The organism is Nocardia sp. NPDC049149 (genome assembly GCF_043197455.1).
Lineage (GTDB): Bacteria > Actinomycetota > Actinomycetes > Mycobacteriales > Mycobacteriaceae > Nocardia.
This window is the reverse complement of the sequence record NZ_JBICTD010000014.1, coordinates 56424-171766: the sequence shown is the minus strand read 5'-3', so window position 1 is coordinate 171766 and position 115343 is coordinate 56424. Positions and strand designations below refer to the sequence as shown.

Here is a 115343-nt window from a genome sequence, read left to right as displayed (position 1 = left end):
GGTGCCTGCCGAGCGCGCGCTGATCCGGACCACCGTCACGGCGGTGCACGAGATCGACCAACTCGATCGGGCGTTGGCGGTGTTCGAACGGGTCGGCCGGGAGCTGCGGGTCATCGGCGGGTGATCAGCCGCGCCCGTACAGGATTCGGGCAAGGGCGGCGAGCATCCGATTGTCGGCCGGACGGCGCGTGAACGTGGTCGTCCGCACCGGACTCCGAAACCGCTGCCTGGTAATCGCTTTCGCGGCGGTCCATTCGCGCAGACCGTCCGGCCCGTGGATCCGGCCGAAGCCGGAACGGCCGACACCGCCGTACGGGAGCGCGGGCACCCCGGCGTAGGCGACCACCGAGTTGATCGAGGTCATGCCGGAGCGCATGCGACGCGCCAATTCCACGGCACGGGAGCGGGCGAAGACCGCGCCGCCGAGGCCGAATCCAGTGGCGTTCGTCTTGGCGAGCGCCTCGTCCATGTCGGCGACGGCGGCGACGACGAGCACCGGCCCGAAGGTCTCTTCCCGGATGACCAGCGCGTCTTCGGGCACGTCCACCAGCACGGTCGGTTGGATATACCGGTCGCCGATGCCGTCGAGGCCACCGGTGAGCGTGCGGCCGCCGCGCTCGTGCGCGTCGGCGAGGTGGCGCCGGACGACCGCCACCTGCTCCGGCATCGTGATGGGGCCGATCTGTTGTCCCACACCGGCTTTCACGGTGCCAACCAGTTCGACCACCTTGCTGATGAAGGCGGCGTAGACCCGCTCGTGCACATACGCGCGCTCGACCGAGATGCAGACTTGTCCCGCATTGCTCATCGCACCCCACACCGCGGCGTCGGCGGCGGCCGCCACGTCGGCATCCTCGTCGACGAGCATCACGTCGGTGGCGCCCGCGTCGATCAGCATCGGCGTCAGCGTCTCGGCGCAGGCCGCCATCACCTTCCGCGCGGTGGGCAGCGAGCCGGTGAAGCTGATCTTGTCGACGCCGGAGCGACACAGCGCATCGCCGGTCGCGTCGGCGCCGGTGACGGTGTGCAACAGCCGGTCGTCGCCCGCGACCCGGCGGAAGCTGTCGGCGAGCCACTCGCCGATCTGCGGGGTGTACTCGCTGTGCTTCAACACCACGGTGTTGCCGCCTGCCAGGGCGTAGGCGGCGGTGCCGACCGGACCGAAGAGCGGGAAGTCCCACGGACCGAGGACGCCGACAACCCCGAGCGGCTGGTACTCCACCGTGGCCCGCTGATTCACCATGAACAATCCGGACGCGGTTCGCCGCGGCCCCAGCACTTTTCGCGCATGCTTGGCTGCCCAGTCGATATGTTGGGCGGCCACAATCACTTCGATTGTCGCGTCCTCCAGCGATTTACCGTTCTCCGCGTGCAGCAGGTCCGCCACTTCGCCGCGCTGCTTGATCAACGCCGTTCGCCAGGACTTCAGTATCCGCTTGCGCTCACCGAAGCCGATCTCCGCCCACGACGGCTGCGCCTCGCGCGAGCGCTGCACGACCTCGTTGACCTCGACCGCGGTGTGCACCGGGTAGGTGCCGATCACCGCGCCGGTGGCCGGATCGAACGACCGGAAGGTCCCCCCGACCCTGGCGGAGAAACGTTCGTCCACCACGCTCGATTGCTTTTCGATCACCCCGAAACTCTATCGGCAGGTGGCCTGCGGGTCGGGCACATTGCGAAAAATCGATATCACCGGATCCGAAATTCTCGTTATTCGAACCGGCGCGCTGCGATTAACAATACGAACTCGACAACGGCCCGAATTCCGTTCAAATAGTTTCGCCGATCATATCGGCACAGATCGCGCCCGGCAGGCTACCCGACCCTGCAATTGCCACAACCCCAACTCTCCAGAATAACTCGCCAAATCCCGCCTGTGTCAGGAACTCTCAAATTCGGCACACCACACAAACAGACTTGGCCGAATGCTACATTCATCAACATACCGGTCGTTATTTTTATCCGGAAACTCTCTTGTGACAATGTGTAACCAAGAGGAAATAACAATGTCGGTAAGCTCCCTCTCGAAGAAAGGAGAACCTTTCTTCGGTAACGAGATCTAAGGAGACAACAATGGGTTTGCTCGCCGGTTTGATCGACGTTGTCGGAAGTGTTCTGCACCTCCTCCTCGGAGGACTCTGAAATCGCATCACTCGGTGCGTTAGCTCAATAACCCTGCGCTGAGCTACCTGCCCCGTGTCGCGCGGACACGGGGCAGGACCACCGTCGGCCCCGGTTCGCCCGAGGCGGGCCTGCTAGGAGTTCGGACCCGCCGTCGACCCGCGGTGGCCGCCGAAAACCATGGCCAGCGCTTGGCGGTCGAGTTTGCCGCGCGGCGTGCGCGGAAGACTGTCCACCGTCAAGAGCCGGACCGGAATGCTCGGCGTCGGCAGCGTTGCGCGCAGATGACGCCAGATAGCATCCAGGTCAGGGGCATTCGCGTCCACCACGATCGCGGCAGCGGGCGCCTCACCCATACGCGCGTCGGGAATGCCGATACACGCGGCCTCGGCAATGCCGGGCAGCGCGGTGAGTGCGGCTTCGATGGCGGCCGGCTCGACGTTGAGCCCCGCGCGGATGAGCATCTCGCTGTCGCGACCGAACAACCGGAGCTGGTCACCGGTCACCGCACCCCGGTCCCCCACCGACATCCACCCGTCGGCCGGGCCGTCGACCACGCCGCGCTCGGTGAGGTAGCCGTCGAACAGCATGTCGCTGCGCACGAATACCAAGCCGTCTCGGATCTCGACTTCGACGCCGTCGAACAGTTTGCCCGCCGATTTCTCGTCCTCGGCGCCGAGACCACGATCGAACGAAACAAAGCTCAGTTCGGACGCGCCATAGAAATGGACGAGGCCGGCATTCGGCACAACCTCTTGCAGCGCTTGCCTTCCCGTACGCGGCCACCGCGCCGCCGAGGACAACACCTCACGAACCTGTTCGAAAGGACCTGTCCCGGAGCGGACCACATCCCAGGCCACGGTGGGCACCGAATACAGATGTGTCGCACCGTCATTCAATGCCTCAACGGCGGAACGCAAGTCCACGGTCGCACCGCGCGTCAGCGCGTGCAACGCGCCGTACAGGAAATGCGTGTGATCGAGGACGCCGGGCACCGACACCCGGTCGCCACCGCCGATATCGAAGGTGGCGTCGGAACGATCGAGGGTCGCCGACCACGACTGTTGATTGCGCACGAACAGCTTCGGTTCGCCGGTGGTGCCGGAGGTGACGCCGACCAACAGCTCGGTCTCCGGTCGTGCCGTGCCCGGCTTGCCCGCCGATACCAGTCCGGCCACGGTCCGAATATCCCCGTCGAACCCCAGCTTTCGCACCCGCCGATGATGCGGCGGTGCGGCGACCACGGCGCCGGGCTGCGTGAGGTCGAGCACCCGGCTCAGCTGGTTCGGCAGCAGATGCCGGTGCAGCAGCACCACACTCACCCCGGCGTGCATCGCCGCCACCACCACGACCAACGACTCGACATCCGAAGTCGGCAGCACGGCAACCCGATTCATGCCGTCGAGCCCGGCGGCGGTGCGGGTGACCCGCGACCAGAATTCGCGATAGTCGACGTGTTCCCGTGCGGAGATGACGGCGCTCGACTCGGCGTATTCGGCGGCGCGCCTGGCGATCCGCGCGGCAAGCAGCTCAGTCATCGTCCACTCCTCTCGCGGCGAGGGCGTCACCCATCGCGTCCGCGGTGCGGAGCGCCCGCACCAGCACCGGCGTGACCAGCGCCGTCATCGACCAGTCCAGGCCGCGGGCCCGCCGCGCCTCCGCGACCTCGTGCACGATCCCGGCCAGCAGCGGCACACACCGAATGGCCAGTGCCAGTAGCAATCCCACCCGTTCCGGATCGACGCCGATCCGGCGTAGCGGCCCGAGGGACCGTGTCACGGTGTCGAGCAGATCGGTCACCCGGGTGGTGAGCGTGACCAGCGCCGCGAGCGCCACCGAGACCAGCAGCACGCCACACACCACGAAGGCCCGTGCCGGCGAGGTGAGCCACACCTGGAACGCGGCGATGATCACCAGCATCCACACCACCGGCCGCAGTTGCGCCACCGCGACGCGCCACGGAATCCGGGCGACCGCGAACAGTCCCGCCACCGCGATGCCGACCACACCGACCTGCGCCGGGGTCTGCACGAACACCGTTGCCGCCACGATGGCCGCGATCAACAGCAGCAGCTTGGCGCCTGCGGGCATCCGGTGCAGCAGCGAGTTTCCCGGGCGGTACAGCCCGATCATTCGACCAGTGCCCGATAAGCGGGGACGGCGGCGTCGGGTGTGCCGTCGAATGCCACCGCGCCGTCATCGATGACGATCACGCGTTCGAAGCTGTCCAGCAGCGCCAGCTGATGTGTCACGACGATCACCTGCTGATCGACGGCGTCGAGCGCGTCGGCGACGATCCGCGCGTTGCGCAGGTCGAGCAAGGTGGTCGGCTCGTCCGCGATGATCACCTCGGGCTTGCGAATGAGGACGGCGCCGATGGCGAGCAACTGCTTCTGACCGCCCGACAACAGATGCGCGGGGTGGTCGGCGTGCGCGTGCAAGCCGAACCGCGCCAACATCTCCTCCACGCGTGCCGCGATCTCCTGCTTCCCGAGTCCGGTCCGCCGCAGCGAGAACGCGAGATCCTCTGCGACCGTTGGCATCACGATCTGGGTATCGGGATCGGTGAACACGAAACCGACCTTGCGCCTGACCTGCGCGCCCTTGCGAGCCGCGTCGACACCGTCGACGGTGACCGTGCCCGACGTCGGTTTCAGCAGACCGTTGATCATCCGCGCCAACGTCGACTTGCCCGATCCGTTCGAACCGATGATCCCGACCCGGCGCTCGGTGATGCGAAGCGAGATATCGCGCAACACTTTTCGATCCCCGAACGCATGACTCACCGAATCGAAGACGATCTCGGTCACGACACCCGCTCCACCAGCATCGCGATACCTTGACCGCCACCGATGGCGCACGCCGCCAGGCCGAGCCCGGGTCCGTCCGCGCGCAACATCTGACTTGCCAACCGCACCAGCAGAATCGCGCCGGACGCGCCCCACGGATGGCCCATCGCGATGGCGCCGCCCTGCGGGCAGATGATGGATTCGTCGAGCCCCAATTCGTCCGACACCGCGAGCACCACCGTGGCGAAGGCCTCGGTGATCTCGACGATGCCGAGATCGGCCACCTCGAACCCGGTGCGCTTCAGCAGTTTCCGGATCGCGGGCACCGGACCGAGCCCGGGGTACGCCGGATCGGATCCCGCGACCGCCGAGCCGAGTATCCGGAGCGCGGGCAGCCCGGCCGCCAGCGACTCGCTGGTGACCGCGAGAATCGCGGCGCCATCGGAGATTCCGCACGAGTTGCCCGCGGTCGCCGTGCCCTCGGCGCCGAAACTGGGGCGCAGGCGAGCAAGCCGCGCCTGCGTCATACCCGCGCGGATACGTTCATCGCGCTGCACCGCGCCGATCGGCACGATCTCCGCCGAGAAGTCGGCGGCCGCGGCGAGCGTATGGGACCGCGCCGCGTAGGCGTCCTGCCGCTCGCGGCTGATGCCGCGCACCCTGGCAAGGTCGTCGGCGGCCGCACCCATGTCAGGATCCGAAAAGCCCGGTGGCGCAAAGGGAGCGCGGGTATATCGCACGGGTTCGGCGCCCGCGGCCGGCGGCCAGAAGCGCCACGGCGCGGTGCTCGCCGATTCGACGCCGCCTGCCAGAATGAGCTCGTCCGCGCCGCTACGCACCCGCAGCGCCGCCTGCATGACCGCGTCGAGTCCGGAACCACACTGACGGTCGACGGTCACGCCGGGCACGTGCTCGCCGAACCCCGCCTGCAATGCCGCGATCCGCGCCGGATCGCCGCCGGGCCCGAGGCAGTTGCCGAGCACCACATCGTCCACCTCGGCGCCGACGCCTGCCGCTCGCAGCGACGACACCACCTCGCGCAACACCGGGGCGGCCAGGTCGGCCACGGTGCGGTCGGCCAACCCGTGCCCGGCGTTGCCGATCGGCGTTCGACGCGGCGCTACCAGAACGGGGACCGGACTCATGTCAGCAAGTCTTTCAGCTGCCCTCGGGCCACCTTGCCACTGGCGGTCTTCGGCAACGCGGACAGCGGCACCCAGCGGCGCGGCATCGCCTCGCGCCCCAGCACGGCGCGCGCCTGCGCGCGCACCGCGCCTATCCCGATGCCGTCGTCGAGTTGCACTGCCGCCGTGACGGTTTCACCGAACACCGCGTGCGGTGAACCGATCACCGCCACCGCGACGACACCGTCGAGGGTCGCGAGAATGCGCTCGACATCCTCGGCGACCACGGTGGTGCCGCCGACGTTGATCGCCGATTCCCCCCGACCACGGACCGTCAGCGTGCGGTCGGCGCCGAGCTCGGCGAGATCGCCGACGCCGAACCATTCGGGCGCACCGAGCACACGGTAGGGGCTCCGGACATGGAGCAGCCCGTCACGGATCTGCGCGTCGACACCATCGAGCAGGCGCAGCGGTTCGGGCACTCGTCGCGCCGCGACCAGGGAAACCTCGGCGGACCCGTAGTACTCGATGATCTCGACGCCGTGCGCCGCCGCAGCCGCGCCCTCGTCCAGCGCGATGCCTGCCACGATCGCGGTCCGCAGCATCGGCGCCAGGCCGATCACCTCACGCAGCACCGCAGGCACCGCGTGCACGACGGTGGCCCGCGCCGGATCGTCGGTGACGCACGCACCGACCCACAGCGCGTGCAGCGCGCCGAACAGATGCATCGTCGCGTGCAAGGGCCCGGTGATCAGCACCCGATCGGCGGGCGTGACGCCGGTGATCGCGGTGAAGTCCGGGAAGCTGTCGTACCAGGACGCCGCCGTGCGAGCCAACGGCCGCGGCCGTCCGGTCGAGCCCGAGGTCGTCACCAACAGAAACGCCGACGGTGGAATGCTCGGGCGCTCGGGCCTGACGGCGGGGTTCTCGACCCGCACCGGCACCCCCTGCCTGGCGGCGGCACACACGCAGATCAACGCCTCGGGCACCGACAGCGTGGAGGCGTCGTACTCGCCGGACCCATGCCGTTCGATCCACTGCTCGATGGCATGGTCGAGTTCGCCGTATGTGTAAGTGCGGCCGTCGAATTCGAGGGCAGGCCGATCACCGGCGCCGCCGAGTTCCCGACTAGGCACGAATCAGGCCCGGGTACGCGCGGTGCACTCCCTTCGCGACCACTGTCGCGACAACGACCTTCGCCAGATCTCCAGGAATGAACGCGAAATTCGTGCTGATCGCGTGCGACAGGTCCAGGTCGGTGCGAATCAACAGCCCGACAGTGCCGAACAGGTAGATGACGAGCAACCCACCGATCGCGTTGATCAGCAGGCCGAGCACGATCGGATACTTCGGCAGGATCCGGTAGGTCAGCAGGCCGATGACAAGGGCGGCGGGGATCCAGCCGACGAGGTATCCGGCGCTCGGTCCCGCCATGGCCGTCAATCCGGTGCGGCCACCGGAGAGCAAGGGCAGCCCGATCATGGTCAGCGCCAGGAAAACCACCACCGCCGCGGTCCCCTTGCGCGCGCCGAGCACGGCACCGGCCAGGATGACCCCGAGTGTCTGCACGGTGATCGGCACACCGCTGAATCCGACCGTGATGGCGCCGGGCAGGCCCATCGCCGCGATCAGCGCCGCGAAGACCGCGATCTGCGCCATGTCTCGCGCGGAGAGGGCGAAACGCGCCCCCCGAGAGTTTTCGACTCCAGCCACGACGAACTTCCTCCCGCTCACGCTCTTGAACGACGTTCAAGATAGCAGGCGGGGTGCACAGGGGATTCACCTGCGCATAGCGATCCCGAACGGGCTAGTCGTGGGGGTGTGCGTGGTCGTGGTCGTGGGGGTGCGCGTGATCATGAGGGTGTGCGTGATCATGGGCATGCGCATGCTCGCGGGCACGAATCCGCGCCTGCACCTCGGGACGCCGCAGCGGCGGCACAGACTTCGGTGGCACCTTGCGCTCGGGCAGTTCCGCGAGCAGCCTGGCCGTGATGGCCGCGATGTCGGCCACAGCGGCATCGACGGCGGGCTGGGTCGCGGCCGAGATGCTGGACAAGCCGCCGACCTTGCGGACGTATTGCAGCGCCGCGGCCTGGATCTCCTCCTCGGTCGCTGCGGGCTCCAGCCCTCGAAGGGCGGTGATGTTTCGACACATACCTCGAGGCTAATCCGCCCCTCCGACACTGTGCCGAGTTCGCGGACGCACCCCGCGCCGGGCTAACCGCTGCGCCGCCACCATTCGAGGAAGTGGGCGAGCGCGGGCGCATCCGACTCCCGCATCCACGCAATGCTGATGGCGATGCGCGGCGGGTCGGTGCCGAACGGTATGACGACGATATTTTCGTGGGCGATCCTGGTCGCCCGCTTCCGGTCGAGCACGCTGATTCCGGTGCCGCCGGAAACCACGTCGAGGACCTGTTCGGCGTCGGACTCCTCGCCGACCAGATTCGGCGCCCCGTCGCCCCAGATATGCCCGACGAGTTCGTCATAGAAATCGGGTCCGGTTTGCCTCGACCACAACACAATTGGCTCATCGACGATGTCCTCGATGGCGACAGTGTCGCGAACCGCCAGCGGATGCTCCTTCGACACCACCACCGCGGCCTCTTGGAGTCCGATCAGGTGCGTCTCGACGCGCGGGTGCGCGATATTTCCGCGCACGAACGCGACGTCGATCTCCCCCGATTCGAGCAGGTCGAGATTCCAGGCCGTCCACCCGGTAATCGTCGAAACGGTGATGTCCGGAAACTCCTTGCGGAAATCCCGAATTCGCTGCGAGATATCGCTGTCGGAACCCGATCGAGTGAAGGCGACCTTAAGTTCACCCGCCGTCCCCGATGCCCTGGCACGGACCGACCGCTCGAGGTCCGCGGCGGCCGTCAGAAGTTGCTGAGCGCCCGCTTGCAGCGCCAAACCGGCCGGTGTCAGGACGAAAGCGCGGCCACTTCGGGTCAGCAAATCGACCCCGAGCTCCTTTTCCAACGCTTTGACCTGCTGAGACAGGGCGGGCTGGGTGATATGCAACGATTCCGCCGCGCGCCCGAAGTGCCGGTGCTCAGCTACCGCTAGGAAGTAACGCACGCGACGCAGATCGTCCACGCCGGTCAGCCTAGCCAGATAAGCGTTCCTTATCAACGGGAAGTAAATACGTATTGGACCTGCGGGACTTCGTGGCCCGAGACTGTGTCTACCGAGCAGTCCTAGTCCGCTATCGCGAGAAGGTATCCGATGCCTACGACAGTCGCCACCGCCATCGCCGAAAGTCTGCAAGCCAGGGGAATTACCGAGTTCTTCGGCCAGAGTCTGCCGTCGCTGCTGGTTTTGGCCGCCGAGGATCTCGGCATACGGCAGATCGTTTACCGCACCGAGAATGCGGCGGGCACGATGGCCGACGGTTTTGCCAGGGTGTCGCGGCATTGCTCGGTCGTCGTCGCACAGAACGGGCCCGCCGCAACGCTTCTCGTGCCGCCGCTGACCGAGGCCGCGAAAGTGTCCATTCCCGTCGTCGCCTTGGTACAGGACGTGCCGAGTCCGTTTCGCAACAAAAATGCGTTTCAGGAAATTGATCACCAAAGCCTGTTTTCCGGATGCACCAAATGGTTCGACCGCCTCGATGATCCGGCTCGAGTCCACGACTATCTCGACGCGGCCTTCCGGGCCGCGACCAGCGGCAGGCCGGGTCCCGCCGTCCTGATGCTGCCCAAGGATGTGCTCGAGCAACTCGCTCCCCCGCCGCCCGCAGGCCACGTTCCCAGCAGCACCGCATTCCCGCTCGATCGGATCCGGCCGCCCGAGGCCGGCATTCGCGCCGCAGCGGAGGCGCTGGCCAAGGCCGAACGCCCGCTGGTCATCGCGGGTGGCGGCGCCATCTCCTCGGATGCGGGCGCCGCGCTGGCCAGGCTGAGCGACCTGGCGTCGCTGCCGGTCGCGACGACGCCGATGGGCAAGGGCGCGGTCCCGGAGACGAACGACCTGAGCGTCGGGGTCATCGGCAACTACATGGGCGAACACGGCGTCACGCACGGCATGCGCGACTGGATCGCCGACGTGGACACCATCCTGCTCGCCGGGTCGCGCACCAACGAGAACGGCACCGACGGCTGGACCCTGTACCCGCCGGAAGCCACCGTCATCCACCTCGACATCGATCCGACCGAGATCGGCCGCAACTATCCCGCGCTTCGCCTGGTCGGCGACGTCAGGACCGGCATCGACGACCTCGCGACCGCACTGCGCGGCCTCGACCTGAGCAAGCGCAGCGCCGACCGGCCCGCGATCATCGAGCAGATCGCCGGGTCCCGCGCCGCCTTCGAAACGAACACGGCCGCCGTCCGCACCTCGACGCGACAGCCGTTGCGTCCAGAGCGGGTGGCCGACGAGATCAGCACGCTGCTGCCCGACGACGCGATCGTCGTCGCGGACGCCAGCTACTCCTCGATCTGGGTGGCCAACTACATCCGGGCCACCACCGCAAGCCAGCGTTTCCTGCTGCCGCGCGGCATGGCCGGACTCGGGTGGGGACTCCCGCTCGCGCTCGGCGCCAAGGCGGCACGACCTGGCTCACCGGTCATCTGCGTTGTCGGCGACGGCGGATTCGCCCACTGCTGGGCCGAAATCGAGACCGCCGTTCGCGAACACCTCGCCGTCGTGGTGGTCGTGCTGAACAACTCCATCCTCGGCTTCCAGAAACACGCCGAAATCGTCCAGTTCGGCCGACCGACCTCGGCCGTCGAACTAGGGCACGTCGACCATGCGCAGATCGCTACCGCGTGCGGAGCACACGGCCGCACCGTCCACAGCGACGTGGAACTGCGTGACGCACTGGTGAAGGCGATCGTCGAACCGACGACGACCGTCTTGGACGTCATCACCGACCCCGACGCCTATCCACCGGTCACGGGCTGGGACACCAACCACGCCTTGATCGATCACCTTGCCCACCAACAGCTCAACTGATTCCACCGCATCCACTCGACATCGGAGATTCCCATGGCTTTCGACTACACGGCCTTTTTCGAGAGAAAGATCGACGACATTCAGGCGTCGGGTCAGTACCGCACGTTCGTGGAGATCGAGCGGCTCGCGGGCCGCTTTCCGCAAGCGGTACACCATCATCGGGACGGACTACGCGAGATCACCGTGTGGTGCAGCAACGATCACCTAGGCATGGGACAGTTTCCCAAGGTCGTCGAGGCGATGCACCGGTCGATCAACCGCTCGGGCGTCGCGGCCGGTGGCTCGCGCAATATCTCGGGCAACAACCACACCCACATCCTGCTGGAACGCGAAGTGGCGCAACTGCATCGCAAGGAAGCGGGCCTGACGTTCATCACCGGGTACGCGGTGAACGACGCCGTGCTCGGCGTGCTCGGCAAGCATCTGCCCGGCGCCATCTTCTTCTCCGACGAGCAGAACCACGCGTCGATGATCCTCGGCATGCGCGCCTCGGGTGCGGACCGAGTCATCTTCCGGCACAACGATGCCGCCCATCTCGACGAGCTGCTGGCGGCCACCGATCCCGACCGCCCCAAGATCGTGGCGTTCGAATCGATCTACTCGATGGACGGCGATATCGCGCCCATGCCCGAACTGTGTGCTGTCGCAAAAAAACACGGCGCCCTCGTCTACGTCGACGAGGCGCACTCGGTGGGCATGTACGGTCCGGAGGGATCCGGCATGGCGGCCCAGTTGGGTTGCGCCGACCAGGTGGATCTGCTGATGGGCACCTTCGCCAAGGGCTACGGCACCCTCGGCGGCTACCTGACCGGGCCGGCGCCGATCCTCGACGCGGTGCGGAGTTTCGCGCCCGCGTTCATCTTCACCCTCGCGATGCCGCCCGCGCTCGCGGCGGCCGCGCTGGCGAGCGTGCGGCATCTGCGGGAGTCCGACAACGAGCGAATCCTGTTGCACCACCGTGCCGGACTGCTGCAGGACCTGCTCACCGACGCCGAAATCCCGTTGGTGTCCACCGAAAGTCACATCGTTCCGGTCCTCGTAGGTGACCCGCACAAATGCAAACAACTCGCCGACATTCTGCTCGAGGAGTACCACCAGTACGCCCAGCCGATCAACTTCCCGTCCGTGCCGAGGGGCACCGAACGCCTCCGGATCAACCCCTCGCCGGTGCACAGCCCCGCAGCTGTCCACAAGTTCGCCGAGATCGTCGACACCGTCTGGTCTCGGCTGAACCTGCCCCGCCGTGCGGCGCTCCCGCTGACCACGCACGAGACGCTGGAGAAGGTCTCGGTATGAGCCTCGGCACGCGGCCTCTCGAACCACACCGGAGCCTGCATCCGGTGGTGGAGGCTGAGCCCACAACGCCGTGGGCTCAGCACATACTTCTCTACGCCGCGTTCTTCCTGATGGGCGCCGAGATGTACCTGGTCGCGCCGATGCTGCCCGGTATCGCCGACTCGCTGCACGCGTCGGTCGCGGCGTCGGCGACCATCGTCACCGCGTACGTGCTCGTCTATGCGATCGCGGGTCCGCCGTTCGGCATCATCGCCGATCGGTACCCGCGGCGGTGGTCGATCCTGTTGGGCTGCATCGTGTTCCTGCTCGGGAACCTGGCCTGTGCGGCAGCGGGCACGCTGGCACTGCTGGTCGCGGCGCGCGGGCTCACCGGGCTCGGCGCGGCGATCGCGGCGCCCGCGATCTGGGCGTATCTCGCCGAGCGCACGCCTGCGCACCAGCGCGGCCGGGTGATCTCGACCGGCGCCAGCGTGTACTCGCTCGGGCAGGTGCTCGGCGTGCCACTCGGCGCGGCCCTCGCCTCGCTCACCAGTTGGCGCTGGCCGTTCCTCGCCGTCGGCGTGCTGATGGTCGCGACATCGGCGGTGCTGTACAAACGGCTCGATCATCTGCCGGTGACCGGGACGGCGCGCGGCTTCTCGGCACTGCTCGCGCCGTGGTCGCAACCGCGAATCAGCCTCGGGCTCATCGCAACACTGTTGTTGCAGGCGGCCAGGCTCGGTGCGTACACGTTCATCGGGGTGCTCTTCGCCCAACGATTCGGCTTCAGCCTCACCACCCTCGGGCTCGTCGGTCTCCTCGTCGGCGCCGGATCGCTGATCGGATCGCTGAGCACCGGCGCCGTCCTGGATCGGCTGCACAAGCACAACGTGAGCGGCGTGTGGGTCTCGGTCGTCGCCGCGGCGGCGTTCGCCCCCTGTGCCGCACTCGCTTTGAGCACCGGGCACCTGATCCTCGCCCTGGCGGCGCTGTTTCTCTGGTGCGTCTTCGGCGGCTCGTTCTACTCCAGCCAGCAGGCCTACCTCTCCAGCGCCGACCCCACCCAGCGCGCCTCCGTCGTCGCATGGAACAACTCGATGATGAACGCGGGCATCGCCATCGGCACCACCCTGCTCGGCACGCTCGCCGTCGGTGGCGCCGCCTTCGCCGGGGTGACCTGCGCCCTCGGCATCGCCGCGGCGCTGGTATCGGCCGCCCTGCTCGTCCTCCTCAGAAAGGACCGTCAGCCAGCATGAATTCCGCATCGAGCACTGTGCTGCCCCACCGGACCGCGCTCCCCGTTGCCACCAGAGCCCTCGGCGCCTACATCTACGACGCCGACGGCAACGACTATCTCGACGGCTCCTCCGGCGTCCTCAACGTCAACGTCGGCCACGCACATCCGCGCGTGGTGCAGGCCATCGAAACTCAGCTCAGGCAGCTGTCTTTCGTGCACCGCACCCAGTTCCGCAACGAGCAGGCGGGCGAGCTCACCGAGCGGCTGCTCGCGATCGCGCCCGACGGCACCGTCGCCGTCGAGTACAGCAACTCCGGATCCGAAGCCAACGAGTGCGCGCTGCGGCTGGCCTTCGCGGCCCAGCACCGGCGCGGGAAGACCAAGCGCACCGTCATCCTGTCCGAGGAACCCAGCTATCACGGGATGACGGCCGCGGCGCTGTCGATCACCGGTAGTCCCGGTAAACGTGATCCCTCCGTCGAGCCGCTGCTCGGGCCGGCGGACGGGACCCGAGTTCTGGTGCGTCCCAAGCCAGGTCGGCGACGCGCCACCCATGAGGAATGGGCGCAGGCCCTGCTCAATGTCGGCCCGTCCCGGGTCGCGGCCATCGTCATCGAGCCGCTCGGCGGCGCGTCCTCGGGCGCCTCCCCGATCGACATCGCCACCATGCACTGGCTGCGGCGGGAAACGAAGAACAACGGCATCGTGCTGATCGCCGACGAAGTCATGTCCGGATTCGGGCGCACCGGCAAGTGGTGGGCCTGCGATCACTCGTCGATCGCACCCGACATCCTCACCTCGGGCAAGGGGGTGACCGGCGGCTACACCAGCCTCGCGGTCACGCTGGTCGGCGCGACGGTGACGTCGGCCATCGCCGAACCGCTCGGCCCGATCGCGTTGGGCCACACCATGTCCGCGAACCCGCTCGCCTGCGCCGCCGCCAACGCCGTACTGAGCGTGATCGAGGACGAAGGGCTGGTGCAGAACGCCGCCGCGGCGGGGAGGTTCCTCGCCGACGCGCTGACTGCCCTGTGCGAGCGGTATCCGGGGCTGCTCGCCGACCAGTCGGGCATCGGCTTGATGCGCGCACTGCACATCGACCCGGCGCAGCCTGCGGACACCAACAAGCGAATCATCGCCGCCGCCAAGGCGAACGGGCTCGTGCTCTGCCCGGCGGGCATCGGCGCGACCACCCACTCCGTGCTGGTGGCGCCGCCGCTGACCAGCACGCCGGACGAGGTCGACGAGCTCATCGTTCGACTCGACAAGGCGTTGCAAGCGGTAGCGGGAGCCGACAATGCGTGAGGTGGCCGAGCTGCTCGACACCGTGCCGACTGACCTGTGGATCGGCGGGAAGCAGACACCGCCCGCGAGCGGACTGGTGTTCCCCGTGGACAATCCGGCGACGGGCGAGGTCCTGATCGAAGTGGCCGACGCCTCGGCCATCGACGGTGCCCGCGCACTCGAGGTCGCGGCCGAGACCCAAACGGGCTGGGCCGCAACGCCGGCCCGCTGGCGCGCCGAAATCCTGCGCCGCGCTTGGGAACTGGTGCTGGCCCGGCGCGACGACTTCGCGCTGCTGATGACGCTGGAGATGGGCAAGCCGCTCCAGGAGAGCTACGGCGAGGTCATCTACGGCGCGGAATTCCTGCGCTGGTTCGCCGAAGAGACGGTGCGCGTCCATGGCCGCTACACGCACTCACCGTCGGGCGGCGGCCGGATCCTCGTCACCAAACAGCCGGTCGGCCCGACACTGGCGATCACCCCGTGGAACTTCCCGCTCGCCATGGGCACCCGCAAGATCGCGCCCGCCCTGGCGGCGGGCTGCACGATGGTGCTCAAACCCGCCGCCGAGACACCGCTCACCATGCTGCTGCTCGGCCAGGTGTTCGCCGACGCCGGACTACCACCCGGCGTGCTGTCGATCCTGCCGACCTCGCAGGCGGCGGCACTCACCGATCCGCTGTTCGCCGACGACCGGCTGCGCAAGGTGACCTTCACCGGGTCCACCGCCGTCGGCAAACAGCTACTGGCGCAGTCGGCTTCGCGCGTGCTGCGCACCTCGATGGAACTCGGCGGCAACGCACCGTTCCTCGTGTTCGCCGACGCCGACCTCGATGCCGCGGTGGACGGCGCCATGGCGGCCAAGATGCGCAACACCGGCGAGGCCTGTACGGCGGCCAACCGTTTCCACGTCGACAACGCGGTGCGCGAGGGGTTCACCGCGGCGTTGACCGACCGGATGCGGGCACTGAAGATCGGCGCCGGCCACCTGGACGGCGTCCAGGTGGGCCCGCTGATCAGCGAGAAACAACGCGCAACGGTCGCCGAACTGGTGCACGACGCCTTGGCCAAGGGCGCCGTTCTCACCACCGGCGGCGCCGGTGTGCCCGGCGACGGATACTTTTTCGAACCGACGGTCCTCACCGACGTTCCTGGCAACGCCCGCATCCTGCGCGAGGAAGTCTTCGGGCCGGTCGCCGCGATCACCGGCTTCGACGGCGAGGAGGCCGGTGTCGCGGCCGCCAACGACACCGAATTCGGCCTCGCCGCATACCTTTACACCACCGACCTGAACCGTGCGCTGCGCGTCGCCGACGCACTCGAGTCCGGCATGGTTGGGGTGAACCGCGGCGTGATCTCCGATGTCGCAGCACCATTCGGCGGCATCAAGGAATCCGGCCTCGGCCGTGAGGCAGGCACCGAAGGTATCGAGGAATACCTCGAAACCAAATACATCGCCCTGACCTGAGCTGCTCAGCGTCCTTCCCGGTCGCGCAGCCACTTGCCGATGTCGTCCAGTGGTTGCCTGCTGATCGGGCCGATCGGGTCGTGCAGCAGATCCGTTGCCGCGCCGAGGGAATGGCCGAGGCCGGGATAGGTGATCAGGGTGTGATCCCGACTCCCGGCCTCAGCCAAGGCGCGGTCGACTCGGTGGGCAGCGACCACCGATACGTTGCTGTCGTTGTCGCCGTGCACGGTGAGGACCGGGATGTGCCGGAGTGTGGGAGCTTGCGCCGCGACATCGGCGAGCGTCGTCGGTGCGCCGTACAGGCGGAAGGCACCGCCTGCCAGTTGGGTGTCGGTGAATTGCACTGCCGCCGTCGGTAGTTCGGTGTCGAGATCGATACGCCCGTTACCGTCCAGGTCGAACGCCGGGTTGAGCACCGGCTGCACGGAGTCGAGGCCGTCCGCGAGCACGCCGACGAGTTCGTGCGGCACCACACCACCGTCACCACGCCACGCGCGCCCCAAATCGGCGATACCCACCGATCCTTCGCTGGCGAACCCGCGCAGATACGGAATCACCACCCGCTCCCACTGCGCGATCAGCCCCTCCCGCCAGGGAATCCCCACCACACCCTGCAGAATGACCCCGCGCAGGTTCGGCATGTTGTCCGCGGCCGCCGCGGCAACGGTCGTCCCTTCACTCCAGCCGTAGAGATACACCCGCTGCGGATCGATCCGGGGATCACCGGCCACCGCCTGAACCGCAGTACGCACATCCGCCACCAACTGCGCCATCGTCAGCTCGGTCCCGAACCGCGGATCGATATCCCCGATCCCGCGCACGTAATGCTTGTTGTACCGCAAGGTCGCAAACCCCTGCTCGGCAAGCGACTGCGTAACATCGGTGAACAGATGCCCACGCGAGGTCCCGCCTGCACTGGCATCGTCACCGTTCAAATCCTCCGGCCCCGACCCACTCACCAGAACCACCAGCGGCGCAGGCCGATCCCCCTGCGGATAACTCAGCTCCCCCTGAGATGCGAAGTCGCCGAACGATATCGACACCCCAGCCGACCCCACCGCAGCCTTCGATTCGACACCCCCTGCACATGCCGTAGCCCCAACAAGAACACCCGCCACGAGTGCCACCATCCACAGTGTGCGCATAACCGCGACGCTAACCCCGACGATCTCAACCGTCCTCCCCCCACAGTACGAACCACCCGTCCCCCGCAATCGATGGCTGTCGCGGGCCGGAGGCAGGGCATACCATGTGGTCCGATGGTCGGTTTACCACCACACCCGGAAGAGGACCTGATGCAGAACCCGAAGCTTTGGATTACCGCGCTCGGACTCGTGCTCGCACCATTTGCTGTAGCCGCGCCCGCTGCCGCGGCGGGCCTACCGCTCACCCCCGCAACCGACTCGGCAACCGTGATCGATCAACCGCAGCCGTGTGTGAACTACCCGGGCAACATCCCCTGCAATCTGTCCACCTTCTCCAGCTCATTGGGCATAGGGAAGTAAACAGCCTCGCCGACAAGACGATTCAGCGGTAGTAGACCTCCAGTTCGGCTATCGAGGTGAAGTAGGCTGTGCCGCCTGGCTTTCCGATGATGCGGACGCCGTCGCCGGAGGTGGTGGCGAAGTTGAAGGTGTAGGTGGTGAAGGGGCCTGCGGCGGGGGTGCAGGGGTAGCGCGGTTCGATCTTTGTGTTTCGGACGTCGATCCATTGGAAGTTTTGGCGTACCTGGACGCGCAGGCCTGCGGCGAACCAGCCGCCGTCGTCGAAGATTTCGCCGGTGGTGTAGACGACCTGGTTCATCAGGTAGGGCTGGGACCAGGTGAAGCCCCAGAAGTCGATGTCCTTGTTCTCCTGGTCGAAGCTGTTCTCGCTCTTGGTGAAGTCGCCGTCGTTGTAGTACTCGCTGTGCCCGTAGTGCGCGGACTTCTCGATCGGCGTCACGGCCGCGCCGCTGTCGGCCAGGTTGTCGCGTGGGTCCGGTTGGTTCGCGGGCGATTTCGCGGCGTACGGCAGCAGCGTCAGCTTGCGCAGGTTGAACGAGTAGGCGGTGTCGCCGCCCGCGCTGCCCACCCACCAGTTCGATTGCACCCACATCGAGGTGCCGTCGGGGTCGATGAACTTCGAGGGGATGGTGGTGGCGTAGCCCCCGTTCTTCGGTCCTGGGCAGCCAGGCCCACGACCGAACCACGGATAGCCGCCGAAGTCCTTGGTCAAGAACAGCTTCCACGGTCCCCACGGGCTCGGCGCCTCGTAGAACTCATAGGTGTATTCGGTCCAGGACGTGTACAGGTATCGCTTCAGCGCGCTGACGTAGACGACGCCGCCCTGGGAGATCACCGACAGGTTGTGCGGGTATTCCCGGAAGTTCCGCAGCGTGGGGTACTGCCGTCGGGTGTCGCGCAGCACCGGCCGCCGTTCTTCCACGTGCTTGGTCCATCGCGGCGTGTCACCGTCGAGTCCGGCGAAGAACTCCCACCGGTTCCGTTGCTCGACAGCACCTTTCGGCGCGCGGGCAAGGAAGAGGTCGAACGGGTCGGCGACCGTGGCGGTGAAGGACCCGCGCCAATTGCCGTCCAAGCCGTACGCGTAGACGTAGCGCGCCGCGTCCGCACCCAATGCGGCGGCCGTGTCGCGGGAGTCGCGCCCGAAGTCGAGGAAGAAGATGGTGGTGAAGACGCCGTCGGTGAACATCGGCTGCTGGGTTTTGTGCCAGGTGCGCCCGTGGTCGTCGGACCACGAAACGCTGGCGTTCGGCGCATCGTTGAACGCGATATCGCCCGGTCCGAGGCGCAGGTCCTGGATGGCGAGGTAGAGGCGCCCGTCGGCGCAGACGATGCCGGTCGGCTTCCTGTTGTACTTGCTCGGGTCGCCCCAGATCGCGCCGACCTCGTCGGCGACCGCCAGCACTTCGCCCGTCAGACCCGACTTGGGGTCACCGGTGATCCGGTTGACGACGATGTCGTGCCTCGGGCCGTCGCTGAACCCGCTGCCGTCGCCGTTCACCGAATACAGGTTGTCGTCGTCGGCCCAACAGGTCACCCACAGGTCGCCGTCGCTTTCGCTGTCGACGGCGAGCGCGTTCCCGACGAACGCCGTGGCAAAGAACGTGCTCAGCTGCGCGTCTGCGACACCACCACTCGTCACGGCCTTTTCGACAGTTTCGGCGACTTCGGTGGCATCGGGCTCGGGCACCTGCGACGGCGACCGCGACACCGCCACCCCCGCACCCGCCAGGCCGGCCAGCACACCAGCAGCTCCGGAGAGACCCAACACGAAGTGCCGCCGAGCCATCGGGCTCATCGACACCCACCCAGGTCGCGAGCGGAAAACTCGGCCGGTCGTACGCTACGAAGGACCCGGCCCGCACCGGACACCGGCAGGCTGAAACTGCAGTTCACACTGACCATCTTTCGAACAGAACGGTTTTCCGCACCGACAGTAGTTGCCGGAAGCCGATCACGGCTGCCACAAGCTGCCACCAAAACCATTGGCTCAGCCACAGTCAGGTGGTGCCGGAGGAACTCGGTGTCGGCTGTCCGACGGTTCCCTGCGCGGCAGGGTCGGATCCTCGGTCCCCTGCCAGCACCTGCCTGAGCAGGGCAACTACTATCACCGCCGCGACCAGCAGGATGACGACGCAGATCGCGGCCACGACATTCATCCCGGCGGTGAATGATTCCCGTGCGGCAGCCGCCAGCAACGCCCCGAGATCCCCGGCGAACGGCGTCAGGCCAAGCACGGACTGGAGATATTGGGTCAGATAGAACATGCTCGATGTCCCGATCAGCGCGTACAGCACCAGCCCGACGAGCATGGTGCTGAACGCCCGGTTCTCGAACAACCGCAGGTCCATGAACGGCTTGTCGCGGCGGCGTTGGCGACGGACGAAGGCAATACCGCAGCCAATCCCGCAGAGGCCGACCAGTATCGGGGTCGCCTGCGCGCCGTGGCGGGCGATCTCTTTGAGCCCGTAGCTGACTGCGACCATGGCGCCCACCGAGAGCAGGGCGCTGACGATATCGATGGCGCCACCGTCGGGGTTCCGATATTCATCGATAGTCAGCGGGCACAGCGCAAGCAACAAGACCATCACGGGCACTGCGAGCAGAAACGCTGAACCCCACCAGAAATGCGCAAGCACTACCCCACCGACCACCGATCCGAGGATGGCGCCGAGCGGAAAGCTGGCGGCCCACACCCCGATAGCGAGCCCGCGCTGATTCGGTTCGCGGAACATATTTCTGATCAACGCCAATGTCGATGGCGCGAGCGTCGATCCGGCGACGCCGAGTAGGGCCCGGCCCGCGATCAGCGTGGTGGCGTCGGTGGCGAACGCGGACACCAGGCAGGCCGCCGCGAAGCAAGCCGCACCGATCATCAGTAGTTTCCGGCGACCGATCCGGTCGCCGAACGCGCCCATCGTGATGAGTAGTCCGCCGACCATGAAGCCGTAGCTGTCGAGAATCCACAACTGCTGCACCGCGTTCGGCCGCAGATCCGCCGTGATCAGCGGTAAGGGATTCCAGAAGTCGTCTTTCGCGCTCGCCTCCGTACTGCGGATCCTGCCGGACGTGATCGTGCTCCACTACCGCAGCCAGCTGCCCCCTGCGGAATAGTGGCCGCTGGACCGCGGTCCGGCGCCTGGTAGGAAGAATTTCGTGCGAGGTGTCGATTCGGCGGGTGGCCGTTCGATGCAGTGGGGTGAGGGTCGGACGATCCTGACGACGACGAGCAAAGGACGCGATATGCGCTACATGATGCTGATCCACGTCGACCCGGTCACCGCGCCGGAGCCGGACGAGGCGTTGATGGAACAGGTGGGCAAGGTGATCGAGGAGATGACCAAGGCGGGCGTGCTGCTGGACACCAACGGCCTGCATCCGGTCACCGAGGCCACCAGGGTCACCCAGTCGAACGGCAAGCAGACGGTCGTCGACGGCCCGTTCACCGAGTCCAAAGAGGTGGTCGGCGGCTACTGCATCCTGCAGACCAAATCGCAGGACGAGGCGGTCGAATGGACCAAGCGTTTCCTCGGCGCACACGGGCCGGAGTGGGATATCGAGATCGAGATCCGGCAGCTCGCGGTGCAGGCCTGAACGGACAACGGATGACCCCCGACCGGTCGCCGGAACACGCCCGCCGCGCCGTGGAGACGGTGTGGCGGATGGAATGGCCACGGCTGGTCGCGGGGCTCACCCGCGTGGTCGGCGATATCGACGCCGCCGAGGAACTGGCACAGGACGCGTTGGTCGCGGCGTTGGAGCAGTGGCCGCGCGACGGGGTGCCGCCGAACCCGGGTGGCTGGCTGATGCTGACCGCCAAGCATCGCGCCATCGATCGGATCCGGCGCAACCAGACGTTCGCGCGCAAGCTGACGCAGCTCGGGCACGCGTTGCGCACCGAACCCGAGCCCGAGCCTGCGGTCGAGGCCGTCGAAGACGACCTGCTGCGGATGATGTTCACCGCGTGTCATCCGGCGCTGCCCGAGCAGGCCAGGGTCGCGTTGACGCTGCGGATGCTCGGCGGGTTGACCACCGAGGAGATCGCACGCGCCTTCGTCGCGACGGAATCGGCAGTGGCGCAACGCATTGTCCGCGCCAAACGCACCATCTCCGCGAAGCAGCTGCCCTATCAGGTGCCCGGCGCGGACGAGCTCGCCGATCGCTTGGACTCGGTGCTCTCGGTGGTCTATCTGATCTTCAACGAGGGGTATGCGGCGACGTCGGGCGACGACTGGGTGCGCGTCGAATTATGCGAGGACGCACTGCGGTTGGCGCGCATGCTCGCCGAACTGCTGCCCGGCGAACCCGAGACGCACGGGCTGCTCGCGCTGCTGGAATTGCAGGCATCGCGTCTGCCTGCGCGCACCGGACGAGCGAAAGACATTGTGCTCCTTGCCGATCAGGACAGATCACGGTGGGATCGACTGCTCGTCCGGCGCGGATATGCTGCGCTCGCCCGAGCCAATTCGGTGGCGCGGGAGCGTGGGCTCCCGCCGGGCCGTTACGCGCTGCAAGCGGCGATCGCGGCTGTGCACGCCATGGCGCCCACCTCCGACGACACCGATTGGCGCCGCATCGCCGGACTGTATGCCGTACTGGCCCAGCGCTTTCCGTCACCGATCATCGAGTTGAACCGCGCGGTGGCGGTCGGCAGGGTGCACGGCCCCGCCGCAGGCCTCGAACTCGTCGATGCGCTCGTCGCCTCAGGCGCGTTGGACACCTACCACCTTCGCCACGCGGTCCGCGGCGATTTGCTCACGCAGCTGGGCCGGCACGCGGAGGCCCGCACCGAGTTCGCCCGCGCAGCCGACCTGACCGCCAACCAGGCCGAACAAGCACTACTCCTCGACCGCGCCGCCGCCCCCGACCGCTAGCCCATCCGCACCCTTTCTCGAAATCCGCACCAGTTCTGTGGATCCGCACCCGTTCTGGGCGGCCAGAACAGGTGCGGATTGCTAGAAGGGGTGCGGATTCTGAGTGACGGTCACTCCGGAGAGGTCTTCGGTGGCGTGGCGGCGAGATCGGTGAGGACAGTTTGGGCGATGGCGAAGGCGGCGTTCGCGGCGGGGACGCCCGCGTAGGCGCCGGTGTGCAAGAGAACCTCGCTGATTTCGTCGGGGGTGAGGCCGTTGGTGAGTGCGGCGCGTACGTGCATGGCCAGTTCTTCGTGCTTGCCGAGGGCGGTGAGGATGGCGAGGGTGACGCAGCTGCGGGTGCGGCGGTCCAAGCCGGGGCGGGTCCAGATGGCGCCCCAGACCGATTCGGTGATGTATTCCTGGAAGGGGCGGGTGAATTCGGTGGTGTTGGCGGCGGCGCGGTCGACGTGTGCGTCGCCGAGCACTTCGCGCCGGACCTGCGCTCCCTGAATGGCACGATCGTTCACGAGTTCTCCTTCAGGTGCGTGAGGATGAGGTCGTTGACGGTGTCCGGTCGTTCGGCAGAGGCCAGATGTGCGCCGGGATGAACGATGCGCAGGCGTGCCAACGGAATCGTCGCGGCGATGTGCTCGCCGTGCGCCGGTGGGGTGGCCGGGTCGTCCGCGCCGACGATCACCACGGTCGGGGCGCTGATGCGAGCCAACCGCGCGTCGATGTCCATCGTTTCGATGGCGGCGCAGCAGGAGGCGTAGCCCTCCGCAGGAGTTGCGGCGATCATCTGCTGGTAGTCGCGCGTCCGGTCCGGATGGGCGGCACGCCACTCCGGCGTAAACCACCGCTGCACCGCCGCTTCGGCGATCGCGCCAGTTCCTTCGGCACGCACCGTCGCGGCCCGGTCGGCCCATGCTGTCGCCGGACCGAGGTCGGCCGAGGTGCAGCACAGGGTCAGAGTGCTCAGCCTGCACGGCGCGAACTCGGCGACCCACATACCGACCATCCCACCGAGCGACACCCCGACGAAGTGTGCGCGACGGATAGTCAAACGGTCGAGCAACGCGATCACATCGCCGCCGAGGTCGGCCAGGGAGTACGGCCCGACAGGCACCGGCGAGCCGCCGTGGCCGCGATGGTCGTAGCGCACCACCCGGTACCCCGCCGCGACCAGCGCGGCTACCTGCGGTTCCCACATCCGCAAGTCACTGCCGAGCGATCCACTCAGCACGATCGGCGGGCCGTCGACCGGTCCGTCGACGACGTGATTCACCAGCACCGCACCCATCACGATCTCCAATCAACCCGAACGACAACGCTGTTGCGCGTACCGGCTGCCTGCACGCCACCAGGCTGCCCGTCGACGCAGTTCACCGGTACCCGGCCGAGCGTGACCGCCAATCTTGCACGGCCCGCTGGATGAAGGCGGCGGTGCTGCCCAAATAGCCTGTCGGATCGAGGAGTTCGTCGATGCGACTGCGGTCGAGGTACTTTCCGATCACCTCGTCGGCGGCCAGCAGTTCGGCTAGGTCGTCGGGGCCCGCGCGCAGGCAGCATGCCGCGACCAGGTCGGTCGCTTCCTGTCTGCCGACCGCGCCCTGCGCCGCAGCGACCAGACCGATGGCGACCTGTTCGGCGAGCAGGAGACCCCCGGACGCCTCGAGGTTCGCGCGCATGCGAGCCGGGTCGACGCGAAGGCGGTCGAGGGCGATGCAGAGCCATTCGACGGCTGATCCTGTGCTGCGCAGCAATTCGGTCAGCGGACGCCATTCCGCGTGCCAGGAGCCTGCCGCCCGCTGATGTTCATGGGCGGCGGCGCTCAACAGGGTGGCCACCAATCCTGGTGCCTGAGCGGCGGATCCGGCCGCGAGCACGGCGGCGACCGGGTTGCGTTTGTGCGGCATGGTCGAGGATCCACCACTGCCCGGCGGGCCCTGCTCGAATACCTCGCCGAGCTCGGTTTGGGCGAGCAGGGTGATGTCGCGGGCGATCTTCGCCACCGCACCGCTGGCCTGACCGAGCGCGCCCGCGATCTCGGCGATGCGGCTGCGCTCGGTGTGCCACGGCAGCACCGGTTCGGCGAGGCCGAGCCGAAAGGCGATGCCGCGCAGGACGGGAATACCGTTGTCCCCCAGTGCCGCCAGCGTGCCGACCGCGCCGCCGAACTGCACCGCGAGCCGCTCGCCGCGAAGCACGTCGATGCGATCGAGCGCCGCGACCACGCCGCCGAGCCAGCCTGCCACGGTGAGCCCGAACGTCACCGGGGGCGCCTGCTGGAGCAGGCTGCGTCCGGCCTGCACGGTGCCCGCGTGCTCCTCGGCGAGCTGGGCGAGTCGATCCGCGCAGGCGTGCAGGCCCGCGCGCAATGCGATCAGCGCTCTGGCGGTCACCAGCATCGCGGCGGTGTCGAGCACGTCCTGGCTGGTCGCGCCCAAGTGCACGTAGGCCGCGGCCTCCGGTGCGACGCTCGCGGTCAGCTCACGCACCAGCGGCCCTGCCGGATTGCCGATCCGCACCGCGGCGGCGCCGAGCGCAGCGATGTCGTAATACTCTGCCCGGCACCTTTTTTCGATGTCGACGGCGGCGGCCTCCGGAATGACCCCCGCCGCGGCCGAGGCCCATGCCAGCGCCGCTTCGAAGTCGAGCATCGCCTGCACCCAGGCCCCGTCGCACACCGACTCGGCGACCGGGCCCGCCGCGAGCACGCCGTCGAAGAGCCCGCCGGTGTCAGACATCGAAGAACACCGTCTCGTCCGCTCCTTGCAGGTGCACATCGAACACGTAGCCGTCGCCTACCCGCGCCGCGATCAGGGTGCCGCGCCGAGCGGGCGGGACTGTCGCCAGCACCGGATCGACCCGATGCCGGTCGGCGTGCTCCGGAAAGTAGACCCGGGTGACCACCCGGTGCAGCAGCCCGCGCGCGAACACCGACATGTCGAGGTGCGGTGCCTCGTCGTCGCCCGCCTCGTCCGACACCGGCTGCGGCAGCACCGTATACAGGGCGAACTGCCCACGCCTGGTGTCACTGCGGGCGAATCCTCGTCGGCTGCAGCTGTCCTCGGGATCGACCTGCCAGGTCTCGACCATCGCGTCGTCGATCGCCGTGCCAGCACCGTCGAACACCCGGCCGGTGATCCACACCGCGCCAGGCGTGCCCAACAGCACCGCGAACGGGCCGTCGTCCCAGGTGAGTCCGATGTGCAGGTACGGACCGACGGTCTGCGACGGTGTGCTCCGCAAGCTAGTCATCGTGGTCGGCCCCCTCGAACGGTGTCGCGTCCGGCCCGCGCAGCACGATGTCGAAGGCGAAGGCCAACGCCCGTTCCGGCTCGCTCCGCTCGTAATCGAAACGGCTGACCAGCAATTCGCGGGCATGCTCCGGCACCGAGTTGTAGACCGGATCCTGGAAGAACAGCGGATCGTCGGGGAAGTACATCTGCGTCACCAGCCGCTGCGCGAAAGCCGTTCCGAACAACGAGAAATGGATGTGCGCCGGACGCCAGGCATTGTGGTGGTTGCGCCATGGGTACGCACCCGGCTTCACGGTGGTGAATTCGTAGCGCCCCGCGTTGTCGGTCAGCGTGCGGCCGACGCCGTCGAAGTGGGGGTCCAGCGCCGAATCCCAGCGGTCGCTGTCGTGCCGATAGCGGCCGCCGGAGTTGGCCTGCCAGATCTCGATCAGCGAGTTCGGGATCGGCTTGCCGTCGCCGTCGAGCAGTCTGCCGTGCACGATGATGCGCTGGCCGATCGGCTGCTGCGCGTGCTGTGCGGTCAGATCGTTGTCAGTGGGGCCGACCCGGTCGGTGCCGAGCACCGGGCCGGTGCGCTCGGTCAGCCGCTGCGGCAACAGGATCAGCGGTTCGCGCGGATGACGCAGCGTCGTCGACGCGTACTCGGGGAAGTCCAGCGGCGGGTGAATGCCCTCGGGGTCGCGGCGGTAGCCGGTCGGCAGCGGTCGAGTCTTCATGATGTTGCCTCCACAACGACGGCGAGCCCTTGACCGACGCCGATGCACAGCGCCGCGAGCCCCCAGCGGCTGCCACGACGGCGCATCTCGCGGGCGAGCTGGTTGACCAGCCTGGCTCCGGACGCACCGAGCGGGTGGCCGAGCGCGAGCGCGCCGCCGTTGACATTCACTATCCCCGCGTCCAGCTCCGGCCACCCGGCCAGGCAGGCGAGCGACTGGGCGGCGAACGCCTCGTTGAGTTCGACCACGCCGAGGTCGTCCCACCCGATCCCGGCCCTGCGCAAGGCGATTCGCGCCGCTTGCACCGGTCCGATGCCGAATTCGTCGGGGTCGACGCCTGCCGCACCACGGCCCGCGATCCGCGCCAGCGGCGCCCTGCCGATCCGGTCGGCGAGTCCTTCGTCGCCGAGCAGCAGCGCGCAAGCGCCGTCGCTCAACGGCGAGGCGTTGCCCGCGGTGACGGTGCCCGTCTCGCGGAACGAGGGCCGCAGGCCTGCCAGCTTCGCCGCCGTGGTGTCCGGTCGCAGCGGTTCGTCGCGGACCAGGTCGGTGTCCGGCACCTGCACCACGTGGTCGTCGTAGAACCCCTTGTCCCAGGCCGTAGCCGCCAGGTGGTGGCTGCGCGCCGCGAACTCGTCCTGCGCCGCGCGGTCGATGCCGAAGCGCTCGGCGAGCAGCTCGGTGCTCTCGCCGAGCGACACCGTCCACGGTGCAGGCATGGCCGGGTTGACCATGCGCCACCCGAGCGTGGTCGAGTGCAGTGTGGCATCGGTGGCCGGAAATCCCTTGGGCGGCTTGGTCATCACCCACGGCGCCCGGCTCATCGATTCGACGCCACCCGCCACCACGACCTCGGCGTCACCCGTCTCGATCGTCCTGGCGGCCTGCATCACCGCGTCCAGGCTCGACCCGCACAGCCGGTTCACGGTGCTGCCCGGCACCGAGGTCGGCCAGCCCGCGAGCAGCGCCGCCATCCGGCCGACGTTGCGATTGTCCTCGCCTGCCTGGTTGGCCGCGCCGAACAGCACGTCGTCGACGGTCGCCGGATCCAGCTCCGCATGCTCAGCCAGCGCGTGCAGGACGTGCGCGGCCAGGTCGTCCGGGCGCACGCCTGCCAGCCCGCCGCCGTAGCGGCCGAAGGGCGTCCGCACGCCGTCGTAAAGGAACGCGCCGGTCATGCCCGCACCCCCGCCCTTCTGCAACGGGCCGCCATTTCCGCTGTGCGCCAACTCATGACGCCGCCTGTAGTGCGCGTAGCGCCGCGAGCTCGGCATCGCTCGGCGGCGCGGTGACGACCAGATCGGCGGCGACCTTCAGCTCCCACCCGGTCGCGGCGCGCACCTGCTCGACGGTCACCCCGGGGTGCACGGCGGTGAGCACCAGCTCGCCGCGGTCGTCGGGCTGCATGATGCCGAGATCGGTGATGATCCTGGTCGGCCCGGTCCCCCACATCCCGAGCCGCTCCCGCTCGCCGCCACCGCGCCCGTGCCCGAACGAGGTGATGAAATCGACCTGCTCGACAAAGGATTTGCGGGATTGGCGCATGACGACGAACACCTCACCGCAGGACGCGGCGATCTCCGGCGCGCCACCCGCACCGGGCAGCCGCACCTTCGGATGGTGGTAGTCCCCGATGACGGTGGTGTTGATATTGCCGAATCGATCCAGTTGCGCGGCACCGAGAAAGCCGACGTCGATGCGGCCCGGCTGCAGCCAATAGTTGAACACCTCGGGCACGCTGATCACCGCGTCTGCGGTCTCGGCGAGGATGCCGTCGCCGATCGAGGCGGGCAGCCTGCTCGGCTTGGACCCGAGCGTGCCCGACTCGTAGATGAGGACCAGATCGGGCGCGTGCGTCGTCCTGGCCAGATTCGCGGCGGTGGACGGCAGGCCGATGCCGACGAAACACCGTGTGCCGTTGGTCAATGCGCGCGCGGCCGCGATGGTCATCGTCTCGTCAGCGGTGTACTGCGTCGTGTCCACCGCACCGATCTGACTGCTTGTCATGCCAAACTCCCCGTGGTAGAGGCGAATACGTGCTCGTTGAGCCAATCGGTGAACCGAACCCGGTCGCGGCTGATCGCATCCCATGCCGCGTAATAGGCGTTGTCACGCTCGGAGTAACCCTGCGCGTAGGACGGATGTGCACCCCCTGGCACCAGGGCGACTGCGGTGATCGCCCACGCGGGCAACACGATCGCGCCGGGCACCGGCGTGAGCTCGTCGACGATCTCCTCGACGGTGACCAGGCTGCGGCCCGCCGCCAGCACGGCTTCCTTCTGTACCCCGAGCAGCCCCCACAGCTGCACATTCCCCGCTCGGTCCGCACGCTGGGCGTGGATCACCGTGACGTCGGGATTGAGCGCGGGCACCGCGGTCAACTGCTCACCGGTGAACGGGCAAGTGATCGGCTTGATCGTCTCGGTCACCGTCGGCAGATCGGTGCCGACATAACCGCGCAGCACCGCGAACGGCAATCCGGACGCACCTGCCACGTAGCGGTTGGCCATGCCTGCGTGGCTGTGCTCCTCGATCGCCAGCGCGCGCGGCCACCCGTGTTCGACCGCGTCCCGAAACCGGTGCAGCGAGCCGACTCCGGGATTGCCGCCCCAGGAGAAGATCAGCTTCGTCGCGCAGCCCGCACCGATCAACTGGTCGTACACGATGTCCGGCGTCATTCGGACCAGGGTCAGCTCACCGATGCCCTGCCGGATGATCTCGTGCCCGGCGGCCACCGGGATCAGGTGGGTGAAGCCCTCGAGCGCGACCGTGTCGCCGTCTTGGACAAGCTCGGCCACCGCGTCGGCCAGGGTGGATATCCGCGCCACCGTCACTCCTTACGTTTCGTCGGGACAATCACTGTTTCGGTTGCTGCCATCCGGTGTACGCCTCGGCGAAATATGTTGAGCCGTGCCGCGATCCGGTGATCAACGCCAGCTCGCCACGCTGGCGCTGGATATCGAAGGGCGTCGCGCCGGGCACCATGTGCAGCATGGTGGTCGCCCAGTACGAGAAATGCTGTGCCCGCCACACCCGTTCGAGCGCGCGTTCGGTGTACCGGTCGAGCACATCCGCATCCCTCGCAGCGTAGAAGTCGGCGATCACCTCCGCGAGGATCGCGACGTCGGCGAGCGCCAGGTTCAGGCCCTTGGCGCCGGTCGGCGGCACGGTGTGCGCGGCATCGCCGGCAAGCAACAACCGGTCGTGCCGCAGCGGTGCGGTGACAAAGGATCGGAAGGGCAGCACCATCTTCGCGGTGATCGGACCTTCCTCGACCTCGAAGCCGTTGCCGTTGACGCGGCGGCGCATCTCGGTCCAGATCCGGTCGTCGTCCCACTCCTCCGGTCGCTCGTCCGGCGCGCACTGGAAATACATCCGCTGCACCGTCGGCGTGCGCTGGCTGATCAGCGCGAAGCCGTAATCCGAACGGGTGTAGACCAATTCGTCGTGCGAGGGCGCGGCCTCGGCCAGAAAGCCGAACCAGGCGAACGGATACTCACGGAACCATTCACCACGGCCGCCGTCGGGAAAGGCGTGGCGGCAGATCGATCGGGAGCCGTCGGCGCCGATGAGCAGGTCCGCCTCGAGGCGGGTCGCGCTGCCGTCCGGCTCGGTATAGGTCACCGTCGGGCGGGAACCGGAGATGTCGACGGCGGTGTCGGACACCCCGTACCGCACGTCGCCACCATCGGCCCTGCGCCGTGCGGCCAGGTCGATGAAGACATCGGTCTGCGGGTACAGCCACACGGATTCGCCGACCAGTCCCTGGAAGTCGATCCGGTGGTTCTCTCCGTCGAACCGGAGCACGACGCCGTCGTGCCGGTGGCCGTCGGTGAGTACCCGCGTGGAGGCTCCCGAATCCATCAGCAGCCGAACGGATCCCGCTTCCAGGATGCCCGCGCGGATGGTGCCTGCGATCTCGTCGTAGGTGCGGTGATCGATGGTCACCGTCTCGATGCCACTGCGGCCGAGCAGATGTGACAGCAGCAGACCGGCCGGGCCTGCGCCGACAATCGCGACCTGAGTGCGCAGCGTGTTCACGCCGGATGTCCTCTCGTCGCCGCCGGGACGACCGGCTCGACCGGTGCGAGCCCGTCGATGGTTGTCCTCGGCACCGCGGCCATGGCGAGCAGACCGATGCCTGCGACCGCGGCGAACAGATAGAAGCCCCAGGGATTGGCGGACCCGACCACGATGAGCCAGCCGGTCACCGTCGGGCCGAAGATCGCACCGAGGCGGCCGACGCCCGCCGCGAACCCCATTGCGGTTGCCCGGATTTCGGCCGGATAGGCCTGGGTCACATAAGCGTAGATGAGCACCTGCGCGGAGAAGACGAAGATGCCGGTGATCAGCACCAGCGCGTTGAGCACCAGATTGCTCGTCATCTTGATGCTCAGCAACGCCAGGAACACCGCGGCCGCACCGAACCACAGCAGCACCGTCGGCTTGATGCCGCGCCGGTCGGCGAGCGTACCCGCCGTCAGCAGGCCGATCACCGCCCCGACGTTCAACATCAACAGCACCGTCAGCGAGGTGGACATGTTGTATCCGGCGTCGCGCATCAGCTTGGGCAGCCAGGTGTTCAGGCCGTACACGAGCAGCAGACCCATGAACGATCCGACCCAAACCCCCAGCGTCGCACGCAGATACAGCGGATGAAGCAAGACCTTGGGCGAGACCCTGGTCGGCGCCGACTTGGCGGCGAGGTACGCCTCGGATTCGGGCAGCTTCGCCCAGATCACCGGCAGTAGCACAAGTCCGGCGAGGCCGCCGCCGTAGAACAGCGGCTGCCAGTGCGGGATGACGCGCAGGGCGAGCAGCGCGGTGAGCACCGCGCCGGTGTGATAGCCGGTCATGGTGATCGTGCTGGCGAAGGCCCGGCGTTCCGGCGGCATGTGTTCGGCCATGAAGGTCAGCGCGGTCGGCAGGCCTGCGCCGAGGCCGATGCCCGCGATCAGCCGGAACGCACCGAACACCGTCACGGACCCCGCGACCGGGACGATGGCGGTGCACAACGAGAACAGGGCGATCGAGCCGAGCAGCATCCGGCGCCGACCATAGCGGTCGGCGATCGGCCCGGACGCCGTCGCGCCGATGGCGACGCCGACCAACGAGATGGTCGCGGCGAAAGTCGCACTGGCGGCGGTGAAGCCGAGATGGTGCTGGTCGATGAGGGTGGGGATGACGGCCCCGAGCACGACGAGGTCGTAGCCCTCCAGCAAGACGATGAGCCAGCAAAGTACGGCTGACCACGACATCAACTTCTTCATGGTGGTGTTCATTTCCTGGTGTGCAGTTGTGATGGCCCTCACGCTACGATCGGGAGCATCAGAAATCCAATAGATGTTTTTTGAGATCTATATAGAGGAGCTCTATGGGTGCCGAGTTCGATCTCAACCTGATCAGGACCTTCGTCCTGCTCTACGAGACGCGCAGCGTGACGGCGGCCGCGGACGTCCTCGGCGTCACCCAGCCCACGGTCAGCTACGGCCTGGGCAAGCTGCGTCGCAAGCTCGGCGACGAACTGTTCGTGCGCGGCCCCGGCGGCCTGCTCCCGAGCTCGGAGGCCGAGCGGCTCTATCCGCCGCTGCGCACCGCCATCGAGCAGCTCGACGTAACCATCGGCGCGGCAAAGGATTTCGATGCGTCCGGGCCGATCAGCTTCGCGCTCGGGCTGTCCGATCTCGGCGAGGTCAACGTCTTGCCGCTGGTGATCGCCGAGCTCGAGGCGCGCGCACCGGCGGCCACCCTGCAGGTGCACGCGTTCGATGTCGACACCGCGGTCGATCAGCTGACTCGCGGCCAGGTGGATGCGATCGTGGCCAGCCCGCTGCTGGATTCGACGCGGGTCAACCGGGTTCCGCTGTTCACCGAGGGCTACATCGGCATGGTCTCGAATGATCACCCGCGCCTGCGCCGAGGCACCCCGACCGACGCCGAGCTGCGGGAGGAACGCCACATCGTCGTCGACGGAACCACCGGGCACACCGCCCCACGCCAAGCCTTACGCACGCACGGCCTCGAGGGACGAATCGCGGTGCGCGTCACCCGCTTTGCCACTCTCCCCTACGTCGTGCAGGACAGCGAGCTCGTCGCCATCGTCCCGCAACGCATCGGCCGCGCCCTGTCCCGCACCCACCCGGTCCGCACCTTCGAGCTGCCGTGGCCCATCGAGCCCGCCGAGGTCGCCGCCTACACCCGGCGCACCCCAGGTCGCAGCCCCGCGCAACATTGGTTTCTCGCCGTGCTCCGCACCGCACTGCAGGACCTGCCCTGACCTCCGGCCGCGGGTCCCTTGCCGACCGAGGCCGCAGCCGATAGCATCGAGACAATCGAACGTCATTTGTCTCACCTATCTCATTGGAGGGGCCGTGCCGCCACCAGCCGATCCGAAGCAGAGGTTCATGGCTGTGATCCAACGCAACGTCGTGAACCCGGTCGCGCAGCGCTTCAACAGTCATGCGCTCCTGGAGACCGTCGGACGCAAGAGCGGGCTGGCGCGCATCACCCCGATCGGCGGTCGACGCACCGGCGCGCAGTTCTGGTTCGTCTCCGAATACGGCGAGCGGTCTCAGTACGTCCGAAACATCAAGGCCAACCCGGCCGTTCGAGTCCGGCTCGGCGGGCAGTGGTATCGCGGCACCGCGCACCTGATGCCCGAGGACGACGCCCGTCGCCGCCTAATGAGCCTGCCGCGCATCAACAGCGCCGGAGTATGGGCGGTCGGAAACAACCTGCTGACCATCCGCGTCGATCTCGACTGACGGCGGGACCGCCCCGTAGAGCCAGCCGATCGCCGCCAGCAGCGCGGCGACCGCCAGCAGGGCGTAGGAGTCGCCGAGCAGGAATTGCCAGGGCTCCCAGCGGAATTCGCGCCCCTCGGTCTGCGGGACCAGCCACACCAGACCCTGCGGCAGCATCGGCGTGGTCGGGTCCCACGCGCCGACCCGATCGACGCGCAGCGGCCACGCGAACACGAAAAGGTAGACGGCCGCGGGAATCCCGATCCGGACGACGAGCGGCCGACGACGCAGCGCATGGCACATCCACATCAGCGCAGGCACGATCCAGACCCAGTAGTGCGTCCAGGAGATCGGCGAGGCGAGCAGCATCACGGTGGCCGCGAGCAGCGCCCCGAGCAGTTCGTCACCGCGCTGGTGGGCGATGCGAGCGGCCACGATACCCGCGATGCCGAGCAGGCCTGCACAGACGAGTGCGGGTGTGGCGTCCGCCTCTGTCGCCCACTGCAATCGACCGAACAGGCCATTGATCGATTGATTCTGCACATAGGCGAAGCCGACCCGGTTCTGCGACATCATGGTCGTCGCCCAGAACTCCACGGCCTGTTTAGGCAGATACCAGAAGCCGATCGCCACCGTGCCGGCGAAGGCCGCGGTTGCCGTTGCGGCGGCACGGAATTGGCGGGTGATGAGCAGATAGACGATGAAAACCGCAGGGGTCAGCTTCATTCCGGTGGCGAGCCCGATGAGAATGCCGCGGTACCACCGGTTCTTGGGCAGGGCCAGATCGGCGAGCACCAATGCCATGAGCAGCACGCTGAGTTGCCCGAACTGGAACGTCTGCTGGACCGGCTCCACCCAGATCGCGGCCCCGCTCACCGCGATCACCATCGCGAGCATGCCGATCCCGCGCCGCTGCCGCTGCAGCGTCGCGGTGCTCCACACGGCGACGCACAGCGACACCATGGTGAGCACCGTGAAGGCGGTCCCTATGTAGTTGATCGGAAACCGGGCCAGCTCCGCGCAGATCCATGCGGCGAACACGGGATAGAGGAAGGGCAGACCGAGGGGGCCGCGCCCGTCGTACAGCAGTTCCGGATGCAGCGCGGCCATCGAGCCGCCCCACAGGTACACCTGCAGATCGACCTGGTGCCAGTACATCTCCCAGTGTGGACCGATGAGGGCCAACCAGACGCCGACGGAGCCGCCGGCGAACCCGATCGCGGCGGCGAGCGCCGCGATCGGACGCGGGGCACGAGTCTTCTCGACCGGAGCGGCACCGCGCTGTTCTCCCGTATGCAGGACGACAGCCATGGAGTTGTTCTTCCTTCATCAGGTAGGAGGCAACGCACGCAGACCAGCAAAGCGTGAACAGCCTGCGCAATTTTCGGCTCGCGCACAACCCCAGTTTCATGGGCATGGGCAAGCGCGCGACGAGGCCGACCAGTCCAGATATCGCCAGCTGGAAGATAGCTGCGCACAAGCGATCTGTCCGTATTTACGCGACTCCAATCGGAACGTTATCCACCGTTGATCCGATCGGATACATGTCGTAACCATCCGAACGGAACTCATGGATATTCGAGTTTTCACTGCGGGCGGCCGGTGCAGCGGCCTACCATTAGCAACGTCTTAAACCCCATGTCGTGTAACAAAATTCGCTCGAGCGCATAGCGCCTGTCGACTACCCGCCGCCTACTGTCTTGTCGTCGACAAAGCCGTCGAATCTGAACAATCACCGACCCCAATTTCTGCTTTCGGCTGTCCCGGTGATCATTTCGAGGTGAGGATAAAACATGACAATCGAAATGTCTGTCAGTACCACCAATCACGTCCGCAAGAGTCTGAGTACCGAGGCCGCCCACAAGCTGGCGACCACCACCAAGTCCGAGCCACAGATGCAGGGCATCAGCTCGCGCTGGCTGACAAGAATGCTGCCGTGGACGCAGGTCAGCGGCGGTATCTACCGGGTGAACCGACGCCTCACCCATACCGTCGGCAACGGCGAAGTCGAATACATCGTCGAGGGCTCGCAGGCCAGGGTGATCCCCGCGGAACTGCGCGAGCTGCCCCAGTTGCACGACCTGGAGGACGAGGAAGTACTTGCCGCATTGGCTCAGCGGTTCGAGCAGCGCGATCTGGATCCGGGCACCGTCGTCGCCGAATTCGGTAACCCGATGAATCAGGTCATGCTGATCGTGCACGGGAAATTGAACAAGATCGGCACCGGTGAATACGGCGAACAGACGATGGTCGGAATCCTGGCGGGCGGCAACTACTTCGGCGACCAAAGCCTCACCGACAACTCGGCTATTTGGCCGGTCACCGTCAAGGCAGTCACCAGAACCACCATGCTGGTGCTCCCCAGGCAATCACTCGACGAACTCCTCGACAACACGCCTGCACTTCGTGAGCAACTCTCGCGCGTGGCGGACGCCGCGACCAAGCCGCAGAACAAGCAGGGCGAGGCGGCGATCCAGATCACCTCTGGCCATGCGGGCGAGCCCGAACTGGACGGTACCTTCGTCGACTACGACGCCAGCCCAAGGGAATACGAACTCAGCCTGGCGCAGAGCGTGCTCCGGGTACACACCCGTGTCGCTGATCTGTTCAACGATCCGATGAACCAGACCGAACAGCAGCTGCGACTCACCATCGAAGCACTCTACGAACGCCGCGAACACGACCTCGTCAACAACGCCGACTTCGGGCTGCTGCACAACTGCGACCTCAAGCAGCGCATCTACACGGAGTCCGGTCCGCCGACTCCGGACGACATGGACGAGCTGCTCAGCATGCGGCGCAGCACGAAACTGTTTATCGCACACCCGAAAGCGATCGCCGCGTTCGGACGGGAGTGCAGCAGGCGCGGCCTCTACCCCGACCCGGTCGATGTCGACGGCCACCGCGTACCCGCATGGCGCGGCGTACCGATCTTCCCCTGCGGCAAGATCCCCGTCAGCAACACCCAGACCACCTCGATCCTCGCGATGCGCACCGGCGAAAAAGACCAAGGCGTCATCGGATTGCACCAAGTAGGACTCCCCGACGAATACGAGCCGAGCCTCAACGTCCGGTTCAAGGGCATCGACGACCAGTCGATCATCTCCTACCTCGTGAGCTGCTACTACTCGGCCGCGGTGCTCGTGCCGGACGCCCTCGGCATCCTCGACAACGTCTCGGTCGCCCGCCAGGCAGGCTGACCCGTCACGGAACGGCGGTCGCCGCGGTGCGGCGCCCGCAACGGCGTTCCGATCCGATCACCACGGTGCACGCCGTCGGCGGCCAGCCGACCGACGGCGAGATCGGCATGCCCGCAAGCGGTTCCGTTCTTCCAGTGACAAGGGAAGGTATGTGCGTGGCGATGGTCGAGAGTACCTCCACGGCAGCAGCCCGACAGGCCGCGGAGATCCTGGCACGGGTCAGGCGGATGTGTGATCCCCTACTACACGAGGCGGTTTCGTCGCTGCCCGAACCCCTCGGGCTGATGGGTCGCTATCACTTCGGCTGGTGCGATGCCGAAGGCACCCCGGTGCACGAGCCTGCTGGAAAGGCGTTGCGGCCCGCGCTGACCGTCAGCGCGGCGGTGGCCTGCGGCGCAGGCCCGCGCGCCGCGCTGTCGGCCGCCGTCGCCGTGGAGCTGGTGCACAATTTCACGCTGCTGCACGACGACATCATGGACGGCGATCGGATCAGACGCGGGCGGCCCGCGGTGTGGACCGTGTGGGGCGTCGCCGATGCCATGCTGCTCGGCGACGCGTTGCACGCCCTGGCGGCACGGGTTCTGGTGACCGGGCTGCCAGGACCCACCGCCATGACCGCGATCGCCACCCTGGAGCAGGCGATCATCGAGATGTGCCGCGGCCAGCACGAGGACTGCCGCTTCGGGTCGGGCAGGCGGGTCGGTATCGACGAATACGCACGGATGGCCATGGGCAAGACCGGCGCGCTGATGGGGTGCGCCTGCGCGCTCGGCGCCCTGTGCGCGAAGGCGGATCGAACGACGGTGTCGGCGATGGACACGTTCGGGCGCGAGCTCGGCATGGCCTTCCAGTTCGTCGACGACTTCATCGGCATCTGGGGTGACCCCGAAGTCACCGGCAAGCCGGCCAACGACCTTGCGCGTCAGTCCATGTCGCTGCCGGTGGTGGCGGCGCTCGATTCCGGAACGGCGGCGGCGACCGAGCTGGCGACCATGTACGCCGACGAGTCCGCCACCGGCGGCATGGATGTCGCCCGCGCGGCGGCCCTGGTCGAGTCGGCGGGCGGGCGGCACGGCACCCTGCGGCACGCCGAACGCCGGGTGCACGCGGCGATCGCCGCACTGGCCAACCCCGCCGCGGCCGCGGATCTGGTGGTGCTCGCGCACATGGTGTCCCGCCGGAACCGCTGATGCCGACCTGAGGAGATGACATGCAGCCCTTCGAACTTCCCGATTTCTACATGCCTTATCCGGCCCGTCTCAATCCACACGTCGACATCGCCCGCGCGCACACCAGGACCTGGGCCGCCGGCATGGGCTTCTTCGAACCGCAAGAGGGCCACCACATCTGGGATGCCACCGACCTCGAGCAGCACGACTACGGCCTGCTGTGCGCCTACACCCACCCCGAATGCGACAGCACGGAGCTGGATCTCATCACCGACTGGTACGTGTGGGTGTTCTACTTCGACGACCACTTCCTCGAATTGTTCAAGCGCACCAAGGACACCGCGGGCGCCAAGAAATACCTGGCCAGGCTGCAGGACTTCATGCCACTCGACGGCGGCCCGATGCCGGAGCCGACCAACCCGGTCGAGCGCGGCCTGGCCGATCTGTGGACCAGGACCGTGCCCGCGATGTCGATGGACTGGCGCCAGCGGTTCGCCGCGACCACCACCGCGCTGCTGGACGAATCACTGTGGGAGCTGGCCAATATCACCGAGGGCCGGATCGCCAACCCGATCGAATACATCGAGATGCGCCGCAAGGTCGGCGGCGCCCCGTGGTCGGCCAACCTGGTCGAACACGCGGTCGGCGCGGAGGTGCCTGCCCGCCTCGCCGCGACCAGGCCGCTCGAGGTGCTGCGCGACACCTTCGCCGACGCGGTGCACCTGCGCAACGACATCTTCTCCTACGAGCGCGAGGTGCAAAAGGAGGGCGAGAACGCCAACGGAATCCTCGTTGTCGAACGGTTTTTCGGCTATGAGACCCAGCATGCAGCCGATGTCGTCAACGATCTGCTGACCTCACGGTTGCAGCAGTTCGAGCACACCACCCTCACCGAATTGCCGATGCTGTTCGCCGAACACACGGTCGATCCGGCCGAACAGGCTGCGGTGGTGGCCTATGCAAAAGGGTTGCAGGACTGGCAATCCGGCGGGCACGAGTGGCACATGCGGTCCAGCCGCTACATGAACAAGGGACGCACCACCGAGAACAGTCCGGTGCTGCTCGGCAAGCCGGTCGGCCTCGGCACCGCTGCGGCCTATGCGTTCTCCGTCGTCACCGCCGTGCTCAGCCCGACCCGGGTGAAGAGTTTCGTGCGTCCCCGGTTCGAGCAGGTCGGCCCGACCGCACTGCCGGAGATCTACATGCCCTACCAGTTACGACTCAATCCGCTGCTCGACACCGCACGCGAGAACCTGCTCAGCTGGGGTGCACGCATCGGTCTGCACGAGCCGATAGCCCAGCTCGGTGGCCGGCCGCTGTGGCGGCCACAGGATTTGGCCGAATGCGACTTGGTCCTGTGCGCGGCGGGCATCGATCCCGACGCCACGATCGCCGAGCTCGACCTCGCGGCGAATTGGCTGGCCTGGGGCACCTATGTCGACGACTACTACCCGCAGGTGTTCGGCAGCCACAAAGACATGATCGGAGCCAAACAGCAGGGCCAGCGATTCGCCGCCTGCATGCCACTCGACGCCGACCCCGCACCGCCGGCAACCAACACCATGGAACGCGCGCTCACCGAACTCTGGGGTCGGACGACCGCCGTACTCGACGGCGACCAGAAACAGGAATTCCGCCGTGTCGTCGAGGTTTTCCTTGCCGCCTCGGAATGGGAGGTGGCCAACGACATCACCAATCGCATTCCCGATCCGGTGGACTACGTGGAAATGCGCAGGCGCACTTTCGGTTCGGATCTCACGATGGCGTTGTCCAGGTTCTCGCACGGCCAACTCGTCCCGCCGAAGGTCTATCGCAGCCAAACGATCGCCGACCTGGAGCACACCGCGAGCGACTACGCCACCCTGCTGAACGATCTGTTCTCGTATCAGAAGGAGACGCAGTACGAGGGCGACTTCCACAACGCGGTCACCGTGCTGCGGAACTTCTTGGAGTGCGGCAAGGACGAGGCGGTCGGCATGGTCAACGATCTGATGACCGCCCGCATGCACCAATTCGAACGCATCGTCACGAGTGAATTGCCCACTCTCTATGCGGAATACGACCTCACCCCGGAGGCATGCGCCGCACTGGACCGACGCGCCGCGGAACTGCAGGACTGGATGGCCGCGATCCTGAATTGGCACCGGCACAGCGGCCGTTACCCGGAGGCGCAGCTCGAAGAACGCTATCGACCCGCGGCCGAGCCACGACCGAGCCACGATTTCCGCCATCCCACCGGCATCGGCACCAGTGCCCTGCGGATCGACGGACTCCAGCGATCGCTCGACCGGATCCCGGCGGAGCAGGGAGTTGCACCATGACAGGGCTCGAATTCTTCCGCGCGAGAACGATATTGCTCGCCTCGCCGCGCTCCTTCTGCGCCGGGGTCGAGCGCGCCATCGACACCGTGGAACGCCTGCTCGCCGCGCCGAATCGACAGGACCCGGTCTACGTGCGCAAGCAGATCGTGCACAACACCCACGTGGTCGCCGACCTGGCCGCCCGCGGCGCGGTGTTCGTCGAAGAACTCGACGAGGTGCCGCCGGGCGCGACGGTCGTGTTCTCCGCGCACGGCGTCTCCCCCGCCGTGCGCGAACAAGCCAGACAGCGCGAACTCACCGTGGTCGACGCCACCTGTCCGCTCGTCACGAAAGTCCATGCGGAAGCACGACGTTTCGCCGCGCGGGGCGACACCGTCGTGCTGGTCGGGCATGCGGGCCACGAAGAGGTCGAGGGCACCGCGGGCGAGGCTCCCGAGGTGACGGTGGTGATCGACACGCCCGCCGAAGCCGCCGCACTCCAGGTCCCCGACGAGAGCCGGGTCGCCATCCTGACCCAGACCACCCTGTCGATCGAGGAGACCGACCAGACGATTCGGGCACTGCGCCAACGCTTTCCCGATTTGCACGAGCCGGCCAGCTCCGATATCTGCTATGCGAGCACCAACCGCCAGCGCGCGATCGAGGCCATTGCCGACCGCAGCGATCTGGTGCTGGTGCTCGGCTCCGCCAATTCGTCCAACTCCCAGCGCATGGTCGAGGTCGCCCGGCGCCACCACGTCCCCGCCTACCTCATCGACGATGCCACGGAGATCGCGCCGGAGTGGCTCGCCGCCGCGACGACTATCGGCTTGTCCGCGGGTGCGTCCGCACCGGCGGCGCTGGTCGATGCGGTCATCGAAGCGCTGCGCACCTGGGGGCCGGTCACCGTCCGTGAACACGTCACGGCCGTCGAAGACATCGCGTTCGCCGCACCGACGGCCGTCAGGCGCCTGCCATGAACGCTCCACTACCGACCACCCAGGCCACGCCGGCCGTTGCTGCCGTGCGATTGTCGGCGATCGCCAACCCCGAGCACCTGCGCGCTGTGCCGCTCGCGCTGCTTCCTGCCCTTGCCGCGCAGATCCGCGCGATGATCATCGATACGGTCACCGTCGTCAGCGGTCATCTCGGCCCGAATCTCGGTGTCGTCGAACTGACCATCGCACTGCACCGCGTCTTCGAATCACCGCGCGACACACTGTTGTTCGACACCGGCCACCAGGCATACGTGCACAAGATCCTGACCGGACGACAGCGCGCGTTCGCCGAGACGCTGCGCCAACCCGGTGGGCTGTCCGGTTATCCGCTCCGCGAAGAGTCCGTCCACGACGTGATCGAGAACAGCCACGCCTCGACTGCGCTCAGCTATGCCGACGGAATCGCCAAGGCGCGGGCCATCATCGGCGACGGAGATCGTGCCGTAGTCGCCGTAGTCGGCGATGGCGCGCTCACCGGCGGGATGGCCTACGAGGCGCTCAACAACATCGGCGCGGCCAAGGATCGGCCGGTCATCATGGTGCTCAACGACAATGGGCATTCCTATTCGCCCACCGTCGGCGCTGTCGCCGCCCATCTCGGGGAGTTGCCGAGTCGCAGCGATGCGCCGAATCTGTTCGAGCACCTCGGCTTCGCCTATCTCGGCCCGGTCGACGGACACGATGTCGGCGCGTTGGAACCCGTGTTGCGCCAGGCGCGCGGACTCGGCTGTCCGGTCGTCGTGCACGTGCGCACCAGCAAAGGCAAGGGCTACGCCCCGGCCTGCGCGCATCCGGAGAAGTTGCACACCGCGGGCCCCACCGCCCAGCCGGGTGTCAGGCCGACACCGACGTGGACGGCCGTCTTCGCCGCCGAACTCGCCGAGATCGGCGCTCGCCGTAGCGATGTCGTCGCCGTCACCGCCGCCATGCCGGGGCCGACCGGCCTCACCACCTTCGCCGACCGCTTTCCGGAGCGCTGCTTCGATGTCGGCATCGCCGAGCAGCACGCGGTGACCAGTGCGGCGGGTCTGGCCACGGCGGGCATGCATCCGGTGGTCGCCATCTACGCGACCTTCCTGAACCGCGCCTACGACCAGCTCCTGATGGATGTCGCCCTGCATCGGCTTCCGGTCACCTTCGTCCTGGATCGTGCGGGCATCACTGGCCCGGATGGTCCGAGCCACCACGGCATGTGGGATCTCAGCCTGCTCGGCACGGTCCCCGGGCTCCGCGTCGCGGCGCCACGAGATGCCGAGCGATTACGCGAGTTGCTCAGTGAGGCAGTCGATTACCACGACGGACCGACCGCACTGCGATTCCCCAAGGCGGCCATCGGCCATGCCGTCCCTGCAGTCGAACGCATTGCGGCGCTGGACATTCTGCTGCGCGCCCCGGCCGCCGAAGTCTTGCTGGTGGCCGTCGGACCCACCGCCACCGAGTGCGTCGCGGCCTGGCAGCTGCTCGCCGATCGCGGGATCGCCGCGACCGTCGCCGATCCGCGCTGGGTGCTGCCGATCGCCGACGAACTGATCGCCCTCGCGACCGCGCATCGGGTGATCGTCACCGTCGAGGACAACATCGGCGCAGGCGGCGTCGGCGCTGCGCTCACGCACGCCCTCACGGCGGCGGGCTCCCGGGTGCCCGTGCACCCGGTTGCGCTGCCGCGCCGCTTCCTCGCGCACGGCCATCGTCGCGACATTCTCGTCGAATCCGGGCTCTGCGCCACAGGCATCGTCGACACCGTGGTCCGGGCCAGGCAGTTGCCGACACCGATCGAGAGAGGCAACCAGTGACCACCGACGATCTCATCCTGGCTACCGCGCCGCCGCGCCACCGCACTCGCCGATTGAATATCGGCGGGGTGCCGGTCGGCGGCGGCGCGCCGATCTCCGTGCAGACCATGACCACCACCCGCACCGCCGACATCGACGCCACGTTGCAACAGATCGCGGCGGTGACCGCGGCGGGCTGCGATATCGTCCGGATCGCGGTGCCGACCCCGGACGACGCGGCCGCGCTGCCCGCCATCGTGGCCCGCTCGCCGCTGCCCGTCATCGCCGATATCCACTTCCAGCCCCGCTATGTCTTCGCCGCGATCGATGCGGGCTGCGCGGCGGTGCGGGTGAATCCGGGCAACATCAAGGAGTTCGACGATCGCATCGGCGATATCGCGAAAGCCGCTGGGGCAGCGGGCGTTCCCATCCGAGTCGGGGTCAATGCCGGCTCGCTCGATCGACGAGTGCTCGCCAGGCACGGCGCGGCGACCGCCGAGGCGCTGGTGGAATCCGCGCTGTGGGAGGCGACGCTGTTCGAGGAGCACGGGTTCACCGACCTCAAGATCGCGGTCAAGCATCACGACCCGCGCACCATGATCGAGGCCAATCGCCTACTCGCGCAACGCTGCGACTACCCGCTCCACCTCGGGGTCACCGAGGCAGGGCCGCTGTTCCAGGGCACCATCAAATCGGCCGTCGCCTTCGCGATCCTGCTCGGCGAGGGCATCGGCGACACCATCCGGGTGTCGATCTCCGCGCCGCCGGTGGACCAAGTGAAGGCGGGCTGTCACATCCTGCAGTCGCTCGGATTGCGGCCGAGGAAGCTGGAAATCGTGTCCTGCCCTGGCTGTGGGCGGCTCCAGGTCGACATCCATCGGCTCGCCAGCCAGGTGGAGGCGGCGTTCGAGGGTTTTCCGTATCCGCTGCGCGTCGCCGTCATGGGCTGCGTCGTCAACGGGCCTGGCGAGGCGCGCGAGGCGGACCTCGGTGTCTCCTCCGGCAACGGCAAGGGGCAGATCTTCGTCCGCGGCAAGGTGATTCGCACGGTCCCCGAACACCTCATCGTGGAAACCCTGCTGGCCGAGGCCATGACGCTCACCGAGGACATCGATCAGGCTCAGGAAGGGATCTCATGACCGGCACACGTGTCGAACCGATAGCACCGGCGGCACTCGGCATGGACGAGATCCGGACCAGGATCGATGCCACGCTCGACGATTTCCTGCGCGCGAAGGCGGGCCCCGACGCCGAACCGGCACTGCCCGACGAGGTCACCGGGACCCTGCACGGCTTTGTCACCGGAGGCGGCAAGCGGTTTCGGCCGCTGCTCTGCGTCCTCGGCTGGCATGCCGCCGGTGGCGACGGGTACGTGCCGGCATCGGTCGTGCGGGCCGCCGCGTCCCTCGAACTGTTCCACGCTGCCGTGCTGATCCACGACGACATCATCGACAACAGCGATACCCGCCGCGACCAACTCACCGTGCACCGGGTGCTGGCCGCAAGGCATCAGAATCGCCGTGATCCAAGGCAATTCGGCGCGCACGCCGCGATCGTGCTCGGCGACCTGGCCATGGTGTGGTCGGCCGAGTTGCTGCACACCGCGGGGTTGACCGCTGGCCAGCTCGCGGCCGCGCTCACGGTGCTCGACGGCATGCGTTCCGAGGTGATGTACGGCCAGTACCTCGACTTGCTCACCACCGCCTGCCCGTCCAGCGATCTCGGCAGTGCGCTGGAAATCATCCGATACAAGACGGTGGCCTACACCTGCGAGCGCCCGCTGCAACTCGGCGCCGTGCTCGCCGGCGCCGATCCCGAAGTCCTTGCGGCACTCTCGGCCTATGCCCGACCGCTCGGCGAGGCGTTCCAGCTGCAGGACGACCTGCTCGGCGTCTACGGCGATCCGGCGACCACCGGCAAATCCAACCTCGATGACCTGCGCGACGGAAAGCACACCGCCCTGGTGGCTTTGGCGCTGGAACACGCGGATCCGGCGCAGGCCAATCTGCTGGAAGCCGCACTCGGCGATCCGGAGCTGGACGAGCAACGAGCCACCGTGTGCCGCGACGTGCTCGCCGCCGGCCGCCCGCACGTCGAGGCGATGATCCGCACCAGGTGGGCGCAAGCCCAGCACGCACTGAACGACGCACCGCTACCCGCAGTGGCGATCCAGGCGCTGCGCTACGTCGCCGATGTCGCCGTGGCCCGCACCGCCTAGGGCGGCGCCGCTCTCCGCTTCAGCTCGTCGATCGTCTCGAAAGGTGGTGTCGCTCCATGGTTTTACAACTAGCCGTGCCCATCGCGGCCGCAGTCCTCGCGGTCATCGTTTTCGTGGTCGGGGACCGGGTGCGGCCGTCCGCGTGGCGGCACACCGAGGACGATTCGCCAGGTGCTCTGGTGGTGGAGCTGATCAATACGCTCTTCCTGGCCGTTGCCGCGTTCGTCGTGGTGATCTGCTGGCAGCAGTACGACAACGCGCACAACCACACCGTCGCCGAGTCCAAGGCCCTGGTCGACGTCTACTGGGCCGCACACGGCATGCCGGAGCCCGACCACAGCCGGATTCAGGGCCTGATCAAGGATTACACCGAAAGCGTCGTCACCGAGGAGTGGACGACGATGGACCGCGACCACAAGATGAGTCAGTCCACCCAGGACATCCTCGACAGCCTGCGCGATACCGTTGCCGCGGTCCAATCACCGGACTCCGACGTCACCGATCTGCGTGCGACGGCACTGGCAGGCCTCGACGCGGTGGCGCAGGCCCGTCAGGATCGCGCGCTGGACACCAACCTCGGTATGCCCGGATTCCTCTACACCGCACTGTGGTTCACCGTCGTGCTGCTGCTGTTCAGCGGCGTGCTTTCCGGCGCAGCAGTCACCCTTCGCAGCGTGCTGATGACCGGACTGCTCGGTGTCGTGGTCGGCACCGCGGTGCTGGCCATCTACAACCTCGATCGGCCCTTCTCCGGCGGAAACATCGTCTCCAAGGACGCTTTCGAACTGGCGCTGTCGCGCTATCAGCACATCACCTAGCCGAACTCTTCCGGCAGAACCGACAACGGACGGGACGGCAGCAGATGGCGTCAGGCAGCCACGACAGGCGAACACGAAGGCTAGCAAGAACTGTGGCCGCGGCAACGGCGGTGCCATTGGCCGCCGTCTTCCTCGCGGGTCGGCCGCCGGTGTCGGCAGCCGACCCGCCGTTGCCATCGATCGGCGAGATCGTCAGCGGCAGTGCGTCGCCCAGTGCCAACGAGACCGGCTCTGCGAGCGGCGGTTTGAGCATGGGAGTGGCGCCGGGAACCGGCAGCGGGGACCTCGGCAGCGCCGAAGGAACCACGGCAGCAGGCGATCTGGGCCTCGGCCTGGCGCCGCGGACCGGCAGCGGGGACCTCGGCAGCACCGGCGCAACCACCACAGGCGGTGCCTACACCGACGCGCAACCACTCGCAGTGGGTCCCGCTGCGGAGGACCCGCTCCCCACACCCGAAATCACCACCGGCAGCGTCGAGAACGCGTGCGCGGGCAGCGCCGTCGCAGGCAGCGCGATGATCATGCTCGGCATCGTGACCGGCAGCGGCCGTGGGTCGAGCGGTTCCGCACTCGGCAGCGCGGCCGTCGGCAGCGCACTGTCCGGCAGCGCGCTGCTGACCTGCCTGCTGCTCCTGCCACCGATCCAGGTCCCGCTGCCGGGCCTGCCGCTCTTGCTCGAACCGCCGCCTGCGCCGGTCATCCCCGTCGTCGAGCCCCCTGACGAACCCGCCGACGCGATCGCACCGACCGCACCACGCGTCCCACCCGCCGTGCCCGTTGCCCCGATCACCCGCCGCGAGATCGCCGAACCCACCGTCGATCCCGTCGCGTGGAACATGCTGCAACTCGTCACAATCATGCTGATCGCGGTGCTGACCACGGTCCGAACGGGGGCAACGATCGTACGTCGCCACAACCGCTCAGAATAAACCACCCAACTTCTGCGGGCATGACGAATAGCGTTTCTCCACATAGCATCCGCTCAGGCAGATTGCTCGTCAGCGACTCGTCCAACTGAATACTGCGATCCACTGACGAACGCTCCGCCTTCGATGGCGACCACGGGAGGAATCGTCAGTGATTGATGATCGGGTGGGGGAAACCGAACAACCGGACCACGAGGCCAGCGAGCCAGGATGACGCCGACGGCGCCGTCACTGCTGGCGCGGGCGACGTCCTTCCGGCCGAACCATTGGCTGCAGGGCTCGACGACCCCGCGCGCCGCCGCCGAATGCGTCGATCGCATGCTCGCGTTCGCGCTCGGCCTCGGCACCTGGATCTTCGGCGCAGGCAACGCCGCGGAGATCGCCAGGCAGTCGCACCATTTCTCGGCCTGGTGGACGATGCTAGCCCTCGCAGGGGTTTTCGGCACGGCACTGTTGCTGGCCGCGACCGCACTGCAGGTCACGTTGCCGACGGTGCGAAAGATCGCGACCGCGCACGCCGTGGTATTCGCCATCGCCATCGCGCTTTCCGGCTTCGCCGTCGGGCCAGGGCAGATCACCGACGACGTGGCGTGGGTCTATCGGCTGGTCCCGCTCGCTGGTGTCGCGGCGACGCTGGTCTGGCGGACGCCTGCCATGTCGTGCTACCTCATCGGGGTCGGGTTGCTCGCGGCCGCGTCCACCGGGCAGGCGACCGGCGACATCGGCTGGACCGAGTTCGCGCTCACCGCGGTGCGCATCCTCGGCATCGCGGCGGCGTTCGTCTACCTCACCGAGCTGACGCAGCGGGCGGCCCGCCTGCTCGACGCGGAACGCGCACGCGCACGCCCGCAGGACGAACTGGCCGCCGAGGCGCGCGCCAGCGAGCGGGCTCGATTCGCGGGCATGATCCACGACAAGGTACTCGCCACGCTCCTCGACGCCGCACGCGGCGGCGACGCGACGATGCTGGCCAGGCAGGCCGAGACGGCGCTCGGTCAGTTCGCCGCGCTCGGGCGGGTCAGCGAACTGTGCACCGATGTCGAGGCGATCGAGGCGATCACGCGCGAGGTGGCCGGTGCCACCGAAACCGAACTGCGCGTGCGGGTTCGGCGCGACTATCGCTCGGACGACCTGTGCATCGATTCTCTCGCGGTCGCCGCGCTCGCGCAGGCCGCGGCCGAAGCCGTCCGCAACAGCGTGCGCCATGCCGCGGTGCCCGGCCGGGTGGTCACGCGCGAAGTGACGATCGTGGCGCAGGCCCGCGGCATCACCGTCGTCGTCGGCGACGACGGTGCAGGCTTCGACCCGCGGCGGGCGGCGGCCGACCGGCTCGGTCTCACCGTCAGCATCCGACAGCGCATGCGCGAAGCAGGCGGCCGCGCGATCATCGACTCGCGCCCCGGCGCCGGAACCCGCGTCACCCTGGAATGGGCTGTCCCGAATGACAGTTGACGGCGACCTCGGCAGGGTACTCAGCGGTCGGCGCTCCACGATGGCGACGGTCATCCTCTTCATGCTCGCCACCGACGCGGCGGTCATGATCCGCTCGGTGCGGCGCGCCGAGCTTCCGCTGTCGGCGACCATGTACCTCGCCGCCGCGCTCGTCGTCGCCGCCACGCTCGTCGTCATCCTCGACACGGCGGCGCCGATCCACACGTCGTCGGCGATCTTCGTCGCCGCCGCGGGCCCGCTCGCCACCCTCACCGTCCACGAGCAGGTCAGCGCGCAGCTGCACGCGCACACCAACGTGTGGAGCGCCTACACCGCGAGCATCGCACTCGCGATTCTGGTGGTGCGCGGCCGAAACCTGGTGGCCTGGTGCGGAACCGCGGCCACCTGGCTCGCCGTCGTGCTCGCCGCGGGCAGCGGACCGACCGTCTACGTGCAGGCGATCGTGCCCCTGGTCACCGTCGCCGTCGCGGCCACCTTCTCGGCGATCATGCGACCGACCCTCCGGTCGCTGCACGACCTCGAGATCGAGGCGGCCGCCCGCGCCGCGAAGCAGGCCAGGCTCGATGCCCAGAACGCCGAACGCCGACGCCAGCTCGACCGCCTCGACCGCCTGGCCCGCCCGATGCTCGAGCGCATTGCCACCGCGGTGCCGTGCACGCCCGAGGAACGCGAAGAGTGTCGTCTGCTCGAGGCCGAACTCCGCGACGAACTCCGCGCGCCGCAGCTGTCCACCGCGGACCTGCTCGCCGCCGCGCGCGCCGCCCGCCAGCGCGGCATCGAGGTGATACTTCTCGACGACGGCGGCCTCGCCACCGCCGCACCCCGCACCGCCACCCTGGTCCGCGACGTCGTCATCCGCGAACTGAACGGCACCGAGCGCGGGCGCGTCACCGTCCGCGTCCTGCCCCCGGCTCGCCGCAACCTGGCCACCGTCCTGGTAGCCGACAACACCCGCAATCGCCGCACCGAAATCGACCACGACGGCACGGTGACCGTCACCCTCGACCGCACCACCACGGACGAACAACCAAGTGTCCCTGCACTCCCCGCTGAACCGACTCCGGCACCGTTCAAAGACTGTGCCGCACAATAGATGTCAGACCAGCGAGAGCCAATAGTTCTGGAATCGCAGAAATATCAGCAGCAGGACCACGGCAGCGAACAGCGCGACGAATGCCCAGCGCCACGCTACGAGGACCCCTAGCGGTCCTTTCGAGTTGCCCCACAACTGGTTGGAGACCACCGCCAGCAGCGGCGTAATGATCGCCCACACCACCATGCAATACGGGCACAGCGCGTTGATTCGATAGATGCTCTGGAAGATCAGCCATCCGATGAAGCCGACACCGGCCACGGTGCCGAGCCACAGCCCGACCCAGATCCAGCGCGGGAAGCCGACACCCGCGACGCTGAGCACCGCGAGCGTCACCACCACGGAGAAGCCGACGATGCCGATGAGTGGGTTGGGAAACCCGAATACAGCGGCCTGCTCGGCCTCCATCACCGAGCCACAGGACAGGATCGGGTTGATGCTGCACGACGGCACGTGCTTCGGATCGGTGAACAGGGCAAATCGCTCGATGGTCAACGCGACCGCGGCCAGCCAACCGGCCAGCCCGCCGATCAGCAACACCCAAGCGGCCCTGGCCGACGCGGTGATCACTGGGCCGCCGCCGCGATCAACACGGTTGTCACCGCGACCCGGATGAGCATCGTTGGGGTTGCGTTCGGCGTTCTGCATCCTGAATCGGCCTCTCCTCGAAGGATTTCGGCCCGAGCACCACGGACCACCCGGCTCATCGACGCCGGGTGCGCGGCCGTTCCCGCACGCACGTCATTTCCCGATCATTTCGCTGCTCACCTGGCAGCCGAACGACCGAACCGAGTCAGACCGTCAAGGGTCGACGGCCTGGCTTCGTCCGTCGCCAGGCCACCCCGAGGAAGACGATGAGGCCGATCAACGGGAGGGAGCCGATGGTCCAGCTGAGGGCAAGGGGCGGTCCTGGTTGGTCGAGGATGTGGACGCCGGACAGGGTGCCTTCGCCGTGGCCGAGCGGGCCGTCGATGGCGAAGGTGAAGCTGTAGTCGCCCGGGTCGTCGAAGGCTCGGACGTCGAGGCCCCAGTTGTCGCGCTTGCGTGGATGACGCACGAGCGGTTGGGGGCGCCTGCCGGGCCTGAGTCCTGGACCCTCGATCTTCAAGGTTCCGGATTTGTCGGCGATGCCGCCGTCCGGCACGAAGGTGAAGTCCAGGGACTTCATCGCGCGGATCGGCCAGGTGGAGAAGCCGACGGTGAGGGCGTAGGGGCCTGCTTGCACACGCTCGGTGTGCACGATATCGACGGGAGCGTAGGCCGATGCGGGCGCGATCGAGACCAATGCCATTGTCACCGTGGCCAATACGGTGAAGGCGACCTTACGGAGGGCGGTCATCGGAGCGCCTCCGTCGCGGGCGCGGGCAACATGCGGGTGAAGCGGCCACCGAAGAAGCCGGCGAGCAAGCCGAGCGGAATGCCGAGCAGGCCCATCGTCACCAGGATCTCGAGCGAGACGTGCGAGGCCATGTTGGTGAGTTTCAATTGCAGCGGGAACGTCACGCCCACAACGACACCGGTGACCGCGCCCGCGGCCAGCACGATCTTGTTGGCGTCGTATCCGCGCGTGCGGGCCAGCCAGAACAGGCCCTCGACGGCGACGGCCGCGATGATGAGGAACATCGGCATGAGGGCGGGAAGAGCAGGCGCGCGGTCGGTGAGACCGTCGCGCAGCGGCAAACCGATGGCCGAGGCGTAGGTTTCGGCGGCCCACGGCGAGAACCACCACAGCAGTACCTGCATGATGCCGAGCACCACCGCGATGGCGATCGGGACGCCTGCGCGGGCCAGCACCGCTGCGCCGAGCACCAGCAGCAGCGGGCCGAACAGCACGGTCCCGAGGGTGGTCGGATCGACGGGCAGGTCGAAATTCTCCAAGCCCTGCACCGGAATCGGCGCGAAGGTGAGCAGCACCGGGATCGCGAGAACGATGCCGAATCGACCCCAGCCGTGGTCGCGATGCGCGGCGAAGACGATGATGCTGCCGATCATGGTGAGGGTGATCGATAAGAACAGCGCGACGTGCGAGGGGGTGTTGAGCACCGCGTCGAAACCGTAGATCGAATGCCATTCCAGATCGAGTAAGCCGTAGACCAGGAACAGGGCGGCACCAGCACCGGCGATCATGTAGCCGAGTGGCGCCGTCAGGTTGCTGCCGAAGACACGGATGGCGGGGCCGCCTTGCCGGGGCACCGGCCTGCCTGCCCGTTGCGCGAAGGTCGCGATGAAAACCATGGCCAGGCAGGCGAAGCCCGAGATCGCGCTGCCTGCATACAAGAACAGATGCGGCAGGGTGAAGAAGGTATCCGGGCCGACTTGGTTGTGCCACTGGATGTCCCAGCTCAGGCCGATCAACGTCACCACGGTGCCGAGCAAGACCACCCAGGCGCCGACGCGGGCCGCGGTGCTGTTGTCGGATTCCACTGCGGCCGTGCTGTTTATCGGCCCGGCGCGGTCTTCGCTCGCATCGGACGGTGCTGAGACATTCATGGCGAGCGGTCCTCCTGTGCTTCGACGTTCTTTCTGTTGTCCTCGTGCGCTCGGATGTGGTCAGCCGCCGACCCAGAGCGGCACTGTCACGTCATCGATGCCATGGTGTGCGTCGATGGACAGCCGCAACTCCCACGGTCCGGCCATCATCAGCGACAGTGTGGGAGCACGGAAGTGGCCGTCTCCCGCGGCGGTCATCGGAATGGGTTCTCCGGCATGACCCATCACCTGCTGAACGGCTTGAACTCGCACTGCCGCATGATCGATCGGGGCACCGGCGCGATCGGTGACCCTGACGTCGACCGCGGTGTCGCCGATGCGCAGGCTGTCGATCGCGACGGTGACAAGGTGTTGCGGCGTACCGGTTTTCAGGACGACCGGACCGGATTTACTCGGCCACACCGACCACCCCGCCACCACGAGCACGAGCACGACGGCGACCGCGATGAGCAGGTAACGCAGGCGTTTCCCGGTGAAGGTACTCATCGGCGCGCTCCCGGCGCAGGCGCGACATCCAGCACGACGGGGACGGTGAGCACGGTGTACTGCCTCTCGGCCTGGATCCAGAGTCGATAGCGGCCTGCGATCGGGAAGGTGTAGGTGAACGGGACATCGGGGCCGTAGGCGGCCACGGTTTCGTCGGGGGCGCTCTCGCCGTTGACCGGCGGCATGAGCATGACGCCGCGTGCCGGGGCGAGTGCGCTGGGCATGCCGTGCTCGTTCGTCCCCGACGTGCCGTGCCCGCTCATCCCTGGCATGCCGTGCCCGCTCATCCCTGGCATGCTGTGCTCGCTCATCCCCGGCATGCTGCCCATATCGTGCCCGCTCATGCCCGGCATGCTGCCCATCGCTGTCGGCCCCATCGAATGGGCATGCCCCCAGATCGCCGAGTCCTGCACGCCCGCAGCGATATCCGTCGCATTCTCCGCTAGCGGCCCCGCCATGATCAGGTGCCCGACCATGCCGAGCCACGGCTGCAGGTCGGCGCTGTCACCGATCTCGGCGATGAGAGTAGTCGGGGTCCCAGCGACCGCGCTGGAAGTGCGGACCGTGATCGCGGTGCCGTTCACCGTGGTCGACGCCGCAGTGTCGCTGCCGCCGAGATGCAACGGGGGACCCGCATTGCCGGGCGAATTACTCGCGGGCGCACCATCATTGGGTGTCGCCAAGAAACCGGTTGCCGCGCGCACCATCTGGACACCGCCACCGCGCCGGGCCACTTCGGCCGACAGCGCGGAACGCCCGGCCTCAGGTGCCGCGAGATGAACCTGATAGCGACCAGGTCCGGTCCGGATCGGATGCAGATGTGACAGCCCGCCGGACGGGCCGACCACCAGCAGGTGCATGAGCGCGCTGTCGTGCACGACGAGATCATCGGCGGGCAGGCCGGTGGCGGCGTCGATCAGCACCAGGTCCAGATCGCCGGGCCGCCCGGCGGGCAGCGGTCCGCCCTCGACGGTGAGCAGCACGGGCGGGCGGGAGAAGTCCGAAACCATCGGCTGATTCAGCGCATACGGATCGCTGACGTTGTCCACGGTGGGGTCGAGCTGACCGCCGGGCTGCGGCGGTAGCGGCAACGACACCGAGAGCAGCGCGGCGGTCACCGATACCGCGACACCGGCGACCATGCCGCCGGCGGGCAGCAATGCCAACGCGGTGCGCCGGGCGCGCATCGCGACCAGGACCGAAACCGGTAGCAGCACACCGGCGATCAGGAAGCCAACGTAGACCAAGCGTTCCGGCGGCGAGGTGACTTGCGCGGGCACCACGAACGGAATGCGCGCCACCCGGGTGCCGTCGCCGATCGCGAGTTCCCACGGGCCAGGCCGGTCCATGTCGAGGGTGGCCGAGTACATCCCTGGTGCGGCACCGAGTTCGACGAACGACTGTGCAGTGGATACGCCCGGCGCGGGCAGCGACGAATTGCCGTCCGTCACACCGGTCGGCGTCGCCGTGACAGTGAGACGCCCTGCGGCCGTGCCGGTATGGGTCACGACATCCACCCGCAGCGGTCCAGGCACACTCGTCACCCGGCGCAACACGACGGTCAGTTCTCGGTCGCCGAGCGACTGTGCGACCGAAAGATCCCCACCGGCCGCAGCGGAGTCGGCGAACGCAGGCGCCGCCCCGGCCGACAGCAGCAGGAGCCACAGCCCCGCGACGAGCAGGACGCGACGGCGAACGGCGCGGGCGACAGTCACGACCGCCATGGTAGGGACGCTGACGAACCAGAACATCACCTCTAGAGGGGATCTCCCCTCCCCCGTCGGGATGATGCCCGCTCAGGGAATGTCCCGGAGAATGCGCGCCCACCCCTCCGATCAGGACGAATTCCCCCTAATACCAGGCCAATCCGTCGCCTACCTCTTGACATCGACCCGGCGGTGGCATGCAATATATTGCATGCCGGTTCCGCACGATGAAGGTCTCGTCTCCAGGTCACTGCTGCGGGACAACGCCTACCGGGCGATCCGCGACGCCATCGTCGACGGCACCCTCGCGCCCGGCGAGCGCCTCAACGACGGCGATCTGGTGAAGTGGTTGGGCGTCAGCCGCACTCCGGTGCGCGAGGCGCTGATGCGGCTCGAACAGGCGGGCCTGGTGCAGACCAAACCCGGCCGCTACACCATCGTCAGCCCCCTCGACGTCCGCGCCATCCGAGCTGCCCAGGCGGTGACCGGCGCCATGCACGAACTCGCGATCCGCGAGGCAGTGCCCAACCTGTGCGACGGCGAGCTCACGGCCATGCGCGCGGCCAATGCCCGATTCGCCGATGCCTTGCACCGCAACGACGTCGACGCGGCACTCGCCGCCGACGACGACTTCCACGATGTCCCCGCCACCGCCTCCGCCAATGACGCGCTGCGCGCCGTGCTCGAGCAGTACACCCCGGTCCTGCGCCGGGTGGAACGCCTGCGGTTCGCCTCGCTCAGCGGCCGCGGTTCGGTGGCGCAGCACGACCGCATCATCGAGCGCTGCGCAGCGGGCGACATCGAAGGTGCGGTGGCCGCGGTGCGCGTGAACTGGCAGACGCTGCTCCCGCTGCTCGAAACCCTGACTCCCTGAACGCAATCCCGTTGGCACCACCCTAGGAAGCACTATGTCTCTCGACTCCTTCCAGCGTTACCCGCTCCTGTTCGGCCCGAGCCCGATCCATCCGCTGGAACGGCTCAGCGAGCATCTCGGCGGCGCCCGCATCTGGGCCAAGCGCGAAGACTGCAACAGCGGACTCGCCTTCGGCGGCAACAAGACTCGCAAACTGGAATACCTGGTGCACGACGCGCTCAGCAAGGGCGCGGACACGTTGGTCAGCATCGGCGGCGTGCAGTCCAACCACACCAGACAGGTCGCCGCGGCCGCGGCCAGGACCGGATTGAAAGCCGTACTGGTGCAGGAGAGTTGGGTCGACTGGCCGGATCCGGTCAACGACAAGGTCGGCAACATCCTGCTGTCGCGGATCATGGGCGCCGATGTGCGCCTTGTCGAAGCCGGATTCGGAATCGGCTTCAAGGACAGCTGGTATCAGGCGCTCGACGACGTCAAAAACTCCGGAGGGACGCCGTATCCGATCCCGGCCGGCGCCTCCGACCATCCACTCGGCGGCCTCGGCTTCGCCAACTGGGCCTACGAAGTGCAACGGCAGGAACGCGAGCTCGGCGTCTTCTTCGACACGATCATCGTGGCGGCGGGCACCGGAAGCACGCAGGCGGGCATGATCGCCGGCTTCGCGGATCAGGACCGGCCGCGCCGGGTGCTCGGCATCGACATCACGGCCACGCTCGCCGAAACCCGCGCACAGGTCGAGAAGATCGCCCGCAGCACAGCCGAACTCATCGGCGTGCGCCGCGACCTGCGCGACGACGAGATCACCGTGCTCGACGGCTGGGCCGGTGATCTCTACGGCATTCCCGTCGACTCCACCGTCGATGCCATCCGGCTCAGCGGCAGCCTCGAGGGCATGATTCTCGACCCCGTCTACGAGGGCAAGTCGATGGCCGGGCTCATCGACCTGATTCGCAACGGGCTCATCCCCACCGATGCCACCGTCCTCTACGCGCACCTCGGCGGCCAGCCTGCGCTGAACGCCTACAGCGGCATCTTCTGATCAGCCGATCGGCGGCCCGGGAACGGGGCAGGCGTCCACCGCCGCCGCAACCACCTGGGCCGCGTCCGGCACCGGCGGCCGGGCGCCCTCGGCGTACTCGGCGCCGAGCAGCGGCGGTTCGGCCGCCAGTGCGGCATTCTCCTCCGGGCTGAAAGCCCTTGCCCGGCTGAGGAATCGCCAACCCTCAGGTGCTTCCAGACTGAATCCCGAACCGCGGCCTGGCACCAGATCGATCACGAGCTGCGTGTGTTTCCACGCCTGGAACTGCGGGCCGGAAATCCAGACCGGCACGGCGTCGACATCCGCGGACGGCAGCGTCGTCGGCACCTCGCCGACCGCGAGACGCAGATCGATGATGCCGACCAAGACGTCGCGATCGCCGATGATGAACTCCCCCAACGGATAACACATCGGCGACGAACCATCACAGCATCCGCCGGACTGGTGCATCATCAGCGCACCGTGGCTCGCACGGAGGCGGCGCAGCAACGCCGCCGCCGCCTCGGTCGCGACCAGACGGGGCGGGGCGACACGCATCGTGGCGCCCCCTCCCGCGACGTCCATCGACATCAGAAGAATCCCATGGCTTTCGGCGCGTAGCTGACCAGCAGGTTCTTCGTCTGCTGGTAGTGATCCAGCATCATCCGATGGTTCTCCCTGCCGATGCCGGACTGCTTGTAGCCACCGAACGCCGCGTGCGCCGGATACTGGTGATAGGTGTTCGTCCACACCCGGCCCGCCTTGATATCGCGGCCTGCCCGGTACGCGGTGTCGCCCGCCCTCGACCACACACCCGCGCCGAGACCGTAGAGGGTGTCGTTGGCGATCGAGATCGCGTCGTCGTAATCGGTGAACGAGGTCACCGACACCACCGGACCGAAGATCTCCTCCTGGAAGATCCGCATCGAGTTGCGGCCCGTGAAGATCGTCGGCTGCACGTAGTAGCCGCCGTTGAGGTCGCCGCCGAGTAGCGCACGCTCCCCGCCGGTCACCAACTGTGCGCCCTCACCCTTACCGATCTCGATGTAGGACAACACCTTTTCCAGCTGATCGTTGGAAGCCTGCGCACCGATCATCGTCTCGCTGTCGAGCGGATCACCTTGCCGCACCGCCTTCGTCCGCAGCGCCGCCAGTTCGAGGAACCGGTCGAAGATGTCGGCCTGAATCAGCGAACGCGACGGACACGTGCACACCTCACCCTGGTTCAGGGCGAACATCGTGAACCCCTCCAGCGACTTGTCCAGGAAGTCGTCGTCGGCCGACATCACATCGGAGAAGAAGATATTCGGGCTCTTGCCGCCGAGCTCCAGCGTCACCGGGATCAGGTTCTGCGAGGCGTACTGCATGATCAGCCTGCCGGTGGTCGTCTCACCGGTGAACGCGATCTTGGCGATCCGGTTGCTCGACGCCAGCGGCTTGCCCGCCTCGACACCGAAACCATTGACGATATTGACTACACCGGGCGGCAGCAGATCACCGATGATGTTCCACAGGAACAGAATCGACGCAGGCGTCTGCTCGGCGGGCTTGAGCACGACACAGTTCCCGGCCGCCAACGCGGGCGCCAGCTTCCATGTCGCCATCAGGATCGGGAAGTTCCACGGGATGATCTGCCCGACCACCCCCAGCGGCTCGTGGAAGTGATAGGCCACGGTGTCCGCGTCGATCTCCGACAACGAACCCTCTTGTGCCCGAATAGCGCCCGCGAAATACCGGAAGTGATCCACCGCCAACGGAATATCGGCGGCCACCGCCTCACGGATCGGCTTCCCGTTGTCCCACGTCTCGGCCACCGCGATCGCCTCGAGGTTCTCCTCGATGCGATCGGCGATCTTGTTCAGGATCACGGCCCGCTCCGCCACCGACGTCTTCCCCCAGGCGGGCGCAGCGGCGTGTGCCGCATCGAGGGCAAGCTCGATGTCCTCGGCGGTGGAACGCGCTACCTCACAAAAGGTTTCACCGGTAACCGGCGTAGGGTTCTCGAAATACTGCCCCTTGACCGGCGCCACCCACTGGCCACCGATCCAATTGTCATACCTGGCTTGGAACGAAACCGGGGAATCCGGCGACCCCGGACGGGCAAAAACAGTCATCAAATCTCCTAGCGTTCACAACGGTCACACTGTGATCCACGACACTAGTTGCCCAACGTTGCATCACCGTTGGGAAAGGATGCCGGCCGCTGCCCGCGGTCGACCTGCCGGATGATCATTACGAGCAAGGCCGCGGTCAGCGCGAAGAATGCGGTTGTGCCCCACCAGAAGACCGGCTGCAGGAGCAGCAAGGCGAGCCAGGTCCAAATCCAGGTCGTGAGCCAGCTGAGCCACCAGCCCGCCACCAACAGGCTGTAGCTCGCTGTGGCGCCGCCCGCGTGCGCGGGTGTGCGGCTGGCTCGATGCACGTCTCCGACGACAAGGGCAGGCAGGATGAGATTGGCCAGGGGGACAAACCAGCCGCCGATTGTCCAACCACGTTTCAGCAGGTGCCCGCCCGGTGCCATCCGCTCTGCAGTGAGCCTGGCCCGCCACAGCCAAGCCAAGAACGACACTCCGGCGAGGAACAATGTGAAAGCCCAGACCGCGATCCCCAGGAGCGTCAGTGGTGCCCACGCATCCACTGCCGCTTCCTGCGCTGCCGAGCCATCGGGAGCGTCGCGCACCGCCTGATATTTGGGCGCGGCGATGGCGATCAACGCAGGCCCGATGACGACGGTACCGCTCAGCACGGCCGTGACCATGCCAAGACCGCCGTTCGGTGCGGCCTGGACCGCGGGTCGACTACTCGGCGCCGACGGCTGTTCCATCGGCTCTGCGCCGATGCCGTCCGCTCGGTCTGCTTGCCATCGTCCGACTCGGGCCAGCAGCACGGCGAGGAGGACAACGGCGGTGGTCCATAGGACCAGGCTCGCGGACTGCACCAGCAACCCGGCACGCGCGGGACCCGAGGAAGGTGCGAATCCGTACCGGACGCCGATAGAGAGCAGGTAAGCCACGAAAAGCGCGCAGGCTCCGAGCACAAAGGACAACCACCACGCAACGACAATCCACGTCATCGGGGAAGGAAAGAGGCGCACAGCGTTTCGCGGTGTGGCCGGATGGCTCGCGCGCTGGATGTCGTCGACCAGGATGGGCGGAACCACCCAGTTCACCAGTGGGAGAAAACCTACGATGGCCCACACCCTGGGAAGGCGATGCTGCGCGGAGCAGAGCAATTCAGCGTTGGCCCGAGCGCGGTAGACCCAGACGACGAACAACACGCTGGCCAGTAGTTGCACGAGCACCGAAGTCCACGCCACGCCGCTGATGGATTGCGTTGCCTCCTCGAGATTCGCGAGGTACGCCGAGGCATCGACCGTATCCCGCTCCCAATCCCCGAACCGCTCGACCAGCTCCCAGGTGAGCAACAGCTCGACCGCGCGCAGTCCCGTGGCCACTGCAGCGCCGGCGACAACGACGAACCCCAGCCCGCGTATCGAGCGGAACGACGATGTCGTAGGGGATGGAATGCTTGCTCCGCGACCGTATTCGGTGTAGTTGATGGCCATGAATCCCCCGCAATAGTGAAACCCGAAACAGGACAGTATGACACCGTCGAAGCGGAAGGGGTATGGCAATCAGTAACACAGGGCAAACTGGGCGTTCACCGGGCGCGACAGCTCGAAACTGTTGTCACGCTGGCTGTTCCGGCCTCGAAATCCGCGGTGAGCCGGTGCTTCGAGGGGCGGTCATGCGATGCGATAGGACAGCAGATTGTCCAACTCAGGGGCCAAGTCTTCGATGTCGAAGTCCCCTTCATAGGTGACAACGACTTTGTCGGAAGGCAGGTCCGGGGATACCCAGTAAGTGACACCGCTGTAGGTCTTGCCGAGGCGAAGCATGCGGGTTGCTGCAACGTCCTTGTCCCAGCCCGGGATTCCGTCGGGGAAGCCCGCTTCCGCGGCGAAGGTGCGCATATGACGAGGAGACAGCAATCCATAGGATTCCCAGTCCTCGGCGGTGTAGCCCGCGTGCACCTCACGCAGAAAAGTGCGGACCGGGCCGGGGACGCTCTCCCACAGCGGTGGCGTGACATCGCGTGCGGCGGCAGGGTCCCAGCCGATCCATACCACCCACGGCTCGTCCACACCGGCGGCGGCGTAGACGAGCACACACTCCTCGCGCAGCAGGCAAACGCGGACATCGGCGAGTTGTTCGTCCAGGGCCGCAGCGAAATTCGGCACCAGCTCGACGAAATCGCTGTTCCACAGTGAGCGGGCGATCGCAGTGCGTTCGGCAGGATCACCGGATTCCGCGATCGGACGCCAGCGTGCCGGCACCAGGACGTTGTCCATCGTGGTGGCGTCGATGAATTCGACCGGGCGGTCCTCTTCGAGCGCGGTAACGATGTCGTCCTGGTCGATCCGGGGCACTACGGGCCTCCCTGAAGTTCGAGGAGATCCTGGATCAAGCGCAGCAGTTGAGATCGGACCTGGTTCTCCAGGGCTACCTGCGCGGCCTGCCAGTTCGGGTCGGTCCCGAGTATGTCACCTGCGCTGCGTGATTGCTTGGCCCGGTTGGCCGTGAACGTCAGCCATTGCAGACCGACCGCAGTGTTGGCGACCATGATCATGTTTTCCGGCGACAGGGCGAGAAAGCCCGGCATGTGGAACAGTTCGGCCAGCGATACCACGTGGTCCAGCGAAACCGCAGAACCGCCCTTGGCGTCCTTGCCTACCCGACCGCCAGGATAGGCTGGGTCATGGTCACCGACGGCAGGCCGCTGCTGCCCTTGGAGTGGACCGGTCACTTTGGTCTTACGCGGCGGGCTGATCTTTCGCACGACATCGTAGAGTTCGCGCGCCGGTGATTGTTTCGGCACGGCATACCCCTGCTTGCCGCCAGCCGGGTAAGGCAGGGTATAGCCCTGCGGCACCTGGTTTTTCGCGGTGGTCGTCTTGTCGATCTGACGCGGAGTCACCTGGGCGAGCAGCCCCGGGTCCACGATCCGTTGCAGCACGTCGAGGCATCTGCGCAGATTGGCCTTCGCGGTGGCGAGCTGTTGATTCACCGCGTTGGCTTCGACGTTGTACGCGTCGTATGCCGCTTGCTCGCGGGGCAATTCGAACAAATGGCGTTGCGCGTTGTGCCGCACTATGTCCTGATCGGCACGCTGGACGGCCAGTTCCTGCGCTTCGCACAACCGTTTCGGTGGCGGCGGAGGAGCCAGCGGAGACGTCGGCACCGGCGGGGGTTGAGCGTTGACTGCCGGAACGTTGACTGGCGGAGCACCGATCAGCGAGGCGCACACCAGTAGCGCCGCCATCATCATGGTGCCGAGGCGGATGCGTTCATCAAGCCGACGCGACATGGACCCCTCCGTAATATCAACGGTAGCATTGCATTACGCCTATGGGCTACCGTGAAAGTCAACGCCTTCATCTCCGGGGGGAGCAGGTAGCCGTGACCGATCCACCGCCGTCTCGCTTTCAGCTCACCCCTGCGCGAATGATCGCGCTCATTGCGGCCTTCGTGCTCGCCGGCATCGGATGCGCTGTCGCGCTGGTGATTTATCAGACGCAACCCGAGGGCAGCGACGATGCTCGAATACGCTCGGTGATCAAGGATTTCGCCAGCGCGGTGGAGTCGGGCAGCACTGCGCAGGTCACCGAGTTGCTGTGCGAAGAAGAAGCCGCGACCTTCACCGATCGCGTCTCCGCAGGCGAGGAACCCGACGCAGGCGGCCAATCGGATGTTGATCAGGAACGCAGGCCCGTCGACATATCCGACGTTGCCATCCGCGGCGAGGTCGCCTCGGCTCTGGTCGCACGTCCCCCGAGCGAGCCCCGGCGGCTGCATTTCCGTAAAGAAGGTGATCGCTGGAAAGTCTGTGCGCCCGCTGCGGATCAGTTCGGTTAGCGCTCGCGCCGGGGAGTCCGTTGCCAGCGCCATTGAGTGGCAGTGCGCGCGACTACGATTCGTGCTGTGGCTCTGCTAGTGCATTTGACGCCGGAGAAGAACGCTCGACGAATCCGCCGGGCACGGTCGCCGACCCTGCACCTGCCCCGCCTGCCTGGGACGCGGAGAATTCAAGGCCGCTGACCTCCGCCGCAGATTCCCCATGAACGACCCGGAACTCACGAAACCTCAACTGCTAGAAAAACTACGCAACGCGGCCGACGACGAAGACCTGATCGTCACCCTCTACGATTTGGGACGCCGCAGTCGTGGTGATGTCGCCGACGTCGCCTATCTGGTCGACAACCCCAACCCCGAGGTCCGCTCCGCCCTCGCCTGGGCACTGCACCGATACCGCGGCACCGAGGCCCGCCAACTACTGACCCGACTGGCAACCGACCCCGATCCCGAAGTACGCAACGCCGCCACAAAGCGACGATAGAACGATCTCTGGCTCACCAACACCTGACAACTGCGCTACAGCGCGCGGCGACTGCGGCTGGTCAGTTGATCAGGGGGCATTGTTGGCGGCATCGCCCGAGAGGCCAGTTACCTCAGTGCCTCCTGATCGCCTGTCCAGCAACGCATCTCGGACAATATGCTCAGCCGAATGCCCCAATGAACTCGAGGATGAACGGTACCGCCGACAGTGAACCGACACCGAATGCCGCTGCGAGTGCGAACCCGATCAGCGCGTCCTCGGCTGTGGGCTGTGGTGGTTCGGTGGCGCGTCCGAGCACTTCGGTCGTGGCCGGCGTCTTCCAATCCACACAGAGCGACCCGTTCCCCCTCGAGAAAAACCTGCAGAACGACTTATCGATCTCTCCTGGCCCACCGTTGAGGAATCTGCTTGCCTCAACGGATTTCGGTTCCAGAGTCAGCACACGGTCATCGATTTCGACGACAACGCGATAGCTGCGCTTGAACACCCCCCGCCTATATGCATTGTATTCCTGGTATCCGCCCCAAGTCCGTGCGGTGGGCACCGCGCTGTACCGACATCGCTGACCCAAATATCCGGTCACGCCGCGGGCCGACGTGGCTCGGTGCCAGGGAAGCGGCCCGTGGTCCCACGGGGTCTCAGCTCAGTGGTGGGTTCCGTGGTTGGCACGGATGTGACCGAGACGGTCCGTGTTTAGCGTTATGAGCATGGAAATCACCGCAAACATCAGCACTGATATCAACGTTCAGCTCGAGGTGGCCGACCCTCAGGCCGCTGCCGCGATTTACGACGCGGCGTTCGGACTGGGTGACCGGCTCGGGTTCCGGGCTGCGCAGGAGCCGACGACCGGGTTCCGTGGATTCATCTTGTCGCTGGTGGTGTCGCAGCCCTCGACCGTCGACAGCCTCGTCGGCACCGCGGTCGACGCCGGGTTCACTGTCCTGAAGCCCGCGAAGAAGAGCCTGTGGGGTTACAGCGCGGTGGTACAGGCGCCGGAGGGGACGATCTGGAAGATCGCGACCTCGAACAAGAAGGATGTCGGCCCGCTCACCCGCGAGATCGACGACCTGGTGTTGCTGATGGGTGTGTCGGATGTGAAGGCCAGCAAGCAGTTCTACGCCGATCGCGGCTTGACGGTGTCGAAGAGCTTCGGCGGCAAGTACGCCGAGTTCGCGAGCTCGGGCTCCCCGGTCACCCTGGCGCTGTACCCACGCAAGGCTGCCGCCAAGGAAGCAGGGGTCGCCCTGGAAGGCAGCGGCTCGCACCGCATCGTCATGGACAGCGGCATCGGTTCCTTCACCGACCCGGACGGGTTCGTGTGGGAAGCGACGGCCTGAGCTAACCCCCACCCATAGGCAGCCAGGCCCTGACCCGAATGCCCCGAACGTATCCATCCATAATGCAAGGAGTAAACCCATGAAAGCGCACGTCAGCTCGATTCTTCTCGGTGTACGAGACATGGACCGGGCCAAGCAGTTCTACACCGAAGGGCTCGGCTGGAAGATCGAGAACGACTACGGCATCTCGGTATTCTTCGCCTCGGACGGCGCCTCGCCGGTCGGCTTCTACAGTCGCGAGGGTCTGGCCGGCCAGGTGGGCACGGACCCGGAAGGCAGCGGCTTCAGCGGTCTGGTGCTGACCTACGTTGTCCGTAGTGAGGCGAGGATCGACGAGATCATGGCGGAGGCCGCGCAGGCAGGCGCCACGATCCTCGAGCCCGCAGGCGCGCTGCCGTGGGGCGGGTACGGCGGCACCTTCGCCGACCCCGATGGCTACATCTGGAGTCTCGGCTACAGCGCCCAGGGCACCGACCAGCCTTACGCCGAGTAACCACGATCCCGAGCAGGCAGAACAACAGGAGAGAAGATCATGAAGTTTTGGACCCTCGTCGAGCCACCCGAGCCCATGCGAGGCCTGGAAGTTCCACCCGAGGTGGTAACGGCGCTCGGCGAGGGCGCACGGCCGCCGGTGACGATCACGATCAACGGGCACTCCTGGAAGAGCCGCGTCGCGCTCATGCGCGGCCGCTACCTGCTCGGCCTCAGCCACGCCAACCGGAAGGCCGCGGGAGTCGCGATCGGCGACAAGGTCGAAGTCGAGCTCGAACTCGACACCGAGCCACGCGTCGTCGTCGAACCCCCAGACTTCACCGAAGCCCTGGACGCCGATCCCATCGCCCGTGCCGCCTACGACAACCTTGCCTACAGCCGCAAGCGCGAGCACGTGCACGCCATCGAGAGCGCGAAGAAGGCTGACACGCGCCAACGGCGCATCGAGAAGGCAATCGCCACCCTGCGTGGCTGAACTCGAGAAGTGAGATCGCTCAACCGCGGTCTCCGATACGTTCTCGAAAGTTGTTGGTGGCCTTGTCCTCCAGTTCGTCCCCAGCGCTTCCTGGCCTGATTCGAGCTGTTGCCGCCTCAATATCGGGTCCAAGCGGGGAATCACTGCGGCGGACGAGCAGCAGCGGGCTTACGAGGATCAGCAGTCCTGCGCTCGCGAGGGCAGCCCGTGGACTGGTGACGCTCGCGAGCAACCCACCCAGTGCAGCGAGCACGGCGATGGCGGCGCCACTACTGATCGACCACGCCGAAAGGGTGCGAACGACGCGGTCATCAGGTGTGTTCTGGAGTCGATAGGTCGCCAGCACCGGGTTGTACAGGCTCATGCTGACGATGATCGCGAGCTCGACGACGATCACGGTCACGAGGCCGACGACACCGGGCTGAACGAAGACCAGTCCGATCAACCAGACCGCGCGAAATGTGCCGACAACTCGCAGGATCCGGTGCTGCCCGTAACGAGCCACGGCACGGCCGGCCAGCCGGGAGCCGATGAGTCCGCCGACGCACGGACTGGCGAAGGCCAAGCCGTACTGCCAAGGGGGAAACCCGAGATCGCGGAGCATGAGCACCGCCAGAATCGGTTCGGTGGCCATGATCAGCCCGCTGACGAGCAGCTGATTCAGGTAGAGCGCGCGGAGACCGGGATGGGTCAGCAGGTGCCGCCAGCCGTCGAGCACCTCGCCGACCCGCACGCCGTGCCCACCGGTGCGTTGCGGAGGTTGTTCGCCGCCGTGGATCGCCGTGATACCCAGCGCGGAGAGCAGGTAGCTCAGCGCGTCGGCCACCACGGTGACCACCGGCCCGAACAGCCCGATCGCCGCACCGCCCACGGGCGGCCCGATCGCGATGGCGCTCCAGGTCGTCGACTCGAACCGCGCGTTGGCGACCAGCAGATCCTCTTGGCGGACAAGACTTTTGAGGAACGCCCCGCTTGCCGCACCGAAAGCGATCTTGGCCGCGGCGAGCACGGCCGAGACGACGAGCAAGTGCGCGAAACTCAACCGGCCGAAGGCATACGCAACCGGGATCGACAGCATGACCGCGAACCGCACCAGGTCCATCGAGATCATCACCGGCCGCTTGCGGCGAAACTCCAGCCACGGCCCCAGCGGCAACGCGACCAATGCGCCCACTGCGGGCCCTACGGCCGACAGCACCGACACTTGCAGCGGGTCCGCATGCAACACCAACACCGCAATCAGCGGTAGCGCACCGAATCCCAGCCCCGACCCATAGGCGCTGACCGCGTAGGACGCCCACAACCATCCGAACTGCCGCCCCAAGGCTCGTCTGGCGACCACGCTCCGTACCTCCTCCGGGCAACCCACTGTCGACCGCCGAGATCAAAGCAATGCCGCAGCGCCGCAATCAAACAACCGCACGATCGGCGAGCCACAACCACCGGTTGTACGAGTAGGTTCTCCCAGGTGGACCTCGACGCCGTGCGCACCTTCGTCACCGCCGCGGAGGCGGGCCAGTTCCAAGAGGCCGCAGCCGAGCTGGCGATCACCCAGCAAGCAGTCTCCAAACGCATCGCCGCCTTGGAGAAACACTTGAACGTGCGCCTTTTCGACCGCACGCCCCGCGGCGCCCAGCTGACGATCGATGGACAGACATTCCTGCCCCACGCGCGCGAACTGCTCGCAGTGGCCGACCGCGCGGACGCCTCCGTACGCCCGGGTCGCCGGCCGCTGCGCGTCGATGTCGTTGCCCGGCGCATCGTTTCGTCAGCCTTACTTCAAGACTTCCACCGCGCGCACCCCACCATCGAGCTGGACGTCCTCACCCTCCTCTACACCAACCTCGACGCCGCGATCACCGCCGTAGACGCGGGAACCATCGACGCCACCTTCCACGCGGTTCCGCCCCACCGCCCTCTGCCCACAACAATCCGTACTGTCCGAGCGATCGACGAACCGCACCAGCTATTGGTCGGCCCCCGTCACCCCCTCTCCGACGCTCCCGCCATCACACCCAAGCAACTTGCCGGACAACGGATCTGGATGCCCGGCCTCCCCGCCGACGGCGAGGTAGCCGACTATTACGCCGAACTCGCCGCGACCTTCGGACTCACCATCGACAGCCTCGGTCCAGTCTTCGCGAAAGAGTCTGTGCTGGAAGAGATATCCAACTCCACCCACCTGGCGATGTTCATCGGTGCCGGTTCGCAGTACCTGTGGCCGGACCGCTACGACCTACGGCGCATCCCCGTGCGCAATCCGACACTGCTCTACCCGATATCGATGATCTGGCGTGCCGACAACCCGCACCCCGCACTCGCCACCCTCCGCAACTACCTCGGCTCCAGGCGAGCCGACGTTCCCGACGGTGCGGTCTGGGTACCGCAATGGATGCAGCGCGTCACGGATTGAGTCACAACAAACGAAACCGACTCGGCCCCACTATGATCCGACAGCATCGGTACCCGCGACTACCTGCATTCGGTCGGGGTCGAAGTGTGCCGTGATTTCCCGGCCGCGCGCATCAACGATGCTGATCGTGTTGTCTCCCGTGAAGGACACACGCGCTGGACATCGCTGACCTTCATGCGCCGTCCACACCTCGGCCTGCCTGCTGAAAAGGCCGTTGCGCTCCCGCAGCCGGACGCCGCAGAGGGTGTCGATCACGGCGTTCACGTCGTGCGTAACGGCTTCGTAGCGACCGTCCGGACTCACCGCCAGCCTATCGGCGACGGCCGTACCCGATCTTGTTGACTTATCATCCGTTTCGCGATCAGCCCACCGGACCACGTGCGACGCGATCCGGTGCCCGTTCGAAGACCCTGCTCCGGTCAAGTCAGTTCGTAGAACCGGAACTTGTCGTTGTCGATCGGGTGGATCGTCACGTTCGTAAAGCCTGCCTCGCGGGCGTATGTCCGCAGTGTCGCCGGGCGCATGACGGCGCCGGTCGCCGCCGAGGTCTGGTCGCCCATGGCGCCTGGCAGGCAGGCGGTCAGGCTCCAGCCGTATTCCTGTTGTTCTCGTACGGAACCGGGAGCGGTGAGCTCGTCTTCCGTCCACAGGTCGATGACCAGGACAGATCCCTTCTCCGCCAGTAACTTCCGCGCGGCGGCCAATGCGGCGACCGGGTGCGTCATGTCATGCAGTGCCTCGATGATGGTGACGAGGTCGTACCTCTCGGTGCCTGCCAAGCCGGCGGCGTCCGTCGCGGAGAAGGTCACCCGATCGGATACGCCTGCGGCGGCAGCGTTTTGCTGCGCGGCGGAGATGGCCATCTTGTCCAGGTCCAGGGCGTCGACGGTCAGTGTCGGATACGCCAGCGCCATGGCAATGCTCGACCAGCCGAGACCGCAGGCAATGTCGCAAACCCTGGCGGGCCCGGACGAGAGTCGCTCATGGATCTCCGGAATGGCAGGAAGCCATTGCTTGCCAAGCAGATTGAGGAACAGTGGCCGGTTCGACTCGGCCCGGCCCTCGGGTTCCCACGGAATCGGCGGCGGCGCAGCACCGGTCCGATATGCCTCCACCAGATCGGCCATCCGACGGCCGACGCGGACAAGGTTGATGCTGTGCTGCGTGTCGAACAGCACGCTGTCCCGGTCGGCCAGCACCGGAATGTGCGACGGCGGCAGCGTGAATCGATGGCCGCCGTCCACCTCCAGCAACCCGGCAGTGGCGTGATGTTCGAGCCATTCGCGCGTGTAGCGTTCCGCTGTTCCGGTAGTAGCGGCCAGTTCCGCGGCGGTCATCGGGCCGCCATCGGCGAGCGCCCGGTAGTAACCGAGGCGCTCACCCAAGTAGATGGCGTACATCTCCAGTGCACCCGTGAGGTTCTGGAACAACCGCTGAGACAAGGCATCCGTGTCCATAGCGGCCAGAATGCCAGATATCACCGGAGATGACTGCCTGCTGTTCCTCGATCATCCGAACGGTTCATTGGGCGGTCAGTTCTTGGTCCAAGACGGCGAGCTGGGCTCGTACCTGTGCGTACAGCGAGGAATCTCGGTCGAGGGAAGCCAGGTAGGCCGACCAGGCGGTGCGGTCTTCGCGGCCTTCCACGGAGGCGATCCACCAGTTGAGGATGGCGGGGTCGCGGGATTTCAGGACGGCAGCGCGCAGGCGAGCGCGGAGTGATTCGCGGATGCGGCCGACGCCGGGTGCGCGGGAGGTGGGGAGCAGCGGGCCGCGGTAACACGCGATGGCTGCGGCGATATCGCCGCGGCGCAGGCTGTTACGCAATTCGCCGACGTCCGAATCGAGTTCTGCCAGTAGCCGGTAGGGGCGGGAGCCGAGCGTGTTGCCGCCGAGAATCCTACGGAGGCGGGAGATTTCGGCACGGACAGTGACCGCGTCGAGGTCTCGTTCGTCCAACAGCACGGCGATGTGTTCGGTCCCCAGACCCTCTGGATGCTCCATGAGCAGGAGCAGGATTTCGGAGTGCCTGCGCGACAGCGTGATTCGCTCGTTGCCGAACAACAGGGCGGGGGCGGCGCCGAGTAGTTCCACCCGCGGCGTCTCATGGCAGGCGATCGGGTGGGCTCGGAGTTCGGATTCGGCCACTGCGACGGTGGCTCTGATCAGCGACAGGACCTCCGGAGCTGCGACGCGGGGGCCGCCGGTGATGTCGATGGCCCCGATGATTCGGCCGGTGACCGGGTCGTGGACCGGTCCTGCGGCACAACTCCATGGGTGCACCAGGCGGCTGTAGTGTTCGGCGCCGAAGATCTGGACGCAATGGTCAAGGGCGAGGGCCGTTCCCGGGGCGTTGGTGCCTACGGCGGCTTCGCTCCAGTCGGCGCCGTCGACGAAGTTCATGGCGGCGGCTCGGTCCTTGGCGGCCGAATCGCCTTCCACCCAGAGCAATCGGCCGCGGGCGTCACTGAGCGCCACCAGGAGCCCCGTGTCTTCGGCGTCTTCGACCAGCAGGGTCTGCACGACCGGGCGGACCGAGGACATCGGGTGGGTGCGCCGGTAGCGCTCCAATTCGGTTCCGGTGAGGGCGGTCCGGCCGATCTGCCGGTCCGGGTCGACGCCGTTGCCGCGGCTGCGGAGCCAGGACGCCTCGATGACGTCGCGGACCGGCGCGTGTGCCGCACCGCGTTCGACGAAGGAGGCGTGTGCGGCGGAGACATCGGTGCCGACTTGCTCGGCGTCCTCGTCAGGGCGCAGCGCTACCCATGGATTCCCCCTGGTCCCCGCACCTTTGCCCACGTCCTCCATACTCCCCGGCCGATGCGTTCCGATCAATGCGTCGACGGCACAACATCGGCGCTGAACGACTCCGCCGATGATTTCGGCGGGTGCGCACCGTCTGTACCGCTATGCGATTGAACGACAAGAACGCTGTGGTCTACGGCGCGGCAGGCAGCATCGGTGGCGCAGTGGCGCGGGCCTTCGCGCGCGAGGGCGCGCACGTGTATCTCGTTGGGCGGACCGAGAAGACACTCGAGGCGGTAGCCGACGAGATAATCGGCGGTGGTGGGCGGGCCACCGTCGCTCAGGTCGATGTGCACGATCGAGCGTCCGTAGCAGCACACGCGGACCAGGTGGTCGAACAAGGCGGTTCCCTCGACATCTCGTTCAATGCGGTGAATGTCAATGAAGTTCAGGACATACCCCTTGTCGACATGGAGCTGACCGACTTCATGACGCCCATCATCGAGAGTGCGCGGGCACATTTCATCACCGCGACGGCGGCCGCGCGCAGAATGACCGCGCAGCGATCCGGCGCCATCGTGCTGTTGTCGAGCACCGCGGCCGGTGAATCCCGGCATCGGATGGGCGGCTTCAATATCGCGTGTGCCGGAGTCGAGGCATTGACGCGCAGCCTCGCGGGCGAAGTCGGCAGGCAGGGTGTGCGAGTGGTGTGCCTGCGACCCAATTTCACGCCGGAGACCGTGCCCGGCCTGGCGGCGGACGATCCGGAGCTGCAACCACTGATCGCCGATACCCGCCTCGGCAGGCTCCCCCGCCTGGCCGAGCTCGCCGAGGCGGCGGTGTTTGCCGCATCGGACGGTGCGGGCGCGATGACCGGCGCGATCCTCAATCTGTCCTGCGGCGCGCTCGTCGACTGAGCCGGTCGCTGATCCGAAGACAGCTCAGAGGTAGGGAGCCACCTGCTCGGCGGCCTCGACCGGGTGGCCCGCCTGAATGGGCGCACCAAGCGCTCGAAACCGCCAGACCTCGTCGGTCCGCTGGACTTTCGCCACCACCATGCCGGTGTGGTTGCCGCCGACGCGGAGGTTGCCGCCACTGAGCTCCAGGTCGGTGCCGCCGTCGACCAAGCGCCAGTACGCGTTGTGCACCCGTTCGAAGGTGTGGCCCGCGTACGACGTGACAACGAAGAAAACGGTCGAGGCCCGGCCAGGCAAACGGGTGAGGTCGACGGAGATCATTTCACCATTGCCTGCACCGGTGAGATTGTCGCCTTGATGACGGACGGCACCGTCTTTCGAGGACAATTGACCGTAGAACGCCGCATCGAGTAGTTCTCGGCCGGAAAAGACCAACGCCGAGGCGTCGAGGTCGATATCGGCTTCGCGCAATCCGAATCGCCCTGGTTCGCGAACCGGGTCCCAGCCCAATGCCATTTTCACATGGGACAGTTCCGTGCCGCCCCGTGCACACAAGGTGATTTCGGGGCGAGTGGTCAGCTCGCTCGGGCCGAGTGGTTCCGGCAGCTCCTCAGCAGAGGGAGGCTGTACCACCAACCTGGGTGCGTGGCCGACCTCGACGCCGTGCGCGGTGATCAGGTCGGCGAAGCCGCCTGCGTAACCCTGGCCGAGGGGGCGGAGTTGCCAGCCGTACTCGTTGCGGGCGAAGTCGACGGCGACCACCGTCGATTCCGCGCCGACACCGTCGATGACGTAGTCGCACAGGCGATTTCCCGCAGCGTCGTCGATTCGCAGATCCGGTGCCGCGTACTTGTCGAAGCCGTCCTGCTGATCATCGAGGGTGACGACGACTCGGACGTGGTCGATGTCGGCGGGGATGGCGCGCAGGTCCATCACCAAGGCGCTCGGCTCACCGGCGGTGCGCACCAGGCGCACCCCCTCGCCGAGAGGCTGGTTGTAGAAGACCAGATCGGCGTCCGTCCGGACCATGCCTTTCGCGGTGAGCAGCAAGGCGGACAGATCCACCGCCGCGCTGTGCCGCACCGAAACCATGATGTGCTCGGTTTCGAGCACATTGTCCTGCCCCCGACTCAGCAGCACCGTCACTATTTCACCCTACAAAAACATTCACGAAATCCAGGGAACGGCACGCGCCGATTACGGCGCAATTTACCGCGACGATAAAGACGTACTGTTTATGGCTGCGTTTACTACTATTCAGCGCCCGGCGACGGCGACGGCATATCGCGCTTCCAGGTGGCAGCCGAGACGCACTTTGACATCGGGTAGCCCTTTGCCCCAGATCAGCCCTTGCTTCTCGGCGGCAGCTGCCCACCCGACGGTGCGCCGGAAGGCGTCGAAGTACAGGTGCTTGCGACCGCCTTCCGCGACAGGAAGCGCGCCCCACCGATGCACCAGCGGCCAGCTCGGATGGTCGAGAATCGTGAACGCCGCCAGCAGTTTTCGCGCCGAGTCGTGATAGTGCACCGCGTACACGTCGGGGCGGCACAGCAGCCGGTGCAGCCATTCGTCGGACATGCGCGGCGCCCGGCCGAGGCCGTCGTACTTCGCCTCGGTCCGGCGGAACAGCTCGATCAGCTGATCGGCGTCGAGTGCGGCGGCGGGCCCACTGCCCGCGACGAGGTCTTGATCGCGAGCCAACCACTTGGCCTCGGCCCGCAGACTCCGGCGTCGATTCGACGACAGCGTGCGCAGCCAGCCCTGCTCGTCGGGCCACGCGACCGGAAGCACCGCAGTCGGATTCACCGTCCTGGCGATCCGGACACCGCCGAATGCCTCGGCCTGGCCGAGATCGAGTTCGCGCCACAGCGTGCCGAGCACCGCATAGCGAAAGCGGGTGCGCAGGCCCCGCGCGAGCACCGCGAAAAGCTCTGTCTCCCTTCCCGGCTCGGCCACCCACCAGCCAGGCTGGCCGGTGCTGCCCGGCGCGGCGACATTGGCGACCACCATCCAGCGCGCCGCGGCCATCGCGGCAATATCGCCGCCGTCGCGCACGACGGCGATGCCGAGCCGAGGGCCCGCGGCGGCCAGCACGTCCCACGCCCAGGTCGCGCGCAGTCCGGCCGACTGCCGCCAGTCCTCCCACCACGGCGGTGCTGGCTCCCGGTGCGGGTCGAAGGTCTCGACGTGCATCATCTCCCCTGTTCCGACCGCAGTCGCGGCAGCGTCGTCGCCGCGAGCACGACGTAGGAGGCGACCAGCACCCAGAGCGCCGCGGGCGGTCCGTGCGCGGGCACGAGCACAGCGGCAAGCACCGTGACCGCAACGAATTGTGTTGCGGCACTTGCCGCCGCCACCGTCAGCTGCTGCCGTCCGGCGTTCTCCAACAGGAACAGCGCGAGGCTGACGACCGCATGGATCGGGATCTCGAAGCAGAGCAGCAGCACAATCAGCGCCGCGGCCGACAGCTGCCCGGCGACCGCGCCGACGAGAGCACAGCCGACGACACCCGCGCCGAGGCCGACGATCAGCAGTCTGCGGGCGATATCGACACCGGCCCGCGCGCCCGTACCGCGCAGCCGCAGCGACGAAACGGGTTGGTAGATCCGCAACAGGTACAGCGTCAACGAGCCGACCACGCTCGACACCAGCAGCGCCAGATACAAGGTCGTGCTCGCCTCCCGCTGGCCGCTGAGCGCGAGCACTGCATACAACACCCCGACGGCTGCGCTTCCCAACGGTTCGTACAACCCGAGCAGCAGCTCGGCACGCAGAATCGCGGTGGTGGCGCCGCGCCGCGGACGCAGCGCGCCGACCGGCACGGCACCCCGCGCCGACCACAACGCGACACCCAGTGTGACCGCGGCCAGTAGCACCAACTGCCCGGCGGGCGAAAGTCCGCCGCCAACACCGGCAAGCACCGCCACCGCAAGCAGCACGGCGAGCAGGAGAAACCCTCGGCTGTCGCGCATCGGCCGCCCCGCCGCGCGATGCACCGCGACCAGCACCGTGAGCAACCCGAGCGCCGCGCTCCACGCCGCCGCGAGCGGATAGACCACCACCGCCGAACCTGCGGTCGCGAGCACCAACACCAGCGCGACAGCCAGCGGCAGCGCTGAGGTGAGCACCGCGGTGCGAGCGACCACCCCGCCGGTTCTCGGCAACCGAGGGACGAGCTTCAGCACCGCCTTCTCCGGCCCGGAACTCAGCAGCGCAAGCCACGCCGTCGCACCGACCGCGCTCGCATAGATCGCGAAAACCTCTGCGCCCCACCATGCCAACAGGACAAGCCCGATCCCGTGGTAGGCGATGCGGAATCCGCCGCGCCCGAGCACCAGCGACACCACCGTGCGCACCGCGGGCAGCGTCGACCGCGCGGCAGGAGTCGATACCATCAGCGGGTGCGCGCGTCCGCTCGCTGCCTGGCGCCACTGCCCCGCTGGCCGTTCGCACCGCGTCGCAAACTCACACCGCGTCGCAAACTCACAGTGCGTCGCAAACTCACAGTGCGACGGCGGAACCCACCACCGAGGCGATGCCAGAACCGGTCGGGCAGGAAGAGCACTAGCCCGGCAAGCAGCAGATGCACGACGATGAACGCCAGCGCCTCGTTGCGGCTCGCGACGTGGCCGAGCCGCACCGTCATGTGGTCGGCCCAATCCCACTGCGCGGCCAGCGGTTTGCCGCGCAGCAGCTGGAACGCGAGATCCTCGATCCCCGAGAGCATGACGAGGATGCCCGCGTAGCTGACCCGGCGGGCGACGGCCGGTGCCGCACCACCCAACCGCAGCATGAGGGCAAGGCACAGGATCAGCAGCGGGACCAGGATCCGCATCCACGAGTACAGCTTGTCGAAGTTGTTGTCGATCGCGGCGGCGAAGATCTTCGGGACGAGGAAGCAGAACACGACGAGAAACGCACCGAGAGCACAGAGTTCGACGACTCGCCCGCGTTGAAACCAGTGCGGCCGCAGGCTTGCGATCGTCTCGGCCGCCAGCACGAAGGGGACCAGCGAGGCAAGCAGTGTCCAGAGATTTTGGATGCTCTGCTCGCGCCCCGACGCCAGCCACACCAGGCCCGCGGCGACGATCGCCAGTGCCGCGAGCACCGCGCTGCGCACCGCCGGCCTCATGCGGCACCGCTCAGTTCGAAGCGAAGCGTGGCGCGCACCGCTGCGGCGGCGGCCGCCGCCCGGTCCGGGCTGTCGGCGACAACGACGAAGTGCCCCAACTTGTTTGCGGCATTATGGTACGGAAGCACCGCTTGCCCTCGACGTGCGAACAGAATCAACTCCACCAGCTCCGGTACGGTCGCGGCGGCGTCGGCGCCGACCACGTCGGCGACCACCCCCGCCTCGTCGGTATAGAGGACTTCCGAGACCGCCGCCCGCGACCGCGTCGGAACCATGTCGGCCGCACCGCCGGTCGCGGCAGCGATCGAGGCGGCTACGGTGTCGACACCGTAGGCGTGCCGGACCAGCTCGCCGAGCCCGTTGCCGCCGACGCGGGCGCCCATTTCGATCAAGTGCAGCCGACCCGCGGGATCGATCAGCAGATCAATGGTCAATGGTCCACGCAGATAACCCAACTCGGCCACCAGCTCGTCGAGGAGCCCGATCAGCGCGTGCTGCTGTGCGGCAGCGAGATCGGCGGGCACGCGGTGTGCCGTCGTCACGAAATGTGGCGCGGGAGTCAGCGTGCGTGCACTGACCCCGACGAACGCGATCCGTCCCGCGTCGACGAATGCTTCGGCGCTGTAGTGGTTTCCGGCCAGCTGTTCTTCCACGATCACCTCCCCCGCGCTCGCATAACGCGCCGCCTCCCGCGCCGCTGCCGCAACATCGGACACGTCGGCGCACACCTGGATGCCTCGGCTGCTCTGTGCATCAAGGGGTTTGACCAACACCGGGAACCGAAGGGCGGCGGCCCGCAGCACGAGGTCACCGTCGGCGGAACCCGCGACATAGCCGTAGCCGGGGAACCCCAGTCGATCGCACACCGCACGAAAGTGCGACTTGTCCTGCGAGGCAAGCACCGCCGTCGCCGCGACCGGATCGGGCAGCCGCCACAGCTGCGCCAGCCACCGCTGGGCGGGTAGCCCGGTATCGCTGGCCGGGGACAACACGCCGGCGATGTCGGTGCGCCCGTCGAGTTCGGCCGCGATCAGCTGCGGATCGCGGATGCTGGCCTGCACGAACTCGTCGGCGAGTGGCCGGGCGACCGCGTCACCGCGGCGATCGACGCAGATGGTGCGGTACCCGAGTTCGCGGGCACGGCGGAAGGTGGACGTGGAACCATCGGCGCCACCGAGGATCACCAAGGTAGGAGTCATCGCACGCCACCACCGATCGTCGCACGCTCCAGATGCAGTCGATCGGCATCATCGATGGCCAGGTCGGATGCCCGCACGTAGTACAGCGCCCGATCGGTGCGACGCGCCACCATGACCGAGTACCGCAGCGTCAGCGCGATGGTCGGCAACGCCGCCACCTGGGTGAGCAGCACCGCCGACAGTGCCGCGGCGGTCCCGATGATCCCGGCGCCGAGCAGCACCAGCGCCACCGCCCCGACGACGGTAGCGGCGGCCAGCAGCAGCGTCGCGCCGGAAGCAAGTGCGGTGGAATGCCCGACGTAGAGGTCGAGCGCGTGCCTGGCCAGCCGAACGACGGTGAATTTGGACGAACCTGCCCGCCGCGCCTGATGCGCCGTCCGCACGGTCACATACCGATTCGTCACCGCGGGCAGCGACGCCATGAAATACGGTGCAGGACGCCGCAATTCGACAATTCGGCGCGCGATGCCCGCACGCACCAGCCGAAACGTCGTCGCCCCCTGCGGCATTTCGATGCCGAGCACACGGCGCGCGATCACGTCCGACAGGGTCGATCCCCAACGCCGCAGCCGCGGATCCTTGCGTTGGTCCCGCACGCCGAAGACCGCGTCCACCCGATCCGTGGCCGCCGCGATCAGCTGATGCGCCTGGCTCGGATGGCTCTGCAGGTCGGCGTCCACGTGCAGAATCCACGCCTTGGTCGCGTACTTGTAGCCCGCCGCGAAGGCGGCTTCGAAGCCGAAGTTGCGGGCGAACGAAATGTAGTGCACCCGTGCGTCCTCGGCGGCGAGTCCGATGATCAACGGCAGGGTCTCGTCGACGCTGCCGTCGTCGACGAACAACACCTCCACGTCGTGCTCGCCGAGTTCGTCGACGATCGCCCGATGCGCCGCAACCACATTGTCTTGCTCGTCGCGGCACGGCACCACCACGGTGACGCTCACCATCACGTCACGCCGTTGCTGTTTCGCGCGATTCCGGCGCCGTCCAGTGCGTGCCACGGGTTTCGACGAACCACTCGATCGTGCGGCGCATGCCGTCCGCCAACGGCAGCAGCGATTCCGGGTCGACACCGATGGCGGGCAACGTCATCGGGTCCGCGCGCACCGTGGCGCCGGGCTCCTCACCGGGTCGCATCGGCAGATCGACGATCGGCACCCTCGGGTATCCGAGTGCGACGCACTGATCGATGATCAGCTCGGCCACCGAGCGAATCGACTGTGAATGCGCGGGCCCCACTTCCATCACCGCGTCGGGCACCACGCCGTTGTCCGCCGCCTCCAGCGCCGAAACAAGCACTCGCGCAACGTCACCCACCCACACCATGTCGGAGAGTTGCACACCGCCGCCATACAGTTCCACCGGCCATCCCGACAACGCACGGCAGATCACCGCGGGGGTGAACTTGCGTACCTTGCCCGCGCCGAACGGCGCCGCTGCGGTCTGCCTCGGCCCGTAGGCATTGACGACCCTGACGTTGGTGACACGGGTGCCGCGATAGGCGTTGAACATGTGCACGAACCGCTCGACGGCGGTCTTGGAAATCGAGTAGCTGTTGTTCATCCAGTGATTGCCGACGCAGATGTAAACGCCGGGCAGGTCGTATTGCGCCACTGCTTCCAGGAAGTTCAGTCCGCCAACAAGATTCGTCTCCGCCGCGGGGCGAGGTTGCTTGATCGTCTCCTGCGTACCGAGCACGGCAGCGAGGTGGATGATGCCTTCGCAGTGTGCGGCGAGCTCGGTCATCGCGGTTCCGTCGCGGATATCGCCGAGCATGACCTCGTACGGCTGCTTCCCCGCATGGCGTCGGTGGTCGAAGATCACGGGTTCGTGACCGCGGTGCACCAGTTCCTCACAGACATACGAGCCGATGAACCCCGACCCACCTGTGACGCCAACCTTCATTCTGTTGTACCACCTAGCACTATATTTCCGGCCAGCCGCCGCTGATGTCGACGGAATTGCCATATGTGTCCACACATTTCGGATTTTGTCCGAACCTGCAGGACTCACTCGGAGTCGTGCGGATTGTGTGCGGGCAAGCCTATGTAGCGCCGAAAATCGCCGAAAGCCAACAGTTCTCGGGGCAATACAAGCGGCAGGAAAACGGACATTTTCCGCCTGGCGACCGAGAATCGGCAGGAATGCTAGGCCGAATCCGACATTTCACCGCCGACGCCGAGGGTGTGCGACACCGATTCCATAGTGTGCCGCCAGATCTCGGCGCTCGGGTCGATCACCGCGAAGTGGTCGCCCGGCAGCTCGATGAAGCCGACAGGGTCGTGCGCCGCCGTCGCGCGATTCACGTAATGCCTGCTGATCTCCAGCAGGTCCGGATCGTCGTCGAGCCCGACGACCACCAGCTGCGGGATCCCGATCGGGAGCCGTTCGATCGGCGAGCTGTGCCGGTGGACCTCCGCACTGTAGCGGCGACCGAGGGCCATCGAGACCGCGTTGTCGCCCAGCGCACGCTCGCACGCCGGGTGCAGGTCGAGGACACCGGCCAGGCTCACGGCCAGCGCGGGCCGCGGCGTCGGCGCATCGGCGACCAAGCGCAGCGCAAGCTGCCCACCCGCCGAGTGACCGACGACGACGATCCGATCCAGATCGAGCCGGTTGGCCGCCGGAATGTCAGCGAGCGCCGCGTACGCGGCGGCAACGTCGTCCGCCATTGTCTGCCAATCGGATTCGATCGGACGCCGGTACTCGATGTTCCAGGTGGCGTACCCGCGTGCGGTGAGGTCGACGGCAAGGGCGTCCATGATGTCGGCGTCCCACCATGGCTTCCAATATCCCCCATGGATCAGCACGGCCACGGGAAATGGGCCAGGACCTGGCGGCATGCGCAGGTCAGCCCATTGCTGCCGATGCGTGCCGTAGGTGTGCACGACTGGTGCGTGGAATCGGCGGAAGTACCAGCTCGAGACGGCATAGCGGAGGCCGTCGAGGCCACGACCACGGATGTGCGCCCGGACTCCGGGCGCCGTGTCCAGCGGACACCGTCCGAAATCCACCCGGATCACCTGCCGATCGGCGACGTCGGGCAATGCGGCCGAACCGGGGACCACGATGAATTCCGCGTCGTCGGCCACGGCCCGGACGGCGGCCGCGAACTCGGCCGGATCACTCGTCGGCACCAGCTCGCCGGTCACCTCGTGCGCGGCGAAGGCCTCGGCGAGCAGTTCGGCGGCTGTGCGCCAGTCCTTGACCGCATCGGGCCCGAAGACGACGTACATATGCGCCACCTTACCCTTCTATGACACATACCTGGCGTGCGTCACGATAATGTCATACGGTGGGAGGTAGGTAGCACCTAACGAGTGGGGTTTTCGCATGACCGTAGAGCGCAATACCCGCGCACTGGAACACGACATCGTCACCGATTTCAGCGCCAAGATGAACTACGGCGACTATCTCGACCTGAATGTTCTGCTCAGCGCCCAGCATCCGCGGACGCGACCGGAGCATCACGATGAACTGCTGTTCATCATCCAGCACCAGACCACCGAGCTGTGGCTCAAACTCGTGCTGCACGAGATCCGCGCGGCGCGTGCGGGTTTCGAGGCCGACGACCCCGGCATGGCGCTCAAATGCATTGCCAGGGTGAAGCAGATCCAGAAGTCCATGACCGAGCAGTGGTCGGTCCTCGCGACGCTGACGCCGACGGAGTACGCCCAGTTCCGGCACGTGCTCGGCAGCGCGTCCGGCTTCCAGTCGCATCAGTACCGCGCCCTCGAGTTCATTCTCGGCAACAAGAACGCCGCGCTGCTCAAGGTCTTTGCCTCGGACCCGGTGGCGCACGACGACCTGCAGACGTTGTTGACCGAGCCGAGCCTCTACGACGCGTTCTGGCATCATGTTTCGCGCAGCGGATTCGAGGTGCCGCAGTCGACGCTCGACCGGGACGTGACCAAGGCCTACGTCCTCGACCCCGACCTGATTCCGCTGGTGAAGTCCATTTATCTAGCGCCGGAGAAGCATTGGTCGATCTACGAGACGTTCGAGGAGCTCGTCGACCTCGAGGAGAATTTCCAGCTGTGGCGGTTCCGGCACATGCGCACGGTGCTGCGCACCATCGGCACCAGGAAGGGCACCGGCGGATCCAGCGGGGTCGGCTTCCTGCAGCGCGCACTGGATCTCACCTTCTTCCCCGAGTTGTTCGCGGTACGCACCGAGATCGGAGTCTGACCTCGTGACCACCACCCCTGTCGACTTCGCCACCCGCGCACAGGCTCTCGACGAGGCAGACCCGCTGCGGGACTTTCCTGGCCGGTTCCTCGGCAGCGACGATCCGGAGATCGTCGCCTATCTCGACGGCAACTCGCTCGGCAGGCCCGTCAAGGCCAGCGCCGACCGGCTCACGAATTTCGTCACCGAGATGTGGGGTGGACGGCTCATCCGCGGCTGGGACGAGCAGTGGTTCGACCTGCCGGTCACGATCGGCGAGCGGATCGGCGCCGCGGTGCTCGGCGCCGCCCCAGGGCAGACCACCATCGGCGACTCGACCACCGTGCTGCTGTACAAGATCGCGCGCGGCGCGCTCGCGCTGCGGCAGGGGCGCACCGAGATCGTGCTCGACCGCGACAACTTTCCCACCGATCGCTACCTGCTCGAGGCGATCGCAGGCGAGCTCGGACTGACCCTGCGATGGATCGAGCCGGAGTTCACCGGCGGTGTCACCGCGCAGGACGTGGCAGCCGTCGTCTCGGAACGCACCGCCCTCGTGGTGCTCAGCCATGTCGCCTACCGGTCCGGCTACCTGCTCGACGCGCAGGAGATCTGTGCCGTCACGCACGACGCCGGCGCCTTGCTGCTGCTCGACCTGTGCCATTCGGCAGGTGCGGTGGAGATCGAACTCGATTCCTGGGCAGTCGATTTCGCGGTCGGCTGCACCTACAAATACTTGAACGGCGGGCCGGGCGCACCGGCGTTCGCCTATGTCAGAGCCGAGCATCTCGCCGATTTCACGCAGCCGATCTGGGGCTGGATGGGGCGCGAGAGCCCGTTCGAGATGGCGCAGGGATACGTGCCCGCCGAAGGGATCCGCCGGGTCATCAGCGGGACGCCCGCGATCATCGGCATGCTGCCGATCCAAGACATGCTCGATCTGATCGAGGAGGCAGGCATGCCCGCGGTGCGGGAAAAGTCCGTCGCCCTCACCGAATTCGCGCTCGAGCTGGTGCAGGAATGGCTGGTGCCGCTCGGCGTCACGGTGTCCTCGCCGACGGACTCCGCCCGCCGCGGTGGCCACGTGACGATCGACCATCCCGAGTTCCGCGATGTCACCGCCCGCCTCTGGCAGCGCGGCATCATCCCGGATTTCCGGCGACCGCACGGCATTCGGATCGGATTGAGCCCGCTGAGCACGACATACGCCGAGGTGCTCGCTGGAGTGGCGGCGATCCGCGATGAGCTCGGCTAGCACTGACCCCAAGGGTGCCGTCCTCGACGACATCGATTCGCGGCCGGGCAGCGTCACCTCGCTGGCCAGGACGGTGCTCGGCGCGTACGTCCGCGATCTCGGTGGCTGGATCGCGATCGCCGATTTCAGCGCATTGCTTGCGCGACTGGGGATTCCGGAGCAGAGCACCAGAACCGCGGTCGCCCGGCTGAAGAGCAAGGGCGTGCTGGACGCCGAGAGCAGGGGCGGGCAAAGCGGCTACCGGATCACCGACGCCGCCGAAGCGATGTACTTGCGCGGCGAACCGCGCATCTTCGGCTTCCGGCAAATGGCCGAAGACGATGCCTGGCACCTGATTTCGTTCGGCATCCCGGAGTCGGAGCGCGCCGCGCGCCACCAGCTCCGGCGCCGACTGTCCGCGATCGGGTGCGGCACGGTCTCCCCCGGCCTCTGGATCTGCCCCGAATATCTGGCGCCCGAGGCCGGGGCGATCATCGCCGCGCTCCAGCTCGACGACTACATCACGACGTTCCGCGCGACCACCCTGAGCACGCCGAACTCACTGCGCGCCGCGGCGGCGCAATGGTGGAACCTGCCGGCCCTTGCCCGGCGCCACCGCAGCTTCATCGACCACCACCGCGGCCTGCTCACCCTCGAAAAACTCAGCGACCAACAGTCATTCGAGCATTTCGTGCCTCTGCTGGACGAGTGGCGCAGCATCCCCTACCTGGACCCGGGTCTCCCCCAGCCGATGCTCCCGCTGGACTGGCCAGGTCCCGAAAGCGTCGACCTGTTCGCCCGAGCCCAGCGCCGCTGCCTGGAACCCAGCCGGCGCTGGGTCCGCTCGACCCAACCATGAACCTCAGCAGGTGGTCGGCCCGGGGTCGGCGCCTGCGAGGACTGCGGTGAGCCAGAGCAGCGAGGGCTCGTAGCCGACCAGTTCCGCTGAGATGTGTTCGGTGGCAGGGACTCTGAAGAAGCGCAGGTTCGCGCCCGCCGCGCAGTAGGACTTGACCACCGGTTCGATGGACGCGATCGGAACGATCGGATCGGTGGTAGAGGCCCACATGCTGACCGGGATGTCCGGGGTATCGGCATAGCCGAGACTGTCACGGTGCAGGACGTTTTGGACGTCGGGATCGAGGAAGGCGTTCTGGTCCTTCAGGTAGTTCTTCAGTGGGCGCCACGCACCGGTGGCGGCCGCGGTGTAGAGACAGCGACGCTCGATGTCGTGCGCCACCGTCATGCCGTCGGCGGTGAGGAACTTGTCCAACGGCAACAGGTCTGGGTATTCGCGGGACAGACCGATCAGCCAGATCCAGCCGATGAAATCGGCTTGGCCCGCGATGCCGGGTCCCGCGTCCATCGCGAACTGGGTCATCGCGTGTTTGTCGCCGGGCACACCGCCCTGGGCACTGCCCTTGATCGGCAAGTCGGGCGCGTAGCTCCGGTGTAGTTCGGCGGCCCACGCGGTGGCACTACCGCCTCCGGAGTAGCCCCACAGTCCGACCGCCGAGTTGTCCATGCCGATGCCTGCCCGCCGGACCGCGCGGACACCGTCGAGCACCATCCGGCCCTCGCTCGGCGCGAGTGTCGTGTTCGTCTTGCCGTTGAAGTCGGGCACCGACACCGCCATGCCCTCGCCGAGGAACTGCAGCAGCAGCTGGGTTTCCTTCATGGTGCCCGCGCGCAGGGTGTGCGAGGGGTTGCATGCGGGATCGAGACTGTCGATCGCCTCCTGATAGGAGATGACCGGCCGAGTACCTGGGCCTAGCCACGGGATGCCGGGAATCAGCACGGTCGTCGCGGTGGCGATCGGGTGGTCGCGACTGTCGGTGCTGCGGTACAGGATCTGTTCGGTGTGCACCGGCGGCCACGGCACGGCCAGCAGGTAGGTGGTCACCACGCGTTTGCGGATGACGTCACCGTTGGCGAGGTTGTCGAGATCGGCCGGGTCGGCGTACCACGGATCGTCCGTCGGCAGCGGGACCGGAATGAACGGGTAGATGTCGGTTTCGCTGGGGAGGCGGGGGAATTGGTTCTCCCCTGGCCGGGTCGGCCATGCGGGTTGCGACCCGTCCTGGCCGGACCCGGACGGTGCGGGATCGGCGAGCGCCGTCCCCGTGATCACCTGTGCAGCAGCGAGCGTGACACCTACAGCAAAGAGGGCAGAGCGAAGACCAAGCACGTTCCAGGTACCTCTCGAGCGAAGACGACATCAGAGCCAGGGGCCGCCCACTGCAGCGACCGCCAGCCGGACACCATCCGAGCGCCCGACGGACCAAGCGAGTCCTCATTGCACACGACAGTTGTCTGTTACGTCACTACACATCTACCCAGAGTTAGGGCTGGGCCACTGTGCACTACGCACTGTGACTGCCGTCACTCTCCCATGAACGGCAGGTGAACCCCGCCGCCACGCCTACCCAGCAGGCCGAAATCGAAGCTGCTGCCCCGGTCTCGCCTGCGCGAGCAAATCGACATCCTCGCTGACAACAGTCGCGATCACCGGATACCCACCGGTGATCGGATGATCGGCGAGAAACACCACCGGCTCACCGCTCGGCTGCACCTGGATCGCGCCGAGCGGCACCCCCTCGGTCGGCAGTTCCTTGTCGTTGATCCGGGTCAGCGGCGGGTCATCACCGACGCGGGCCAGCCGCACACCCACCCGATCGGCGCGATCGGTCACCTGCCAGGCTCCGGCGAACAAGGCCTGCGGGTCGGTGAACCAATCATCACGAGGTCCTGGCACGACCCTGGCCGTGACGACCCCCGAATCCACCGGGGCCACCGGAGCGACCTCGACGTTCGGCCACGGATAGCTCCCCGACTCGTGCGCCCCGAGTTCCATTCCCGCGCTCAAGGGTTCCGGCCCGAGCCCGGCGAGGGTATCCCTGCTGCGCGAGCCGAGTACCGGATCGATGGCGATCCCACCACGCACCCCGACGTACACCCGCAACCCGGCCGCGGCCATCCCGATCCGCAACCGCTGTCCGGATCGCACGGCGAGCACCGACGCCCGCGCCTGCGCCACCCCATCCACGGTGATCGGCGCATCGGCACCGGTCACCGCGAGCAGCACCGGCGCCAGCGCGACGAGTTCCAGTCCGCCGAGCAGGGTTTCGATGCCTGCCGCGTCTTCGGGATTGCCGACCAGCCGATTCGCCAGCTTCAGCGACCCACGATCGGCCGCACCCGATACCCCGACACCGATCGAGAACCAGCCAGGCCTGCCGAGATCCTGGATGGTGCTCGACGGGCCGGTGGCGACAACCCGCAGAACAGTGGTGCGGCAGGCCGGACTCATTACTACGCCTCCTCGACGAAACGGACTCGGGTACCGGGACGCAACAGGGACGGCTGGTCTCTCTCGAGATCCCAGAGCCGCAGGTCGGTGGTGCCGATCAGTTGCCAGCCACCGGGCGAGCGGCGCGGATAGACGGCGCTGTAGCCGTCGGCGAGCGCCACCGAACCCGCGGGCACCGACGTCCGCGCCTCCGCGCGGCGCGGCACCGCGAGGCCGGGCTCGGCGCTTTCGAGATACCCGAACCCCGGCGCGAACCCGAGGAAGGCACAGCGCCACAGCGTGCGGGTATGCGCGGCGATCACCGCGCGCACCGAGATGCCGAGCAGCGCCGCAACATCGGTGAGGTCGGGCCCGTCATACCGGACCGGGATGGTGCGGATCACCTCCGGCGGCGGCGCGGCGAGCCCGCTACCGCCGGGTTCGCGCAACGCGCGGAACAGTTCCCGCAACCGCGCCTCGACGGCACGGCTGTCCGCCAACTCGGTCAACGTGAGCAGGATCGTCTGCGCTGCGGGCAAGACATCGTGCACGCCGGTGGGCACCTCCCGTCGCAGCAGGTCGACGAAGGCGACCAGGTCGGCGCGCTCGTCGGGCGCGACGAGCAACGATCGGTCGCCCGCGGGCAGTATCCGCAGGGACGCCGTCGGTGCGGTGAGCACGGACATGCACGCTCCTTCAGGCTAGTTCGCGGCCACGGGTTTCCGGCAGCCCGAACAACGCGATCGCCGCAAGCAGGTAGCCGAAGGCGCCGAACATCATGGCGCCGGCGAGACCCAACGTGGTGGACGCCAAATACCCGACGACCGTGGGGAACACCGCGCCGACGCCGCGGCCGAAGTTGTAGGTGAAGCCCTGCCCCGTGCCGCGCGACGCGGTCGGGTACAGCTCGGACAGGAACGAGCCGAAGCTCGAGAAGATGGCCGCGGTGCAGAAGCCGAGCGGGAACCCGAGCAACAGCACCATCGTGTTCGCGCCCTCTGGCACCTGGATGTAGGCGACCAGGAAGACGACCGACAACACTGCGAACAGCTGGATGGTGCGCTTGCGGCCGAGCCGGTCGGCGAGGATGCCGCCGGTGACGTATCCCAGGAAAGCGCCGCCGATCAGGAAGAACAGATAGCCGCCGGTGCCAACCACATTCAGGTGCCTGCTCTTCTTCAGGTAGCTCGGCAGCCACGTGGCCAGGGTGTAGTAGCCGCCCTGCACGCCGGTGGCCAGCACTGATGCGAAGAAGGTTGTCCTGACCAGGTCGCCGCGGAAGATCGCCACGAACGAGCCTGCCCGCTTGCCCGCGGATTCGCGGCGCTGGGTGACAGTTTCGGAGTCGGTCAGGTTGCGGCGCACCCAGATGATCAGCAGCGCGGGCAGCGCACCGGTCCAGAACAGCACGCGCCAGGCCAGGTCCTCACTGACGAACTGGAACACCAAGGTGTAGACCAGCACCGCGAGACCCCAGCCGACCGCCCACGCACTCTGGACGTACGCGACCGCTCTGCCTCGATACTTCGTATGCGCGTACTCGGCGACCAGGATCGCGCCCGCCGCCCACTCGCCGCCGAAGCCGAGACCCTGGAATGCCCGGAAGATCAGCAGGGTCTCGAAGTTGGGCGCGAAGCCGCACAGCACGGTGAACAGCGTGTAGGTGGCGACGGTGAGCTGCAGGGTGCGGACCCGGCCGATCTTGTCGGCGAGCACGCCGGCCAGCGCACCACCGAGCGCGGACACCACCAGCGTCACCGTGGTCAGCAGGCCTGCCTGGCCGGAGCTGATCAGGAAGTACGACGAGATGGCGCCGAGCGCAAGCGGCAGCACCTGGAAGTCGTAGGCATCCAAGCCGTATCCGCCGAACGCGCCGATGAAGGCGCGTTTGCCTTTGGCGCTCAACGTGCGGAACCAGTCGAAGGGGACGGCCCGCTCGGCGGGCTCCGCCGGCAGGTCTGTGGAAAGGCTCATGGGGTGCCTCGCAATGCTAGAGCTCCGAGAGGAGCGACGTACGTCACAGTAGACTACGGATCGTTGAACGATTCTGCAATCCTTAGATGGGATCGTCGGCTGGCACTTCGATCGGTGCGTTATGCTCGAGAAGCAAAGCCACTGGTCCACGGAGGGTTTGGATGACGACACCGGTAGATCGGCCCGACCCCGTCTACACGGCACTGTCGCAACACAAGGATCTGCTCACCCGATCCAGCCGCAGCTCACAGACCGCCGACATCGTGCGGGCGAGCATTCTCGAGGGTGCGCTGCGGCCCGGCACCCGGCTGTCCGAGCCCGATATCTGTGCGGCGCTCGGGGTTTCCCGCAATACCCTGCGCGAGGCGTTCCGGTCCCTGATCGAAGAACGCCTGGTGAATCACGAGCTCAACCGCGGCGCCTTCGTCCGCATCCCGACCTCGGCGGATGTCGCGGAGCTCTACCAGTGCAGACGGATCGTCGAGGGCGCCGCTGTGCACGGATTCGATCCCGCCGTGACCGCGCCGACCGCGCTCGCCGCCGCCCTGGCCAGGGCGGACGCCTGTGCGGCCGAGCAGGATTGGACCGGTGTCGGCACCGCCGACATCGACTTCCACAAGGCGATCGCCGCGCTCAATCGCAGCAAACGCCTGGACGAGATGATGGGGAGCGTGTGGAACGAGCTGCGCCTCGTCTTCCACGTGATGGCCGACCCGCTCACCTTCCACGAGCCCTACCTGGTCCGCAATCACGAGATCTACCGGGCCATGATCGCGGGGCGCGGCACGGAAGCCGAGCAGATGCTCGCCGACTACCTGACCGATGCCGAAACCCATATCCGGACCGCATATACCCGCATCGTCGCCTGACCGCGCCGGTTCGGCGCAGCGTGCGCGAAATCGTGGTGACCGGATGGTGCGCCGAGAACAGTGAGTGACTTGCCCGGCGTCTCAGGTCAGGAGAGCTCGTCATGTCCGATAGCAGTGCCCGGTTCCGGCCGCTCGAATCGCTTCTCGAACAGACCGCCGCCGCGCTCGGCGTGCAATCGGTCCTGGTGATGCGTTCGACGCCGACGCACATGGCGGTCGAGGCGACCGCCGGTGCGGCACAGGCGCATTACCCGGTGGGCGGCGAAGGAAAGAAGGGCGCCGCGTTCACCGAAGCGCAGGAACTGTACTGCGAGCGGGTGGTCGACACCGATGCCGAACTGTTCGTGCGTGATTCACGCACCGACCCCGACTTCAGCGGTAACGAGGACGAGGTGGAGTTCGGCCTGGTCAACTATCTCGGCTTGGCGGTGCACAATCCGGATGGCAGCGTCTTCGGCACGGTCTGCGTCCTCGACGATCAAGCGCGCGAGTACACGCCCGAGCAGCGAGCTCGGCTCGCCGAGCTCCGCACAGCGGCTGAACACGCGCTCGCCGTTGAGCGCGTGTCGCCGACCTGACACCGCACGCGGCGTGCAGGAGCTCGGTAGTTCGGTCAGGATGCGGACAGTGATCGGCTTGCCTGCGACGGGCTTTCCAAAAGCCCCGCAGCACCGAACTTGCGCACCAGATCCGAGCCCGTGATCACTTCCAGGAACTTTTCCACATGCAGCGACATATCTCGCGCATGCACAATCAGTTCTCGTCGAATGGGATTAGGCAGACGAACCGGAGAAATCAGGCGCGATGAGCCGTGCAGTGACATCTTCGGCACCAGGGCGACGCCGAGGCCGTATTCGACCAGGCTGAGCGCCGCGGTGACATCAGGAGCGGTGACCGCATAGCGGATCCGCACCTGCGCCCTGTCCGATTCGCGAGAAATAATCGTGGTGAGATCGGAGTCGGAGCCGTATCGGATCCACGGCGCCTCGGCCAATCGCTCCCACGAGCCGTCGAATCTATTGCCTTGGCTGTGGTGGCACACCGCGACGAGTTCTTCCTCGCCGACCGGGTAGACGAACTTCGCGGCAGACCGGCCGAGTGGGCCGACAGCCAGGTCGATGTCGCCACGATCCAGCGATTCGTACAGGTCGCGGATATTTGTGAACGAACGGACCTCTATATTGTCGATGTTCTGCTCGGACCGCATCCGGTAGATGAGCGGTGGCAGTAGCTTGTTGGCGATCGTCGGTGTTGTTCCGACGGCCATCACGCCTTCACTGAACGTTTGCGCCATGGCCAACGCTTTGTCCACCGAATCCAAGACGTTGGAGGCCTTGAGGAAGAACTCTCGGCCGAACTTGGTCAGACTCGACCTTCGTGACTGTGGATCGAATAGCTTCCTGCCTAGCAACCCTTCCAATACATCCAGCTGCTGCGACATCGCGGAGGTGGTGACCCCCAGCTTTCTCGCAGCTGCGGAGAGTGAACCCAGCTGGACTGTGTTCACAAAATAGTCGAACTGTCGGAGCGTGATGGAGTTCGAGGTGGACATCGAATATTCGGACATCGGCAACTTTCAGGTCGAGCCGCCGGCTCATCTGCTACGTCTGGGTGCCGTTACTGAAAAATACAGTGGGACCTAGCCGAGTAGTGGCTTACGTCGATCGGCGCAGACGGGTGCAATCTCTTGATTTCCATTGATTTACTTTGCGTTCATCCGCGAATTGAATCGGCGAGCCAATAACGTTTGCAATAAGTACGCTGATTCGGTGTACCGATGGTATCGGTACGGTCACAGATGCGTCAATCTGGAAGTATGTCGGCCCTACGTGATCTGGGTCACGTTCGCCGAGTTGAACGTATGACTCGTCCCGTCCAGCCGTTTGGCTGGGACTATGCAGCCAGTTGGGGTCCTATAGAAGGAATCGCTGGCGACCCATGTCGGAAACATGCACGAAATGGGCAGATTGCACAACAAAACCGGTACGTTTTGTTTTCAATTGCACCTTAACTCATCTTAAGTTCGAATTAGCCTCTACCATATCCGGCCGGATTTCGGTGGGCTACGTCGGCGCGCGAAACCCTCGGATCCACTCGCCACAGTGACTACCCCGAGATCTGCGCGTTATGCGACCGTTAACTGCATCCGAAGATGTTTTAAGAATGGTGCAAGCGGCTCGCCTCCCGCTGCGCGGAGTTATACGGTCAAAAACGGCAGCAGCCATCCGGCGACACCCACACCCGAGGTCAGGACCAGCGTTGATCGGCCTCAACCAGCAGTTCTGAACGTGACCGCACCACTCGTGCCGGTTCGGCACGCGAGGCGATCATTCCGAAGGAAGGCACTCCATGGGCAAACACAGCGCACCGCGAAATCATGTCGTACCAGCGCGATTGGCCATGCTCACGACCGCAACGCTGATCACGATGGTCGTCTCGGCCAACCACGGAGTGGGCAACGCGTCCGCCGACGCCAACACCGATGCCGCAGCAAGCACGAACGACGATAGCGCCGCCCCCACGCCGAAGCCGGTGGCCGCCAAGGTAACTCGCTCGGTGGTCAGCCAGGTCGCCGCGCAGCGCATCCGGGAAGGCGCCTCCCCGGGTACCTCTATTCGGACGCGCGCAGTCGCCACCGACGCCAAGGGTGCGGTCGGTGACTCCGCGAAGAGCGACGCGGGCACCGGAAGCGCGAGCCTGACCAACGGCATCGCACCACTGACCAACGGCATCGCACCACCACTGGCACAGGGCATCGCACCACTGGCACAGGGCATCGCTCCGATTGCGCAGGGCATCGCACCGCTGGCACAGGCAGTCGCCGCCGGAGGCGCTGGACTCGCCAATGGCATTGCACCCATTGCGCAGTCACTCGGCACCGGAAGCGCTGGACTCGGCAGTGGTAGTGCCGCAATAGGTAAGGCCACCAAGGGAATACCGGAGGTCGGCCCGATCGGCGAGGCCATCGGCGCGATCGCCGCGGCGCTCGGCACCGGAGCCAACGGCGTAGCAAGCGGTAGCGCCTCGGCCGCGCCGATCGGCGATCAGCTGGCCAAGGCGATCGCTCAGCTGCTTCCGCCGCCGCCCGCACCGGCTGCCCCCGCGCCCGCGCCGAAGGCCAAGCCGAAGCCGAAGCACCGCGCGGCCGAAGCCGCCAACACGCCTAAGCAGAAAAAGTCCGGGCACGCTGCTACCGATGCCGCCGCCAAACCTCGCCACCGGGCGGTCGATCGCGCCGAAGCCGCCCCTGTTGTCGAAGCGCCCGACACCGACGACGCCACCTGGGCCCCGCTCTCGCTCGGCCCGAAAGTGTAAGAACCGACCGCGACCATCGACCGACCAGTGCTGATGACCGGTCAGCACTACTGCAACACCTCAGTACCGCTTTACCGCTTTACCCGCTCCAACTCACGGAAAGACTAAATGCGCTTCTCGCAAGGAACAATCCGTACATTGTCCGCTGGCGTAGGCTTCTCCGCCCTCGCCGCCGCCGCCATCGCAGGCGCGCCGCAGGCTTCGGCCGAGGGGTCCCCCGCCGACGAGGTGCTCACCCTCACCAACGCCGAACGTGCGAAGGCCGGGTGCAAGCCGCTGAAGTCCGAGGCGCGGCTCACCAAGGCCGCGCAGAGCTACACCGAAGAAATGGCCTCGAGGAACTTCCTGGATCACGGCGATGTCGGCGGTCGCATCAGGGCGTCCGGCTATAAGGCGACGACCTGGGCCGAGAACATCGCGGCAGGCCAGCGCAGCGCCCAGGAAGTCGTCCGCTCCTGGATGAACAGCTCCGGCCACCGCCAGAACATTCTCAACTGTGGGCTGAAGGACCTCGGCGTCGGCTACGCCAAGGCCCGCAACGGAACCCCCTACTGGACACAGGATTTCGGGACGACCAACGAGAAGCCCGACGCCGGAAAGCCGGGTGGCGAACAGCCTGGTAAGCCTGGTGGCGAGCAGCCGGGTAAGCCCGGCGGCGAGCAGCCTGGCAAGCCCGGCGGCGAACAGCCTGGCAAGCCAGGTAAGCCAGGTAAGCCCGGCGGCGAACAGCCCGGCAAACCAGGCAAGCCCGGCAAGCCGACCAACCCCGGCAATCCCTGGGGTGATTGGGGCAACTGGGGAGACTGGGGCAACTGGTTCCCGAACCCGGGCAAGCCCGGCGGAGGCTGGGGCGACTGGGGCAACTGGCCCGGTCTCGGCGGTGGCAACCTGCCATGGGGCAGCCAGGATGAGAACTGGCAGGACGACGCGGGCACGGGCGATGAGCAGCCCGGCTGGGACGAGTCCGGCGAGAGCGATGATTCGTGGCGGCCATGGAGTGCCGAGGAGCCGTCCGGCGACGAGGAAAACCAGGACATCAGGGCCGAAGAGCCTGCGCCCGAGGAGAACGCCGAAGAGCCCTCCGACGAGAACAACGCGGGGTGGGACGCCTGGAGCGAGCCTGCACCCGAGGAGCCCGCAGCCGAGGAGCCTGCGCCGGAAGAGCCCGCGGCAGAGGAGCCCGCGGCGGAGGACGACAGCTCGGACTGGGACAACGCGGCCAAGCGCCTGAACGCACCCCCGGTGCGCGAACTGGTCAGCGCCGGTTTCAACTGGTTCGGTAACTGAGCCGAAGCACTGGCACGCGCTCGGCGGTCGAGGAGATCCTCGCCGCCGGGCGCGTGTCGTCGTGTCGGGCTCCCGCCGGGACGAAGAGCGCTGCCGCACTGGCTATTCCGCGACGTTCGGGCCAGACTGGGGGCATGGAAGATCTTGGGGAAGATCTGTCGCGACGGGCACGGCTCGACCGGTTCATCGCCGAGCGCGGCGCCGAATCCATTGCGCATCCCGGCGGTACGCTGCTCGCGCACCTGCGGCGCGTCGCCGACAAGCTGGCCGAATGGGGTGCCGACACGGACGTGCAGGCCGCCGGGCTCTGTCACGCGGCCTACGGTACGGACGGCTTTCGCCAGGCACTGGTGGATCCGCTGGATCGACCGACGCTCGCCGCGCTCGCCGGGGAACGCGCCGAAGCGCTCGTCTATCTCTACGGATCCTGTGATCGGGCAACGGTATACCCGCGACTCGGCAGCCGGCCGGTCGTCTTCCGGGACCGATTCACCGGGCTCGAGCACGCGCCGGCCGAGGCAGACCTGCGGGCGTTCCTGGAGATCACGGTCGCGAACGAGCTCGACGTGCTGGCGTACAACGCCGAGTTGGCCGCCGAGCACGGCGCCGCGCTCTGCCGCTTGTTCGCCCGGTGTCGCGGCCTGCTGTCCGCCCCGGCATGGCAGGCCTGCGAAGCACAGCTCGGCCCGGCCGCTTCCTGATCGGCGGCGAAAACCGGTGGCGGAGTCCGCATCCGTTCGTCCATCCTCGGTTGCACGCCGACGGAGGAAAGGAACGCATGCTCAGCGACGCCCAGATCGACTCGTTCGTGACCGACGGTTTCGTCAAGGTGGCCGAGGCATTTTCGCCGGAGACCGCCGCCGAGGGGCGCGAAATCCTTTGGCGGGCAACCGGATGTGATCCGGACGATCGTTCGACGTGGACCACGCCGGTGGTCCGGCTCGGCGACTTCGCCGACGCACCCTTCGCGCGGGCGGTGACGTCGCCTGCGCTGATCGAGGCGTTCGATCAGCTCGTCGGTGCGGGGCGTTGGCTGCCGCGGAACAGCCTCGGCACCTTTCCGATTCGCTTCCCCGTCCGCGCCGAACCCGGTGACGACGGCTGGCATCTCGACGTCAGTTTTCCCGGTGCCGATCCGGCCGACTACTTCACCTGGCGGGTGAATCTCTGGTCGAAAGGCCGTGCGCTGTTGATGCTGTTCCTGTTCTCCGATGTCGGCGCGGACGATGCGCCGACGCGTATTCGGGTCGGCTCGCACCGGCGGATACCGGCGTTGCTCGCGCCGTTCGGGGCGGACGGCGCCGAGCTGGGACAGTTCGGATACGGGCAGGCGACCGCCGACCTGCCCGAGGCATCGGCCACCGGCCGGGCCGGGGACGTCTACCTGTGCCACCCGTTCCTGGTGCACGCCGCGCAGCGGCACCGAGGCAAGGATCCCCGGTTCCTGGCGCAGCCGCCGTTGCTGCTGCGCGCACCGTGCGTGCTGGATCGAGCGGACGGTGCGTATTCGCCGGTCGAGCGCGCGATCCGCCTCGGACTGGAGCCGTAGCCGCACAACGGCGTGTTACGTTCGCTGAGGCGGGATGCGGCGATACGACCAGGCGGGGAGGTTTCCGGATGACGCAGTTTCCGAGCGTCTTGTGGCGCGACACGGAATCCGCTGCCCGCCACTGCCTTCCGGACATGCTGACCGATCTCAACCTGGATCAGATCATCGCGGCGGTGCTGCCCGACGGGGACCAGGAGCCGTTGCGGGAGCATTTGCGGACACCGCTGCGCGACGTGGCGAGCATCGACTATCGGCACGAGATCTTCCGCGATCTCGAACACGGTTCGGTCCGGGAACCGTTCATCACGTTCGTGCGAGCGCTGTGGGCAGTGCGGCGCGCCATCGCCGAGTCGCGCACCATCTATCACCCATACCAGCAACGCCGATGCCACCTCGATGCCGCGCTCGCCTACTGCCGGGCCGTCGTCGCATTGGACGAGTCGGTCGACCGTTCGGCGATCACCGCGCGCGGCCTGCGCGCGTGGCTCGACCAGCTGACCCGTTACCTCGCCGGCGCCGAGTTCCAGCGGCTCGTCGCGGAATCGACTGCGCGACAACAGCAACTCAGCGAGATCAGATATCGCGTCGCCATCAAAGACCTGAACGTCTATGTCGACACCGACGATGGTGGTCCCGACTACACCGCGCGAATCGCCGAAACCTTTGCCCCACTGCAGAACACCGAACGCACCGGCACCGAGCCGATGGCGGCGAACTGGCCGGACATGAACCACGTCGAGGAGCAGATCCTCGATCGAGTGGTTGCGCAGCACCCGGATCAATTCCGCGCGCTGGACGAATATTACGCACGGTTTCCTGATTTTCTCGACACCGCGATCGACACGTTCGCGGACGAAATCCTGTTCTATCTCTTGTATTCGGTGTTCGTGGACCGGCTGACCGCCCGCGGGTTGCACTTCTGCTACCCCGAGGTCACCGCTTCGTTCGACGGCGTGCACGCCGAGGGCGCCTACGATCTGGCGCTGGGGTTGAAGCTCCTGGACGCCGGAGCGACACCCGTGCAGAACGACTTTCGACTGTCGGGCAACGAGCGCGTCTTCGTGGTGACCGGGCCGAATCAAGGCGGCAAGAGCACCTTCGCGCGCATGATCGGCCAGCTCGCCCATCTGGCCGCAGTCGGCTGCCCAGTGCCGGCCCGGCATGCCCGAATACTGTTGACAGACAACCTGTCCACCCATTTCGAGCGACTCGAGCAGGCGACGGATCAGGGAGGCAGGTTGCAGGCCGAACTCGTCCGCATGCACGACGCACTGCAGCAGGCCACCGACCGAAGCATCGTGATCATGAACGAGAGTTTCAGCTCGACCACCGCTGCGGACGCGCGCGTGATCGGCGCCGACGTGCTGCGCCGGATCATCGAGCGGGGCGCGGTCGCGGTCTACGTGACGTTCCTCGACGAACTCGCCGATCTCGATCCGGCGGTGGTCAGCATGGTTGCCGGGGTCGGCGCCGACCCGACCGAGCGGACCTTCTGCATCGAACGCCGACGGGCCGACGGTCACGCACACGCGGCAGCCTTGGCCACCCGGTTCGGACTGACCTACGACGGCATCGCCGAGCGGATCGCGCGATGAAGGCCGCGTTGCTGATCCCCGACGACGATCAGCAGCACTACGCCGCTCCCAACGGCGGCGCGCTCGTCGAAGATCTCGCACTGGCACCGCTTTTCGAGGCGATGGCGGGCGGCGATCCGTTTCTCCGAGAGATCGTCGAGACCGTGGTGCCTCGCAGTCTGGGCACCGGTGAGGCGATCCGCTACCGGCAGCAGATCCTCGCGGACTGCCTGGCCAATCCGGCGGCCGTGCGACACCTCTACGAGATGGCCACGGCCGCAGCCCAAGTGCGACGGTGGACCGGTCGCGATGCCCGCAGCAGGTTGAGTCTGTCGCTGGAGCCGCTGACCGAACTCGTGGGGTATGTGCGGCGGCTGCGGGTTTCGTATGCGGGCTACGCGCCGCTGTTCCGGTCCGACGGTCTCATGCGATTGGGTGCGCGGCTGACCGAACAGTTCGGCGACGAGTACCTCGACAGCGTCGAAAAGCACATCGGCGAACTGGGTTTCGAGCACGGCTTGCAGATCAGCGCGGGCCTCGGCCCCGGCAACAAGGCCGTCGAGGTGATCCTGCACGAACCGCTGCGGCGACGACGCCTGCTCGGCGTGGATCGGCCTGCCGGACACCACTTTCGAGTCGCCAACGACGACGAGCTCGGCACCGACTACCTGAACGCGCTGATCAACACCGGCCTCCAGACGCTTGCCGACCACGTTTCCGCTGCCACGGATGCGGTCCAGGACTTCTTCCGAAGTCTGCGCGCCGAGCTGGGGTTCTATCTCGGTTGCCTGAATCTGATGGATCGACTCACGGCGGCAGGCTATCCGGTGTGCACTCCGACCCTGGCGGCGCACAACACCATGCGCTGCACCGGATTACGCGATCCGGCGCTGTGTTTGACCACGGGTGGGGTCACGGGCAACGCGGTCGACGGGCACGCGTCCCTCGTCGTGGTGACCGGAGCCAACAGCGGCGGCAAGTCGACCTTCCTGCGCAGCGTCGGCGTGGCCCAGGTGATGATGCAGGCGGGCATGTTCGTCGTCGCGGAGACCTTCGAAGCGGACGTGCGCGCCGGGATCTTCACCCATTTCCGGGCCGAGGAAGACGCCACCATGACGCACGGCAAATTCGTCGAGGAACTCGCCAGGATGCGCGACCTCACCGACCGGATCGCGCCCACCTCATTGGTCTTGCTCAACGAGCCGTTCTCGTCGACCGACGAGCGCGAGGCGGCCGAGATCGCCGGGCCCATCCTGCGGGCAATGCTCGACGCGGGCATCAAGATCGTCCTGGTCACCCACCTGTTCGACCTCGCCGACGGGCTCTACACCGACCGACGACCCGACGACCTGTTCCTGCGCGCCGAACGCCGCACCGACGGCACCCGCACGTTCCAGCTGATCGCGCAGAAACCACTGCCGACCAGCCACGGCGGCGACACGTACCGCCGCATTTTCGGCGACGACCGCGCAGACACTGCCATTCCACCGCGATCGGTCGTATGATCTACATTGTTAGTTTAGCTAACACTGCGAACGCTCTACCCCCATCGACAGCAGCGTAATTACCACGTCGACAAGACGATTCGTGCTGCCCGGGCGAGATCGACCGCCGGGTCCTGCGATGCCGGACGGCTTGTCGAAGGTCTTTTCCACACTTCGAGGAGAGCACTATGCGTACCGAAGGCGACACCTGGGACATCGTGAGCAGCGTCGGAATGACCGCGCTCCAGGTCGCGGCCGCACGGGCGGTCGAGGCACAGCGGCCCGACGCACTGGTCCACGACGAATACGCCGCCTTGTTCGTGGCGGCCGCGGGCGACGCGGAGACGACGAGGGCGATCGACGATCCAGCCCACTGGGCGGGCACCCCGCTCGCGAACGGTTTCATGGGACTACGCAGCAAGTTCTTCGATGACCTGTTCATCGACGCGGGTGCGGCAGGGGTGCGGCAGGCGGTGATCCTGGCCGCCGGGCTCGACGCACGCGCATATCGGCTCGACTGGCCCGCGGGCACGACGGTGTTCGAGGTCGACCAACCGAAGGTGCTGGAGTTCAAGCGGCAGGTCCTCGACGATGCGAGCGCGGTGCCCAAAGCCGACCGCAGGGAGGTGGCCGTCGACCTGCGTGACGACTGGCCCGCGGCCCTCATCGACGCGGGCTTCGACCCAGCCGAGCCCACCGCATGGTCGGCCGAAGGTCTGCTCCCCTACCTCCCCGGAGCCGCCCAGGACGCCCTGTTCAGCCGGATCGACCTGCTCTCCGCGCCCGGCAGCCGACTGGCCACCGACACCACCGCCGACACCATCGACTTCCAGCAGCTCGCCGACTATCAAGCAGAACACGCGAGCGACTCCCCCTTCGGCAAGCTCGACGTCCGCTCACTCTTCTACACCGACGAGCGCGCCGACCCCGCCGTCTGGTTGGCCGGGCAAGGGTGGACGACGGCCGCGTCCACCGCCGGAGAACTCGCCACCCGCTACGGCCGCTCGATTCCGGAACTGCCTGGGCCTTTCGCGCAGATGTTCCAGGGCATTCGCTATCTGCAGGCCGTCAAACCTTCCTGAACAACATGTCGGCGCCGGGACCGGAGAGCTGCGGCGCGGCCGCGGCCCGGCCGGTGGCCAGCAACAGCAACGCGCCCGCGGCGCCTTGCACCAGCGGGCCGTTGCCGACCGACCACTCGATGTCGGTGGCCGCGAGGCGATAGCCTGCCAGCCGTTGCTCGATCCCGAATCGGGACGCGGTCGCCCATACCCGGTCGAGCGCCGAACGCGCAGCGCCCGTTGGCATTTTGCGGTCGATGCCGAGCGGTATCGCGATGTCTTGCCCGTGCACGAGCACATCGAGGAGCCGATCGGCGGGCACGGTGGCGATCGGCGTGAACCGGGATGGGACGCTGGCCCGCAATTCGTCGAGCAGCTGCCGGGTGCCGACCCGGTCGGCATGGCGAATGGCGGCATCACGCAACGCGCGATCCACGCTGCCGCGTGCCCGGATCAGGTTCGCCACAATCCAGCCGAGATGAGCGTGGGTGCACTGCGTCGTGTGTGCGACGACATCGCGGATCCGCCATTCGGCACAGAGGGATTGGTGATCCCACTCCGACTCGGATAGTCCGGCGAGCAGATCGGCCAGGCTCGATCGTTCGGCGGCGGTGGCACGCCAGACGTCCTCGGCCGTCGTGGATTCGGTGCGGTTCATCGGTCGACCTCTCTCGTTCGTGGTTCCACTACGCTAGGAACTCCACCCGAGTGGAGGTGCAAGCCGAAGTGACCGAGGACACACATGCCCAGGTGCGCGAGATCGTCAGCATCGGGGAACTGTCCCGTCGCACTAGTGTTCCCGTCCGCACCATCCGGTTCTATTGCGACAGTGGGGTTTTGCGGTACCAGCGGTCCAGCGCGGGCCATCGCATCTTCGACTCCCCCACCGCGATCGACCGATTGCTGCTGGTGCGCAGGCTCCGTGCACTCGGGTTGTCGCTTACTGCGATAGTTCCGGTCCTCGACGGCACCGCATCGCTCGGCGACGCGGTCGCCGCCGAACGTGCCGCGCTCGATACCGAACTCGACACCCTCCGCTGGCGGCGCGCCGCACTGCTCGCGGTCGAGAGCGCGCCCGTCACGCAACGTCCACAGCGCCTGGAACTGCTTGCCGCCGTGCACGACCGCAGTGCCGTCCTCGACACCGTCGTGGAATTCTGGCGGCCGATACTCGCGCCGTTGCCGCGAGAGCAGTTCGACGGATTCATCGACATGACCCTGCCGCCGCTGCCGAGCGAACCTGATCCGTCTCAGGTGGTCGCCTACGCCGAGCTCACCGCACTCGCCACCGATCCTCAGGTCAAAACAGCTATGGCGCGCCAGATCTGGCGTTCCGACCATGCTGCGATCCGTGACCGGCATCATCTGGTGACGGCGATTCCCGCCGTATACGCAGTCGTGGCCCCATTGGTGGCCGCCAACGAAACCCCACGTCCTGGAGCCGAACTCGACCAGTTCGTACATGCCCACGCCACCGCTCGCCGCGAACGCGACACTCCCCAGTTCCGCCACAGACTCCTCGCCGGGGCGCCCGACAACGACCCCCGCCTGCGCCGCTACTGGCGCAGCACCGCCGAAATCACCGGCCCAGAACCAACACTGGGCGCGTTCTACTACTGGCTCATCGACGCCCTACGCACCACGGCTTAAGAACTCAGCTGGTCGGCACTGCCGAAACCGGGTGCCTGCCCACACCCGATCGCGCCATCGGCACGGCCCATGCCTCAGCTCGAGCTAACTGACGCAATCCCACGTCTTGTCGCCGTCATAGTTTCCTCGGGCTTTCGTTCCCGGATGGTTGCGAGTGCAGTAGGCCTGGACATCGAGGCCACCGAGCTCGCTCTCGGTGACTTCTCCGCTCAATCCGTCGGTACCAAGGTGTTTCGAGTACACGGATTCCACGCAGTAGTAGCCGAACGGGGTCTTCCGCTTCGAGTTGTGCACCTGATCTGCGCCGGGGCCGCCGGGCGTGGTCACGGCGGGATTGGCATTGACGTCGTCGACATGGCGCACCTTGACCCCCTGCCGGTTGTACTGCTGCTTGCATACCTCGCTGAGATTGACGTGATACGTCGCGGCGTTGGCGGTCGGCGCCAGCAAAACACCGAACGAAGCGATCGTGGCCGTCGCGAGCGCGGTGGTGGCGATCCGGAAAGGGTGGGAGGTGAAGCGGGAGAGCATCATGCGGACTCCTGAACTACTGTGGTGAGGTTTGCTGAACCGTGCCCATCGGGCCCGGCCGTCCCAAGTGTCCTCGCGACGCGAGCGACCTACAGTCCCTCGAACAGCGGATACCTCTCCAGAGGTAGCTGTGGAATCTCATCGAAAGTGATTGCCTGATGCCCACATTCGCACGCCCCGAGGTGCCGTACCTGGCCCAGTGGGAGTCGGCGCACCTGGTCGGCGATATTCTCACCGGACAGCTTGCTGCGCGCGACGATCCGAGGTGGGCCCGGTCCGGAGCCGCCTCGCCGCACGACTACGAATTCTGGGCCCGACGCCTGTGCGGAGTCGCCTGCTTGCGAATGGTGTTGGCCGGCTGCGGCACTGACGTTCCGACGGCAATGACCTTGGCCAACGACCTGCTCGCGGTGGGAGGCTATGAACGCGACGGTGACCGCGTCATCGGTCTGAAGTACGCACCGTTCGCCGAATACGTCAACGGTCGGCAGTGGCCGTTCCGCGCAACAGTCGCGGCGCCGCTGACCAACGCTGATCTGCTCGATCACCTCCGCGACGGCCACCTCGCCATGGTGTCGGTCAATCCCGCAATCCGAGATCTGGCTCCCGACGGTCTGCCCATTCAGGTCGAGCGGGGCGGACATCTCGTCCTGGCCACCCAAGCCACCGACGACCACATCACCTTCCACAACCCTTCGGGCTGGCCCGACCGTTCGCAGCGCAACGCCGTAGTGAGGTGGGAATCCTTCGACGCCTACTACGCGGGCCGCGGCATTCTGCTGCACCTCATCGAGACCGGCGCGATCTCGGACGGGCGCGGCCTCGAGCGGGCGCGGCCTCGAGCGGGCGCGGCCTCAAGCGGGCGCGGCCTCGGACGGGCGCGGCCTCGGACGGGCGCGGCCTCGGACGGGCGCGGTCTCGGACGGGCGCGGCTTTGGGGGGGTTGGTGTGGGTTTCGTAGGGCGTGTTGCGTTTGGGGTGGTGGTTTATCCGCTGGTTCGACGGTTTCCAGGCACAGGACAGTCTCGGGGTTTGCACCGGATAGCGTGGTGGCGTCGGGTGCCGTACCCGGCTGACCTCCGCAGTCGCTCACGCGTTCTCCCGTCCCAGGGCGGGTTGCTTGGCTGTGGTCCGGTCCAAAGATCTTTTCGGGGAAGTGATCTCGAGAGAGGTTGACGGGAGTCATATGGTGGCCGTTTTCAGGCGCACGGCAACCATATGACTCCCGCCAACGACGATCAGCAACCATTTCACTCCCGTCAACGGGTCAACAACCATTTCACTCCCGTCAACACGGGCGGCAACCGTCCCGGTCATCGGCCGGTGGTCCGGCCCAGGAGACCTTCACAGCGATCTTGAAGCGTTGACGTGAGAGAAAAGGCGCGTGTCGCGACACGCGTCGCAACCACTTCTCTCACGCCAACCAGGTTCAGCAACCACATCTCTCACGCCGACAGGCTCAGCAACCAGTTCTCTCACGCCAATGCGAGGCTCACCACCTCAAACTGGTTCCAGCACGAGAGTTGATGCAGCCATGTCCCGTTCGCGCGGATAGCGGTTCACGAGTGGTACATGGTGGAGGCGTTTACGGCGTGTCGCCTCCACCATGTACCACTCGTGCGAGCCCATCCCACCGAACAGGACGCTGCCTAGGGCAGCTCGCCTGAGACCACTCGTTGCCCGGACGGCGATCAGCGGTCGCGGCTTGCGGCCGGGGTCGAGGCCTTGCGGCTGGTGCGGGCGCGGCGACGGGCTGCCTGGAGTTCGGCAAGTTCCTGTTCGAGGATTTCGGCGATCCGGAATTGGCCGGTGTCGTGGATTTCGGGGGTGGGAATGGCCGGGGTTTCCTTGGCGGTCTTGGGGTCCGGTGTGGTGGACGGCTTTTCGGCCGCGGCAGGCTTGCCCTTGATGGCGGCAGTGGTTGCGGTGGCCGACTGCGCCGTTGTCGACGCGACGGCGACCTTGTCGGTGCGGGCGGGCGCGGCAGGGGTGGTCGGCTTCGCCGCCGCGGGCTGAGCCGCGATCTTGGTTGGCGTGGCAGGCTTTTGCGGTGCGGCCGGGGTGACCGGCGTTGGGACCTGCTTCGCCGCCACCGGGGCAGGCTTCACGGGCGCGGGGGCCGGCTTCGCGGGCGCGACCGGCTTGATGTCGAGATCGGCAGGTACGCTCCGCTTTTCCGCGATCGGCTGGTCGACAGCGGACAGATCGGTCGTAGCCGGCTTGCTCTTCGCCACCGGCGGCACGACCGGCTCAGCCGCCTTGACGGTCGCCGCGGGCTTGCGCTCGGCGGCAGGCTTCTCGACGGGCTTGGTCACCACCGTGGTGCTCCCGCTGCCGTTCCTGGCGCTGGTGGTCCTGCGCTCGGAATCGGCGGCGACGCGACCGTTCTCGGACTTGGCCGGGGTGATCCGTTCGGTGACCCGGAACGGGTTGGTGACCTCGGTTTCCTGCACGGTGGTCGACGTGACCTCGATGTCGGGGTCGACGATGTTCGAGCCCGCGTCCAGTTCCGCGAGCGGATCCGGCTCGGCCTCGACGGTCAGCTCGGCGACATGGCTCGACGCCATCACCTCTGGCGTCGGGCGGCGCAGGCGGTAGCTGGCGATCGCGGGCAGCGTCCGGCGAATCTGCTCGGCCGGGTCGGGCAAATCGCGCACCTGGTCGGTTGCCCGGTGGATGGCGAGGCCGTAGCGCGCGCTCGCGGCGTCGTGGATGAGCAGCGCCACACCGATCATCACCGGCGCGACGGCGTGCACGGCGGCGTCGTACCACTGCTCGGCCCGCACGTAGGGGTAGGTGTTCAGGGTGACTGTCAGTGACAGCAGCGCGATTTCGGCAGCGACGACCTGGCGCCGGTTATCGACGACCCCCCATTCGGCCACCTTGTTGGTGCCGATCATGATGATGATCAAGCAGACGCTGATCATGCCTTCGAGCAGATAGCTGAACCAGAACAGCGGGTCGTTCGGCCCGCCAGGGGCGATGTTCTGCTGCACGTTGACTGCGGACCACAACATGCCTGCACCGACGACACCGGCCAGCGCGCGCAGCGACCAGGACCGGTGCCGATATAGCGAGGCCAGTTTGGCGTGCGGACTCGACTCGCGGCGCTGCGCGGCAATTGCCTTGCGGGCCAGCAACAGATCTCGCATGTCGGCCTTCTCGATCGCTTCGGTGGTCTGCCTGGCGCGGTCGGCCGCCGATGCGGCGGCTTGGGCCTCTTTCCAGCGCTGCCCACGGTCCTGGCCGCGAATCCGTTCGGCTAGCTCGCGTTCCGCGTGCAGCTCGTCCTCGGAGAGCGCTTCGGTCAACGCGGGATCGAATTGATATGCCAGCCGGCCACGGGCCTTCTCGACCCGCCTCGCCAGCTGCGTGACCTCGTCCTCGATGGGATGCTGGATGGTCATTTCGGCTCCAAGAGGAGATTCGATGGCAGACAAGTGATCACGCGTGGGAAGGCTACATCGCATTTCCGGCCGACGCACCGTTGCGACCGAAAACGGCCGATTTGCCGGGTGAATGCGGCGCGCCGCGACACGCGTTTCGGGACAGCATAGAACAGGCTCCGCGGTCTGTCTCGGCGACGTCGCGGCAATACCGAATCAGGAATGATTCGCCTTCACTAATGCGGGCGTGTCGCGCCCTCGACGACGAAACTCGCTGCGGTGGTGGCGCTCCCGCCGATGTTGAGGGTGGCGAATCGGCGCGCGCCGGGGACTTGATACGCTCCTGCCTGTCCGGTGACCTGTTTGAAGGCGTCGAGCACCATCCGCACGCCGGTAGCACCCACCGGATGACCACCCCCGATCAAACCGCCACCCGGGTTGACAGGGAGGCGACCATCCCGCGCGATGTCGCCTGATGCCACGGCTTTCCAGCTCTCACCAGGGCCGGTAATGCCGAGATGATCGATGGCCATGTACTCCGACATGGAGAAACAGTCATGCACCTCAACGCCGTCCACTGCCTCGATATCGGGCAAATCGGCACGGCCGAGCGCGTCGAGCATCGTCTGACGCACATGCGGGAACACATACCTATCGTCGGCGGCGACGCGGAGCTTCTGCGCCAGCGGCAGACCAGCGGTGCGATGGCCCCACCCGGTGATCAGCGCGCGGCGGTCGGCCCGTAAGTCGCTGCGCCGCTCCAGGAATCGGTCGGACACCAGCACGACGGCGACGGCGCCGTCGGTCATCTGGCTGCAATCCTGCCTGCGCAACCGACCCGCCACCGGCGGGTTGGCGGTGTCGTCCGCGTCGAAGCCGGCTGCCGTGAATGTCCAATTCCTGGTCTGGGCAAGCGGGTTGGCGCGGGCATTGGTGATATTGAGCTCACTGATCATGCGCAAGTACGTGTCGTCGAGCCCGTAGCGGCGGTCGTACTCGTCGGCGAGCTCGGCGAACATGGTCGGCCACACGAACGTTGCGTCCTTCGCCTCGTGGCCGACCCAGGCGGCGGCGCCGAGATAGCCTGCGGCCGTCTCGCCCGACACCGTCTTCTCCAGTTCGGCGCCGAGCACCAGCGCGCAGTCGTACCGGCCCGACTCCAGGTCCGCCATCGCCGCGAGCAACGCCATGCTGCCGGACGCGCAAGCCGCCTCGTGCCTGCTCGCCGGAACACCCCACAGTTCGGGCAGCACCGTGGCAGGCATGCCGCCGAGCTGACCCTGACCGGTGAACAACTGCCCGAACGCATTACCGACGTGAATCACGCCGACCTCGCCGGGATCGATCTCCGTCGCCAGGAACGTCTGCTCGAGGATCGCGCCGACGAGTGCGTCGAACCCGAGGCCTGCACGGTGCCAGTTGACGGCGAAATCGGTTTGGCTGCCGCCGAGTAGATGAATGGGCATGAATGCTCCTGAAGGTCGATGCTGACCGCGGATCAGCGATCCCCGGTGTCGCGCAGGGTGTCTCGCAGGTGACGGCGCAGCAGTTTGCCCACCGGGTTGCGTGGCAGTGTGTCGACGATCTCCAGCCGCTCCGGCAGCTTGAACGACGCCACCTCGTGCGCACGCAAATGCGCAACCACCCCGTCCAGGGTCACCGTCGCCCCGCGCACGGGAACCACAAAGGCACAACACCTTTCGCCGAGCACCGGATCGGGGTAGCCGACCACCGCCACCTCGGCGATGCCGGGATGATCGGCGAGCAGCCCCTCGATCTCGGCGGGGGCGATGTTCATACCGCCGCGGATGATGATCTCTTTGATCCGATCGACGAAACGCAGATACCGGCCGTCCACGCCGCACAGTTCGAACACGTCACCACTGCACAGGAATCCGTCCTCGTCGAACGCGTCGACCGTCGCCGTGCCCGGCAGGTAGCCACCGAATACCGCGGGCCCGGCCAGCCGCAGCTCGCCGGAGCGGCCGACTTCGGTCACCGTCGCGCCGGTGCTGACGTCGACGAGTTTGACCGCCGTGCTGTCGGCAAGACGGGTGGCCCAGCGGACACCCGGTGCGCCGTAGCGGGGCAGATATTCCGCGCGGGCTTCCGGATCGGGGAAGTCGATCGGTGAACCGAGCAGGCAGACACCCTCATTGGAGCCGAAGAAGTTGACCACGTCGATGCCGAGGAGTTCCTGCCAGCCACGCACCACACTCGGCGACAGCGGCCCGCCGCCGGAACCAACCCGCTGCAGCGACGATAGGTCCGCCGAGGCGCGCAGCGGTTCGTTGTGCAGCAACATCGTCAACAACGCAGGCGGCATGCTGGTGTGCGTCACCCGATACTGCGCGATCTGACCGAGGAACACCGGCAGATCGAGCGGCTGATGTTGCACCAGGTGCCCGCCCGCGAGCAGCCACGGCAGCAGCGCCGCGGCAAAGCCCGCCATATTCACCATCGGAAAAGGATTGAGCAGCACCGACTCCGGCGTGATGTGCAGCGCGTCCTGCACGCCCCACCCCATGGCGAGCCAGTCGCCGTGGCAGCGCGGAATGCCTTTGGGCGCGGCCTCGGTGCCGCTGGTCCAGCAGACGGTGACCCGGTCGTTCACCGAGACCGTCAGGCTGCGGACGTAGAACCGTGTCCGCTCCCGGTCGGCGGCGTCGGCGGGCTCGTCCAGCGTGATAGCGCCATCGGGTACGCCGGGCCCGAAGACGAAGACGGTGCGGTTGTCCGCCACTTCCAGTGCCTCGCTAGCGAGTTCGCGTCCGGCGAAGGTGCCCGCGGTGACGATGGCGGTCGCGTCCGCGGCGGTGACGATGCCGGACAGCTCGTGCCTGCGGAAGGAAACGGGCATCGGTGTGGCGACCGCGCCGAGCCGCCACAGCGCGAAATAGGTGGCTACCAACGCGATCGAGTTCGGCAGCAGGACCGCGACGGCATCGCCCTGCCGAATGCCGTTGCGGTACAGCACCGCCGCCAGATCGGCGGCCCGCTCGCCGAGTTCACGCCACGACAGCGTCTCGGGCGTCGCACCGGTCAGTGCGGCGAGATTGTCCGGATCGGAGATCGCGGCGGCCTCCGGTGCGGCCTCGACCCGCTGGCCCAGCAGGTCCGACAGCGTCTCGGGCTGCCACCAGCCGCGTTCGAGATACTCACGCACCTTCGCCTCGGGATGGCAGGTCGGCACGCCGACCCGGCTGACCGTCGAAGACTCGGACATGACATGTTCCTTCAGTTCAGGCGTCGCAACACCATGGCGGAGCCGAGCCCCATGGCCGCGGGAATGGTGACCAGCGCGTGTTCGCCGCCCGTGCGCGTGAGTGCGTCGAGCGCTTGGACGATGAGGTTGCCGCCCGTCGCGCCGAGCGGATGCCCGACCGCGAGCGCGCCGCCGGACGGGTTGACCAGCTCCGGGCGCACACCCAGCTCTCTGGTGAGCAGAAGCGGTGTGACGGCGAAGGATTCGTTGACCTCGAGCACGTCGAGGTCGGCCGCGGTGATCCCGGCGCTGCGCAACGCCAACCGGGCCGCGGTGACCGGCGCGGTCAGCAGCGGCGACCGCACTGCGGTCTGTGCGATGCCCGCGATCCGGGCGATCGGCTTGCGCCCCAACGTTTCTTCCGCGTGGAGGCTGCCGACGACCACGGCGGAAGCACCGTCGGCGAGCTGCGGCGCCGTCGCGATCGTGTGCAGCCCGTCCGCCGGATGCGGCGCTCCCGGCAGCCGACGGGCCACCCGCGCCCAGGCGGGATCGTCGCCGAACAACGCGGGCAACGCGGCGAACGCGGCCTCGGTAGCGTCGGCTCGCGCGCCCTCATCGGCGGCGAGCAGCACCGCCGAACCCTTGCGCACCGGTACCACAGACTCCGAAACCACAGCCGCCGTTGCCTTCCGGTGCGACTGGACGGCATAAGCGTCGAGTTCGGCACGGGTGATGCCGTGGGTCGCGGCAGTGAGATCGGCCGAGACGCCGATCGTCACGAAGCCAGTCCGTTCCCCGAGATCGGCGTCCGTAGCGATCGCAGGCCGATCCGACAGCATCGGCACCCGCGACATCGACTCGACGCCACCAGCGACAATCACGTCCGCATACCCCGCCGCGACCCTGGCCGCAGCACTCTCCGCCGCATCCAGCCCGGAACAGCACAGCCGCGACACCACCCCACCCGGCACCGAATCCGGCCAGCCCGCCCACAACGCCGCCGCACGCGCAAGATTCCCGCCCTGCTCCCCCACCGGCGTACTGATCCCGACAAGGATGTCCGCAACAGAATCCGCACTCACCGAACGACTTTCGAGCGCAACAAGCAGCTGACCGAACAGTTCGCAAGGCGGCACCTCGGCAAGCGTGCCCCCACCTTTACGCACCCGACCGCGCGGCAGACGGACAGCGTCATAGACATACGCTCCGGGCGACTGGACGCTCATGGTCGACCCCCGCAGCGGACGTCGGAGCGCCAGCAGGTCAGGGCCGCAGCCGAAACAAAGAGCAAAAGATCACTCACGGTCGATCCTCGCAGCGGGCGCTAGGGCGCCGACGGGTCAGGGCCGCAGGCAAGCGGACAGGCGAAGGGGCAGTCATGGTCCGAGCCTCGCGACAGGCGGTGGCCCGCGGGCAGGTCTGATCCACAGCGGGCGAAGCGTCAGTCATGGTCGAGCCTTGCGATGGTGGCCAGTGTGTGGTGGCCTGCTGGGTCTTCGGCTGAGGTGGCTGGGACTACGACGATTTCGTCGGCTCCTGCGCGGCGATATTGTTCGAGGCGGCCTGCCAGGACTGTTTCGTTGCCGAACATGCCTACTGCGGCCGGTAATTCGTCGGGTACGGCTGACAAGATCTCGCGCGGATGTGCGCCGGAGTGGGCGAGGCGCACCACCTCGCCGAAGCCCGCTTCGGTGAACATCGCGTCGTAGCCTGGGGCGCGCAGGTAGCCGACGATGCCGCGGCGGACGGAGGCGAGCAGGTCCTTGGTCGGGTCGGCGGCGCCGGTTACCCACACCGAGAGCGCCGGGGTCGGGCGTCCCGCCTCGTCGGCCGCCGCCCGGACAAGTGCTGCACAGCGCGAAACCTGTTCGGGGGTGACCAAATTCAGCACCACTCTGTCTGCGGTGCGAGCGGCCGCTGCCAGAGCGTGCGGACCGAAGGCAGCAACGGTGATCGTCGAACGCGGCGGCGCGAGGCGCAGCCGATAGCCCTTCGTGCGTTCCACCGCGCCCGCGAAATCGACCTTCTCCCCCGCGAGCAGTCCTCGCAGAATGCGCGCAGAATCTTCTAGATGCCTAGCGGTGCTTCGTCTTTCGCGCCCGTGCCAGTCGCACACGACCACGCTGCTCGAGCTGCCGATGGCCACGTCGACGCTGCGGCCGGTAAGCGCAGCCACGCTGGCGGCGCCGATGGCGATGGTGGCGGGGCTGCGGACATCGACCGCAAGCGGGCCGAGGCACAACGGGATTCGGCCTGGCGTCAGCCCGAGCGCGGTGGCCAGGGCGAAGGCGTCGAAGGTCGCCATCTCACCGACCCACACCCGGTGGTACCCCAGCTTTTCCGCGGTTTCGGCGACGACGAGTGCGTCCATCGGGTCGCGGTCCTGCCAATACGGCAGGCTCACGCTCAGCGACGGACGGTCGCTGCTGTTCACCCGACCGGGTCTGCGGCCGCGCGCATCCGCTCCCCGCTCACCCAGGTGGCATGGAATCCGAGCGGTACCAGCACCGGCAGGCCGAGGCGGCAGACCGGGCCAGCGGCGAGGTCTGCGGCGTCGTAAATCCATACCTCCGACAGCTGGGTGTGGCTGTTGAACGCGAACATCGTCAGCCAGGCGTCGTCCTCGCTGGTTCCGCCGGGGCGCGGCACCACGGTGAGTTCACTGCCGAAGAATCCGTCGCCGAACGGCTGGGTCTGTTTGGCCCCGGTCTGCACGTCGTATTTCATTACCGCATCGAAAAGCATTGTCTCGTCTACTGATAACCGCATCTGATACGACCAGCGACCGCGTTGCCCCGTGCGGCCCTGATCGATCGCCGGGAACTCGGTGTTGACGTCGTCCATCGGCTCTTCGATGGTCGCGCCGGTGCGCAGGTTGAAGCGGTAGCGGTGCAGTTTCGCCTCGGGGCGGAGGTAGGCGAGCAGTTGGGCAAGCGGGTTCGCGCGATCCGACACGGGGCTCGGCTTGGACACCCGGCAGACCACCATGACGATCTCGTCGGCCTCTTCCCAGGCATTGACCGTGTGATAGATGTAGCCGGGCGCGGCCTCGAACCAGCGCACCGCGCTGCCGTCGCCGCGCCGGGGCAGCACGCCGAAACGGCTCGGCAGGTTTCGGTCGAAGAACAGCTTGAATCGGCCCGCCGCGGCTGCCCTCGGATCGTTGTACAGCGGCAAATCCATGAGGATCGAATAGTTTTCGGTGATCGCCATGTCGTGCGGCAGTCGCGGGCCTGGCAGTTCGATGCCGGTGTAGTGGGTGACGACGCCGGACGGGTCGGCCATGCCGTAGCGCAGGTACGGCGCGTTGATCCCATAGTCGAAGAAGATGAATTCCTCAGTGGTTTCATCGACTTTCGCGTGCGCGGAAACCTCGCCGGGCAAGGTGGCGCCGAAGTCGTCGACGCCGCGGGTCTCCAGGCTGATCGGGTCGAGCGCGTACGGTTTGCCCGCGCGGTACCACAGCGACAGCAGGTTGCCGTGATGAAAGACGACATCGGTGTTGGCGGAATTGCGTTCTCGGCGGTCGCCGGCCGGGTTGTCGTCCCACGGCTCGATTACGCCGCGCCACAATGCTGTTCCCGCCGCGCGCTCGGCCTCGAACTCGGCGGTGCGGATGTAGCGGTTGCGGTAGGTGGCCTTGCCGTTCTCGAAGTGCACCGCGTGCAGCATGCCGTCGCCGTCGAACCAGTGGTAGCGCCCGATCGGCGCGAACTGCGGGTTGGGCCCGTTGCGGACATAGACGCCGTCGAGGTCGGTGGGCAGTTCGCCGTGCAGGACGGCGAGGTCGGTCGCGGTGATCTCCTCGGCGGTCGGTGCGTACGGACCGTCGAGATACGGATTAGTCAGCGCCGCCGCAGCCGGTGCGATGAGTTCTTCCTTGAGCGTCATGAGCAACCCTTCACTACAGTTAATGAAGTGATACGCGTCTCAGTGAGGGGTGTCAAGAGTCCCTGGTCGGCGGCTCAGGTGAGGCGGTCGAGCACGGCTTGCGACACCGGTTCGAACCGGACGTCGGCTCAGGCGAGGCGGTCCAGCCCAGCACGCGACACCGGTTCGAATCGAACGTCGACACGGTCGAGCCCGGCATCACAGCCGCGGCAGCGCAGTGCGGGCGTCAGCACCGCGCCGCACTTACGATGCCGGATGCGCAGGCCCGATTCGGGCGCTCCCGGATGCGCCAATTCCGACCAGGCCAGCAGGAACGCGAACACCGCGAACAGTGCGCGCCCGCGCGGGGTCAGCCGGTACTCGCGGCCGTTGCCGTCACCGGATCTCCGCAATATCTCGGCGTCACACAGCCGGGAAAGCCGCTCGGTCAACGTCGTCGGTGACATGTTCATGGCCGCGCGGAACGCACTGAAGCGCCGCACGCCCGCCAGCGCGAGGCCGGTCACCGTCGCACTCCATCGGTCGCCGATGGCCTCCATGATCTCGTCGAACTGCATCCCGGCCTGCGTGGACTCCGTGACCCTTGCCCGGCGTCTGCCACTGGAAGTGAAGCGCCACAACGCATCATCGCCGAGCGTGACCTCGGTGTCGCGCGGCGTCACGGTGCGCCCGCAGCCGCGGCACATCAACACCGGAGGACCTCGGTGCCCGCACGCGTCGTGCACAAGGTCAGGATGCAGTGCGCCAGCGGCAGTCCACTCACGCTGCCAACCCCAGATCGACACCAGGATTTCCCAGGTCGCCAGCCCCAGATCGGTGAGCAGATAGTCGAATCGATCCGGCGACCCGGGTTGCGGAGTTCGAACGAAAACCCCCGCATCGACCAGCGCGGTGAGCCGCGCGGTCAACACCGCAGGCGGTGCGCCGGTGCGCTCGATCCACTGATTGAACCTGCGCGTGTGGTTGACGAACGCATGCCGAAGGATCGTCAACGTCAACCGGTCGCCGAGCAGGTCGAAGGTAGCGCCGACCGGGTGCACCGCAGGTTGCCCAGCCAACGCAGCATCCATCGGCTCAACCGTCACCCGCCTCACCTCCACCCTCGCCAGATCTCACTTCACTAACTGTAGTCGATCTGGTCGACACCAAGCGCAACTCACCCGCGTACCAATCCGAGGACGACGCCAGCTTTCGCTCCCGACGAATCCGCGCGTGTGCTGCACGCTCGCGGCACACGCGCGCATGATGGCCTCGGTCCCCTCGCGCCGCGGTCGATGATCACCCAGCCCTCGGGATCCGCGGCGATCAACGCGTGACGTCTGGAGTTGGTCGACTGATCACCGGGCACTGGTGGCGGCATCGTGCGAGAAGCCACCGCCACCAGTGCCCTCTCAGCGAGACGCGCTCGCACGAGTGGGACTGGATGGAGGCGACACGCCGCAAACGGCTCCACCATGCCCCCTCGTGAGGCCGTCCTCGACGAATTGGACTTGTTTGCAACGGCTTTGGACGTCGAATGGTCGCCGAGGCCGCCGACGGGAGTCAACGGTTACCAACCCATCGACGGGGACTCGCTAGAAAACCGTTGAGCCGAGAAGTCTTTGGCTCTTCGCTCTTCGGCTCTTCCAAACCCTGCCCAGCCACGAAGACTGCCCCACAGTTGCCACGATACCGACCCGGCGAATGCGCAGAGAGCGCATCTCTCTATCTAACCCCATGAATCCACCCCAGGTCAATAGCATTGCGACTATCAGATGTAGCAACTATGCTACGTAGTACAACGACCTCAACGGGGAGGCCCACATGGCGATATCGCTTGTTGTATTCATCTGCGCCGGAGCGGCGCTCGGCTGGGGGAATTCTCGATTCACACGGAGCGCCGTCGCCAGAATCACGGATTCGGGCGCAAGCGCTGGACGAGTAGCTGGCCTCTCGCTCGCGAGACTCTTTGTCCTGACCGCCATTTCGGTAGCCGTCGCCTACCTGGTGCGACCGGCCGGAGTCGGAATCATCTTCGGACTTGCGCTATTCCACACCGCCACACTGCTCCGCTACGCGCGACCGATAGTGCGAGGACAGACATGACGACAATCAAGGTCGGCGAGCACGAAACCGTGCGATGGCTCGGCCTGGAGTTCAACGTCGACACGATCCTGTCGACAACAGTCGCCGCGGCGATCGTGCTCGGATTGGCGTTCTACCTGCGGGCAACGGTGACTTCCGGTGTGCCCAACGGGGTTCAGCTCTTCTTCGAGACCGTGACGGTCCAGCTGCGCGCCCAGGTAGAGAACGCGATCGGGATGCGGATCGCACCATTCGTGCTACCGCTCACGGTCACCCTGTTCACCTTCATCCTGCTGTCCAATTGGCTAGCCGTGCTGCCGGTGCGATACGGCGACGGCGAACTCATCCACCCACCGGCCGCCGACGTCAACTTCGTCTACGCGCTCGCGGCGTTCGTCTTCGTCAGTTATCAGGTCGCCGGTGCCGTCCGGCGCGGACCGCTCACCCACGTGAAGATGCTACTGAAGGGCCACACTGGTTGGGGCCCAATGATATTCGTCAACATCGTCGAGGAGATCGCCAAACCGCTCTCGCTGTCGCTGCGCCTGTTCGGGAACATGTTCGCCGGCGGCGTGATGCTCTCGGTGATCACCCTCCTGCCTGCCTGGATCAGCTGGGGCCCCAACGCGATCTGGAAGTTCCTCGACCTGTTCGTCGGACTCATCCAGGCATTCATCTTCGCGCTGCTGACCATCCTCTACTTCGCCCAGTCGATGACGCGCGAAGACGAGAACCACTGACCAACCGCCGAAAAACGTTCCTGTTCAACGAAGAAGGGAAGTACCGAAAATGTCGGACATCACCAACACAGGCATCATCCAGGCGGCGGCACTGCTCGGCGGCGGACTCATCATGCTCGGCGGCGCGATCGGCGCAGGGTTCGGCAACGGCATGGCAGGCTCGGCGCTGATCACCGGCGTTGCCCGCCAACCGGAGGCCGAAAACCGGTTGCGCGGAAACTATCTGATGGCGGTCGGCCTGATCGACGCGGTGTATTTCATCAACCTCGCTTTCATGGCACTGTTCGCCTTCGCGACACCGGGCAAGTAGCACCATGTCGACGAAAAACACTGCTGGAGAGAACTTTCTGCTCCCCAACGGCACGTTCTTCGCCGAATTGCTGATCTTCCTGACCGTGCTCGGTGTGATCTGGCGGTTTGTGGTCCCGCCGATCCACCGGGCACTGGCGGAACGCGATGAGCGGAACGCGAAGACGGCGGCCGATCAGCAGTCGGCACGGCAGGCGCGTGCCGACGCCGAGGCGGCCTACCAGGCGGCCCTCGGCAAAGCACGTGCCACCGCCGCCGGAATCCGGAATCAGGCACACGCAGAAGGTCGTTCGATCATCGAGCGGCGCCGCCGCGCCGCACAGGACGAATCCGACGCACTGGTGACGCGGTCCGTAGCCGAGTTGCGAGGCGAGACCGATCGGCTGGCGGCCGACCTTCGGGCGAGCGTCGAACCACTCGCGCAGACCCTCGCCGATCGGGTGCTCGCCGAAAACATCCGCGTAGGAAAGGAATAGCCGGATGTCGCACATCGTCCTGGACTGGCCGATCTTCCTCAGCCAGCTGTTCGGCTTCGCAGTACTCGTCTGCGCCCTCACCAGATGGGTGACACCGCGAGTCGGCGCAGCAATGCGCAAGACGCAGCACAACATTCGAAAGGAGCTCGAAGAAAGCGAACGCGCAGCCACCCAGGTGGTCGCGGCCGAGGAAGCCCACGAAGCGGCCCTGGCCCAGGCTGGACTGGCGGCGGCCCAGTTCGCGGAAGACGCACACGCCGCCGCGACCGGAATTCGCACCGACGCGGCCGCAGCAGCCGAAGAGCTGGCCGCCCGCACAAAGCGACACGGCCTCGAGCGCATCGTCCGCGCACGCCGCGAGGCAGTCGACGAACTACGAGCAGGATTGCACGTCGCAGTCCTGGAACGAACCGAATACACAGTGCGCCAACGCCTCAACTCCACCCATGCCAAGTCCCAAGGCGTCGACCGCTTCCTCGACGAACTGGAGGTAATGGCGTGAAGCGAGTCGCAGGCCGATAAAGCAGACCCCGCAGGCCCGGTCATCGCCCGGGCCTGACGGTCACCGCACCTGGACACTGCCGGGGCTGACCATCGCCTGGGCTGGCCCTCACGCCAGCCGAGCCGCCACCCGGGCTGACCGCCACCCGAGCCGACCACACGGCCTGATTATCGCCTGGCCTGGCCACCAACAGGCCTGGCCACCAATCGGTCTGGCCACAACGCAACCTGGCCGTCACCCGACCTGATCCTCACCCGGCTGACCATCACCCGGGCTGATCGCCGACCCGCTGCCCTCGCTCGGGCTGATTCCCGCCCAGCTAGCCGTCGCCGGGTCTGGCCATCACCTGACCTGCCATCGCCCGGCCCGCCGATCACCCGGCCCGCCGATCACCCGGCCCGCCGATCACCCGGCCCACCGATCACCCGGCCCACCGATCACCCGGCCCACCGATCACCCGGCCCACCGATCACCCGGCCCACCGATCACCCGGCCCACCGATCACCTGGCCTGCCACGGCCGGGCCTACCACCGTCTGGCCTGCCGTCACCCAGCCAGGCCCACAGCCGGGATGATCGTCGCCCGAGGCTCGCTCAGGCTGATCCTTGCCCGGCTGACTACATCTGGAGTGGTCATCACCCGGCCTGGCGGGAGTCGCCCGGCCGGGTGGGATCGTGACCTCAATAGCGTTATGGGTCAAGGGATTACGACGGATTCCAGTTCCAGATCGATTTCGAGGCGGGCGAGCATGGAACGGAATTCGGTTGCTGGGTAGCGGTCGTTTTCGGTGACCAAACCGAGGACGGTGCCGGTGCCCGGG

At 67.0% G+C, this 115343-nt stretch carries 109 protein-coding genes (2 of these 109 cut by a window edge); 48 read left to right on the top strand and 61 right to left on the bottom strand.

What is annotated here, in order from left to right; translation table 11 throughout:
• Positions 1-124, top strand: the final stretch of a protein-coding gene (locus ACGFNJ_RS39760) for a MupA/Atu3671 family FMN-dependent luciferase-like monooxygenase (protein ID WP_393461021.1). The gene continues 4145 nt to the left of window position 1, outside the view; the window shows 124 of its 4269 coding nt (coding positions 4146-4269); its start codon lies beyond the left edge, outside the window; the stop codon is at positions 122-124.
• Here the strand turns inward: ACGFNJ_RS39760 and ACGFNJ_RS39755 are convergent, their stop codons facing one another.
• The 9 genes from ACGFNJ_RS39755 to ACGFNJ_RS39715 all read right to left on the bottom strand — a co-directional run bounded on the left by ACGFNJ_RS39755 (position 125) and on the right by ACGFNJ_RS39715 (position 9133).
• The gene (locus ACGFNJ_RS39755) at positions 125-1633 is read right to left on the bottom strand and encodes an aldehyde dehydrogenase family protein (protein WP_393461018.1); all 1509 of its coding nucleotides are present in this window, start codon (positions 1631-1633) and stop codon (positions 125-127) included.
• Positions 1634-2255: 622 nt separating this feature from the next.
• Positions 2256-3659 (bottom strand): AMP-binding protein, encoded by a 1404-nt coding sequence (locus tag ACGFNJ_RS39750; RefSeq protein ID WP_393461015.1) that lies wholly within the window; start codon positions 3657-3659, stop codon positions 2256-2258.
• Positions 3652-4254: an energy-coupling factor transporter transmembrane component T family protein gene (locus ACGFNJ_RS39745; RefSeq protein ID WP_393461012.1), complete on the bottom strand. Its 603-nt coding sequence runs from the start codon at positions 4252-4254 to the stop codon at positions 3652-3654. Before ACGFNJ_RS39745 ends, ACGFNJ_RS39750 begins: the two co-directional genes overlap by 8 nt.
• Positions 4251-4931: an energy-coupling factor ABC transporter ATP-binding protein gene (locus tag ACGFNJ_RS39740; RefSeq protein ID WP_393461009.1), complete on the bottom strand. Its 681-nt coding sequence runs from the start codon at positions 4929-4931 to the stop codon at positions 4251-4253. Before ACGFNJ_RS39740 ends, ACGFNJ_RS39745 begins: the two co-directional genes overlap by 4 nt.
• On the bottom strand, positions 4928-6055 hold the full coding sequence (locus ACGFNJ_RS39735; RefSeq protein WP_393461006.1) for a thiolase family protein: 1128 nt from the start codon (positions 6053-6055) through the stop codon (positions 4928-4930). The genes ACGFNJ_RS39740 and ACGFNJ_RS39735 overlap by 4 nt, the downstream gene beginning before the upstream one ends.
• The gene (locus tag ACGFNJ_RS39730) at positions 6052-7170 is read right to left on the bottom strand and encodes a class I adenylate-forming enzyme family protein (RefSeq protein ID WP_393461003.1); all 1119 of its coding nucleotides are present in this window, start codon (positions 7168-7170) and stop codon (positions 6052-6054) included. The genes ACGFNJ_RS39735 and ACGFNJ_RS39730 overlap by 4 nt, the downstream gene beginning before the upstream one ends.
• Positions 7163-7747 (bottom strand): biotin transporter BioY, encoded by a 585-nt coding sequence (locus ACGFNJ_RS39725; protein WP_393461000.1) that lies wholly within the window; start codon positions 7745-7747, stop codon positions 7163-7165. The genes ACGFNJ_RS39730 and ACGFNJ_RS39725 overlap by 8 nt, the downstream gene beginning before the upstream one ends.
• A 94-nt stretch (positions 7748-7841) precedes the next feature.
• Positions 7842-8189: a DUF2277 domain-containing protein gene (locus ACGFNJ_RS39720; RefSeq protein WP_393460997.1), complete on the bottom strand. Its 348-nt coding sequence runs from the start codon at positions 8187-8189 to the stop codon at positions 7842-7844.
• Between the two features lie 62 nt (positions 8190-8251).
• On the bottom strand, positions 8252-9133 hold the full coding sequence (locus ACGFNJ_RS39715; RefSeq protein ID WP_393460994.1) for a LysR family transcriptional regulator: 882 nt from the start codon (positions 9131-9133) through the stop codon (positions 8252-8254).
• Positions 9134-9262: 129 nt separating this feature from the next.
• Here ACGFNJ_RS39715 and ACGFNJ_RS39710 point away from each other — a divergent pair, with 129 nt between their 5' ends.
• Genes ACGFNJ_RS39710 through ACGFNJ_RS39690 form a run of 5 tightly spaced genes read left to right on the top strand, consistent with a single transcriptional unit; the run spans position 9263 to position 16254 of the window.
• The gene (locus ACGFNJ_RS39710; protein ID WP_393460991.1) at positions 9263-10990 is read left to right on the top strand and encodes an acetolactate synthase catalytic subunit; all 1728 of its coding nucleotides are present in this window, start codon (positions 9263-9265) and stop codon (positions 10988-10990) included.
• Positions 10991-11023: 33 nt separating this feature from the next.
• Positions 11024-12286 carry a 5-aminolevulinate synthase gene (hemA, locus tag ACGFNJ_RS39705; protein WP_393460988.1) on the top strand — a complete coding sequence of 421 codons (1263 nt, stop codon included), beginning with the start codon at positions 11024-11026 and terminating at the stop codon, positions 12284-12286.
• A 44-nt stretch (positions 12287-12330) separates the two neighbouring features.
• Positions 12331-13521, top strand: a complete 1191-nt coding sequence (locus tag ACGFNJ_RS39700) for an MFS transporter (protein WP_393460985.1) — start codon at positions 12331-12333, stop codon at positions 13519-13521.
• Positions 13518-14807, top strand: coding sequence for an aspartate aminotransferase family protein (locus ACGFNJ_RS39695; protein ID WP_393460982.1), 1290 nt, complete (start codon positions 13518-13520; stop codon positions 14805-14807). The genes ACGFNJ_RS39700 and ACGFNJ_RS39695 overlap by 4 nt, the downstream gene beginning before the upstream one ends.
• The gene (locus ACGFNJ_RS39690) at positions 14800-16254 is read left to right on the top strand and encodes an NAD-dependent succinate-semialdehyde dehydrogenase (protein ID WP_393460979.1); all 1455 of its coding nucleotides are present in this window, start codon (positions 14800-14802) and stop codon (positions 16252-16254) included. Before ACGFNJ_RS39695 ends, ACGFNJ_RS39690 begins: the two co-directional genes overlap by 8 nt.
• A gap of 5 nt (positions 16255-16259) precedes the next feature.
• On the opposite strand, the gene ACGFNJ_RS39685 is transcribed toward ACGFNJ_RS39690, so the two are convergent.
• From ACGFNJ_RS39685 to ACGFNJ_RS39675, 3 genes are all read right to left on the bottom strand, one after another.
• On the bottom strand, positions 16260-17297 hold the full coding sequence (locus ACGFNJ_RS39685) for an alpha/beta hydrolase family protein (protein ID WP_393460976.1): 1038 nt from the start codon (positions 17295-17297) through the stop codon (positions 16260-16262).
• 484 nt (positions 17298-17781) lie between these two features.
• Complete coding sequence (locus tag ACGFNJ_RS39680; protein ID WP_393460973.1) at positions 17782-19557, bottom strand: hypothetical protein; 1776 nt, start codon at positions 19555-19557, stop codon at positions 17782-17784.
• A 202-nt stretch (positions 19558-19759) separates the two neighbouring features.
• Positions 19760-20737, bottom strand: a complete 978-nt coding sequence (locus tag ACGFNJ_RS39675; protein WP_393460970.1) for an MFS transporter — start codon at positions 20735-20737, stop codon at positions 19760-19762.
• Between the two features lie 178 nt (positions 20738-20915).
• Here ACGFNJ_RS39675 and ACGFNJ_RS39670 point away from each other — a divergent pair, with 178 nt between their 5' ends.
• Together ACGFNJ_RS39670 and ACGFNJ_RS39665 are read left to right on the top strand one after the other, a co-directional pair.
• Positions 20916-21353 (top strand): YciI family protein, encoded by a 438-nt coding sequence (locus tag ACGFNJ_RS39670; RefSeq protein ID WP_393460967.1) that lies wholly within the window; start codon positions 20916-20918, stop codon positions 21351-21353.
• Between the two features lie 11 nt (positions 21354-21364).
• Entirely contained in the window at positions 21365-22633 is a 1269-nt protein-coding gene (locus ACGFNJ_RS39665) for an RNA polymerase sigma factor (protein ID WP_393460964.1), read from the top strand.
• 110 nt (positions 22634-22743) lie between these two features.
• Here ACGFNJ_RS39665 and pcaC read toward each other — a convergent pair whose 3' ends face one another.
• The 10 genes from pcaC to ACGFNJ_RS39615 all read right to left on the bottom strand — a co-directional run bounded on the left by pcaC (position 22744) and on the right by ACGFNJ_RS39615 (position 31864).
• Positions 22744-23142, bottom strand: coding sequence for a 4-carboxymuconolactone decarboxylase (gene pcaC, locus ACGFNJ_RS39660; RefSeq protein WP_393460961.1), 399 nt, complete (start codon positions 23140-23142; stop codon positions 22744-22746).
• The gene (pcaD, locus tag ACGFNJ_RS39655) at positions 23139-23915 is read right to left on the bottom strand and encodes a 3-oxoadipate enol-lactonase (RefSeq protein WP_393460958.1); all 777 of its coding nucleotides are present in this window, start codon (positions 23913-23915) and stop codon (positions 23139-23141) included. The genes pcaC and pcaD overlap by 4 nt, the downstream gene beginning before the upstream one ends.
• 82 nt (positions 23916-23997) lie before the next feature.
• The gene (gene pcaB, locus ACGFNJ_RS39650; RefSeq protein ID WP_393460955.1) at positions 23998-25362 is read right to left on the bottom strand and encodes a 3-carboxy-cis,cis-muconate cycloisomerase; all 1365 of its coding nucleotides are present in this window, start codon (positions 25360-25362) and stop codon (positions 23998-24000) included.
• Positions 25355-25876 (bottom strand): protocatechuate 3,4-dioxygenase subunit alpha, encoded by a 522-nt coding sequence (gene pcaG / locus ACGFNJ_RS39645; protein WP_393460953.1) that lies wholly within the window; start codon positions 25874-25876, stop codon positions 25355-25357. Before pcaG ends, pcaB begins: the two co-directional genes overlap by 8 nt.
• Positions 25869-26594 carry a protocatechuate 3,4-dioxygenase subunit beta gene (pcaH, locus tag ACGFNJ_RS39640; protein WP_393460950.1) on the bottom strand — a complete coding sequence of 242 codons (726 nt, stop codon included), beginning with the start codon at positions 26592-26594 and terminating at the stop codon, positions 25869-25871. Before pcaH ends, pcaG begins: the two co-directional genes overlap by 8 nt.
• Positions 26591-27772 (bottom strand): thiolase family protein, encoded by a 1182-nt coding sequence (locus ACGFNJ_RS39635; RefSeq protein WP_393460947.1) that lies wholly within the window; start codon positions 27770-27772, stop codon positions 26591-26593. Before ACGFNJ_RS39635 ends, pcaH begins: the two co-directional genes overlap by 4 nt.
• Positions 27773-27824: 52 nt before the next feature.
• Positions 27825-28601: a CoA-transferase subunit beta gene (locus ACGFNJ_RS39630; RefSeq protein ID WP_393460944.1), complete on the bottom strand. Its 777-nt coding sequence runs from the start codon at positions 28599-28601 to the stop codon at positions 27825-27827.
• Positions 28598-29422, bottom strand: coding sequence for a CoA transferase subunit A (locus ACGFNJ_RS39625; RefSeq protein ID WP_393460941.1), 825 nt, complete (start codon positions 29420-29422; stop codon positions 28598-28600). The genes ACGFNJ_RS39630 and ACGFNJ_RS39625 overlap by 4 nt, the downstream gene beginning before the upstream one ends.
• A gap of 28 nt (positions 29423-29450) precedes the next feature.
• Positions 29451-30635, bottom strand: coding sequence for a 4-hydroxybenzoate 3-monooxygenase (locus ACGFNJ_RS39620; RefSeq protein ID WP_393460938.1), 1185 nt, complete (start codon positions 30633-30635; stop codon positions 29451-29453).
• Entirely contained in the window at positions 30632-31864 is a 1233-nt protein-coding gene (locus ACGFNJ_RS39615; protein ID WP_393460935.1) for an MFS transporter, read from the bottom strand. Before ACGFNJ_RS39615 ends, ACGFNJ_RS39620 begins: the two co-directional genes overlap by 4 nt.
• 104 nt (positions 31865-31968) lie before the next feature.
• On the opposite strand from ACGFNJ_RS39615, the gene ACGFNJ_RS39610 reads away from it, so the two are divergent.
• Positions 31969-32871: a LysR family transcriptional regulator gene (locus tag ACGFNJ_RS39610; RefSeq protein WP_393460932.1), complete on the top strand. Its 903-nt coding sequence runs from the start codon at positions 31969-31971 to the stop codon at positions 32869-32871.
• 127 nt (positions 32872-32998) lie between these two features.
• Entirely contained in the window at positions 32999-33358 is a 360-nt protein-coding gene (locus ACGFNJ_RS39605) for a nitroreductase/quinone reductase family protein (protein ID WP_393460929.1), read from the top strand.
• Here ACGFNJ_RS39605 and ACGFNJ_RS39600 read toward each other — a convergent pair.
• Positions 33275-34648 carry a glycosyltransferase 87 family protein gene (locus ACGFNJ_RS39600; RefSeq protein ID WP_393460926.1) on the bottom strand — a complete coding sequence of 458 codons (1374 nt, stop codon included), beginning with the start codon at positions 34646-34648 and terminating at the stop codon, positions 33275-33277. The two genes, ACGFNJ_RS39605 and ACGFNJ_RS39600, sit on opposite strands and share 84 nt — an antisense overlap.
• A 482-nt stretch (positions 34649-35130) precedes the next feature.
• Between ACGFNJ_RS39600 and ACGFNJ_RS39595 the strand changes: the two genes are divergently transcribed.
• The 11 genes from ACGFNJ_RS39595 to ACGFNJ_RS39545 all read left to right on the top strand — a co-directional run bounded on the left by ACGFNJ_RS39595 (position 35131) and on the right by ACGFNJ_RS39545 (position 49283).
• Positions 35131-36537 (top strand): family 2B encapsulin nanocompartment shell protein, encoded by a 1407-nt coding sequence (locus tag ACGFNJ_RS39595; protein WP_393460923.1) that lies wholly within the window; start codon positions 35131-35133, stop codon positions 36535-36537.
• 26 nt (positions 36538-36563) lie between these two features.
• The gene (locus tag ACGFNJ_RS39590; RefSeq protein ID WP_393460920.1) at positions 36564-37727 is read left to right on the top strand and encodes a polyprenyl synthetase family protein; all 1164 of its coding nucleotides are present in this window, start codon (positions 36564-36566) and stop codon (positions 37725-37727) included.
• Positions 37728-37747: 20 nt separating this feature from the next.
• Positions 37748-40027, top strand: a complete 2280-nt coding sequence (locus tag ACGFNJ_RS39585; RefSeq protein ID WP_393460917.1) for a germacradienol/geosmin synthase — start codon at positions 37748-37750, stop codon at positions 40025-40027.
• Positions 40024-40986 (top strand): 4-hydroxy-3-methylbut-2-enyl diphosphate reductase, encoded by a 963-nt coding sequence (gene ispH / locus ACGFNJ_RS39580; RefSeq protein WP_393460914.1) that lies wholly within the window; start codon positions 40024-40026, stop codon positions 40984-40986. The genes ACGFNJ_RS39585 and ispH overlap by 4 nt, the downstream gene beginning before the upstream one ends.
• Positions 40983-42797, top strand: coding sequence for a 1-deoxy-D-xylulose-5-phosphate synthase (locus ACGFNJ_RS39575; protein WP_393460911.1), 1815 nt, complete (start codon positions 40983-40985; stop codon positions 42795-42797). Before ispH ends, ACGFNJ_RS39575 begins: the two co-directional genes overlap by 4 nt.
• A complete protein-coding gene (ispG, locus tag ACGFNJ_RS39570; protein ID WP_393460908.1) occupies positions 42794-43915 on the top strand; it encodes a flavodoxin-dependent (E)-4-hydroxy-3-methylbut-2-enyl-diphosphate synthase in 1122 nt (373 codons plus the stop codon). The genes ACGFNJ_RS39575 and ispG overlap by 4 nt, the downstream gene beginning before the upstream one ends.
• A complete protein-coding gene (locus ACGFNJ_RS39565) occupies positions 43912-44994 on the top strand; it encodes a polyprenyl synthetase family protein (protein WP_393460905.1) in 1083 nt (360 codons plus the stop codon). The genes ispG and ACGFNJ_RS39565 overlap by 4 nt, the downstream gene beginning before the upstream one ends.
• 56 nt (positions 44995-45050) lie before the next feature.
• Positions 45051-45812, top strand: a complete 762-nt coding sequence (locus tag ACGFNJ_RS39560; RefSeq protein WP_393460903.1) for a DUF4239 domain-containing protein — start codon at positions 45051-45053, stop codon at positions 45810-45812.
• A gap of 92 nt (positions 45813-45904) precedes the next feature.
• Positions 45905-46741: a hypothetical protein gene (locus ACGFNJ_RS39555; protein WP_393460900.1), complete on the top strand. Its 837-nt coding sequence runs from the start codon at positions 45905-45907 to the stop codon at positions 46739-46741.
• A gap of 207 nt (positions 46742-46948) precedes the next feature.
• Positions 46949-48190 carry an ATP-binding protein gene (locus ACGFNJ_RS39550; RefSeq protein WP_393460897.1) on the top strand — a complete coding sequence of 414 codons (1242 nt, stop codon included), beginning with the start codon at positions 46949-46951 and terminating at the stop codon, positions 48188-48190.
• Positions 48180-49283 (top strand): hypothetical protein, encoded by a 1104-nt coding sequence (locus ACGFNJ_RS39545; protein WP_393460894.1) that lies wholly within the window; start codon positions 48180-48182, stop codon positions 49281-49283. Before ACGFNJ_RS39550 ends, ACGFNJ_RS39545 begins: the two co-directional genes overlap by 11 nt.
• A 3-nt stretch (positions 49284-49286) precedes the next feature.
• Here the strand turns inward: ACGFNJ_RS39545 and ACGFNJ_RS39540 are convergent, their stop codons facing one another.
• The 5 genes from ACGFNJ_RS39540 to ACGFNJ_RS39520 form a co-directional block, all read right to left on the bottom strand.
• Positions 49287-49853 carry a vitamin K epoxide reductase family protein gene (locus ACGFNJ_RS39540; RefSeq protein WP_393461116.1) on the bottom strand — a complete coding sequence of 189 codons (567 nt, stop codon included), beginning with the start codon at positions 49851-49853 and terminating at the stop codon, positions 49287-49289.
• 223 nt (positions 49854-50076) lie between these two features.
• Positions 50077-50622, bottom strand: a complete 546-nt coding sequence (locus ACGFNJ_RS39535; protein WP_393460891.1) for a hypothetical protein — start codon at positions 50620-50622, stop codon at positions 50077-50079.
• Positions 50619-51773, bottom strand: coding sequence for a hypothetical protein (locus ACGFNJ_RS39530; RefSeq protein ID WP_393460888.1), 1155 nt, complete (start codon positions 51771-51773; stop codon positions 50619-50621). The genes ACGFNJ_RS39535 and ACGFNJ_RS39530 overlap by 4 nt, the downstream gene beginning before the upstream one ends.
• Before the next feature lie 60 nt (positions 51774-51833).
• The gene (locus ACGFNJ_RS39525; RefSeq protein ID WP_393460885.1) at positions 51834-52259 is read right to left on the bottom strand and encodes a FixH family protein; all 426 of its coding nucleotides are present in this window, start codon (positions 52257-52259) and stop codon (positions 51834-51836) included.
• Positions 52256-53983 carry a hypothetical protein gene (locus ACGFNJ_RS39520; RefSeq protein WP_393460882.1) on the bottom strand — a complete coding sequence of 576 codons (1728 nt, stop codon included), beginning with the start codon at positions 53981-53983 and terminating at the stop codon, positions 52256-52258. Before ACGFNJ_RS39520 ends, ACGFNJ_RS39525 begins: the two co-directional genes overlap by 4 nt.
• 193 nt (positions 53984-54176) lie before the next feature.
• On the opposite strand from ACGFNJ_RS39520, the gene ACGFNJ_RS39515 reads away from it, so the two are divergent.
• Both ACGFNJ_RS39515 and ACGFNJ_RS39510 read left to right on the top strand, forming a co-directional pair.
• Positions 54177-54839, top strand: coding sequence for a GntR family transcriptional regulator (locus tag ACGFNJ_RS39515; protein ID WP_393460879.1), 663 nt, complete (start codon positions 54177-54179; stop codon positions 54837-54839).
• A 34-nt stretch (positions 54840-54873) separates the two neighbouring features.
• Positions 54874-55878, top strand: a complete 1005-nt coding sequence (locus ACGFNJ_RS39510; protein ID WP_393460876.1) for a 1-aminocyclopropane-1-carboxylate deaminase — start codon at positions 54874-54876, stop codon at positions 55876-55878.
• Here ACGFNJ_RS39510 and ACGFNJ_RS39505 read toward each other — a convergent pair whose 3' ends face one another.
• From ACGFNJ_RS39505 to ACGFNJ_RS39485, 5 genes are all read right to left on the bottom strand, one after another.
• Positions 55879-56415, bottom strand: coding sequence for a DUF779 domain-containing protein (locus ACGFNJ_RS39505; protein ID WP_393461114.1), 537 nt, complete (start codon positions 56413-56415; stop codon positions 55879-55881).
• Between the two features lie 32 nt (positions 56416-56447).
• The gene (gene adh, locus ACGFNJ_RS39500; RefSeq protein ID WP_393460873.1) at positions 56448-57971 is read right to left on the bottom strand and encodes an aldehyde dehydrogenase; all 1524 of its coding nucleotides are present in this window, start codon (positions 57969-57971) and stop codon (positions 56448-56450) included.
• Between the two features lie 44 nt (positions 57972-58015).
• Positions 58016-59422 (bottom strand): DUF4328 domain-containing protein, encoded by a 1407-nt coding sequence (locus ACGFNJ_RS39495; protein WP_393460870.1) that lies wholly within the window; start codon positions 59420-59422, stop codon positions 58016-58018.
• A gap of 180 nt (positions 59423-59602) precedes the next feature.
• Positions 59603-60286 carry a hypothetical protein gene (locus ACGFNJ_RS39490; protein WP_393460867.1) on the bottom strand — a complete coding sequence of 228 codons (684 nt, stop codon included), beginning with the start codon at positions 60284-60286 and terminating at the stop codon, positions 59603-59605.
• Complete coding sequence (locus tag ACGFNJ_RS39485) at positions 60286-61224, bottom strand: hypothetical protein (RefSeq protein ID WP_393460864.1); 939 nt, start codon at positions 61222-61224, stop codon at positions 60286-60288. Before ACGFNJ_RS39485 ends, ACGFNJ_RS39490 begins: the two co-directional genes overlap by 1 nt.
• Positions 61225-61265: 41 nt before the next feature.
• On the opposite strand from ACGFNJ_RS39485, the gene ACGFNJ_RS39480 reads away from it, so the two are divergent.
• Together ACGFNJ_RS39480 and ACGFNJ_RS39475 are read left to right on the top strand one after the other, a co-directional pair.
• Complete coding sequence (locus tag ACGFNJ_RS39480; RefSeq protein WP_393460861.1) at positions 61266-61772, top strand: hypothetical protein; 507 nt, start codon at positions 61266-61268, stop codon at positions 61770-61772.
• A 202-nt stretch (positions 61773-61974) separates the two neighbouring features.
• Positions 61975-62253, top strand: a complete 279-nt coding sequence (locus tag ACGFNJ_RS39475) for a HEAT repeat domain-containing protein (RefSeq protein WP_393460859.1) — start codon at positions 61975-61977, stop codon at positions 62251-62253.
• Between the two features lie 160 nt (positions 62254-62413).
• Here ACGFNJ_RS39475 and ACGFNJ_RS39470 read toward each other — a convergent pair whose 3' ends face one another.
• Positions 62414-62797 carry a hypothetical protein gene (locus ACGFNJ_RS39470; protein ID WP_393460856.1) on the bottom strand — a complete coding sequence of 128 codons (384 nt, stop codon included), beginning with the start codon at positions 62795-62797 and terminating at the stop codon, positions 62414-62416.
• Positions 62798-62960: 163 nt separating this feature from the next.
• Here ACGFNJ_RS39470 and ACGFNJ_RS39465 point away from each other — a divergent pair, with 163 nt between their 5' ends.
• The 3 genes from ACGFNJ_RS39465 (at position 62961) to ACGFNJ_RS39455 (ending at position 64557) form a co-directional block, all read left to right on the top strand.
• A complete protein-coding gene (locus ACGFNJ_RS39465; RefSeq protein WP_393460853.1) occupies positions 62961-63590 on the top strand; it encodes a glyoxalase in 630 nt (209 codons plus the stop codon).
• A gap of 79 nt (positions 63591-63669) precedes the next feature.
• Complete coding sequence (locus ACGFNJ_RS39460) at positions 63670-64083, top strand: VOC family protein (RefSeq protein ID WP_393460850.1); 414 nt, start codon at positions 63670-63672, stop codon at positions 64081-64083.
• Positions 64084-64122: 39 nt separating this feature from the next.
• On the top strand, positions 64123-64557 hold the full coding sequence (locus ACGFNJ_RS39455) for a YdeI/OmpD-associated family protein (RefSeq protein ID WP_393460847.1): 435 nt from the start codon (positions 64123-64125) through the stop codon (positions 64555-64557).
• 19 nt (positions 64558-64576) lie between these two features.
• Here the strand turns inward: ACGFNJ_RS39455 and ACGFNJ_RS39450 are convergent, their stop codons facing one another.
• Positions 64577-65899: an MFS transporter gene (locus ACGFNJ_RS39450; RefSeq protein ID WP_393460844.1), complete on the bottom strand. Its 1323-nt coding sequence runs from the start codon at positions 65897-65899 to the stop codon at positions 64577-64579.
• A 126-nt stretch (positions 65900-66025) separates the two neighbouring features.
• Here ACGFNJ_RS39450 and ACGFNJ_RS39445 point away from each other — a divergent pair, with 126 nt between their 5' ends.
• The gene (locus tag ACGFNJ_RS39445; protein WP_393460841.1) at positions 66026-66970 is read left to right on the top strand and encodes a LysR family transcriptional regulator; all 945 of its coding nucleotides are present in this window, start codon (positions 66026-66028) and stop codon (positions 66968-66970) included.
• Positions 66971-67000: 30 nt separating this feature from the next.
• On the opposite strand, the gene ACGFNJ_RS39440 is transcribed toward ACGFNJ_RS39445, so the two are convergent.
• From ACGFNJ_RS39440 to ACGFNJ_RS39430, 3 genes are all read right to left on the bottom strand, one after another.
• Positions 67001-67273: a hypothetical protein gene (locus ACGFNJ_RS39440; RefSeq protein ID WP_393460838.1), complete on the bottom strand. Its 273-nt coding sequence runs from the start codon at positions 67271-67273 to the stop codon at positions 67001-67003.
• A 116-nt stretch (positions 67274-67389) separates the two neighbouring features.
• On the bottom strand, positions 67390-68427 hold the full coding sequence (locus tag ACGFNJ_RS39435) for an SAM-dependent methyltransferase (protein WP_393460835.1): 1038 nt from the start codon (positions 68425-68427) through the stop codon (positions 67390-67392).
• Positions 68428-68491: 64 nt separating this feature from the next.
• Positions 68492-69778 (bottom strand): transcriptional regulator, encoded by a 1287-nt coding sequence (locus ACGFNJ_RS39430; protein ID WP_393460832.1) that lies wholly within the window; start codon positions 69776-69778, stop codon positions 68492-68494.
• Positions 69779-69879: 101 nt separating this feature from the next.
• On the opposite strand from ACGFNJ_RS39430, the gene ACGFNJ_RS39425 reads away from it, so the two are divergent.
• Positions 69880-70632: an SDR family NAD(P)-dependent oxidoreductase gene (locus tag ACGFNJ_RS39425; RefSeq protein ID WP_393460829.1), complete on the top strand. Its 753-nt coding sequence runs from the start codon at positions 69880-69882 to the stop codon at positions 70630-70632.
• Between the two features lie 24 nt (positions 70633-70656).
• Here ACGFNJ_RS39425 and ACGFNJ_RS39420 read toward each other — a convergent pair whose 3' ends face one another.
• The 8 genes from ACGFNJ_RS39420 to ACGFNJ_RS39385 all read right to left on the bottom strand — a co-directional run bounded on the left by ACGFNJ_RS39420 (position 70657) and on the right by ACGFNJ_RS39385 (position 79199).
• Complete coding sequence (locus tag ACGFNJ_RS39420) at positions 70657-71778, bottom strand: TerD family protein (protein WP_393460826.1); 1122 nt, start codon at positions 71776-71778, stop codon at positions 70657-70659.
• Between the two features lie 111 nt (positions 71779-71889).
• Entirely contained in the window at positions 71890-72828 is a 939-nt protein-coding gene (locus tag ACGFNJ_RS39415) for a hypothetical protein (protein WP_393460823.1), read from the bottom strand.
• Complete coding sequence (locus tag ACGFNJ_RS39410; protein WP_393460820.1) at positions 72825-74027, bottom strand: hypothetical protein; 1203 nt, start codon at positions 74025-74027, stop codon at positions 72825-72827. Before ACGFNJ_RS39410 ends, ACGFNJ_RS39415 begins: the two co-directional genes overlap by 4 nt.
• The gene (locus tag ACGFNJ_RS39405; protein ID WP_393460817.1) at positions 74027-74764 is read right to left on the bottom strand and encodes a hypothetical protein; all 738 of its coding nucleotides are present in this window, start codon (positions 74762-74764) and stop codon (positions 74027-74029) included. The genes ACGFNJ_RS39410 and ACGFNJ_RS39405 overlap by 1 nt, the downstream gene beginning before the upstream one ends.
• Positions 74761-75963 carry an ATP-grasp domain-containing protein gene (locus ACGFNJ_RS39400; RefSeq protein WP_393460815.1) on the bottom strand — a complete coding sequence of 401 codons (1203 nt, stop codon included), beginning with the start codon at positions 75961-75963 and terminating at the stop codon, positions 74761-74763. Before ACGFNJ_RS39400 ends, ACGFNJ_RS39405 begins: the two co-directional genes overlap by 4 nt.
• Positions 75960-76910, bottom strand: a complete 951-nt coding sequence (locus tag ACGFNJ_RS39395) for a glycosyltransferase family 2 protein (protein WP_393460812.1) — start codon at positions 76908-76910, stop codon at positions 75960-75962. Before ACGFNJ_RS39395 ends, ACGFNJ_RS39400 begins: the two co-directional genes overlap by 4 nt.
• Before the next feature lie 4 nt (positions 76911-76914).
• Positions 76915-77868, bottom strand: coding sequence for an NAD-dependent epimerase/dehydratase family protein (locus ACGFNJ_RS39390; RefSeq protein ID WP_393460809.1), 954 nt, complete (start codon positions 77866-77868; stop codon positions 76915-76917).
• A 242-nt stretch (positions 77869-78110) separates the two neighbouring features.
• Positions 78111-79199, bottom strand: coding sequence for an alpha/beta hydrolase family protein (locus ACGFNJ_RS39385; protein WP_393460806.1), 1089 nt, complete (start codon positions 79197-79199; stop codon positions 78111-78113).
• 97 nt (positions 79200-79296) lie between these two features.
• Here ACGFNJ_RS39385 and ACGFNJ_RS39380 point away from each other — a divergent pair, with 97 nt between their 5' ends.
• Genes ACGFNJ_RS39380 through ACGFNJ_RS39370 form a run of 3 tightly spaced genes read left to right on the top strand, consistent with a single transcriptional unit; the run spans position 79297 to position 82223 of the window.
• Positions 79297-80151: a tryptophan 2,3-dioxygenase gene (locus ACGFNJ_RS39380; protein WP_393460803.1), complete on the top strand. Its 855-nt coding sequence runs from the start codon at positions 79297-79299 to the stop codon at positions 80149-80151.
• Positions 80152-80155: 4 nt separating this feature from the next.
• Positions 80156-81385: a kynureninase gene (locus ACGFNJ_RS39375; protein WP_393460800.1), complete on the top strand. Its 1230-nt coding sequence runs from the start codon at positions 80156-80158 to the stop codon at positions 81383-81385.
• Positions 81372-82223 carry a PaaX family transcriptional regulator C-terminal domain-containing protein gene (locus ACGFNJ_RS39370; protein ID WP_393460797.1) on the top strand — a complete coding sequence of 284 codons (852 nt, stop codon included), beginning with the start codon at positions 81372-81374 and terminating at the stop codon, positions 82221-82223. Before ACGFNJ_RS39375 ends, ACGFNJ_RS39370 begins: the two co-directional genes overlap by 14 nt.
• A gap of 3 nt (positions 82224-82226) precedes the next feature.
• Here the strand turns inward: ACGFNJ_RS39370 and ACGFNJ_RS39365 are convergent, their stop codons facing one another.
• From ACGFNJ_RS39365 to ACGFNJ_RS39350, 4 genes are all read right to left on the bottom strand, one after another.
• Positions 82227-83495 carry a lipase family protein gene (locus ACGFNJ_RS39365; RefSeq protein WP_393460794.1) on the bottom strand — a complete coding sequence of 423 codons (1269 nt, stop codon included), beginning with the start codon at positions 83493-83495 and terminating at the stop codon, positions 82227-82229.
• Positions 83496-83786: 291 nt separating this feature from the next.
• On the bottom strand, positions 83787-84674 hold the full coding sequence (locus tag ACGFNJ_RS39360) for a biotin-dependent carboxyltransferase family protein (RefSeq protein WP_393460791.1): 888 nt from the start codon (positions 84672-84674) through the stop codon (positions 83787-83789).
• A gap of 2 nt (positions 84675-84676) precedes the next feature.
• Entirely contained in the window at positions 84677-85339 is a 663-nt protein-coding gene (locus ACGFNJ_RS39355; RefSeq protein ID WP_393460788.1) for an allophanate hydrolase subunit 1, read from the bottom strand.
• Between the two features lie 10 nt (positions 85340-85349).
• A complete protein-coding gene (locus ACGFNJ_RS39350) occupies positions 85350-86627 on the bottom strand; it encodes an MFS transporter (RefSeq protein WP_393460785.1) in 1278 nt (425 codons plus the stop codon).
• Between the two features lie 161 nt (positions 86628-86788).
• On the opposite strand from ACGFNJ_RS39350, the gene ACGFNJ_RS39345 reads away from it, so the two are divergent.
• Positions 86789-87496: a GntR family transcriptional regulator gene (locus ACGFNJ_RS39345; RefSeq protein WP_393460782.1), complete on the top strand. Its 708-nt coding sequence runs from the start codon at positions 86789-86791 to the stop codon at positions 87494-87496.
• A 101-nt stretch (positions 87497-87597) separates the two neighbouring features.
• The gene (locus ACGFNJ_RS39340) at positions 87598-88074 is read left to right on the top strand and encodes a GAF domain-containing protein (protein WP_393460779.1); all 477 of its coding nucleotides are present in this window, start codon (positions 87598-87600) and stop codon (positions 88072-88074) included.
• Between the two features lie 35 nt (positions 88075-88109).
• On the opposite strand, the gene ACGFNJ_RS39335 is transcribed toward ACGFNJ_RS39340, so the two are convergent.
• Positions 88110-89063: a LysR family transcriptional regulator gene (locus ACGFNJ_RS39335; protein WP_069162497.1), complete on the bottom strand. Its 954-nt coding sequence runs from the start codon at positions 89061-89063 to the stop codon at positions 88110-88112.
• 782 nt (positions 89064-89845) lie between these two features.
• On the opposite strand from ACGFNJ_RS39335, the gene ACGFNJ_RS39330 reads away from it, so the two are divergent.
• From ACGFNJ_RS39330 to ACGFNJ_RS39300, 7 genes are all read left to right on the top strand, one after another.
• Positions 89846-90811 carry a hypothetical protein gene (locus tag ACGFNJ_RS39330; protein ID WP_393460775.1) on the top strand — a complete coding sequence of 322 codons (966 nt, stop codon included), beginning with the start codon at positions 89846-89848 and terminating at the stop codon, positions 90809-90811.
• 138 nt (positions 90812-90949) lie between these two features.
• Positions 90950-92098, top strand: coding sequence for a CAP domain-containing protein (locus ACGFNJ_RS39325; protein WP_393460772.1), 1149 nt, complete (start codon positions 90950-90952; stop codon positions 92096-92098).
• Positions 92099-92232: 134 nt separating this feature from the next.
• The gene (locus ACGFNJ_RS39320; RefSeq protein ID WP_393460769.1) at positions 92233-92799 is read left to right on the top strand and encodes a DUF6817 domain-containing protein; all 567 of its coding nucleotides are present in this window, start codon (positions 92233-92235) and stop codon (positions 92797-92799) included.
• A 77-nt stretch (positions 92800-92876) separates the two neighbouring features.
• Positions 92877-93647 carry a phytanoyl-CoA dioxygenase family protein gene (locus tag ACGFNJ_RS39315; RefSeq protein ID WP_393460766.1) on the top strand — a complete coding sequence of 257 codons (771 nt, stop codon included), beginning with the start codon at positions 92877-92879 and terminating at the stop codon, positions 93645-93647.
• 68 nt (positions 93648-93715) lie between these two features.
• A complete protein-coding gene (locus ACGFNJ_RS39310) occupies positions 93716-95242 on the top strand; it encodes a DNA mismatch repair protein MutS (RefSeq protein WP_393460763.1) in 1527 nt (508 codons plus the stop codon).
• Positions 95239-96726, top strand: a complete 1488-nt coding sequence (locus ACGFNJ_RS39305) for a DNA mismatch repair protein (protein ID WP_393460760.1) — start codon at positions 95239-95241, stop codon at positions 96724-96726. Before ACGFNJ_RS39310 ends, ACGFNJ_RS39305 begins: the two co-directional genes overlap by 4 nt.
• A gap of 167 nt (positions 96727-96893) precedes the next feature.
• Positions 96894-97787 (top strand): class I SAM-dependent methyltransferase, encoded by an 894-nt coding sequence (locus ACGFNJ_RS39300; RefSeq protein ID WP_393460757.1) that lies wholly within the window; start codon positions 96894-96896, stop codon positions 97785-97787.
• On the opposite strand, the gene ACGFNJ_RS39295 is transcribed toward ACGFNJ_RS39300, so the two are convergent.
• The gene (locus ACGFNJ_RS39295; protein WP_393460754.1) at positions 97774-98424 is read right to left on the bottom strand and encodes a maleylpyruvate isomerase family mycothiol-dependent enzyme; all 651 of its coding nucleotides are present in this window, start codon (positions 98422-98424) and stop codon (positions 97774-97776) included. The two genes, ACGFNJ_RS39300 and ACGFNJ_RS39295, sit on opposite strands and share 14 nt — an antisense overlap.
• A 68-nt stretch (positions 98425-98492) precedes the next feature.
• Between ACGFNJ_RS39295 and ACGFNJ_RS39290 the strand changes: the two genes are divergently transcribed.
• Positions 98493-99416: a MerR family transcriptional regulator gene (locus ACGFNJ_RS39290; protein WP_393460751.1), complete on the top strand. Its 924-nt coding sequence runs from the start codon at positions 98493-98495 to the stop codon at positions 99414-99416.
• Positions 99417-99500: 84 nt separating this feature from the next.
• Here the strand turns inward: ACGFNJ_RS39290 and ACGFNJ_RS39285 are convergent, their stop codons facing one another.
• A complete protein-coding gene (locus ACGFNJ_RS39285; protein WP_393460749.1) occupies positions 99501-99950 on the bottom strand; it encodes a hypothetical protein in 450 nt (149 codons plus the stop codon).
• A 155-nt stretch (positions 99951-100105) separates the two neighbouring features.
• Between ACGFNJ_RS39285 and ACGFNJ_RS39280 the strand changes: the two genes are divergently transcribed.
• Positions 100106-101023: a C39 family peptidase gene (locus tag ACGFNJ_RS39280; protein WP_393460746.1), complete on the top strand. Its 918-nt coding sequence runs from the start codon at positions 100106-100108 to the stop codon at positions 101021-101023.
• A 615-nt stretch (positions 101024-101638) separates the two neighbouring features.
• Here ACGFNJ_RS39280 and ACGFNJ_RS39275 read toward each other — a convergent pair.
• From ACGFNJ_RS39275 to ACGFNJ_RS39245, 7 genes are all read right to left on the bottom strand, one after another.
• Positions 101639-103354, bottom strand: a complete 1716-nt coding sequence (locus ACGFNJ_RS39275) for a hypothetical protein (RefSeq protein WP_393460743.1) — start codon at positions 103352-103354, stop codon at positions 101639-101641.
• 215 nt (positions 103355-103569) lie between these two features.
• Positions 103570-104799, bottom strand: a complete 1230-nt coding sequence (locus ACGFNJ_RS39270) for an acetyl-CoA acetyltransferase (protein ID WP_393460740.1) — start codon at positions 104797-104799, stop codon at positions 103570-103572.
• 32 nt (positions 104800-104831) lie between these two features.
• Positions 104832-106559, bottom strand: coding sequence for a class I adenylate-forming enzyme family protein (locus ACGFNJ_RS39265; RefSeq protein ID WP_393460737.1), 1728 nt, complete (start codon positions 106557-106559; stop codon positions 104832-104834).
• 11 nt (positions 106560-106570) lie between these two features.
• Positions 106571-107767, bottom strand: coding sequence for a thiolase family protein (locus tag ACGFNJ_RS39260; RefSeq protein WP_393460734.1), 1197 nt, complete (start codon positions 107765-107767; stop codon positions 106571-106573).
• Positions 107768-107982: 215 nt separating this feature from the next.
• Complete coding sequence (locus tag ACGFNJ_RS39255; protein WP_393460731.1) at positions 107983-108975, bottom strand: LLM class F420-dependent oxidoreductase; 993 nt, start codon at positions 108973-108975, stop codon at positions 107983-107985.
• On the bottom strand, positions 108972-110432 hold the full coding sequence (locus tag ACGFNJ_RS39250; RefSeq protein ID WP_393460728.1) for a carotenoid oxygenase family protein: 1461 nt from the start codon (positions 110430-110432) through the stop codon (positions 108972-108974). Before ACGFNJ_RS39250 ends, ACGFNJ_RS39255 begins: the two co-directional genes overlap by 4 nt.
• Before the next feature lie 128 nt (positions 110433-110560).
• The gene (locus tag ACGFNJ_RS39245) at positions 110561-111517 is read right to left on the bottom strand and encodes a winged helix-turn-helix transcriptional regulator (protein WP_393460725.1); all 957 of its coding nucleotides are present in this window, start codon (positions 111515-111517) and stop codon (positions 110561-110563) included.
• Between the two features lie 996 nt (positions 111518-112513).
• On the opposite strand from ACGFNJ_RS39245, the gene atpB reads away from it, so the two are divergent.
• From atpB to ACGFNJ_RS39225, 4 genes are read left to right on the top strand one after another with little or no spacing between them, the layout of a single operon-like run.
• Complete coding sequence (gene atpB / locus ACGFNJ_RS39240; protein WP_393460722.1) at positions 112514-113236, top strand: F0F1 ATP synthase subunit A; 723 nt, start codon at positions 112514-112516, stop codon at positions 113234-113236.
• 49 nt (positions 113237-113285) lie between these two features.
• Complete coding sequence (atpE, locus tag ACGFNJ_RS39235) at positions 113286-113546, top strand: ATP synthase F0 subunit C (RefSeq protein ID WP_069167940.1); 261 nt, start codon at positions 113286-113288, stop codon at positions 113544-113546.
• 4 nt (positions 113547-113550) lie between these two features.
• Positions 113551-114021: a F0F1 ATP synthase subunit B gene (locus tag ACGFNJ_RS39230; protein ID WP_393460718.1), complete on the top strand. Its 471-nt coding sequence runs from the start codon at positions 113551-113553 to the stop codon at positions 114019-114021.
• Positions 114022-114025: 4 nt separating this feature from the next.
• The gene (locus ACGFNJ_RS39225; RefSeq protein WP_393460715.1) at positions 114026-114523 is read left to right on the top strand and encodes a hypothetical protein; all 498 of its coding nucleotides are present in this window, start codon (positions 114026-114028) and stop codon (positions 114521-114523) included.
• Between the two features lie 696 nt (positions 114524-115219).
• Here the strand turns inward: ACGFNJ_RS39225 and ACGFNJ_RS39220 are convergent.
• On the bottom strand, positions 115220-115343 hold the end of the coding sequence (locus tag ACGFNJ_RS39220; protein WP_393460712.1) for a glutamate racemase. 665 nt of this gene lie beyond the right edge of the window; only the last 124 of its 789 coding nucleotides appear in the window; its start codon lies off the right edge, out of view; its stop codon occupies positions 115220-115222.

Coding starts and splice junctions, on each gene's coding strand:
- ACGFNJ_RS39750 (WP_393461015.1), bottom strand. CDS start 3,659: ATGACTGAGCTGCTTGCCGCGCGGATCGCCAGGCGCGCCGCCGAATAC.
- ACGFNJ_RS39745 (WP_393461012.1), bottom strand. CDS start 4,254: ATGATCGGGCTGTACCGCCCGGGAAACTCGCTGCTGCACCGGATGCCC.
- ACGFNJ_RS39735 (WP_393461006.1), bottom strand. CDS start 6,055: ATGAGTCCGGTCCCCGTTCTGGTAGCGCCGCGTCGAACGCCGATCGGC.
- ACGFNJ_RS39720 (WP_393460997.1), bottom strand. CDS start 8,189: ATGTGTCGAAACATCACCGCCCTTCGAGGGCTGGAGCCCGCAGCGACC.
- ACGFNJ_RS39710 (WP_393460991.1), top strand. CDS start 9,263: ATGCCTACGACAGTCGCCACCGCCATCGCCGAAAGTCTGCAAGCCAGG.
- hemA (WP_393460988.1), top strand. CDS start 11,024: ATGGCTTTCGACTACACGGCCTTTTTCGAGAGAAAGATCGACGACATT.
- ACGFNJ_RS39695 (WP_393460982.1), top strand. CDS start 13,518: ATGAATTCCGCATCGAGCACTGTGCTGCCCCACCGGACCGCGCTCCCC.
- ACGFNJ_RS39690 (WP_393460979.1), top strand. CDS start 14,800: ATGCGTGAGGTGGCCGAGCTGCTCGACACCGTGCCGACTGACCTGTGG.
- ACGFNJ_RS39680 (WP_393460973.1), bottom strand. CDS start 19,557: ATGAGCCCGATGGCTCGGCGGCACTTCGTGTTGGGTCTCTCCGGAGCT.
- ACGFNJ_RS39665 (WP_393460964.1), top strand. CDS start 21,365: ATGACCCCCGACCGGTCGCCGGAACACGCCCGCCGCGCCGTGGAGACG.
- pcaD (WP_393460958.1), bottom strand. CDS start 23,915: ATGGGTGCGGTGCTGGTGAATCACGTCGTCGACGGACCGGTCGACGGC.
- pcaB (WP_393460955.1), bottom strand. CDS start 25,362: ATGTCTGACACCGGCGGGCTCTTCGACGGCGTGCTCGCGGCGGGCCCG.
- pcaG (WP_393460953.1), bottom strand. CDS start 25,876: ATGACTAGCTTGCGGAGCACACCGTCGCAGACCGTCGGTCCGTACCTG.
- pcaH (WP_393460950.1), bottom strand. CDS start 26,594: ATGAAGACTCGACCGCTGCCGACCGGCTACCGCCGCGACCCCGAGGGC.
- ACGFNJ_RS39635 (WP_393460947.1), bottom strand. CDS start 27,772: ATGACCGGCGCGTTCCTTTACGACGGCGTGCGGACGCCCTTCGGCCGC.
- ACGFNJ_RS39630 (WP_393460944.1), bottom strand. CDS start 28,601: ATGACAAGCAGTCAGATCGGTGCGGTGGACACGACGCAGTACACCGCT.
- ACGFNJ_RS39615 (WP_393460935.1), bottom strand. CDS start 31,864: ATGAAGAAGTTGATGTCGTGGTCAGCCGTACTTTGCTGGCTCATCGTC.
- ACGFNJ_RS39610 (WP_393460932.1), top strand. CDS start 31,969: ATGGGTGCCGAGTTCGATCTCAACCTGATCAGGACCTTCGTCCTGCTC.
- ACGFNJ_RS39605 (WP_393460929.1), top strand. CDS start 32,999: ATGGCTGTGATCCAACGCAACGTCGTGAACCCGGTCGCGCAGCGCTTC.
- ACGFNJ_RS39600 (WP_393460926.1), bottom strand. CDS start 34,648: ATGGCTGTCGTCCTGCATACGGGAGAACAGCGCGGTGCCGCTCCGGTC.
- ACGFNJ_RS39595 (WP_393460923.1), top strand. CDS start 35,131: ATGACAATCGAAATGTCTGTCAGTACCACCAATCACGTCCGCAAGAGT.
- ACGFNJ_RS39585 (WP_393460917.1), top strand. CDS start 37,748: ATGCAGCCCTTCGAACTTCCCGATTTCTACATGCCTTATCCGGCCCGT.
- ispH (WP_393460914.1), top strand. CDS start 40,024: ATGACAGGGCTCGAATTCTTCCGCGCGAGAACGATATTGCTCGCCTCG.
- ACGFNJ_RS39575 (WP_393460911.1), top strand. CDS start 40,983: ATGAACGCTCCACTACCGACCACCCAGGCCACGCCGGCCGTTGCTGCC.
- ACGFNJ_RS39565 (WP_393460905.1), top strand. CDS start 43,912: ATGACCGGCACACGTGTCGAACCGATAGCACCGGCGGCACTCGGCATG.
- ACGFNJ_RS39560 (WP_393460903.1), top strand. CDS start 45,051: ATGGTTTTACAACTAGCCGTGCCCATCGCGGCCGCAGTCCTCGCGGTC.
- ACGFNJ_RS39550 (WP_393460897.1), top strand. CDS start 46,949: ATGACGCCGACGGCGCCGTCACTGCTGGCGCGGGCGACGTCCTTCCGG.
- ACGFNJ_RS39545 (WP_393460894.1), top strand. CDS start 48,180: ATGACAGTTGACGGCGACCTCGGCAGGGTACTCAGCGGTCGGCGCTCC.
- ACGFNJ_RS39535 (WP_393460891.1), bottom strand. CDS start 50,622: ATGACCGCCCTCCGTAAGGTCGCCTTCACCGTATTGGCCACGGTGACA.
- ACGFNJ_RS39530 (WP_393460888.1), bottom strand. CDS start 51,773: ATGAATGTCTCAGCACCGTCCGATGCGAGCGAAGACCGCGCCGGGCCG.
- ACGFNJ_RS39525 (WP_393460885.1), bottom strand. CDS start 52,259: ATGAGTACCTTCACCGGGAAACGCCTGCGTTACCTGCTCATCGCGGTC.
- ACGFNJ_RS39520 (WP_393460882.1), bottom strand. CDS start 53,983: ATGGCGGTCGTGACTGTCGCCCGCGCCGTTCGCCGTCGCGTCCTGCTC.
- ACGFNJ_RS39515 (WP_393460879.1), top strand. CDS start 54,177: ATGCCGGTTCCGCACGATGAAGGTCTCGTCTCCAGGTCACTGCTGCGG.
- ACGFNJ_RS39510 (WP_393460876.1), top strand. CDS start 54,874: ATGTCTCTCGACTCCTTCCAGCGTTACCCGCTCCTGTTCGGCCCGAGC.
- ACGFNJ_RS39505 (WP_393461114.1), bottom strand. CDS start 56,415: ATGCGTGTCGCCCCGCCCCGTCTGGTCGCGACCGAGGCGGCGGCGGCG.
- adh (WP_393460873.1), bottom strand. CDS start 57,971: ATGACTGTTTTTGCCCGTCCGGGGTCGCCGGATTCCCCGGTTTCGTTC.
- ACGFNJ_RS39495 (WP_393460870.1), bottom strand. CDS start 59,422: ATGGCCATCAACTACACCGAATACGGTCGCGGAGCAAGCATTCCATCC.
- ACGFNJ_RS39485 (WP_393460864.1), bottom strand. CDS start 61,224: ATGTCGCGTCGGCTTGATGAACGCATCCGCCTCGGCACCATGATGATG.
- ACGFNJ_RS39480 (WP_393460861.1), top strand. CDS start 61,266: ATGGGCTACCGTGAAAGTCAACGCCTTCATCTCCGGGGGGAGCAGGTA.
- ACGFNJ_RS39475 (WP_393460859.1), top strand. CDS start 61,975: ATGAACGACCCGGAACTCACGAAACCTCAACTGCTAGAAAAACTACGC.
- ACGFNJ_RS39465 (WP_393460853.1), top strand. CDS start 62,961: ATGGAAATCACCGCAAACATCAGCACTGATATCAACGTTCAGCTCGAG.
- ACGFNJ_RS39460 (WP_393460850.1), top strand. CDS start 63,670: ATGAAAGCGCACGTCAGCTCGATTCTTCTCGGTGTACGAGACATGGAC.
- ACGFNJ_RS39455 (WP_393460847.1), top strand. CDS start 64,123: ATGAAGTTTTGGACCCTCGTCGAGCCACCCGAGCCCATGCGAGGCCTG.
- ACGFNJ_RS39435 (WP_393460835.1), bottom strand. CDS start 68,427: ATGGACACGGATGCCTTGTCTCAGCGGTTGTTCCAGAACCTCACGGGT.
- ACGFNJ_RS39430 (WP_393460832.1), bottom strand. CDS start 69,778: ATGGAGGACGTGGGCAAAGGTGCGGGGACCAGGGGGAATCCATGGGTA.
- ACGFNJ_RS39425 (WP_393460829.1), top strand. CDS start 69,880: ATGCGATTGAACGACAAGAACGCTGTGGTCTACGGCGCGGCAGGCAGC.
- ACGFNJ_RS39415 (WP_393460823.1), bottom strand. CDS start 72,828: ATGATGCACGTCGAGACCTTCGACCCGCACCGGGAGCCAGCACCGCCG.
- ACGFNJ_RS39410 (WP_393460820.1), bottom strand. CDS start 74,027: ATGGTATCGACTCCTGCCGCGCGGTCGACGCTGCCCGCGGTGCGCACG.
- ACGFNJ_RS39405 (WP_393460817.1), bottom strand. CDS start 74,764: ATGAGGCCGGCGGTGCGCAGCGCGGTGCTCGCGGCACTGGCGATCGTC.
- ACGFNJ_RS39400 (WP_393460815.1), bottom strand. CDS start 75,963: ATGACTCCTACCTTGGTGATCCTCGGTGGCGCCGATGGTTCCACGTCC.
- ACGFNJ_RS39395 (WP_393460812.1), bottom strand. CDS start 76,910: ATGGTGAGCGTCACCGTGGTGGTGCCGTGCCGCGACGAGCAAGACAAT.
- ACGFNJ_RS39390 (WP_393460809.1), bottom strand. CDS start 77,868: ATGAAGGTTGGCGTCACAGGTGGGTCGGGGTTCATCGGCTCGTATGTC.
- ACGFNJ_RS39385 (WP_393460806.1), bottom strand. CDS start 79,199: ATGTACGTCGTCTTCGGGCCCGATGCGGTCAAGGACTGGCGCACAGCC.
- ACGFNJ_RS39380 (WP_393460803.1), top strand. CDS start 79,297: ATGACCGTAGAGCGCAATACCCGCGCACTGGAACACGACATCGTCACC.
- ACGFNJ_RS39370 (WP_393460797.1), top strand. CDS start 81,372: ATGAGCTCGGCTAGCACTGACCCCAAGGGTGCCGTCCTCGACGACATC.
- ACGFNJ_RS39360 (WP_393460791.1), bottom strand. CDS start 84,674: ATGAGTCCGGCCTGCCGCACCACTGTTCTGCGGGTTGTCGCCACCGGC.
- ACGFNJ_RS39355 (WP_393460788.1), bottom strand. CDS start 85,339: ATGTCCGTGCTCACCGCACCGACGGCGTCCCTGCGGATACTGCCCGCG.
- ACGFNJ_RS39350 (WP_393460785.1), bottom strand. CDS start 86,627: ATGAGCCTTTCCACAGACCTGCCGGCGGAGCCCGCCGAGCGGGCCGTC.
- ACGFNJ_RS39345 (WP_393460782.1), top strand. CDS start 86,789: ATGACGACACCGGTAGATCGGCCCGACCCCGTCTACACGGCACTGTCG.
- ACGFNJ_RS39340 (WP_393460779.1), top strand. CDS start 87,598: ATGTCCGATAGCAGTGCCCGGTTCCGGCCGCTCGAATCGCTTCTCGAA.
- ACGFNJ_RS39335 (WP_069162497.1), bottom strand. CDS start 89,063: ATGTCCGAATATTCGATGTCCACCTCGAACTCCATCACGCTCCGACAG.
- ACGFNJ_RS39330 (WP_393460775.1), top strand. CDS start 89,846: ATGGGCAAACACAGCGCACCGCGAAATCATGTCGTACCAGCGCGATTG.
- ACGFNJ_RS39320 (WP_393460769.1), top strand. CDS start 92,233: ATGGAAGATCTTGGGGAAGATCTGTCGCGACGGGCACGGCTCGACCGG.
- ACGFNJ_RS39315 (WP_393460766.1), top strand. CDS start 92,877: ATGCTCAGCGACGCCCAGATCGACTCGTTCGTGACCGACGGTTTCGTC.
- ACGFNJ_RS39310 (WP_393460763.1), top strand. CDS start 93,716: ATGACGCAGTTTCCGAGCGTCTTGTGGCGCGACACGGAATCCGCTGCC.
- ACGFNJ_RS39305 (WP_393460760.1), top strand. CDS start 95,239: ATGAAGGCCGCGTTGCTGATCCCCGACGACGATCAGCAGCACTACGCC.
- ACGFNJ_RS39300 (WP_393460757.1), top strand. CDS start 96,894: ATGCGTACCGAAGGCGACACCTGGGACATCGTGAGCAGCGTCGGAATG.
- ACGFNJ_RS39295 (WP_393460754.1), bottom strand. CDS start 98,424: ATGAACCGCACCGAATCCACGACGGCCGAGGACGTCTGGCGTGCCACC.
- ACGFNJ_RS39285 (WP_393460749.1), bottom strand. CDS start 99,950: ATGATGCTCTCCCGCTTCACCTCCCACCCTTTCCGGATCGCCACCACC.
- ACGFNJ_RS39280 (WP_393460746.1), top strand. CDS start 100,106: ATGCCCACATTCGCACGCCCCGAGGTGCCGTACCTGGCCCAGTGGGAG.
- ACGFNJ_RS39275 (WP_393460743.1), bottom strand. CDS start 103,354: ATGACCATCCAGCATCCCATCGAGGACGAGGTCACGCAGCTGGCGAGG.
- ACGFNJ_RS39270 (WP_393460740.1), bottom strand. CDS start 104,799: ATGCCCATTCATCTACTCGGCGGCAGCCAAACCGATTTCGCCGTCAAC.
- ACGFNJ_RS39265 (WP_393460737.1), bottom strand. CDS start 106,559: ATGTCCGAGTCTTCGACGGTCAGCCGGGTCGGCGTGCCGACCTGCCAT.
- ACGFNJ_RS39260 (WP_393460734.1), bottom strand. CDS start 107,767: ATGAGCGTCCAGTCGCCCGGAGCGTATGTCTATGACGCTGTCCGTCTG.
- ACGFNJ_RS39250 (WP_393460728.1), bottom strand. CDS start 110,432: ATGACGCTCAAGGAAGAACTCATCGCACCGGCTGCGGCGGCGCTGACT.
- atpB (WP_393460722.1), top strand. CDS start 112,514: ATGACGACAATCAAGGTCGGCGAGCACGAAACCGTGCGATGGCTCGGC.
- atpE (WP_069167940.1), top strand. CDS start 113,286: ATGTCGGACATCACCAACACAGGCATCATCCAGGCGGCGGCACTGCTC.
- ACGFNJ_RS39230 (WP_393460718.1), top strand. CDS start 113,551: ATGTCGACGAAAAACACTGCTGGAGAGAACTTTCTGCTCCCCAACGGC.
- ACGFNJ_RS39225 (WP_393460715.1), top strand. CDS start 114,026: ATGTCGCACATCGTCCTGGACTGGCCGATCTTCCTCAGCCAGCTGTTC.